Below are 115,343 nucleotides of genomic sequence, written 5' to 3' on the forward strand. Positions count from 1 at the left end.
ACCTTTGCCTGATTCAGTAAAAAACCAATCAATTTTCAAAGACAACCAACCATCTAGTCTTGATTTTTGATTTAAAAAATCTGAATCTCCAAGTCAAGCTGTTCCTGAAAGTTCCGCTCCTGATGCTGCAAATTCTGATTCAGCAGCCTCAACTCCTGATTCTGGAAGTTCTGATGGTTCTGTTTCATCATCATCTACACCAGCACAACCTCAACCTGTAAGCGTTTTTACTTTAACTGACAGGTCAAAAATCACTCAACAACAAGCAGATTCATCATCTGAAGGTGTCGGAGAAAATGCTGATAATTCTGAAAATTCAACAGCAGAAACTCAACTCGCTGAATCAACTGGCGAAGATTCAACAGAAGACAATCAAGAATCTAAAACCGAAGAAACTCCAAGTCCAGAAGTTCCAAAAGTTGAAACTCGTGAGGACAAATTAAAAAAATCTTTTTCAGAAATTTTACATAATTTCCAAATTTCTGAATTTAAAATTCAACCAGTAAAAATTGAACTATCCAAAGAAGACCAAGAAGATCCGATTAAAAAACAAGTAATTCCGCTTAGATTAACTCTGAACGGAAATTTTATATCAAGCGAGGCTTTCCCTGGTGGTCTAAATTTTAATTCTAATAATGAATTAGAGTATAGTTTCAATTTTAATTATAATATTAGCGATAAAATTTATGGGGCTTATTTCCAAAATGCGCTTGATAATATTACAAAAACAAATCCAGATGGATCAAGTAGTCTAAAAATTGAAAATTTAGAGTTTAAAGTTAAAGATGACCAAAAAATAACAGTTTTTGCAAAAACAATTGACCAAACAATTGAACATATTAGAAATAAAAAAATTGAACTTTCAAAAATTAAAACAGAAACTAAACAACTTTCTGACCTTCTTGATTTTATTGCTCAGACAAAAGCACAAACTAACCCAGCGCCAGCTAAAATTAGCGTATCTTCTTTAGCAACTGCTACTCCTTTCGAAGAAGAAGAGAAAAAAGAGCAAGAAGAACAGAAAAAAGAAGAAGAGAAAAAAGAAACTGAAAAAATAGAGAAAAAAGAAGAAAAAACTGAACAAAAACAGGAAGTTCCAGCACCAATTCAAAGTCCTGGGAAATTACTTTCTGAGCTTTTTGACAACCTACTTGCATCTAATTTACCAGATTCAAGCTCTATAATTCTTGATACAGGATTTGAAAATGAAAAATTTGCTCTTTCAATTAGCATTTGGCTTGGAGATGATAAATTAAAAGAAATAAAAATTCCAATTGCTGATGTATTAAAAAATAATAAACCTTTTGAATTTTTACAAGAAGAAACTAAACTACATTTCTTTCTTGATGCTGAGTCATTAATTACAGAAAATAGCGGATCCACTGCTAACCCAACAGATCAAACTTCAAATCCCAATGAAAATCAAATCCCAATTAGCTCAATTAAGTCAATTGATTCCCAAAAACTTGAATTTAAAGACTATGATGATAAAAAGAATCCTGTTTCAAGTGGTCACAGATCCAAATTAAAACCTTATTTAGACTTATCTCAGGGTGGTATTTTCCTTTCTCATGATGGTCTTAAACTCGATTTTTCATCAAAAAAAGATGATATTAAAAATCCAACATTTGTTCTTGCCTTTAAGTCTGCCCAAAACTTTTCAACTAGTCAAGCACCTTTTTATTTAGTTCAAGGCTGAAAAGAAGATAAATCTGGTACACCTTTTGCTTACGGTGATAACCAAAAAATTGACTTTGGAATCAAAATTAGACGGTATGAATATGATAAGGACAAAATTAATAATTTAGAAGTGCAAATTGGTGATGAAACAGCAAAACAACCTAATAATTTGCAAAAAATCGATCACCATACAGCTTTAGTTGATACTGTAACTGAAAGACAAGAACGAGTTAACCGGTTTGTTACTCGAACTGTTGTTGATAAAGTTAGTGAATCTAAAAATACTTTTACTCCTGGTGTTTCCGATTTCCTTGATAACAAATTAGCAACTTCACTTGTTGTCTTTCGACTATTAGATGCAGATGAAAAAGACAAAAAAATAATGGAATTAACACTTTATTCATCAATAGCTAGCGATCCATATCAGCCTGTTTTCAGCGTGAAAAAAACAGTAAATTTTGCCAATTCATTAAAATTTTCAGATATTAAATATTATATTTTAGGAAAATTAGCAACAGAAGCATGATTGTCTGGAACTAGCGGGGCCGTTCTTCTTAAATCAGCTGCAGTTTTTGAATCAATCGAGAACGAAGACAAATCTGAATTACTTAATAAATTATTTATTGATAGATACTTTGATCTTAATGAAACTAAAAACTAATACAAACATTAGTTAAAATAAAAAACATCCTCAAATAAACTCGGACAAAGAAAGTTAACGCTAAGGCGTTGGCTTTTGTTCGAGTTTACTTTTTTAACTTTTTTGGCAACCTCAGGAAAAATAACTATCAAGGCAAAAACACTGAATTTTAAATCTAAACATCACGAAAGAAAATCTACTTATTAATCAAATAAAGCAAACTAAAAAAGCTAAAATTTTAACTTAAAAAGCAAAATTATGAATTTTTAAACTACTTTTTTAGTTAAAACACTAACAAAATCATAAAAAAATACAACTACTATTTAAACTCAATGCAAATAGAAAACTCGTTTTTATTTGCAGCGAGCCTAAAAAACATATGAAGTTTTGAAAGAACAATAACCAAAAGCCTTAAATTTGTAGATTTCTAAACGGTTAAATTTAAGGCATTCCATCATATTTAAAAATATAATGGAAAATGCGCGCTATCAAAGCACATTAGACAAAAAACATAACTGATTCCCCCTTAATTCAATTTCAAAATTTATTAATTCATTCTTAATGATGATTATTATAACATAACTTTATTTTTGACCAAACATTTTTTTTTTTTTTTTGGAGAAGGTTATTTTTAAAATAATAAAAAAGCCCCTTTGGTTAAAAATCAAAGGGTTAATTTATTTGTTTAATTAAAGTTTATTTAAGATTGTTTTTTTCTATGAATGTTAAATTCTTTGAATACATCTCCAAAGGCATTATTAGTAAATCCACGGCCACGGGCTTTCTTAAGATCTAAAGGATCAGAAATAATATTACCAAAATAACGGTCATCAACTACATATTCAGTGTCAATAATTGGTAGTCATTTTAGTTTTTTATCTTCTTGTTTGAATATTCCAGCAAATCTGACATTTGTTGAGAAAAAATGTTCAGGAATTACTGTTTCAAATTGAATTCAACCTTTATCCTTATAGTGAGGATTTTTTGAGCCTTGTTTTAGCATATTAGCTTTGAGCATTGCAATTTGATTATTATCGTTTTGGAAAACAAAACGTCAGTCATCAGTGTCTTTGACATCTTGATAGTAGTCTTGGGTTGGAATTGGCAGATTTGTTGTAAGTGTAAAAGTACGAGTATCGCGATTAAATGCAGTTTTTTGAACTTTGAGTGGATAGCCACCGTCATGAATTTGGGTTCAACCTTGCGGTAAAAGGTTAACTTTTTTGTAGGCTTCTTCGTTATGTTTTGTGCGAATTTCGGCAACTTCTGAATTTTGAAAGTTAGGCCACCAATTAGTAAAATTCGGGGCAATCATTTTTATATTTTTTTCAAGTTCATCTGGATCAACAAACAGTAAGTCATTTAAATTAGCACTTATTATATTTGATTGTTCTTGAATTAGTTTTCTTGGATACCAAAGGTTAAAATAAGCACTTCCTCAGTCAGCGGCATTTGCACCTACTTTTTCTTTAACATTATCAGTGTATTTGTCATTAATATCTTCTTGTTTTTGATCAGGATCATTAAATAAATCAGTAATAAAATCACTTGCATTATAAAAAGTAACTTTTGTTGGCTGATTTGTAATAATATTTAAATAGTTGCTTGGCAAACTAAAATTGCTATTAGTAAAGTTTAACTGACTTGGGTGTTGGTTAGTTCAACCTTTTCGAGTTGATTGTTCTTTTGTTTGATTAAGACGATAAGAATGAAGATCAACATTTGGTGCTGATTTAGAATATAATTTTTGGTATAAATAACCATCAGGATCAAAAACTTTGAATGACAGGCTAGTTAGACTCTGAACCTGAGGCACAGGAAACATATCAACAAGTGGATCAAAAAGGGGTTGGACTTGTAAAGCGGGAGTTTGAAAAGCTTGCCCATTAAATGGGATTGTGAATATTCTCCATCCATAGACAAAAAAGCTAGAATCTTTAACTCTAGATAGATCACGTTTTGTTGGATCATTTAAATTTTTCTTAGCAGCAAAAACTACTTCAGAAGTACTTCATGGCACCCCAACAGTTCGTTCAACAATAAATTTTGGTTTAATAAAGGTAATAGTTGAGGTTTGTTCGTGTGTTTGATTGGGCGCCTGTGTGTGTGTGTGTGTGTGTGTCGGAATCTGAATTATCTTGACTTAGAATGTTATAAACTCTCATTGATTCAAGATCAAATTTTTTATCAGATAGCTCAGAGGCTATTTCAATTGGCGCGTTAATTAACCTTTTAATATTTGAACTTTCTAAATCAAAACTAATAGTTTTTTCGTTAATAAGTTTAAGATTTACAACTTTAACTTCAGGGTTAGTGTTTGTTAGACTATTTAGTGATAATTTAATTGGCGAATGGTTTGAATTTTGAATATGAGCTAAAGATAAAATATGCGACTTAGTTGTTTCATGTCTTTTATAAGCATCAACTATAGGGGCTATGAGATTAGCTACAGATTCAGGAACTTTATCTCTGAGACCTTTGATGATTTCTTCGACTTTTGTTTTACTTAGTACTTTCATAATAGTATCAGGAGTAGGGCTCCCTACTAAACTATCGGTGTCTAAACGCGAGAGAATCTCATTTGCTATTGCTTGGTCAAGAACATCGGCCTGAGGAGAAATGTTTATTAAAGCCGGATGAATTGTCAAAGGCACTGAAGACAATCACTGACTTGTTGGCTGACCATTTGAGTCTTTCGGTATTTGGTTTTTAAATTCAAGAGTTATTGTTGTTGAATTTGCTAGCGGTTGGTCAGGATTGTATTGTTTTGCTCAAGAAGTATTTGAAATTTGCGGAGATTTTGTTAGTTCAGGAATGTTAGTTTGTTGCTTTTGTACTACTAGTGTTAGACTTTTATCTGATTTAACTTTGGTTGAGCTCTGACCATTTTGGATTACTTTTGATAAAGCTAAACTTACACTGTAGACATGAGGTGAGACTTCTTTAACTGAATCGATTTCAAAAGTAAGATTTGGATCAAGATTATTAAAATAAGAACTAAAATTTTGACCTAAAAGAATTTCAAGTTTTTGTTTTAAAGTTTGTAAATCTTCGTTTTGGGTTTGAGTTGATGAGTCTGTAGTTTGACTAGTCTGCGAGTCATCCTGGAAAGGGCTAGCAAAATAAGGACTCTCATCGAGACTAGTGAAAGTTGATACTGGAACCGAAACTGGTTTTAGTTTGTCTTTAAAAAATTCATCTTGATTGATCTCAGGCCTTTTTACTTCAGGACGAGGCTGGCCTGGAACTTTGTCATCAATTCAGCGAATATTATCTGAGTCTTTTGGTGGAGTTGTTTCTTCTTGGGTTTGATCTTTGATTTTCTTGTCATAAATTGAATTAGCAAGAATTTGTAAATGACCAAATTTTTCAGCATCAAGAATTAATGATTGACTTGAAAGTGGGGCATCTTCAATCATTTGGTCTAAATTATTTTTTTGTTTTACTTCAGCTTCTGACTTACCTGATGTGCGAACAAAAATTGTCTGCGGGCTTGATTGAATTACATCATCAACAAATTTACCAGCATTATCATCAAAGCCAACAACATATTTGATTTTTAGAGCAATTACATTACCTTCTTTAGCGGTTTCAGATGCATCTTCTTCAATTTCAAATTTAATTGAAGGGCGTGCTCCTGAGTCTTGATATTCATTTCAATTATTAGCTAAGGCTGCCTGAGTGTAAAAGGCAAAAACTAAATCACTAAGGGTAGAAATTTTACTGAAATTCTTATCTCCAAAAGGAACTTGAGATTTATTCTCATTATCTAGTGTATTTCAAAAAGCCGGTTGTTTAGCAATTTTAATTGCATCTTGGTAATTTTTAAGAATTTTGTATGTTAGTTTTTTGCTATCTTCTTGTTGTTTTTCTTGGCCAATAATTTTGTCTCAAATTGCAAAAGGTAACTGAGCTAACTGGTTTTTATCACTAACAAGATTTTTAGTAATTTCAGCTTTTCAGTCTGTAGTGGTTGAATTTGAATCACCTGAAGTTGACTGAGTTGAATCAGGATTTAGACTTGCTGGCAAAAATAAAGCCATTCCTTGATTTGGACTTGTAATGTCATTAGCAAAATAACCATTAAAATCAAGAAGCTTGAGTCCGAATTTTGTTCCCACGGTATCGTCTTGATTTTGGTCAGCATCTTGCTGACTTAGAAAGTCTTGGGAGTGCACATAGTTATCAAATTTGGTTTTAATTTTTACTTTTGCTAAATCTGCTAAAGTTGGATTTAATGGTAAGTCTTGATAGCCTTCAAATTCAAGACCCATTTGGGTTCCGATATTAACAAGTTTTTTGATTGCCTCTTTAGGTTCTAATGATAAAAGGTAACGGAAATAAGCAAATAAAGAAGCACGATTTTTAAATGCCGAAGTTGAAACTGAATAAATATCAGCATTTTTTAATGACTGGGCTAAGCCAATTGTTGCATTTAAATTGGTTATTTCTTTCTCACTTGGCACTTGTATATTTTGGCTTTGCAGAGTTGAACCTAATTTAAAGTCAATATTATAGGTATTTTGATCACTCAAGAGACTAATTAGTTTTTTGTAGTCTTTTTGGTCGATTAATTGTTTAATTTCGTATTTTGAAAGTAAATAAGACTTTGGAGCACCTTGGACAATATCATAAGGATTTTCCTTGGTTGCTCCTAGGGTCTCAACAGCTGTCTGAGACGAAAATGGAGAAATAGCAGCTAGTTGTTGGGCGGCATCTTGGGCACTTTGGGCATCTTTTAATTGTTTTAGCTGCTCGCTAAGTTCAGGATAAAGGCTGCTTAGGGCATCTTCGATACTTTGATCGCGGAAATTATCAAGTTTAAAACTTACAGTTTTTTCCAAAATAGTTTTAATATTTTGACCGCTGTCGCCAAAAATTGAAGATTTAAGCTTAATTTTGATTGGCAGTTCAATAAATAATTTTCCTGAAACGGAATTTTGACGAATTTTAGCATTTGAAACTAAAAAGTCATAATCAAGATGCTCACGTAAATTATCAAAAAGTAAATCATATTTACCAAAAGAAAAAGTCAGACCACGTGTTAGGCTGGCATCAATTATATCTTTAATTGCGCTAGGTTTACTTACAAGTTCTTGGAGTTGTTTATAAAAATTAATTGCATCATAACGAAACAAAGAAAATTTATCAACTGACCTATCAGAAGATTTTCTTAATACATCACGCTGAAACAAACTAAGTGAAGAAGGGAGTAAAACTCCAGTTGTTGAATCAACCTGAGGCTTATCTGGATCAATATAATAATCAGAAGCATCAAGCAAATTAACATCAAGTTGAGCGGCTAGATCTTTGGTATTAGCAAATAAAGTAAACTTATCACTAGCGACTAAATCAATTGAAGTTAAAAATGACTCATCTTTATTTTTATAATTAGCTAGTGTTGCCTTTGCCTGAGGCTCAAATTCAGTTTTTAAATATAAACGAACTGAGGGAACTTGTTGATTTAGACTTGTAGCTCACTCACTGGCGTTTTGTGGATTTTTAACAAAACTAAATACAAAAGGTTCTTCTAAGTCACCTTTGGCAAAGCCTTGGGCTTCAAGACGAATTTTTGCCTTAATTGCCTGAATATCAAAAAATTTGCTTAAATGAGATTCAAATTCCTCTAATGTTTCAAATTGATTCAATGTTTTTGCAAAATCATCAGCGCGAGTTAGGGCTAAAGGTCTAACTGAGGTTGATGAAAAATGAGAAAGTGGACTAGGAGTCAAATTAGCAAAATTTGAATCAACAATATCACTAAATTGAGCCAAAGCTGCTTTTGGGGCATCAACTACCGAAAGGTAAATTGATTTTGTTGCAGAGCGAGCAACATTTTTGTCTTCAAGAGTTTCTTCTAAATGAAAGGAAAGGAAAAAACGTTGTTGTTCATCTTGGGCTTCAAATTTTTCAATAACAACTTTGTATTTGTTGGGAATTGCTAAAACACTACTGCCATTATTAGTTAAAAAATTGAATTTTGATGCAAAATCGCTAAATTCAGTGCTGTTGGCATTAAAAGTTTTGTCCCCTAAAAGTGCTTGTTTGACAGTTTTATAATCACTAGTAAAGTGAGCAACGCTTGGTTTAAAACTTACTGAATCAATTAGCCCGAGTTGACTAACAACGCCTTGGGTAGGATTAACTCCGCGATATTTAGTTTTAGCAGCAAGCCCAGCGACAGTTCCAAAGACCGTCGACATTAGTAAAATTGCAGCGGCACTACCAATTAATATTTTTGTCTTTTTATTTTGCATAAAATCCTCCTGGTTTTTTCCCTTTTTATCATTTTTGCTATTTTCAATAAACAGAATTATACCAAATTTAAAATTTATTTTTACTTAATTTTAAAATTTTTTTTAATTTATTAAAATACAATCAATAAAAGTTTATGACAGTTTTCCCTAATTTCCCAGTTTGATGAGATAATTCTAAAAAAGTGTACGGTTTTGGGACTTCTTTGACTTTTTTGGCAAACTCAGGAAAAATAACTATCAAGGCAAAAACACTACATTTTAAATCTAACCATCACTAAAGAAAAATCTACTTATTAATCAAATAAAGCAAACTAAAAAAGGCTAAATTTTAACTTAAAAGCAAAATTACAAAATATCTAAACAACCTTTTTTAGCTTAAAAACCTGTCAAAAATCAATTTATAGATAAAATAACAAAAACCATAAAAAATACAACTACTATTTAAACTCAATGTAAAAAGAAAACTCGTTTTTACTTACATTGAGCCTAAAAACATATATGAAGTTTTGAAAGAACAATAACTAAAAGCCCTAAATTTGAAGATTTCTAAACGGGCAAATTTAAGGCATTCCATCATATTTAAAAATATAATGGATAATTCGCACTGTCTAATTTTTTTATGACAAAAACATAACCAATTCCTCCTTAATTCAATATCAAAATTTCTTAATTCATTCTTAGTGACTCTATTATAACAGAAATTTTTTTTAGACCAAGCATTTTTTTTTTTTTTGCAAAGGTTAATTTTAATGCATTCTAATATATTTAAAAACATAATGGAAAAATCGCACTAACTGATTTTTTAGGCAAAAAACATAATAAGTCCCCCTTAATTCAATATCAAATTTATTAATTCATTCTTAGTTACTCTATTATAACATAATTTTTTCTACTAATTTACCTTATTTTGCCACTCCTTTCCAAGACGGCCCTCAGACTAGTCAAGGCTCAGATTCAACATCTGAGAGTTCAAATGAAGACTTACAAACACTAAAACAAAAATTGGAAATTCTTTTGGGTCAACAATTTAGCGATTATTTTAATAAACTTGATCCAAACATTAGTTTTGAAATTGAATCAGTAAAGCAAGTCTCACCGGAAGTCTACAGCGTTAGTCTTTCGTTAGTAAAAAATGTTACTGACGGAAATACAACTACCCGGGTAAAATCAGATAAGAGTCTAACTCTAGTAGTCCACAAACAACAAGACAACATTCCTGAACTAGCAAAGACTCCGGAGGTATCAAATACTAGCTGGGCTAAACAATACAGTCCTGACCAGCCTTTGGCTAATTCAACAACAATTACACTGGAATTTAAAAATCCAATACAGACTGACCCAACTGGTAAGCCAACAAGTCAGTGGCTATCTTCAGTGCCGGTGAGTATTCATCCAGCTGAACTGGCTTTGAGTCCACTGCAGCCGGTGATAGCGCCTGAGTTGAAGAATACGGGGTTGGCAGGTCTTCGTGCCGAAGAGTATACATACTTCCAAGCAGCTAATCCGACTAAGAAAAAGGGTAATAGTGCTGAAATAAATAAGAAGAAGAGAGCGGCCCAAAAAGCTACTAGAGAAGCATCTATGATTAAAGTTGAAAATCCAAGCTTAATTACTTCTTCACCTGTTCAAATCCCAAATCCTCAGCACCAATTAGTTCAACTAACATTGAACCCATTACTCAACCAAAGTGTTGTGGACTTTAAAATAAGTGATCTAAAGGTAGAATCACCAACAAAGTTATCATTTAGTCTTGAAAGTAGTGACATAAAACGTTTAATTAATGCCCCCATTGAAATAGCAAAAGCGTCGGATTCTTCTACAGAGGAAGAAAAATCTCAACCTGAGACTAACCAGCAACCAATATCTAACATTGTAAAAATTAAACCTAAATTAATTTTACAAGGTGCAGTTGGTGTTCCTTGAAGCACAATAAAAAAACCTGCTAAGTTCTCAGTGTTCCTCAAAGAGAACGACAAATACTGACAAGATCTGTTTGATAAACTTGCTAGTTGAGTACCAAATAAAGCTCTACTAAATAAAACAAAACCTAATGGTAACACAAACGTCAACCCTATACTAATAAATCGAAATTGACATGGTACCCTCCAAAATAACAACGATCCCCTTTACCAGTTACTCACAATCGACCCTGCTGAAAATCTTTCTGCCCTATCTCTCAAAGTCTTTGATCCTTCGGGTTACTTAAACCAAAGATTATATAAAGAAGAAGAAGGCAAAACCCCAACCACCAACCTTGATTTATATTCATACCAACTAAATAAAACAAAAGAAGATAAAGTCAGAAAAGGATGGACAAATGTCCACCCAAATCAATTCGTTAGCCCAGGTGAAAACTTCAGACTTACTAATGATTATTTAAATATTATTTTAAATCAGCCAACAAAAGTTACTTATTATAGCGCAAGCGATTTTGTTAACAATTTATTTAATGATCCAGATAAAAAACCTGAAGAAATTCAAGACAAATACACAAAAACTGTTAAAGAAAAAGTAGGGGCTAATGCTGTTGATTGAGGAACTGCTTATTTGAACTTTTGGTATCCAAAAGAATTAATTCAACAGCAATCAAATATTATTAGTGCTAATTTAACTGATTTATTATTTGTTAATCCTGACGAATTGGAAAAAAACGAAAAAATGATTGCTCCAAATTTAGTTAATTGATGGCCTAATTTCCGAAATTCAGAAACTCCATTTATTAAAACAACTGAAAATAAAAAGGCAAAAGATGAAGTTCTTCAAAATCCACTTGGTTGAACTCAAGTTCAAGATGGCGGATTTGGCCTTCGGGTAAGAAAAACATTATTTGATCGTGATACTCGTACATTTACACTAACAACAAATATTCCAGTTCCAACCCAAGATTATTCAACTGTTAAAGATACTGATGACTGACGTTTTGTTTTCCAAAACGATAGTGGTCAAATTGCAATGCTAAAAGCAACTCGAGCAACTAATAGTTCAAATAATCCTGATTTTAAAGATAATGGAGCAGTTCAATTCCAGACAGTTATTCCTGAGCATTTCTTTATATCAAACGTTAGATTTGTAGGAATATTCAAACAAGAAGATCAAAAATTAAAATGATTACCAATTATTGATACTGAATATATTATCGATGATCGTTATTTTAAAAACATTACAACTGATCAACTAGACTTAAAAAATGCAAATGCCCGTGGCCTTACCAATAATGCTTTTGGTGAAATCTTCAAAGAATTTAATATTCACAAACCAAGAAAATAACTAAATTTTAATTAAACAAATTAATTTCCCCTTTGAGTTTCAACCAAAGGGGATTTTATTATTTTAAAATTAACCTTTTGCAAAAAAAAAAAAAAATGTTTTGCCTATAAATAAGTAGAAAAATCTCAGACAATTAGTTTTTTACCTATGATTTTGATTACACCGCTTTTGTTAATTTTTTCTAGCATGTTCATTTTAAAAATTTGGACAAATAATTTACCTCATATAATAACTTGGAGTTTTATATGATAAGCAACTTTGAGGCCTTTCATTGTTATACCAATCAATAAATTCACTTATTTTTTGATAAGCAATAGCCACATTTTCAAAATTTTCGCCCTCAATATTAAGCAATTCTCGTTGAAAAACCGCATAAAAATATTCAATAGGACGGTTTGCAAGTGCATTACCTTTTGGCGACATTGATTGTTGGATACCATTTTGCTTTAAAAAATTAGCAAATTTGTAGTTCGCATATTCCACGCCATGATCTGAATGGAAAAATTTTGGTTTAATATTGTACTTTTTGATTGTTTGTTTTACTAAGTTTATAGTTTCTTCTGAAAATCTTGTTTTAGAAATTGAAAAATTGAGCAAGTAATTGGATTTTGTTTCAATAATTGAGTGTAGATAAAATCATTCGTTGTTAATTTTGATAAATTTAATATCAGCAAACCATTTTTCACCAAAATTTTCTGAGCTAAATTCACCTTTGATATGATCTTCAGTCCAAATTCGCGTAAACTTTTTCTCTTTTGGTGCTGGTTTTCCTTGCTTTTTATAAGCTAGTGATTTTAATCCTAAAAATTCGTAGTGTTTTTGAAACACGTACGTGCTTACATAATTTCCCTGATTTATGTAAATATTATATAGGATGTCTCGGCCTTTTACCTTTCGATTTAAAATAAAATTTTCGCGAATTCACTGAAGTAAGTCTTCATCATAAATCATTTTCTTTGGTGGTTTTTTCACCCTAATTTTCTCATAAATAGAAGTGCGATTAACCTTAAAAACGCTACAAATTCTAGTGGAATTTTCGATTTTGTTTTTATCTTTTTCTTGTTCTTGTTTTCGTTTTTTGAGCTCCTCAAGAATAATCCCGGGGTCAACCCCGTATTTTCTAAGAACAGTTTCAATTATTTCTTGATAAACTTCACGATCATTTTCAGAAAGGTCGTTAATTGTATATTTCTTCTTTGGTTTGCGTGGAGATTTGATTTTTCCACGAGTACTAATTAAACTTTTCATATCATTATTATAAAACTTTTTTTGCCAATTTCTTATCAAATTATTAGCGTATATATGCAACATTCATTCTTTATCCGCTTTTTTACTTTTAGATTTGTTTTTGTAAATTTCTCTAAATTCTTCTGCAAAAGCCAAAATTGCATTTTTTAAGCCTTTAGATTCGGCAATTTTGATGTATTTAAATTTGTCTTGAATTGTGAATTTGTATTGTTTCATTTTGACACACCTTTTTTGAATGTGTCTGAAATTAATATATTAACTTACGAAAAATACAAAAATATATTTGACTATTTTCAATCAATAATAATTACTGAGCTGAAAAAGGTCGCATGCCTTATAGTTTTTATCTTCACCCAAGACTTAAAAATATTATTGATTTAATGGTTCAAAATGAACAAAATACTATCGGCGTTGATTATTATGTTGACCAAATAAGATCTGAATCAAGTAAAATTCAAGAAATTGACCCAACTCTTGGCGATCAATACCGCTCACCAATTAAAACACTAACAGATTTTATTGTCGCTTTTTACCAAAATATTTATTCTAACAAAACCGGACTTTTATCTGAATCTTTAGGAAGTAATTTTGACTATAAAATAAATTTTGAAATTGTTCACCCAAAAGCAGCAACAACTCAATTTGATGATGAGGGTTCTGTGCCTCAACCTGTAAAAGAAGTTCAGCAAGAATCAAAAGTAAATCTTAAATATTGATATGAAGTTGGCCCAGTTGATCAAAATGGAAAAATTCTTTCAGTAATTTTTAAAACACAGCCAAAAGAAATTACAATTTCAACTGACAAAGACGGAATAATTATTGCTGATAGCGTTGAGAAACTAAATAATTTGGTTGATAATTTCCCTAGTGCAACTCTTCCAACTTATTTAGATAATAATGATTTTAATGATCTTTGGACAAATATAAATCGTCTTGTTGGTGATAAAGAAGATTATGTTGATATCACAGAAGTAATTAAAAAATTCCCGATGTATTCTTATTTTAGTTTGCACTATCCAGAATTAGGTTTGGCAGTTAAGAAAGATGCTGTTAAAAAACCGGTTGAAGTAATGCCAACAGAACCAGTAGCAACCCAAGCGGCACAAACCCCGAATTCTACCGGTGAACTTGCAGGTATTTATGAAAATTATCCAGGTATAGATACAATTAAAGTTCTTCATTTTTATGTTTATAACAAGAAAAACCCGAATGAATTTTCAACTAAGAAATTGAAATTTTTTGTATATAAAACTGATAAATCATTGCTAAATTCATAAAATTATTCTTAAAATGGAAGGTTTATTATGAAAATTATTAAACGAAAAAATTTACTTATTGCATCTTCGGTTGTTTTTCTAAGTGCGGTTATTAGTATTGGAATTGCCGTTCCAATTGGAAAAAGCGCCTATTACAGAAATCAATCTGAACAACTTTCAAAATATTCTGATCAAAAATCAGAAGCAAAATCTTTTGCTCAAAACAGTCAAAATCAACAAGAAATTTTACAATCTGTTAGTCAACTAAATTTAAAAGCCCAATTCGCTGATACTTTAACAGCCAAAAACGCAGTTGACTTATTTTATGACAAAACTTATAATTTTGATCTAAATTCGCTAGTTGATTTTAAGCCTTTGGAAGATAAATTTACTGGATTTAATTTTAAATTACTTGCTCCAAAAGACAAAAAAGATTTAAAAATTGAAAATAATACGCTATCAAATTTAGCAATTAATGTCCAAAATCCAGCGCAAAATATTAATTATAATGTTAAATTTGACCTAAAATTTAGCTCTCATGTTAAAAATTCCGAAATTGATCCTGATAATGTAAATGTTGTTCTTGAACTCGTTAATGATGAATTAATCAAAGATAAAACTGCAAGCGAAATTGCAATTTTGTTCAATTCTAAATTTATTCAAAACAAAAAATCAAACTCTGACAAACAAGCATTATTAAAAACTATTGCTGAATTTGGGAGTATTTCCTTTTTTAATAAGCAAACAAATGACTTGATTTTGCCTTTAGCTTTTGATTTAGAGCCTAATTTAAAAGATAGTAAACTATTTTTTTCAAAAGTGGATGATGCAACCGGTCAAGCAAATTTAGATCTTTCCTTAGTTGAAAAATATTCTAAAAAGAAATCTAAAATTGCTTTGGAATTTAAAAATTTATCAACTATTAACGAAAGTTATGCTTCTAAATTTGCACAAATTTTCAAAGATAACTACACTTTTAACGATGAAATTGCTAAATTTTTAGCTTCATCAAATTTAACTCCACTAGATTTAATCTCAAAACCTTTGCCTGATTCTGTAAAAAATCAATCAATTTTCAAAGACAACCAACCATCTAGTCTTGATTTTTGATTTAAAAAACCTGAATCTCCAAGTCAAGCTGTTCCTGAAAGTTCGACTCCTGATGTTGAAAGTTTAAATTCTGATGCTGCATCCCCAGCACAACCTCAAACCGTAAGTGTTTCAACTTTAACTGACAGGCCAAAAACCCCTCAACAACAAGAAGATTCATTATCTGAAAGTGACAGTGAAACTTCTAATGATTCTGAAAATTCAACAGCAGAAACTCAACCTACAGAATCAACAGACCAAGATTCAACAGAAGAAAATCAAGAATCTAAAACCGAAGAAACTCCAAAACCAGAAGTTCCAAAAGTTGAAACTCGTGAAGAAAAATTAAAAAAATCTTTTTCAGAAATTTTACATAATTTCCAAATTTCTGAATTTAAAATTCAACCAGTGAAAATTGAACTTTCTAAAGAAGACCAAGAAGATCCAATTAAAAAACAAGCAATTCCGCTTAGATTAACTCTTAATGGAAATTTTATATCAAACGAGGCTTTCCCTGGTGGTCTAAATTTTAATTCTAATAATGAATTAGAGTATAGTTTCAATTTTAATTATAATATTAGTGATAAAGTTTATGGGGCTTATTTCCAAAATGCGCTTGATAATATTACAAAAACAAATCCAGATGGATCAAGTAGTCTAAAAATTGAAAATTTAGAGTTTAAGGTTAAAGATGACCAAAAAATAACAGTTTTTGCAAAAACAATTGACCAAACAATTGAGCATATTAGAAATAAAAAAATCGAACTTTCAAAGATTAAAGAAGAAACTAAACAACTTTCTGAACTTCTTGATTTTATTGCTCAGACAAAATCACAAACTAACCCAACACCAGCTAAAATTAATGTATCTTCTTTAGCAACTACAACTCCTTTCGAAGAAGAAGAGAAAAAAGAAGAGAAAACTGAGCAAAAACAGGCAGATCCAGCACCAAATCAAAGTCCTGGAAAATTACTTTCTGAACTTTTTGACAATCTACTTGCATCTAATTTACCAGATTCAAGCTCTATAATTCTTGATACAGGATTTGAAAATGAAAAATTTGCTCTTTCTATTAGTATTTGGCTTGGAGATGATAAATTAAAAGAAATAAAAATTCCAATTGCCGATGTATTAAAAAATAATAAACCTTTTGAATTTTTACAAGAAGAAACTAAATTACATTTCTTTCTTGATGCTGAGTCATTAATTACAGAAAACAGCGGATCCACCGCTAACCCAACAGATCAAACCTCAAATCCAAACGAAAATCAAATTCCAATTAGCTCAATTAAGTCAATTGATTCTCAAAAACTTGAATTTAAAGACTATGATGATCAAAAAAATCCTGTTCCAAGTGGTCGTAGGTCAAAATTAAAACCTTATTTAGACTTGTCTCAAGGCGGTATTTTCCTTTCTCATGACGGTCTTAAACTCGATTTTTCTTCAAAAAAAGATGATATTAAAAACCCTACATTTGTTCTCGCATTTAAGTCTGCCCAAAACTTTTCAACTAGTCAAGCACCTTTTTATTTAGTTCAAGGTTGAAAAGAAGATAAATCTGGTTCACCTTATTCTTACGGTGATAACCAAAAAATTGACTTTGGAATCAAAATTAGACGCTACGAATATGACAAAGACAAAATTAATAATTTAGAAGCACAAATAGGTGATGAAACTGCAACACAACCTAATCATGTGCAAAAAATCGATCACCATACAGCGTTAGTTGATACTGTAACTGAAAGACAAGAACGCAACCGCTTCGGCACTAGAAATATTGTTGATAAAGTTAGTGAATCTAAAAATACATTTACTCCTGGTGTTTCCGATTTCCTTGACAACAAATTAGCGACTTCACTTGTTGTCTTTCGACTATTAGACGCAGATGAAAAAGACAAAAAAATAATGGAATTAACTCTTTATTCATCAATAGCTAGCGATCCATATAAACCTGTTTTTAGTGTGAAAAAAACTGTAAATCTTGATTCTTCATTAAAATTTTCAGATATTAAATATTATATTTTAGGTAAATTAGCAACAGAAGCAGGATTGTCTGGAACTAGTGGGGCGGTTCTTCTTAAATCAGCTGCAGTTTTTGAATCAATCGAAAACGAAGACAAATCTGAATTAGTTAATAAATTATTTATTGATAGATACTTTGATCTTAATGAAACTAAAAATTAATATTTATATTAGTTTAAATAAAAAGCATCCTCAATAAACCAGGACAAAAAAAGTTAACACTAAGGTGTTGACTTTTTTTTGACTTTAATCTAACACTCACGAAGGAAAAACCTACCTACTAATCAAATAAAACAAACTAAAAAAGATGAAATTTTACCTTAAAAAAGCAAAATTATGAAATTTTTAAACTACTTTTTTAGTTCAAAACACTGACAAAAATCATAAAAAACAACTACTATTTAAACTCAATGCAAAAAGAAAACTCGTTTTTACTTACACTGAGCCTAAAAAAATATATGAAGTTTTGAAAGAACTGAAAAAAAATAATTAAAAGCCCTAAATTTATAGATTTCTAAACGGTTAAATTTAAGGTATTCCATCATATTTAAAAATATAATGGATAATTCGCATTTTCTGATTTTTTTATGACAAAAACATAATTGATTCCCCCTTAATTCAATATCCAAATTTATTAATTATTCTTAGTGAGAGTTATTATAACAGAAATTTTTTTTAGACCAAACATTTTTTTTTTTTTACAAAGTTTGATTTTAAAATAATAAGAATCCTGAGTTTCCCAGTTTGATAAGGTAATTTCAAAAAAGCATCCGGTTTTAGGCAATTTTTTAAGTTTTTTGGTAAAAGTTAATTACAATTTTATTAGTAATTTATTAAGATATCAAAATATTGATTGTTTCCAAATAACTTGTTTCAAATTTCATGTTTGAAATTTCCTTAAAATATTTAGGTTTTTTGCCAAACAATTTGTTTACTTCAATAAAACCATCTTTATTTTGTTTTTTCATAATTTATAATTATACCATAAAATTACTTAAAATGCAATTAAATGACATTAATATAAATTAAGGTTTTACGTTCAAAAAACACTGATTTACGGGTGTTTTTTCATATTTATATTCACTAAAAAGTGAATTTTTGCCTTAAAACTGGGAAACTCGGGAAAATAATAAGAATTAAGATTTTAGGATCAAAAACACGGATTTGCCGGTATTTTTGCATATTTATATTCACTAAAAAGTGAATTTTTGCCATCAAACTTGGAAAAGAAAAAGTTATTAAAAACTTGCAATAAAAAACTACCGATTGGTAGTTTTTTATTGATTTTAAAATTTAATTGAATAAATAATTTTTAAATTAAATTTTAATAAAAGGAGCAGCATTTAAAAAATTAAATAAACTTGGAGTTGATCCTAGATTCATAACTGCTTGAGAAACAATCGTAGCGGCACCAGTAGCAGCGGCAGACTATGCAGTTTGTATATTTTTTAATGCTTTTGAAAGTTCTTCAACAGATTGTAGCGCTTTTTGCAATTTTTCTGGCGCATCTTTTAATGCATCAATTTGTGTTTTAAGCGAATCTAGATCTAAATTTGCAAGTTTATCAAAACCTTCTTGAAATTTTCTAATTTGCTCTGAGTCCAATTTTGAAAAAGTTTTTTGAAATTCTTCAAATGACGCCTTGATTTTATCAATTTCAAAACTTTCAATTTGCTTTTTAAATAAAAAATATAAAGTAGCAATTATTATTGCAAATAGGAGAATATTCCCAACAATAACAGCTAAGACTGTCGATATAAATCTTCCGATTTTACTCACTTACGCCTCCATAAATTTGTAAATTAAATTTTAATTTTTGGTCTTTTTCTATGATTCACCATCCTTATTTTCATTTACTTCTTCATTAGTTTCATTTTGTTTCTCTGTTGTTTCAGTTTTTTCTTCAACTTTTTCTTCAGTTTTTTCTTCAACTTTTTCTTCAGTTTTTTCTTCTGTTTTTTCCTCAGTTTTTTCGCTGTTATATTCAATTAATTTGTCAACAACTTTTTTGTTTGTTATGTTAATTTGAATTTCGCTGTGAGGAATTGTTTCGTTCAATTCTTCGACAGATTTACCTGTGAATTTTGACAACAAGGCAATTTGCTCGTCATAATCTTGCTGGGTTGGAACTAATCCCTCAAGTTTTGCAATTTCAGCAAAAATAAAGGAATTTTTAAGTAATTTTCTTGCTTCAGCCTCAAGTTGGCTATGAATATCTTGCTCAGTGAATTTTGTAATTCGGCAATATTCCTCAAGAGTAAATCCTTGTTGTTTTAAAGTTGATTCAAAAGTTTCATTTAAACGACTAACTTCAGCATTAATTAATTTAGTTGCAAGGGGAATTTCAACTTGATCAACAATTTCGACAAGTGCATTTTTTTGAAACTCAATTCTTGCTTTTTCAACATTTTCACGTTTTGTAAGATCTTCAAGATAAACCTCAAGTTGGCTAATTGTTTCAACATTTGGAATTTTTAATGAAGCAACAAAATCATTAGTCAATTTAGCAGGTTGACTTTCTTTGATTCTGTTGATTTTTACATGAAATCTTGCCTTTTTACTTGCATAAGCTGGAACATGGTAATCTTCTGGGAAAACCACATGAATATCGGCTTCTTTTTCAATTTCTAACCCAACTAGTTGTTCTTCAAAACCGGAAATAAAGCTATTTGAACCAATTCGAAGTTCAAAGTCTTGTGCTTCTCCTCCTTCAAAAGGTTCATCATCAATAAAGCCTTTAAAATCAAAATTAATAATATCTCCCATTTTTACAGGACGATTTACATTAACAAATTTTCCTTTTGATTCTAAAAGTTTTTGTTTTTGGATTTCAATATCATCTTTTGTGACTTGTTTTACAGCATATTTTGTCTTAAGATTTTGATATTCAGGAAGCTTAATTTCAGGATAAACAGGGTAGAGAAACTCGATTTCTAAGGTGTTTTTGTCCATTTGAACAATATTAAAGACTGGCGATTCAATAACATTGTCACTATCCATTACATTAGAAAAAGCTTGTTTTTCAAGTTCGGGTAAGTACATTCTAAGCGCTAATTCAAAAACTGACTGTGGATTTAAATATGGGCGGGCTTTTTCTAATGGCACTTTCCCTTTTCTAAAACCGCGTAATGACACTTTTGCAACTTGTCTTTTTTCAGCTTTATCGTAATATTCAACTCATTTTTGCGGATCAGCTACTAACTTAATTTTAAGTTCGGCACTATTAGGTAAAAATTCACGTGTTATCATTAATAATAATCCTTAAATTGTTATATAAAAGTAAAATAAAACTAATTATAATTTAAATTATGTAAATTTGTTTAAAAATTTAAAAAAAATAATAAAAAACTTAGCTTTTTCTCTTAGATTTTTAGGCAAATCTATTTATTTAAAAACTAAGGTTAATAATTTATTATTATCTAGGTTTTTATTTTTACTTAAATTATAATTTATTATTGCAAAATTTAAAAAATTTTTATGCTGTTTTTTGAAATTTCTTTTATTTTTTCAATGGCAAAATCTAAACTTGCTTGTATAATTTCAGATCTACTTCCGGTAAAATTCAGTTCTCAGACTTCATCATTAATCGCAATAAATACTTGTCCGAGCTCGCCGTCCTGAACTGTAGGACCAGCATTTCCGGTCAAAGCAATTGCATATTTGGTTTGAAAAAAATCAAGACCGTATTTAGCCATTTTTAGGGCTGTTTGGGCATTAGTTACACCATTTTTTGTGTCAATACCAATTTTTTCCTTAATTTCGTTTTGATAACAAACAAGTCCGCCGGCAAAAAACTTACTTGCACCGGGTTTTTTTACAATTTCAGCAGCAAGTGCGCCTCCAGTTAAAGATTCAACCGTAGCAATGCTAAATGGTTTATTGGCCATTAATCAGTCCTTTTTATTAAATTTTTTGCTAATTGAGCAAAAATTGCATTTAAATTCAATTTTTTTATATTTTTCAATTAAAAAATCAACATCTTCTTGACTTAAAAGTTTCAAATTTGCTTCAAAATTTGCCTTTTTACAGTTACAAATATAATCTCAATTTTGGAAGTCAACCTGATTAAAACTTGAAAAAAAGCTCATGAAATCCGTGATTTTTTCATTTTCTAGTCAGGATTCTACCTCTTGTAGTTCTTCTTCGGAATGATTAGGCAAAAGCTGAATAATTAAGGATTGGGCTTTTGTTATTTTTGAATTTTCATCAAGTTCAATTAAATTTTTTACTACTGAATTAATTTGCTGAGATTGGTGGAAATAATAAGCTAAATCAGTGATAAAATCACCTTTTTGAAGCTTAACTTGACCTGAATAATTAGTTTTTTTTGTAAATTGGTTAATTTTTAAAAAACCAGAAGTTCCAATATATGAGCTTACAAGTAGGTTTGTGTTGTAATTTTTGAAAACATGAGCCGGAATTTCAAAATTATTTGCTGAAAAACTGGCACGAATTTGGCCTTTTTTATTTGTTTCAAGAACTAATGACTCAACAGTTTCAGAATTAATTTTAACAGAAAATCCAGTTGTTTTTTCCTTAATCAAAGTTGGAAGTGGCCCAAAAACATTAATAAAACTTGCTAAAATAAGCGAACTAATATTGCTTAACTTGTGAATATTAACCGCTTTATTAACAATTTCAGTCATTTCTGAGACAACTATTAAAATATTTTTGTGCAAATAAATTTTAGAATATGACGACATGATTATATTTTTTTATTTTGCTTAGATATTGAATTTGTTCATTTTTCTCAAAGTTGTTTTCACTCTTGTTCATTTTCACAACTTAAATACTCAAGAATTTGAGCATCAACTATAGGGTCAAAACTTGGCGAAATACCTAACTTTGTATAAAAATTATACCATTTTTTAATTTTTTCTATATCATCCATAACTTGAGATTCATTAACATCAAAAGTATAAGATTTTATATGTCTTTTTTTTATAGGAAATTCTTTGGGATTTTCGTAGTCATCTTCTTCTAAAAATGTTGCTACAATTGCATATTTTTCAGCATTTTTTAAAAATGCATATAATTGGGCTTGTTTTATGTATTTTTGCGGTAAATTTTCCCCTTTTTTACCTCATCTTTCAAAATTTTTCAGGCCGGTTGTTTTAATTTCGATTATTATATTAGTTTTTTTGATAAAACCATCAGGAATTCCGCCAATAATTGGATCATCACTAAAATAATCATAATTATATTTTTCGGGAGGAAAAGTTTCAATTTCTAGACCTAATTTTTCAGAAATGGCTTTAATGACAAGAGGTTCGATTGCAACTCCGGCGTCAATATATTTAGTGTCTAAAATTGGCATATCTAATTTTGAAATTTTGACAAAAGCTCGAAATGGCGAACTAAAACTATCAAGTCCGAAAGCACTTCTCCAATTAAAGTTCCACCAATTTTTTTAAAACCGGTGTTAAAACCAAACTTTTTGTTAAGTAATTTCTCATGAAAAGCAGGATCAAGAATTAAAACCCGTTTTTCATGGTCAATAAAATATTCTTTTTTATTATAAAATTTACGATTTGTATACATATCTATCCTAAAGTCAAGGTTGTAAACTAATAAGTGAAAGTGAAATTCCGATAATAATTAACAGAAAAACATTTACCTTCCGCAAATACAAAATAAAAACTGTTATAGATCAAAAAATTGCAAATAAAATAAAAACTCAAAGTCTTCAACCACTTATAAAATCACTTACTTCTTTTGTGACAAAATATCCATTATTAGAATTAAAAGCATAATTTACAAGCACTAAATTGATAAAAAGTTGAAAAGCAAGCGCTAAAATAATTCCAATAATTGCTGGTCGAAAAATTTGTGCTTTTTTTGCAAAATTTGAGTCATTTTTTTGCGAAACTCTTTTTAAAGCCTTTAATCAAATTACAACTAAAAAAATTGCCGGTAATATAAATACCATTAAAAAAATAAATGAAAGAAATCAACCTAAAACTCCAAAATCTGCAATTAAAAATCCAGTAACTGCGGCCAATTTAATTGAAAAAACACCTGGTGTTGAATTTGCGACAGTGAAAATTTGATTAATTTTTTCTTGATCAATTTCAAGACCTAACTCTCCAAGTTGTAATCAAAACCAATTAAAAACAGGCATAAAAACTTGCCCGCCACCAAAGACAATTAAACTAATAACTGCTAGCCCCAAAATTGTTAAACTAATTAGTAAAATCACGTTTTTTCTTTCATTTTTTAAACAAAAATAAAACTGAATATATAAATATAATTACTAAAATTGGGACAATCGCTAAATTATACGGGCTTGGAACAAACAAAGAATATGCAAAACTTAATAATAAAACGGTGTAATAAACTAATTTATTCATTGAATTTTTGTCTTTTTTTCAATAAATATAACAAAATCCAAGTAAAATTCCGATAATTGTTGAAAAAATTGCTAGGTTAAAAGTGACTAAATATCTTGAAGGTAAATTTTTTACTAAAATAAATAAAGTAAAAAATAATAAAACATGCGGGAAAATTCCCAAAACTGTTGCTATAACGCCCCAAAAAGCGCCTAATTTTTTAATGCAAACTAATGCCATCATTTGAAGTGATGAAGGTCCGGGGAGCAAATTGGTCAAAATTAAACCTTGATCAAAATCACTTTTTGAAATTCATCCTTTTTTGACAACTGCCTGACTAAAAATAATAGGCATTAAAGAATTTCCTCCGCCAAAAGAAATTAAAGAAATTTTTACCACAAACCATAAAAGTGTTAAAAAATCTCTCATTTTCATATTTTTAATATTTTTTGTATTCATACTTAATAAAATAATATATTATTTTTTAAAAATGTGGTATAATTAAATTGGCTTAGAGGTGTAGTTCAATGGTAGAACAACGGGCTTCAACCCCGTATGTTGCGGGTTCGACTCCTGTCACCTCTGCCATTTTTTTTATTTTTTAAATTAAAAAATAAAAAAAATGGCAATAAATTCTAAGTTTTCGACAAACGATTTAGAATTTTTTTAAAAGATACCCGAATTTCACAGTTTGATGGCAAAAATCAATTTATGGATAAAATAACAAAAATCATAAAAAAACAACTACTATTTAAACTCAATGCAAATAGCAAACTCGTTTTTATTTGCATTGAGCCTAAAAAAATATGTGAAGTTTTGAAAGATCCATAATTAAAAGCCATAAATTTATAGATTTCTAAACGGTTAAATTTATGGTATCCCATCATATTTAAAAATATAATGGATAATTCGCATTTTCTGATTTTTTACGCAAAAACATAATTAATTCCCCCTTAATTCAACATCAAAATTTATTAATTTATTCTTAAGTGAGATTAATTATAACATAATTTTTTCTTAGACCAAGCATTTTTTTATAAAAGCTTAATTTAAAATAATAAAAATCAAGCTTTTAGCATCAAAAAACCCGGATTTACGGGTATTTTTGCGTATTTATATTCACTAAAGCGAATTTTTTGCCATCAAACTGTCAAACTCGTGACACCGAAAGTGAAATAGCAAAATATCTTGAATCTTTAGATTTAATAAGACATAAATAATTTTCAATATTATTCAATTAAAATAAAAAGGTGAAATTTCACCCTTTTTATTTTAATTTTAAAAAAAATTTGTTTTGTATATTATAAAAATTTAATCAAGAGAATCTTCAATAAGTTCTTTTTCTGACTTTGAAATAAATGATCTAAGCATAATAAGATAAATTATATTAATTCAACCAACAAAAATTGCGAGAATAGAAAGTACGTAAATTCCCTGAAACTTTGAAACAAGGTGAACATTTTTTAGGTTCATTCGTCTTGGTAGATCATGTAATTTAAAAGGGGAAATAATTAATAAAATTAAGTAAACAAGTGATATTATACTCCAAAAAACATTCGTTAGAATTCCAATCGTGGTTCCTCCAAGAAGTGCTGTAATGATAGCTTTTCTACTCTCTTCTGGGTTGGTGTTAATCTGACCCACAGCACCAATAATTCCGACAATAAATACAATAAATGCTATAGTACCTAAAGCAAATTTAACTATACGAACAATTAATAATTTATCTACTCATGATTTAGTTGATTTTAATAATTGAGCGGCATCGTTATGATAAGCCATTTATATCCTCCTGGAAAAATTGTATATTTTATATGAAATTTTATACTAAAAAATTATTTTTGTGATAAAATTATACAAGAAATTATTCTAATTATGAAAAATAATGTACAAATAAATAATTATATAAATTATCTTACAGAATGAATTCGCCAAGAAGTACAAAAGGCAAATAAAAAAGGCGTGATTTTTGGGATTTCTGGTGGTGTTGACTCTGCACTTGTTGCGTTTTTAGGAAAAAAAGCTTTCCCTAATTCGCATTTAGGTCTTATTATGCCTATTCGTGATATGAGCAGCGATAAAAATGATATTGACCAATTAGTCAAAAAATTTGAAATTGCCACTAAGGAAATTAACTTAAGTTCAACTTTCCAGAACTTAAAAGACTTATTTAGTCTTAAAAATCAACTGGCAAATTACAATATCCAACCTCGCCTTCGCATGATTAGTTTATATGCTTTTGCTCAAGAATTGGACTATTTAGTTCTAGGAACTGATAATTTTTCCGAAATGTATCTTGGCTATTTTACAAAATACGGCGATGGTGGCGTGGATTTATTGCCAATTGTTAATTTAACAAAAATGCAAGTTTACCAAATCAGCGAACAAATTGGAATTCCAGATTCAATAATTGAAAAATCCCCAAGCGCAAATCTTTGAGATAACCAAAAAGATGAAGATGAATTAGGATTTACCTATAAAGATTTAGATTTATTTTTTACAGATCCAAATTCAGTTAGTTATCAAGTAAGAAAAAAAATTGAGAAATTACACAATTTAAGCGCCCACAAACGTAATCCAGTGCCAAGGCCTGCAAAAAAATTAGGAGACTTTTAAATGGCTGGTCATTCAAAATGAGCTAACATAAAGCACCGAAAAGGTGCCCAAGATGCCCTAAAAGCAAAGATTTTTAACAAATTTTCAAAAGAAATTATGGTCTCAGTAGCAAAAGGCGGACCTGATCCTAATTCTAATCCGTCTTTAAGACTTATTATTTCAAAAGCGCGAGCAAAATCAATGCCAAAATCAAACATTGAAAAAGCAATTGCCAAAGGACAAGGCGCAACTAGTGAAGGTCAAATTTTTAAAGAAATAATTTATTCTGGAACTTTATCAAACGGAATTAGCCTAATTGTCACAATTTTAACTGATAATGTTAATCGATCAGTTTCATCACTTCAAGCACTTTTTCGGCGTGCAAATGGACAAATTGGAAAGCAAAATTCAATTCCTTATTTATTTGAACAAAAAGGTTATCTTGAAATTGACAAAACTGATCAAATAAATGGCGATGATCTTATGATGTTTGTTCTTGAAAATGGCGGTGATGATTTTCAAGAAGATGAAGAAAGTTACTTAATATATTGTGAACCACGGGCAATTCAGGACTTAAAATCAGCAATTGAAAACAATTTTAGTGTAAATTTTAGTGCTGTTGAAATTAGTTATTTCCCTAATTCTTGAGTCGAACTTGATCAAGAAGGTACTGAAAAAATACTAAATCAAATTGATAATTTTCTTGAAGATGACGATATTCAAAATGTTTATCACAATCTAAAAGTTTAAAAATTTTTTTTAAGACAAAAATAGGAAGCATGAGAGCTTCCTATTTTTTTGAAAATTTTATTCTTTATTATAATAAAATTTTTTAATTTCTGAGACTAAATCGATTTTATCATTTCGAAGTAAAATGCCTGTTGTCAAATGTGATGTTAAATTATTTTGATCATAGTAAAGTTTTTTTTGATCTTTTGCGAGAGTAATTAACTGATTTAAGAAAATTAATTCGCCATTTGTGTTATAAACTCCAGAACCAGAAGCGCCAGGACCATTTGTTACAAAAAAACTAGGGGCGCCGTTTTTAATATAAACACCTTTAAACATGTTTTTTGAAAATGCAGATCCAGGTCAAAATCCGCCAATTTTAGTTGTATAGTCAATTTCGCCGTTTTTTCATGATTTTTCACTAATTTTTAACGGTGGAAACTGTTGAACATGATCTCAGAAATTAGAAAATTTTTCAAATTGTTTGGTAAATCTATTGATATCGTCTTCAACAGTTTTACCATTTGAATAACGGAAGGAAGATAAAAGTCATCTTTTGTGTTGTTGGTAAAAATCAAATATACCTTTAATATCTTCTCTAAATCTAGCGTGGTTAAAGTAAAATATCCCTATATCCTTGCCAAAATTTTTAAAATTTTTCTCTTCTCGGAAATATCTTTTGTGCAAATTAGTGCTAAATTGACTTAATTCTCATCGGTTAGGTGACTTGATATAGATTGAATTATTGCCTGGAAATCTATTTTTCCTTTTCTTTAATTGCTCAATTTGTCTGTCATAGTCAGTTTTTATTCAAAATAAACTCAACATTCCAGAACTAGCTAAAGAATCAACGGTATTAACATTATCATTATCATAGAAACGCATGAAAGGATAAGCCATTAATTCTCAAAAAGGTCTTTTATTAACATATAAAACATGCCTATTTGTTAAAAAAACACTTTCGCCTTCATGAGAATCAAGCAATATGGCGGTTCCGGTTGAAAATCTTACATTTCTCTGAAAAATATCTTTGTATCTTTGATCTGAATAGTCAACTGATCTAAATCCAAAATAATCAGGTTTAAAATTATTTTTTCGAAAACGCGGATTAAAGTAACCAAAAAAAGTTTTCCTTGCATCTTCGTTTTTAGAAAAACTGCCTGTATTTATTTTATCAAGCCAATAAATATTCAAGTTTTCATTTTTTTCGCCTAGATAATGATCATCATTTTCTTGTTTTATCACATTTGACTTTAGGGCAAAAGCTTCGTATGAATAAGTATTACCTCGAGCTTTATTAGTTACATCAAATCCGATTTTTTGGGCGGGTTTGTTGTCATAATTGCTTAGTTTTGAAAATTCTAACTTTTCATTTATTATCGGTGTTTTTTCAACAGGTGAATCTTCAACAACTTGGCTTATTTCTGAATTTACCAGCGGAATTTGTTCGAGATTTGGCTCAGGTTTTTGCTCAAGTATTTGCTCAAGCTTTGGATCAACCTCAACTTTAGGTTCTGGTTTTGGTTCCGGTTTTGGTTTATTTGATTTGACTAAAGATTCTAATGATGAAAAATTTAAATTGTCGATTTGACTTTTATCTAAAGACGGATTTTGAATTGTTGATATTGATGAATTTGCTAAATTATGATTATTTTTAGAAGTGGAATTTTCAGCGATACGATTATTATTTTCACGAGTTAATGGTGAATCATTATTTGAATCATTTATTGTTTTGATATTTCCAATTGGATTCAAATTTTGAGTAATTTGTGCCAAATCATTTTTTGGAGTTTGTAGTTCTGGTAAAATTTGATTTTTTGGTTGATTTTCTTCAGTAATTACTGGATTTTTAGCACTTTCATCCTTATTTTTTCTATCTTGGAAAGGTATAAAATTAGTGCATGAAATTACAAAAAAATTAACTAAAAGCAAAGGTGCTAAAGATTTGAAAAATTTAAATTTCATAACTAAACCACCCTTATCCTGATTCTAATAATCAATTTATAATATATAAATTATAACAAAAAAATGTCAAAAAAATAAATATTATTATATTTATCGTTAAAAGCAAGATTATTCAATATTTAGTTAAAAATAATTAAAAAAGATCTTAAATTTTTAAGAGTTAATAATTAAAAACGGTAAAGTGATAATTAAAAGCAGAAAACCAACAACAAATCCTAGAAAAATTGGCAGAATAGATAGCTCTTTTTGTTTTTGCTTGACAAAATTATAATCAATTTTTGGACTAACAGGTTTAAATCCTCGTTTTTCTAACATCCTATTTTGCGATTGAATTCGCCATTTATGATAAGAAATTGAAAAACTACTAAATAAACCGAGTCTTAATACTGTCGCAAGAACTGAAATTGAAATTGATAAAAGTCCCAAAATTGAAACTACGTCATATCAAACTTTTTCTTGAACAAAACCCATCACAAAACCAATAATAGCTAAAAATAATGCTCAAAGAATCAAAGCTAAAATTGAACGTTTCTGGATTTTCCGTCTGAAAATAGCACTGAAAAAAAACGAAAAAATAAACATGATAATAAACCGTCGAATTTAAGTAAAATAATTTTAAATATATTATATACTAAAAATTGATTTTTTTATTTTTAAACGGTTAATAGTCAAATTATTTTTTTGCCATTTTTGCAAAATGGCTGTATCATTTTAGTTTTAGCAGTCAGTCTTTTACAAAAAACTGAATAAAATTATATATTTTACACATTTATAGTTTAGACAATAACAAATTTTATAATTTGGAAATAAGCTAAAAAATTATAAAAACTTTTAACTATTTTTTAGTAATTATAATATAATTTTATATATTATTTAGTCATGATAGAAAATAACGATACTTACCTAGCAACAAAATTTGATCATTTTTCCAATTGAAAAAAAGAACGCAAGATTTCATTAATTTTTTCTTTACTTATTATTTCAATTACAATTTCGCTAATCGGGTATTCAATGATTCAAAACCGTAGCGAATTTGTCGTTGACAAATATTATTTTATAAGTTTTACTAATTATTTTCAAAATTTTAGTGCCTTTTTTTACTTAACTTACCAGTCAAACTTAATTTACGGAATTACCTTATTTACTTTTGTCCTTAATGCAACTCAACGAAAATTTCAAATTTTATTTGTTTTTACAGTAATTTTAACAATTGTTTTAATTGTTTTTTGAACTGTATTGGCTTGAAATTTAAATATGACTTGGTCAGTTTTGGCAACAACATCAACTGTCCATTTTTTTCATCCAGTTTTTGCAATATTTGTACTTTTTTGGTATCGAAAACAATTTTCAGTAAGTAAATTAGGTTTAGGTTTTGGGGTTATTTATTCAGTTTGTTATTATATTTTTTGTGTGCTTTTGTATTTTTTCACACTTAGACAGTGAGTTGCGCCTGAAATTAAAAAAGTCGGAGCTCAAGAGATAAAAAATATGGTATTTTTTTACACAGGTTTAACTATTTATCCATTTATAAATTTTTTACATCCATTTTTTTATTCAGGAAACAGCCACTCAGTAGTAATTTTGTTAAACTTGTTAATGGCTCTTTCAGTTGTTTTTCTCCCATATATGATTTCACTTTTTTATATTAATATTTTTGGAATTAAAGCAACAAATTGGCGTTTAACCCGAGAAATAAAATCGATTTCTAATCGTTTAAAAGCATTTTTCTGAGTGTCCAAACCAAAAGAATAGGAGTAATTTGTTAAAAAGTGGCTAAAATTGTTGTTGGTCTTTCAGGCGGTGTTGATTCTGCAGTTAGTGCATACCTTCTAAAAAAACAAGGGCATGAAGTTATTTGTGTCTTTATGAGAAATTGAGATTCTGACCTTAATAATGATTTTTTAGGTCAGAAAAATACATCTGACAATCATATTTGCCCGCAAGAACAAGATTGGCAGGATGCAAAAAAAGTGGCGCAGCAACTAAATTTGCCAATTTTCCGTGTTGATTTTGTAAAACAATATTGAGATGAAGTTTTTAGCGACCTAATTCAAAAATACAAATCCGGTTTAACTCCAAATCCTGACATTTTGTGTAATAAAAACATAAAATTCAAACATTTTCTTGATTATGCAATTAATGTTCATCAAGCCGATTTTATTGCAATGGGTCACTATGCAAAAACAGAAAACGGAAATTTATTTACTCCAAAAGACAAAAATAAGGATCAAACTTATTTTCTTGGGCAACTTTCAAAAGATCAGCTAAAAAAAACAATTTTCCCGCTTGGAAATTATTTAAAAACTGAAGTTAGAGAAATTGCCAAAAATTTAGAGCTAATGAATGCGACCAAAAAAGACTCAACTGGAATTTGCTTCATTGGTGAGCGAAAATTTACTGATTTTTTGCAAAACTATATTCCTGCTCAACCAGGCCCAATTGTCGATATTACCACAAATGAAATTATCGGGAAACATATTGGAATTATGTATTTTACAATTGGACAGCGAAAAGGTTTTGGCCTAAGCGGAATGAATGAACCTTATTTTGTTGTTGGTCACAATCTTCAAGAAAAAATTTTGTACGCGGCTCCTTCAAGTCAAAAAATTTGGCTTGAATCAAACCAGCTTTTAGCAATTAATGCTAATTTTTTGACAGAAAATTTTCCACTTGAAAATTTAAAAGCCAAATTTCGCTACCGTCAAGAATTTGTTGAGGTTAATATTAAAATAATTGACCAAAATTCTTTTTATGTTTATTATCAAAATTATAGTGCAGTAACGCCTGGTCAACAAGTTGTGATTTATTCTGAAGATCAAGTCGTTTTAGCTGGTGAAATATCACTTATTTTCCGTGATGGCAAAAAAGTTGATTATTTAAGTTAAAAAATCCCGAGTTTCCTAGTTTGATGAGATAATCTTAAAAAGGTGTCCGGTTTTTGGCGGTTTTTTAACTTTTGGCAAAAGTTAATTACCTATTTTAAAACACTGGCAAAAATCAATTTATGATAAAACAACAAAAATGGTAATGTTAAATATTTTGTGTTTTTAAAGTAAATTTATTTTGATAAAATTTATTATGAAGGACCAAAATATGAAAAAACAGCAAAAAACATTATCCCCATTTGAGTTAGAAGCTAAAAAACTTGTTGACAAATACGCTGATTATAAAAAAATAAAAAAAGAAGATTTTCACAACGAAATTTCGCATATGTTTAAAACTTTTACTGAGGCGCTCTTAAGGGCGGAATTAAGCCAACATTTAGGCTATGAAAAAAGTAACCGAAGCAAAAAAGGCGTGCATAGGCCAAATAAGCGAAACGGATTTTCGGACAAAACTGTGAATTATAATCATAATAGTTTTCGTCTAAAAATACCAAGAGATCGAAATGGCACTTTTGAGAACAAATTACTCGGTAAATACGAAACAAATTTAGGCGATATCGAAGAGCAAGTGTTTTCACTTTTTGCATCAGGAATGTCATATGAAAATATTGTTAACACAATAAAAAGTATCTATAAAAAAGAAATAAGTAATGCCTGAATTTCTTCAGTTACTGACAAATTATTGCCTGAAATTGAAAAGTGAAAATCGCGAAAAATTGAGAATTCCTATCCAATTTTGTACATTGATGGGATGTTTTTTAATGTTAAAGAAAACGGTGTTTTTGTCAAAAAATCACTTTATCTTATTCTTGCAATTGATTGGGACGGAAATAAAAAAGCACTGGGATTTTGGATTAAAAATACCGAATCAGCAAGTAATTGACTTGATGTTTTTAACGAACTAAAAACTCGCGGGCTGGAAGATGTTCTAATAATTTCTTGCGATAATCTAAGCGGAATTAGTCAAGCAATTGAAGCGGTTTTCCCGCAAACAGATGTTCAAAAATGTGTTGTTCACCAAATTAGAAACTCGCTTTTAAAAGTTTCTAACAAAGACAAAAAAGAGTTTGTCCTTGATATGAAAAAGATTTATCAAGCGGCTAATCAAGAATTTGCAATGCAAAATCTTGATAAATTTGCGGAAAAATGAGGCCAAAAATATCCTTCAATTATCAAGTCTTGGTATACAAATTTCGTTGAACTAACGACATTTTTTAAATATCCATATGAATTGAGGCAAGCAATTTATACGACAAATTTAATTGAGTCAATGAATAGAATAATTAGGAAAAATACAAAAACAAAAGGCGGAATTCAAAGTGTAAATTACCTTTCAAAAATAACTTATTTAACTCTCCAAAACGCATCTACAAAATGACAAAAGGTAAGAAATTGATTCATGATTAAAAAACAATTAGAAATTATTTTCCCTAATCGGTTAAATAATGTAAAATTAAATTAGATTACATTTCTATTTGAAAAATCCATAAAAATTTAAAACACAAGATTATGAACACACCCACAAAAATCACAAAAATACAACTACTATTTAAACTCAATGTAAATAGAAAACTCGTTTTTATTTACAGCGAGCCTAAAAAACATATGAAGTTTTGAAAGAACAATAACCAAAAGCCTTAAATTTGAGGATTTCTAAACGGTTAAATTTAAGGCATCCATTATATTTAAAAACATAATGGAAAATTCGCATTTTCTGATTTTTTTATGGCAAAAACATCCTTGATTCCTCCCTAATTCAATATTAAAATTTATTAATTATTCTTAAGTGATGGTAATTATAACATAATTTTATTTTTGACCAAACATTTTTTTTTTTTTTTTGCAAAAGGCTAATTTCAAAACTATAAAAATTAGATTTTAGCGACAAAAAAACCGGATTTACGGGTATTTTTTCATATTTGCATTCACTAAAAAGTGAATTTTTTCCATCCAACTGTCAAACTCAGCAAAAACATGATTATTTAGGTAAAAAAAATTAAATTAATTTAAAAAAAGTACGATTATAGCCAATAACTTTTCCTTTTATCGCACTAAGAACCTCAAATGATGTCAAAGGTTTATTTAAATTTCGCGCAATTTTGCTCCAGTCAATTACTTGATTAAGCCCAAAAATTTCAAGTTGATATTTTCCTTGGCCATTTGTAAGCCCAGGAAGATAAATAACTCCGTATTTTGCTTTAATAAATTCAAATTTTTCGGAAGAATCTAGGTTAATTTTTTTAGCAATTGAATCAGCACAAAAGGAACCAAAACTATTAAAAACAGGAATATCACTATCAAAAAGGTCAAAACTATTTTTTCCAGCACTTAAAGTCGTTTTATAATCATCAGTTTTTTTGATAATTCCAACCCGATTTCAGACATTTAGTCCAACTCCAAGCGAAAAATTTTCGGCAAAACTAGTTATAATTATAGCATATTCTTTAATTTTATCAGATTCAGAATAAATTTCAATGTCAAAATTACGGGCGCTAAAAAATGGACTAGTGCCTTGTTTGCCTAAAAATTCAATATCTAAAACATGATAATCATTTTCTCTGGCAATTAGTCCTGATGAGCTAAAATTTATCGGTAAAAAATCAAGAAAAAAATTTTGTTCTTCTTTGGCTAGTGGTGCATTTAATTCACTTTTGGAAATCTGTTTTTTTACAAGCAAATTATTTTCAACTTTTCCATGAGAACGGTATAAAAATGAACTAATTCCAAAATCAATAACATGATTTTTAATTAATTCAAGAAAATCATCGTAAAACAAAGGCTTATCTTTTAAATCTTCTGGAATTATATTTTCAACATCAAGGGCAAAAACTTCAAGTCGATAGTTATGATCATTAGCTGGTGGCAGCGGCCCGAAATAAACTCCATCAGGATGAGGTCGATAAAATGAATCAAGCAAATAATTATTGGCATGACGGGTCATAGAATTTTCAAATTGATACATTTTATCTTGTCGCGAAAAAGAATCATCTCATTTTAGCTTGTTTTTTTTAATATTGGCCGCAACTCAGTGAATAAAAACAAAACCTAATTCAGCAGTTGCCTCATAGTCAATTAAAGTAAGGGCATATGATTTTGCGCCTTTAACTTTGTCTCATTTTATTGGAAAACTTACCGAATTAGGGTATTTTTTACCTAAATTGCCATTACCAAATTGGGTGTCTAAAACGCCATTTTTAACATCAGGAATATAAATTTTTATCATATTTTTTAGTCTTTATCAATATTTTTTGCATTAACTATTAGAATTGGATTTGTTGGCGAACCTCCGCGACGAAGTGCATTAAAAAATTGGAAATATTTGTTTGGTTTGGATAGTTTTTCTAAATTTTGCTCAAGATCAATAGGTTGGAAAGGCAAAAGGCTACCACTTTTAAGAAAACCACCAATATTTATTCGCCTTTCAACGTAAAATATTTTAGGATTTTTAGGGTCTTGTTTTTTAACTGCATCTTCAAGCTCAAGAAAACTTGCGCTATAAAGTCCACCACGATGGAAATTATTAGAATTTACAAAAGGATATTTTTGGATTTTGTCAGTGAGTTTATATTTATCAAAATCATTAATCATACCAATTTGTTGAGCTTGTGCTTCTTCTCTAGTTTGAGGACCTTGGACTGGCAAAGGTGAATTTTGTTGGAAAGTTATGGCTTTTTGGGCTGAATTTTGTGAAAAAAGGCTTGGTTTTTGATCTATCAAGTTTTTTTGGCTTGTAGATTTAGGTTCATTTTGATTTTGACCTTGATTTTCAGGTTGATTTTTAGCCTCAGGGGTATCGGGGTTTTGGTCAATTGCTCAATAAATACGATAAATTGCATCTTTTATTGTATTAGTTGACTCATCTACATGAGTTTTTTCGTCATTAAGAAAAAAAGCACGCGGTTGAACTTTATATTTTCGCCCATCTTTTCCTGTTATTGTATATTTTTCTAATCTCTCAGTTAGTTCTGCTTTTTTTTGGTATTCTTTATCATTCAAAACCGGAAGATCCAAATTAGTTTTTAAATTATTTTGAATACTTTCATTAACTCTATCCAAAATTTTATAATCATAATTTCATCAAAAGGAATTTGAAACAGGTTGCCTGGTTGCAGTTTCTATCCCGTCAATGATGAATTGAATCGCGGCAGGAGGGATTATAATTTCCTCATCTTCTTGGGTTGGATTGCCTTGAGCTTGTTGGTTCTGGGATTTAGCTTCTTGCTCTTTTTTCAATTTAATAATGAATTTAGCAAGCTCTGCAATTACTTTATAGGATAAATAATCATCATCTAACTCCAAATTACTTACAGCAATACCTGATCCAAAACGTTCGGGTAAAAATTCTGGAAGTACCTTTAAATCTGTGGATTTTAGGTATTTTTCTTGTGATTGTTTTCATCGTTTTAAAAATTCAGAAGCCGTTAAATAAGAGGTGCCTTGATAATATTTTTTAACAATTTCAGGAAAATTAGGAGTTTTAGCAAGTTTTTCAAGTTTCTTTTTAATTATATCATTAGGTTCGTTTTGAATAAAATTTTGGAAATTTAACTGTCCGCTAAATTCGAAAATTACTTTCGCAAAGGCAGTATTTGTAATTTCTTGAGTTTCAATTGATAGCGGCACATTCAAAATTTCGGTTAATAATTTATATTTTTCTTGGCTATCACTATCTGAAAAATTTTTTACATCTTGGCCTTGATTTTCGATGCATGAAACAACAATTAGCGGGAAAGACAAAGGAATTAAAGCCAAAGATTTTTTAAATTTTCATTTCATTTTTACACCTACTTCTAAGCCTTAAATAAAAAACTAAAAGAAAAAAGATTATTCTTTTAGTTTTTTCACTTTGTAAAATGATACCATATTTTTCAATTTATGCTTCATTTTTTACATAAATTTCTTCAAAGCCATTTCGCCTTCAAAAAAACCCTTTGAAAACATCATTATTTTGTAGCTTTGCGGATCTTTCGCGTTGATAAAGAGCTAAATTTGAATAATATTCTTTTGAAAAAAAGGGAATAATTCCGTTATAAATTAGTTTTAATGATTTTTTATCTAAAACTATTTTGCAATTTGGAACAGGAAAAAAAATAAAAATAGCATCATCAGGTTTTTTTAAAACAGCTTTTATATCAAGACGAAAATCAATTTTACGTAATTTCATCAGAATATTAAAATTATAAAAATTATAATCGCTGTTAAAACTAAAGATTAGTTCTTTTTTATAAAAGTCGTTAAATTCGACTAATTCTTCCAAGGTTTTTGCTTTTTTTATAACAAAAGCCGTCATTCTTGGCGAGAAAAGTTTAGTAAAACTAGGAACAAGTCAATATCCATCTGATAAGTGGTTAACTTTTATTTTAATAAATTTTGAAATTTTTTCTCTTAATCGAAAATTAGCCATAATATTTTGAAAAAAAGTTTGCTATTCCTTCGGCATCATTTGAATCTGTTATATAATCAGCATGTTCTTTTACTTCTTCAGATGCTTGGCCCATTGCAATAGCCAGTTTAGTTTGGCCAAACATTGAAATATCATTTTTTGCATCGCCAAAAGATAAAGTCTTATCGAGATTTAGGCCATAATTTTGCTCTAAATAATTTAGTCCTTGACCTTTGTTTGAACCAGAAATCATAATATCAATTACTGAAGATTGCGACTGAACAAAATAAATTCCCTCAACATTTTTAAGTTCGTCCATTGATTTTTCAAAAAGCTCAGGGTTACTATCTCGTTTAATAAGTAAAAATTTTACAACATCAAGGCTAGAAATTTCTTCCTGGGATAGACTTTCATAGTCGTAAAATTCTAAAGGTAATTTTTCAGCTTCAGAAAAACTTTCATTTTCGTTTTTAAGGAAAGAAAATCACGGACATGTTGTTTGTTTTTGACTAAAAGCTAACATATTTTTGGTTGTATAAATCAAGAAAAAGACTTGATTTTTGGCCAGGCTTTTAAAAATTTCTAAAACTTGACTTGAATTAAAAGTTTTACTAAAAACAACAGATTCATTTTTATAGTCATAAATCAGTGAACCATTGCAACTTATTATCGGAAAATCTGGTTTTAGTGCAAAATAATATTTTTTTATAAAATATCAAGGTCTACCCGAGCAAAAAATAATTTTTTTGCCATCTTTTTTTAATTTTTCAATTGTTTCAACAGATTTTTGGCTGATTTGGTGATCAGATTTTAATAAAGTTCCATCGAGATCGAAAACAAAATTTTCGATATTTTTTAATTTTTCTTTAATAGTATTATTGTTTTTGTCCATAATATGCGTTTTTACCATGTTTTCGGTTATAATGTTTTTTTTGTAAAACAATATTAGCCTGACTTTGATCAGGATTTATTTGTTTTGTGTAAAAGGCCATTTTTGCTATTTCTTCAAGAGTCATAGCGAGTTTAACAGCGTCTTCTGCAGATTTATTAGACCAACAAAAAGGCCCGTGTTCTTTTACTAAAACGGCCGGAGTTGCAATAAAATCAATATTATTTTTATTAAAGTGATCAACTATAACAACACCAGTGTTGTGTTCATATTGACCATTAATTTGTTCGTCAGTTAATGAATTTGTGCAAGGAATTGAACCATAAAAATTGTCAGCATGGGTTGTTCCAAGGGCAGGAATTTCTTTGCCAGCTTGGGCTCAGGCCACTGAAAAAGGTGAGTGAGTATGGACAATTGCCTTAATTCGTGGATCTGCTTTATAAAGAAGTGAATGAGTTGGCGTGTCACTTGAAGGATTTAAGTCAGTTTCAAGAACATTATTTTCAAGATCAACAGGAACCATATCTGAATATTTCATTTTTTCATAAGAAATTCCGCTAGGTTTAATTACATAATATGAGCGATCTGAACTTATGGCCGAAACATTTCCTCAAGTGTGAAGCGCTAATTTTGACCTATATAGTAAAAGATTAGCCTCTAAAACTTGTTTTTGTAGTAAAACTAATTCGTCCCTATCTTTGATTTTCATAAGCAATCCTTAAATTTTCAATAAAGAAATCACGTGCTTTTGCGATAATTTGGCTTTGTTTTGCCATATTCTCAGAAAGTGGCAAATTTTGGTCAAAATTTTCTTCTTTGTGCCACATTTCAATTACAAAAGGCACGGCAATTTGCGCTTTTAAAATGTAGCTAAAAGCAGAAACAAAATCGACATCACCTTGGGAAAAATCAAGATTTTTAAAAATTCCAGGGAGAGTATCTTTGAAATGAAAGGCAACAATTTCTGATTTTCCTAGTTTGATTTCTGCTTCTAAATCATTTGAAAAACGGGATAAATTACCTAAATCCGGGTATAAAAGCACGCCTGAGCCAATTTGTTTTTGAAGATAAAGTAGTCTTGAGATTGTTCCGGCAAATTTTGTATCCATTGATTCAAAAGCGATTGTGACACTATATTTTTTTGCTAATTGAACAATTTTTTTCATTGTTTGAATGAAAAAAATCTCAGAATCAGGATGAGGCTGCTCATAATAAATATCATATGCAGCAAGTTGAATAATTCTAATTCCGAGATTTTTTGCCAAAATTAGCGCTTTTTCCATAATTTCAAGTGCTTTTTGGCGAATTTTTTCATCTTTTGCGCCAAAAGGAAATTTTCGGTGCAATGACAAACACAAAGAATTTATATAAAAATCATTTTCAAATAAAGTATCACGAATTTCTTTAATTTGATTTTTAGAAAAATCAAGACGAGCAGCAAATTCATCACTTTCATCAACAGACATTTCAATAAAATCAAATCCGGCTTTTTTTGCCACTTTAATTTTGTCGACAAATGTCAAACGTTTATCAATCGCTTTTTCGTAAATTCCTAAAGGAAAATTAATTTCAGTATTTTTTAAATTCATCCTTAAATTCCTTTGCTTTTTCTTCAGGATTTGCAGCATCACGAATTGAACGGCCGGCAATAAAAATGTAAATTGGAATATCTTTAAATAATTTAATATCCTCAACTTCAACTCCGCCAGTAATTGTAACTTTGAAGCCTAAATCCGCGAGTTTTTTTACAATATCAATATCTTTTTGGGCTCATTTAACTCCGCTAGCTTGCGAATCGCGAGGACGGTGTCAAACAACTTGGGGAACACCTGCATTTTTTCAGTCTTGAACTTGTTCTCAAGTAAAATTATTTGTCATTTCTACTTGAATTTCAAGACTTTTAGCCATTTTTTGACTGTAGTCATGAGAAAGATTGACTAAATCTTTGATTGTCGGAGTTTCTGCTGCACAAATTACAGTTGTAAAATCAGCGCCTGAGTCGAAAAACATTTTTCCAAAAACGTTTCCAGCATCAGCGATCTTACCATCAGCAACAATTATTTTATCAGGAAAATTTTTTCGAAGTTCAGAAATAGCTTTTTTACCTTCAGCAGCTAGTAAAATTGTCCCAACTTCAATAACATCAATATATTCTTCTGCTTTTTTTGCAGACAATATCGCCTCTTCAATAGTTTGATTATCAAGAGCAATTTGTAAAAGTGGTAGCGCCATGTTTTATCCCTTTCCTTATAAATTTATATATAAATTATACATTTTTTTATGATTTTTAGATCATTTTTGGCAAAACAATTGATCGTGATTCAAATTTTTGAAAAATTAGATCATTTTTTTATTAATCATTAAAATATCAAAGTAAAAATCATACCTATTTCAAATATTTGGATCATTAGGAACGCCATCAAACTGCAAACTCAAGAAAGGTAACTATTAAAGCAAAAACACTAAATTTTAAATCTAATACTTATGAATGCAAAATCTGCTTATTAATCAAATAAATCAAACTAAAAAAGCTAAAATTTTAACTTAAAAAGCAAAATTATGAATTTTTAAACTACTTTTTTAGTTTAAAACACTGACAAAAACACAAAAAAATACAACTACTATTTAAACTCAATGTAAATAGAAAACTCATTTTTATTTACATTGAGCCTAAAAAAACATATGAAGTTTTGAAAGAACAATAATTAAAAGCCTTAAATTTGTAGATTTCTAAACGGTCAAATTTAAGGCATCCCATCATATTTAAAAATATAATGGATAATTCGCATTTTCTGATTTTTTTAGCCAAAAAACATAACTAATTCCTCCCTAATTCAATATCCAAATTTATTAATTATTCTTAAGTGATGCTAATTATAACATAATTTTATTTTAGACCAAACATTTTTTTTTTTTTTTGCAAAATCTTAATTTTAAAATAATAAAGATTAAGGTTTTAGTCAAAAAACACGGATTTACGGGTATTTTTGCATATTTATATTCACTAAAAAGTGAATTTTTGGCATCAAATTGCCAAACCCAGGAAAATAATCAATCACGATTTGAATTTTTGAAAAATTAGAGTATTTTTTTATCACTTATCAAAAACGGTGATTAGATTTTTGCCTAAAGCATTTTTTTAAACTAATTTTTTACGGGCAGATTTACTAAACAAATAAAGTCAAAAATTTCATATATATAATTTATATTTATTATATATGTATCTAGATTTTATGCTCAACAAAAAAAATATTTTTTTGTTTGTTTATTTTTAAAAAAAGTGTATAATTTCTAGCAAGGAAAATAATGCAATCAAAAAACTCTATTAAAAAAGCATGAGAAAACAAAATTAACATTATTAATAATTTTAATGTTAAGTTTTCCATTTTCTTTGAAATAGTAGTTTTTGACTCAATTTGTTCATAACATTAAGTTATATAGGATAAAAAAACAAAAACTACTATCAAAAAAGATAGTAGTTTTTGTTTTAAAAAAGGAGGGAAATGAAAAAACTTTTTATCGGTTCAGTACTTAGTGTTTTTAGCACGGCAGTTTTTGTTTCATGCTCAATTCAGCCCGCTTGAGAAAGGCAAGAATGAATTACGACTGTTAATTCTGCCACTTCTGATCCTGGTGCTTTTAAAACTTGAACTAACACTTTTACCTCGCCTACAGTCCCTAGTAGGTATTATACAGCTTCTTATTTAGTCCAAACTGTTTATGAAAATAGTGTTGAGATCAAACAAGACGGAATTAGCGATGAATCAAAAGAAAAACAAGACAAAAGTTTTAATTATTCGATCACAAAGCCAACATATAGTTATGAGTCTTTTGTTAATGCTGGGGCGATTGTAGTTCGAAAAAAAGACGGCAGCGAGTTAGTTTTTGACAGTGATGCTCATGAAAAAGGCTATCTTGAACCTGGTCAGACCACCAATTCGCTTGTTATTAAATTAAAATCAGACCAAAAAAATTCAATTAATTCTGACTTTTTTGTTCAGGCACTTGACGAGGCTGAATCAATTCATTTTTTCTTAAAAAATGACGTAAAATGGGTAGACTATCAAGGCAATCCGACCGAATATACGCTAAAACCTGAAGATTATTACTACGGATTTAAAGCCCAAAGGCTGTCAGATCCACAATACCGGGCAAGTGTTGGCGGAAGCAAAAAAATTGACGAAGAAGCTCAGAAAAAAATTCCTAATTTTGATCCAAAGTCAACATATTTTACAAATACTCTTATTAACTGGTATTTATTAGATCTTTTTGGACTAGATTTGGCTGATTTGGACGATGAAAATAAATATATTGAACAATACAAAGGCAAAAACGCTAATTTTCAAGGACAAAAATCGGTAAGTTTTTACAAAGGAGCTTCAAAAGACAAAGTATTTTTTAACGGATTTTACCAAAAGTCAATACTTGGCGGGATGATTTATCCGGCGCCTTCTGGATTTATCAACAAACGAAACAGTGAAACTCAAACTATAAAAGACGGAAAACCTTCAGGCCGTTTTGGCGAAACTGGCGAAGCCTTGAAATATGGAGCCTACTGGTATGGCGAAGATTTTCGCAAAGATCAACTTTTTGTCTCACCATATACCCAACTTAGTCAGGAAACTCATCGTGAGACTTGAAAAATCAACAAATATTACCCACGAACTGGCTGAAAAGAGCAATTACCTTACATTTTCAACAAAATTACTACTCTTTATTCTAAATATAGCAGTCCTTCGGCTTTTGAAAATGCAAAATTCAACTCTTATCGCGAACAGACACAATTGGCTATCAGCTTTGACACGCTAAATGATTCGATTAAAAATTTAGTCTCAAGTGATCAAGAAACATACGGTTGAAAACTAAAAAAAGCAGAAAGTAAAGATGATTTGCACAAATGGTATTACTCTATACTTGTCCCAGGTTCGCTAAAACAAGAATTTAGACCTGAAGTTGGCGTTGCTTTTGATGAAAAATACTATGGATTTAATGATAATTTTGCAAAATTAAATTTTGGTGCTTCACTTGCTGATATTGCAAAAGGAAATGCCAAAGTTGTTGAAAATCTCATTTCAGGTCCAAGTCTTGAATTTCGGCAAATAATTGCAAATGCCTGAAATTTATACACAACAGCCCAATCAATTTCAAACTCAAGCTTGCCTTGATACAATTTTGTCTCTCCAGATAACAAAATTACCTCAAAGCCAGATTCAAAAACACCCCGCGATTTTTACCAAGAAGCAAATACAATTAAACTCCTTGATCAAACAGGGGAAACATATTATACCAAAACTCCCGAAGATGAGAAGAAAAAAAATTTTGAAAATGTCAATGATGCCACAAAACAATTCCAGGCGCCCCAATTTGAAGTGCTAAAAGCACGCATGAAAGCGTTACTTGATGATTTTTATGTCAAAAATAACATTCCTGCTGACCAAAAAGTTGAATGAACTAACCACAGTTTTTATGTAAATTCTTCCAACAAGCAAATTGCCGCAATAAATAGCGGCGTAAAAGCGATAATGGATCTTGATCCGCGGCTAAAAATTAAGGTAGTTTGGCCAGTGACAGACAGAACTCGCCGTTTAAATTATTTACTAACACGAACTGGCGGGCTTGATTTTGGTGGTTGGCATTATGATTATGACGGAATTGGGACAGTTTTAGATGGTAAAATTCAGCGAAATGGCGTGGGTTATGCAATGCTCTCAGCTATTTATGCAAAAGGTCCGCAGTCAAAAATTGCAAAATCTTACCCACATATTTATCGTTATGCCCTTGCTGTTAAAGATTTTTTTGACAAATTTGCCCAAAAAGGTTACATAAGAGAATTTAAAGACTGAAAAGACGCACCAAATTCACCAGATTTTGGCGCAACTGATCAGCATTTGGCTCCTGATCTTACTTATTTTTTCACTGGTGAGGTCAAAGAAGGTCCTGATCCAAAAGATGCAACTAAAAAAGTTATGAAATACAAGACTTTTGTTGACCAAATTAATGAACAAAAAGACGACAAAAACAAGGTTTCTTTTGATTTTAGTGCCCAGTCAGCAATTTTTAACCTGTCCTACCAAGAAGAAAATTCTGACGAAGAACTGATTAAATTAACCGCGGAATTAACCTCACTTTTAGGATTTGGACTTAATGATCTTTTGAATGTCGCATCTTCAACGCCATATGCATTTTTAGAAAATCCAAATATTTCAATTCCATATGCGAACAATACCTATTCAGAATTTGTTCCGCCAGACATGATTACAATTAAGCCACTCAAAGAAAAATTCCAAAACCTTAATAAAAAAGGAACAAATTAAAATGATATTAAAATATTCTCTCAAACGGTTAGGACTTGCGCTTTTAACTTTTGTGGCAATTTATATTTTAGTTTTTGTTTTACTTGCTAATTTTTCGCCTGATCCTTTTGGTGATGTTATTGATAAAGGCGCAAAAGGAGCTGACCAGGCCAAAAAAATTGCTGATTTACACGCAAAATATTATTTTGACCAGCCGACTTTAACAAGACTAGCTTATTATACGGCCGATATTTTTCAAGGAAACTTTGGTGCCCGTTTTAAAACTGGCGAAGATGGTAAAATTCCTGAATTATTTTTTATGCCACTGCGCTATACAATTTTAGTTTCTTTGCCTTCTTTTTTAATAAGTAGCACTTTAGGACTAGTTCTTGGAACAATTGCCGCTTATCGGCGTGATCGACTTGAAGATGCGGCAATTTCGGGAATTTCAACTTTTTTTGTTGCAATTCCTTCGTTTGTCCTAGCACCTTTTGTTGTTTTAATTGCAATTAAAATTGGACTTCCTTTTGAGTTCAAAGATGCCGAAACCTACGGGAGTCTAACCTCGTTTGCCTCACTTTTGCCACCAATTTTTGTCTTTACGATTACTTCGATTGCTGGCTATGTTTTTTTAGTTCGAAACCAAGTTATTAGTGTTCTGTCTTCTGAATACATTTTGATTGCAAAGGCAAAAGGGCTTTCAAAACTAGACATTTTTTTCAAATATGTCTTAAAAAACGCAGCAATTCCGCTTGTAAGATCATTGATTTTTTCTTATATTATTCTCCTTTCAGGCTCAATTGTCCTCGAGCAATTTTTCCGAATTCCGGGTAGTTCGACTATTTTAGTTAGTGCTGCCTTTGATGGTGAGATTAATATTTCAATGTTTTCAATTATTTTCTTTACCTCACTTTCATTAGTTGTTGATATTATTGGTGATTTAAGTTATGTTTTTATGGATCCGCGAATTTCCTTTGGTCAAGACTCACCAGTAAGTTACTGAGCGCGAATTAAAAATTGAAAAGCACGTAATTATCGACCTGCGGAGGAAAAAAATGCTCGATCCTAAAGAATTTAACCAAAAATATAATCTCAAAGAAAACCAGATAAAACTCCTTAAATTAGCCAGTTTTTCAGAAAAAAACTACCAAGTAACAGGAAAAATTGTTGAACTCTGAAAAGATACAGTCCAAAAATTTTTTAAGTCAAAAATCTCACTTATTTCCACACTTTTATTTCTTAGTGTGCTAATTATTGCCATTTTTACGATAATTTTTAGTCCGTATAGTGTCAATAAGCCAATTTCAAATGCCGATCCTTCGCTTGTCTATGAACAGCTGCCAAGCACTTTAGGGACAATAAAAACAACAATTTCAACCGATATTCTCGAAAAAATCCGGGCAATTGAAGTTGAAAAAAATATTAGCCTAATTCAAGGTTCAACAAAAGAATTATTCCCTAACCGTTGAGAAATTAACGTCAATCCTTATCAAGTTATGAGCGCCCTTGAAAATGGAAAAAATTTTATTTCCCTAGTTGGAACTGACCAATTTGGGCGAGATATTTGACTCAGAACTTGACAAGGAACCCTAAATGCACTTGGAATTTCAGTTCTTATTGCTTTAATTCAATTTTTAATCGGAATTGTGCTAGGAACTTATCTTGGTTATCACATCGGAAGCTGAATTGACAATATTGTTCTTAGAATTATTGACATTTTTGGCGCAATTCCTTGAATTATTATCTTTATTATTTTTATTGCAATTTGAGGACCATATACAATCACAATTATTATTCTTTTGTCCCTTACTGGCTGGACAATTCCAACTTATCAAGCCCGTTCTTATACTGTTATTGTTAAAGACGAAGAATATATTTATGCAGCAAAAGTAATTGGCGCTTCAAAATTCAGACAAATTTATTCACACATTTTGCCAAATATTCTCGGAAAATTACTCTCAACTTTTATTGCAAGTATTTTTTCATCAATTTCAACAATCGCATCGTTAGCTTTCCTTGGGTTTTTACAAGAAGGACCGGAGTCATCAGCAAATTTAGGACTAATTATTAACTCTTCAGTTCCTCTGGCTGACAAAAATCCAATTGCGCTGCTTTTACCTTCAATGGTTTTGGTTGCCTTAGCAGTTACAAGTCGATTTATTGCAAACGGAATTCATGATGCACTTGACCCTCGTGTTGGAGGCAGAAAATAATGGAAAAAAAACGTATTTTAGACGTAAAAAATCTTCGTGTTAGTTTTAAAACCGGCAAAAAACAATATCTTGAAGTGATCAGAGGCATTGATCTTAGCGTCTATTCAGGCCAAATTGTTGCCTTTGTTGGCGAGTCGGGTTCAGGAAAGTCTGTCTGCTCAAGATCACTTTTGGGAATCAATAACTTTGCAAAAACAACTGCGACAAAAATGGAAATTGACGGTGTTGATGTCGCAAATTTTAAAAAAGACTATCAGTGGCGCCAAATTCGCGGTCACAAAATTGGCTATATTCCTCAAGACCCCTTAGTTGCCCTAAATCCAACTCGGACAATTGGCAAACAATTGCTTGATGGTCTTAAAAACGACAAGCGCTTTAAAAATAAACAAGAAAAAATTGACTTTTTAATTAAGTTGCTTGAGTCTTTTGGACTTGAAAATGCCAAAGATCGCTTTTATTCTTATCCGCATACCTTATCTGGCGGAATGAAACAGCGGGTAGTAATTGCAATGGTAGTCGCCGCTCAGCCTTCAATTATTATTGCTGATGAGCCAACTACGGCACTTGATCCAACGGTCCAGTCTTCTGTTTTGGCACTTTTAGATGAAATTCGCCATCAATATAAAGTTTCAATTATTTTTATTTCCCATAATATTTCAATAGTTGCTAAATTTTGTGACTATATTTATGTAATGTATGCTGGCCGTGTTGTTGAAAAAGGAACTCGCCAAGATATTTTTACAAACCCAAAACACCCTTATACCTGAGCGCTAATTTCGGCAATTCCTGAGGGTTCAAAAAAAGAAGAACTCTATACAATTAGTGGGAGTCCGCCCGATTTAAGACACCTAACAGCCGGAGATCCTTTTGCCCCAAGAAATGAATATGCTTTGCAACTTGATTTTGAAAAAGAGCCACCACTTATTAAAATTTCTGAAAGCCACTATGCCGCCACTTGACTTTTACATCCGTCTGCGCCAAAAGTTGAACTAAATCCTGAATTAAAAATGAGAATAAAATTATTTAAAGAAGTATTATAATGGAAATTGCATTACAGACAAAAAAATTAGAAAAATATTTTATAAACAAATTTGCAACCGTCAAAGCTGTTGATGGAATTAATTTATTGTTAAAAAAAGGCCAGATTTTAGGCATAATTGGCGAGTCAGGTTCAGGAAAAACCACAATTGGTCGCTGTCTTGTTCGTCTTTATGAAAACTTTGGTGGTCAAGTTCAACTTTTGGGTCAAATTATTTCCGGTAAAAAACTCTCACGCAAACAAAACCTGTTTTTACGAAAAAACATGCAAATGATTTTTCAAGACCCTTTTTCTTCACTTAATAAGCAAAAAAATATTTACTCAATTTTAAAAGAAACACTCGTAATTAACGGCATAATTAAATCCAAAATGCAAGATATTTTTCTTGACTGAAATGATTTAATTTTTCACTTCAAGCGAACTCTTGAAAAAAAATACCTTGAAATTGAACTTTTAATGCTTCAAGGCCAAAATCACGAAATGGAGCAATTTTTTGCCCACTGACAAGAGCAAATTAAAATAATTGAAGATGAACTTGAGAAATTTAGTCCAGAAAGTGGCAATCAAAATTTAAATAACGAATTTTTTGGCCAATATTTACTTTATTTTGAGCGCAAACAAAAACTTTTGGCAAGTATTTATAATTTAGCTTATGAAAATGTGGCCAAATTACACGATTATTTTTACGTAATTCAAAAAATTTACCGTAAAAAAGAGCAGGCAAAAGTTGAGGCCGAATATCGTCAGGCACTAAAAGATGTCGAAGACCTAAGATCACTAATTAAAGCCCAAAAGTCATTTTTCAAAAAAACACTCAATGAATCAGGGATTAATTTAAAAAAACAAGCAAGTCAAGAACTATTTAAATTCACAAATCAAAACAATTTAGTCTCATCTTATATTGCCGAATTTTTCTATGAGTACAAAATTGCAAATAATAACGCTTTAACTTCAAGGGATTTGGAAAAATATTCTTTTTATAAAAAACAGGCAATAATTAACCGTCAAATTAGTAAATTTTTAGGCCATCACAGTCGAAAAATCTGAGAAAAAAATTTATTTTCCTTTTTGGAAATCAGCCAAATTGAGCAAATCATTGAAATTCTTAATAATTTCAAAAAAACGATGTCTGAAAATTATAAAAATGTAATTTTTGACAAAACTAATGCCAAAAATTACATTAGCACAAAACAATTTGGTGCTAAAATTTCTGAACATCTTTTGAAACTTGAATTAAACAGTTTCCTTGAAAGTGCAAAGAAAAACAAGCAAATTTTTGCTCAAAAAGTCAACTTTAGAACAAAATATCTCCAATTTAAAAATATTTACACTGTTAATAAACAAAGAACAAATTCTGACACTGAAAATATTGAAAAACTTGCAAAATTAGAAGAAATTTTGGCAAAAAAACAAGTCGAATATGATACAATTAAAAACGAATTTATTCAAAATTACAACAACTGACTTAGCGAGCAAATCAAAGAAATAAACTTTCAAAAACAGGCTCAGACTGATTTTTTTAGCAAAATTTCGCTCTTAGAGAAAAAAGTTCTTGCAATTCACCAAAAATTTATTGCAAAAATTAAGTCTACCGCCGAATTCAGCGACCAAATTCGAAACATAGACAACCGTTTTAACGAAAAAATTGCCATAATCAAGACGCTTAATGTTGAAAAAATCAACATTAGGAATGTTTATAAAAACATTCAACTTTTTTATGGAATCAAAAAACCGCCTACATTTTTCTTACTAAAGCGGTCAATTAAGAAATTTATACTGAGCGAACTAATTTATGAAGCACTTGAAAATGTTGGACTTTTGCGTTCATTTGCCTACCGTTATCCGCACGAGTTTTCGGGCGGTCAGCGTCAGAGGATTGCAATTGCTCGGGCTTTAATTGTTGAGCCAAAAGTTATAATTGCCGATGAGCCAATTGCTTCGCTTGATATTTCAATTCAGGCACAAATTATTAACTTGTTAAAAAAATTAGTTAAAGAAAAAAATCTTTCCTTAATTTTTATTGCCCACGATCTTTCTGTTGTTGAATATCTTGCTGATGAAGTTTTAATTATGCATGCTGGCAAAATTGTCGAAAAAGGTAAAACTGACGAAATTTTCCAAAATCCAACTCATCCTTATACAATTAATTTATTAAATTCAATCCCGAAAATTTCAAACGCCCACATTCCATTTAGCCCAATTTTATTTAATAATATTTACCTTGAAGAACAAAAATTTCCTAATGTTATTAAAGAATTAAAGCTAAGTCAAAACCATTTTGTCTATGGCACAAAAAAACAACTTGATTCTTGAACTTTGAAAAAAAGTTAAAACTAACCAAAAATAAGTGATTTTTAGTCTAAAAATTTAAAATTTAGACTTTGGCAATATTATTTTTGATCCTTTAGACTTAAAAAAGTCCGTGACCGTGGATTTACTAGCGATGCTTTGGACAAATCTTCAAGGAATTCAACATTCACAAAAAAGCAGCCTTAAATAAACTTTAAAAAACAGATTAATTACCCCTTGAGTTTTAACCAAGGGGATTTTTATTATTTTAAAATTAACCCTTTGAAAAAAAAAAAAAAAATGTTTGGTCTAAGAAAAAATCCCGAGTTTCCCAGTTTTAAGACAAAAATTCACTTTTTAGTGAATATAAATATGAAGAAACACCCGTAAATCGGTGTTTTTTTAATGTAAAACCTTAATTTTATAAGTAGCATTTGGTAGCATTTTAAGTAATTTTATGGTATAATTATAAATTATGAAAAAACAAAAATTAACTAAGTTGGTTTAGTATCGATGTTGCAAAAATTAAGACAAAGGGTTGAATTTAACACTTTAGATCAGCAAATTATATTTAAAAAACACGATGGTGTCCCTAGCGATCCAAACATTTGAAATAGATATGATTTTTACTTTGATATCTTAATAAATCACTAATAAAATTGTAACCAACTTTTACCAAAAAACTTAAAAAAGTCCCTAAAACCGGATACTTTTTTAAAATTACCTTATGAAACTGGGAAACTCGGGAAAAAAAATGTTTGGTCTAAGAAAAAATTGTGTTATAATAAATAACATTAAGAATGAATTAATAAATTGATATTGAATTAGGGAGGATTTGATTATGTTTTTAGTTTGAAAAAATTAAATATTGCGAATTTTCCATCATATTTTTAAATATGATGCAATGCCTTAAATTTGATCGTTTAGAAATCTACAAATTTATGGCTTTTTCTTTTGGCTCTTTCAAAACTTCACATATTTTTTTAGGCTCAATTTAAATAAAAAGAGTTTTCTATTTGCATTGAGTTTAAATAGTAGTTGTATTTTTTATGGTTTTTGTCAGTGTATCCATAAATTGATTTTTTGCAGTGTTTTAGCTAAAAAAGTAGTTTAAAAATTTCATAATTTTGCTTTTTAAGGTAAAACTAACCAAAAATAAGTGATTTTTAGTCTAAAAATTTAAAATACTAAACTTTTTTGTTAATAAAAAACTTTCATGCTGGAAAATTTGAAAAAATTCTTTTTTTTGCCAATTTTTAATGTATAATTAATTGTTGTATTTTTAATTAAGTATCTTTATTTTTTTATCTAGACAACCCGAAAATCTTTATATTTTAAATTATTAGTTTGGAAATTATATGTCAAAAATTTTAGCAACCCCAAAAGCAAGAGCGATGGCTAAGCAAGCAAATATCGATCTTGCTGACCTTAAAATTGAAGGACGAAAAATTGAGTCATCCGATGTTGAGAATTATCTAAATTCTCTAAAATCTTCGCCTGCTCCTACAGTCGAAGCTCCAAAAGTTGAGGCTCCTACTCCAAAAACCCAACCAGCCTCAACAACCACGGTAAGTTCAACATCAAAACTAGATGGAAGACGCGAAAAAATTGCTCCAATCCGTAAAGCGATTGCAAGAGCAATGACAAATTCATGAAATTCTGTTGCTTACGTTAATTTAGTAAACCAAATTGACGTAACAGATCTTTGAAAACTTCGTAAATCTGTTTTAGAATCAGTGCAAAAAACAACTGGGATAAAACTAACATTTTTAGCTTTTATTGCAAAAGCCATTTTAATTGCACTTAGTGAATTCCCAATTATTGCTGCAAAATACGATGAAGCTGCAAATGAAATTGTCTATCCTGATACTATAAACTTAGGTTTGGCCGTTGATACTGAAGCTGGTCTTATGGTTCCAGTAATAAAAAATGCCCAAACTCTTTCAATCGTTGAAATTGCCAGCGAAATTGTTAGACTAGCCAAAGCAGCTCGTGAGCGTAAAATCAAACCAAGTGAAATGCAAGGCGGATCATTCACTATTACTAATTATGGATCTGTTGGTTCTCTTTATGGTGTTCCGGTAATTAATTATCCAGAATTAGCTATTGCTGGAGTTGGTGCAATTATTGATTCTGCCGAAGTTAAAGACGGACAAATTGTTGCAGCCAAAATTATGCATTTAACAGTTGCAGCCGATCACCGTTGAATTGATGGAGCTACAATTGGTCGTTTTGCCGCAAGAGTTAAAGAATTATTAGAAAAACCAGAAATTTTAGGAATTTTATAATGTATAAATTTAAATTTGCTGACATTGGAGAAGGACTCCATGAAGGAGTAGTCGCCCAAATTTACAAAAAAGAAGGCGACCAAGTTAATGAAGGTGATTCGTTGTTTTCAGTTGAAACTGACAAAATTACCGCTGACATACCTTCGCCAAAATCCGGAAAAATTGTTAAAGTTTTAATGGCTGAAGGTGACACAATTCACGTTGGTCAAGAAATTTATTATATTGATGATGGATCAGGTGATAGCGATGTTGCCGAAGTTAAAGAAGTTAAAACTGAAGAGAAAAAGGAAGAAGAAGCAAGTGGAGCAAGTGTTGTTGGTGAAGTAAAAGTAAGCAATGATCTTTTAAGTTTTGATTTTGGTCCAAAAAAATCAACACCAAAACCAGCTAAAGCTCCTGCCCCAAAAGCTGAAAAAGCACCTGAAAAACCTACCTCTTCTGTAAATACTGGCAAAGTTTACCAAGGTAAAATTGACCAAGAATTTGATGTAATTGTTATCGGTTCAGGGCCTGGTGGTTATCTTGCAGCTGCCGAGGCTGGAAAAAGTGGTTTATCAACCTTAATTGTTGAAAAAGAATATTGAGGTGGTGTTTGTTTAAATGTTGGCTGCATTCCAACAAAAGCAATGTTAAAAACTGCCGAAGTTCTTGATTATGTAACTCACTTTAGTGACTATGGTCTTGAAGGAAAAACTGATGTAAAAATTTCCTGAGAGAAAATGCACCAACGAAAAACTGAAGTTGTTAACAAATTAGTTGGCGGAGTTAAGGCAATTGTAAAATCTGCAAGAGCTACAAGCATTTTTGGCGAAGCCAAATTCCTAGGTGCGCACGAAATTTCAGTTGAAGATAAAGTTTATCGTGGAAAACATATTATTCTTGCAACTGGATCACGTGACCGTAAATTGAATTTACCTGGTTTTGAACAAGGTTACCAATCTGGAAAAATTTTAACTTCAAAAGAAGCAATTAATCTTGAAGAAAAAATTAGTTCAATTGTAATAATTGGTGGCGGTGTTATTGGTGTTGAATTTGCCCAAATTTTTGTCGCTGCTGGAGTTAAGGTAACAATTTTACAAAATCTTCCAAGACTTTTAGCAAACCTTGATGGCGAAATTTCACAAATTATTACAAAAAACTTAACTGACCGTGGTGTTAATGTTGTCTTAAATTCTAATATTATTAGCTATGAAAATGATAGTATTATTTACGAACTTGACGGAAAAAGACAACAAATTAGTGCTGATAAAATTTTAGTAAGCATCGGTCGTGAGCCAAATTCTGAAGGTCTTAGCGAAGTTGGAGTTGAACTTGATGCTCGCAAAAGTGTTATCGTTGATGATCAATGCAGAACAAATGTTGACGGAGTTTATGCAATTGGTGATCTTAGTGCAAAAGCAATGCTAGCCCATGTTGCTTACCGTCACGCCGTTGTTGCAGTAAGTACAATAACTGGAAAAGGTGAAAAATATAACGATAAAACCGTTCCAGCTTGCGTTTATACTCATCCCGAAATTGCTTCAGTTGGTCTAACTGAAGAACAAGCAAAAGAGCAAGGTTATGATTTTGTTGTTGGAAAAGCTAGTTTTGCTCACATTGGAAAAGCAATTGCTGCCGGAGATGCCCACGGATTTGCTAAATTAATTGTTGATAAAAAATATGGCGAAATTCTTGGTGCTCACTTTATCGGTCCAGTAGCTACTGATATGATTTCAGAAATTGTCGTTTCAATGGATGCTGAGGTAACAATTCATGAACTTGCAGCAGCAATTCACCCACACCCTACTTATAGCGAAGTAATTTGAGAAGCAGCCCGTGCTGCACAAGCAAAACTAAAAAGATAAAATCAAAATTAGTCAACTCAATTGATTTCTTCAAAACATTTAAAAAAGGGAAATTATTCATTTAATTTCCCTTTTTTTTGAATTAATGCAAAAAACTAAAAATTTTAAGCCGTTTTGATTTTTGTTTATCTTTTTATTGTTGCTTTTTTGTAAATTTGTCCAAATTCTTGTGCAAAATGCAAAATTTTAATTTTTAACCTTTAGACTGTCAATTTTGATGTATTTAAATTTGTCTTTAAGTCTAAATTTGTATTGCTTCATTCTGATAGAATTTTTTTTGAATATTCTGGAATAAATATACTATTTTACAAAATCTCTTTGTTTTTTTTTTTTTTTTTGCTAGAATTTTTTATAGAATACTTAGGAGGAAGTGTGTCGATGAGTACAATCACTAAAAAACTACTAACTAAAAAAAATATTTTTCTTTTAGGGCTAAGTACTATTGCTGGTGGAGCAATTATTGCCGTTCCGCTAGTTGTTTTTGCAAATTTAGAACTAAAAAACCCGCGAATTGATGTGCAAAACCAAGCAAAATCAATTTCTTTCATTAGTATAAAGGATAAATATTTAAATGCTAATTCAGACTATTTAGATCTAAAAAAGAAACTTTTGAACGACGATAATACCAAAAAAACTGACATTGATTTAACAGATTTTTTTGATTTTTACCAGACAAATAACTCTAGCATTCCCGTTAATTTTTCAACCGATCATAATTGAAAACCTTTCAAACTGGAAATTTTTGATATCAAACCTGATGATAATGAGCAAACATTCGAAGTTTACTGGCGAGTTTCACAAAAATTAGCCGATGGTAAAACAGCAACTTCTGACTTATTTAAACAAAAAGTTGCTTATAATTATGTTCCAGATTATTCGCTTTCTAATTTTTCAACTTATTCAGAAGACCAACTCAAAAAATTAAGACCTTACACAAATAGTGAGGTTAATTTTTCTTTTAAAAAAGAATTGACAAAGCTAATTTCAGTTGAAGATTTTCAAAAAGAAGTTAATAGCGCAAAAAATGACACTGAAGCTAGAGAAATTATTAACAAATACTTTAACCTTGATGAGACAATTTCACAAATTTTTAGCAATAAAAGTTTTTACTTTGAATCTGAAAGTGGTATTCAAAAGCCTCGCTATGATATAAATTTGGTAAAAGATCAAATTATAACTGATCGATATTTAGTAAAAACAGCAATGCCTGGGATTTATAAATTGACCTTTGTTGCCCAGTTTTCTTCTGATTTTTCAAAGGAAATTGCCGCTGATTTTAACAAGGATTCCAAATTTTTCGTTACTACTCAACTCGATTTAAGTAATTCTTTCCTTGATAATTCAATTAGTGATGATATTGTTTTAAGCGAATTTTCTGACAGTGATTATTTTGCAATAAATAATTTTAGCCAAAATAATTCAACTTTAATTACAGGGTGAGATTTTCTAAATTACTATAATAATGAAATTTTTGCAACCAAAGAAAAACGCGCTGATTTTCTTAATTCACTTATTGAAAAAATTGTAAAAACACCACTAATATCAAAAATTAGATTCCAAAATAACCTAGCAAATTTAAATTTTAACCAAATTTCAAAATTTTTAGATCTTCAAATAAAACTAGATACTGAACAAGTTAATTTAGATTTTAAAGATAACAGTGTTGTTGCACAAATTAATGGCGATATTGTTGTAAAAGATAAGAGAAACGATAAAATTGTTGCTACAAAAAAATTTTCACAAAGTATTAAAAATTTTGAAATATTAGCTCAAAATGATCCTGATTTTGCGACTTCAGTTAATAAAAGCAGTTTGACTATTGAACCAAAAGTCCAAGAATTTGTTAGAAAAGAAAATCAACAAGGAATTCCAAAAGAGGAATTATTAGCACTAATTGAGTCAAATAATTTTGATAAATTAAAGAAAGTTCTTCAAAATTCTCGCTATTATGGCTTTAGATTTGATGAAAGTCAACTAAAATCAATGGTTGATAGTTATAATTTACCAACTGTTGAAGATTTAGTTAAAAATTCAAATGTTGATGATGCAGCTTCTAAAGGAATAACATCGATTTTTTCTAATTATTTTAATAGTGATGAGAAAATTTCACAATTTTTGTCATTTTTATCAAAACAAGACATTAGTTTTGTCGCAAAATATTGGTTTGATTATCTTAAACATTTTAAATTAATAGAAGATAAAGCAAACTGACCAGAAAATTCTAATAGTAATGAATTATTTAAAAAATTAAGTGAAATTAAAATTAAGCCTACAAAACAACCGCGTGGTCAAATTGGTGATGAAGCTGGTGACCCAACAGTTTGACTTTTTTCATTTAACTATGGTTTTTTAGATTTAAATAAACCCCTTGAAAATGGTTTTTATATTAGTAATGAGCTTAAAAATACTCTTAATTTGATGAAAACAAATTCATCTTTTAGTCCTGAATATTTTATAAAACAGATTGAATTACAATCAAATAAAATCACTAAACCTGATTTTTCAAGCACAGAAAATAAAAATAATATTGAAAATCTTACCGATTTTCTTGCAGCTTTTTATTCATTAGCTTATTCAAAACAAAAGAGCCAAAAACTTTTTACAGGTAATTTTGGTAAGGATTTTAATTATAAAATTCAATTTAGTCTGGAACCTAATTTAACAAATGTTGATGCTTTAGAAAAATCAAAAACTGAAAATTTAAAAGTAAAATATTGATACAATATTGGTCCAGTTGATAAAAACGGTGATCTAGTTAGCGTTATTTATCAAACAAAAAAATCAGAAATTGAACTAAAAATCAACCCTGATAATAAACTTTTAAGTGATGAAGTTGATAAATTAGATGAAATTGTCTCAACTTTTTCACCAAATTCGCAAATTGTTTTCTTAACCAAGAAAGATTTTGAGGATTTTGAATCTCAAATCAAAGTTGCCATCTCAAAATCAAAGGAAAACGAGCCAGTATCTGTTGATAAACAAGTCGAAAAACTGCCTTTTAGTAGTTATTTAACCTTTGAACACAAAGATATAGATTTAGGCTTTTATGCAATAAAAAAAGCAAAACCGAGTCAAACAACAGGCACAGTAGAAACATCAATGCAAACTAACGACGTTGATACTACCGGTATACTTGAGAAAATTACTAACCCGGCTAGCCCAGTTCAACACAATTTATTTTTATATCTTTATGATAAAAAAAATCCTAAAAATTTCTCAAGTCAGCCTATCCGCGTTATTATCATGGAGCATACAAGCTCTCTATTATTAAAATAATAAGCTTATAAAGGGAATTATTATGAAAAAACTTAAATTAAATCATATAATTTTTGCAATTATTGGAGTTAGCTCGGTCGTTAGTATTTCTGCCAGTGTTCCGTATTTAATCTCCTTACAGTCAAAAAATTATAATTCAAAATTATCGGAATTTGACGAAAAACTAGCTAATGCTACAAATCTAAATGTTAATTCCGAATTTAACACTACTGAATTTGATAGCTTAGTTGCTAATTTAAAACTAAAGTCAAAATTTGCTAAAAAATTAAGTGCTTCTGATGCGCTAAATTTGCATTTTGATACTGCATATAATTTTGACTTAAATAATGCAATTGATTTTAGCCAAATTAGTCAAAAATATCCAGATTTCAATTTCAGATTGGTTGTTCCAAAGAGCCAATCAGAAGTAAAAATTGAGTCAAATAAAATAAAAAACCTTGCCGTTAATATTTCAAATTCGAGTAAAAGTATAAATTATACAGCAAGTTTTGACTTAGATTTTTCAGATCAAGATAAATCCTTGAATTTTTCAGCCCAAAATTTAAGCGCATCAATTAGTCTTCTAAATCAACAATTTTTAGAAGGAAAAACTGCGACCGAAATTGCAATTTTGTTTTATAATGAATTTAAGGAAAATTTTGAAAAAACAAAAAATTCAAGTTCAGCACTGTTTGCAACATTTTCTAAATTTGGTGGAATTTCTTTTAGTATAAATTCTGAACCGGTTTTTGTTTTTCCTTCCAATTTTGAAATAAAACCTGAATTGCAACAAGAAAAATTAAATTTTACAAATATTGATGATGTTAATAATAAAATTGACTTAGCATTAAGTTTAGTTGATAAAAAAACACAAAAAAGTAGCAAATTAACACTTAACTTTGTCGATATACCTAAGAAAACCGACCAAAAAAAATCTTCTGAATTATTAAAAATTTTTAAAAAAAATTATAAATTTAACTCAGCAATTTCTAAACATTTAGCACAAAATAAGCTTAGTGTATCAGAATATTTTGCCCAAAACCCTCAAAATTTAGATCTTGAACAGTTTAATTCTTGATTTACTTCAAATTCAAATGAAAATGAAAATGAAACATTTCTAGAAGATATTAAAGATTTAATCCCTAATTTTAGCCCAAAAAGTATCACTTTTTCAGTAAAAGAAAACAAAAATGACCCTAAAAATTCTAATATTGTCAATGTTGGACTAAATATTGAAGGTAATTTTAGTGATGAAACATTACTTCCTTTAGGTCTAAAACTTGGCGAAAATAATACCTATACTTTCAATTTTGAACTAGAATTTGATGCAAACGAGGAAATTTATGGCGCATATTTTAAAAACGCAATCGAGAGTTTTGACCAACAAGGATCACAAGATATTGACAATTTAAGCTTTGAAATCAAGAAAAATTTGCCAATTACAGTTTTTGCTTCAACAATTGATGATAAAATCAGACCTTTTTTAAATAGAACTTACGATATAAAAGATATAACAACCCAGCTAGCCCCTTTTTTCGATGCTCTTAATTTTTTTGCAACAAAAAGTAACAAAATTACTCAAACCCCAATAGTTTCAAACACTGAACAGGACGCTGAACAGAGAACTGAACAGACCACTGATAGCTCAGATGCTTCTACAACTGTTGATACAAATGTTAGTGCTTTACCGACCTTATTCCAAGATACAGAAGAATCAACTCCTGCCCCTTCTCCAACCCCTCACGCTTCTTCAAGTGAAGAGTCAACTACTCCAACTCCAACTCCAGCTCCAAATACAACTACCCCTCCAAGTGATCAATCTTTAGGTGATTACCTAAGAAAACTTCTTGGAAATCTTGAAAAATCTAATCTTCCTGAGGGCACTTCTATTTCTATTTCTGCAAATCATCAAGATGAAACCTATGAAATAAATCTTAAGATTAAAACTCCTAATGGAATTGAAAGAAATTTAACAGTTGAAGTTGATGATGTAAATAAAGATAATAAACTTTATAAATCTTTTTCTGATACCGTAAAAACACACCTATTTTTAGATTGAAAAACTAATATTGAAACAGAAGAACAATATTTAGAAGATGGCCAAAAACAGCAAGTTTTAAAATCAATTTCAGCTGTTAATAATCCAAATTTAAGGTTTAATGCAAACGAAGCGCCTTCAAAAATATCAAAAGAAAAAGTACATATAGATGAACAGGAACAAGGCATTTATCTAGCTGAAGGTGGCATTTCCTTGCACAAAACTGTAAATAACAATACAGATCTAAAATTAAAAGACGGCGTTTCCTTCCTTTATGCTTTTAAACCAAAAAAATTGCCTAAGATAGATTTACTCCAATATTTTTTACTAAAAACAGGTGAAGAAGAAAAAGATTTTAACTTAGTTATTGAAAAGCAATATAAAGTGGACGATGTTTTTAAAATTGGTGCTGATTTTGTCCCTAAGCCGCCGGCTAAATTTCTTCGTGAGAATAGTGATGGATTTCTAACAACCGATAAAGAAGGATTTCAATCAACATATAATGGTGAAATTATAGTTGCAATTCATAAGAGTACTATGAAAACTGTAATAGGAATCAACCCAAAAAATCCTCACAATGATTTTCATGATTTTCTTAATAATTCTAGATCCACTATTATTTTAGGCGTGGATGTTCAAAAAAAATCTAATAATAAATCAGTTATGAACATTAAGTTTTATTCTACCGAATCTGATGATGCTAAAAAACCGATTTTTACCTGAAGCCGCGATATACCAGAAGGTGCAAAATTAAATTTTGAAAAAGGTTTTACTTTTGGAACTACCAAATCACAACTTCAAGAACAAATTGACAAACTACCTTGAGGAAGATCTGAAACTGGAATCACCTTTAAAGGTTTTGTTTTATTTGACACGCCTCAAACTGAAGAAGAATATAATAAACTTTTTGAAAAATTTAGATCCGAATATGTCTAATCACAAATTTTAATTATAAAAAAGCCTCGTTTTTACGAGGCTTTTTTATAATTATGCAACAAAAATTAAGGCCTACCCGAGTTTCCCAGTTTCATAAGGTAATTTTAAAAAAGTATCCGGTTTTAGGGACTTTTTTAAGTTTTTTGGTAAAAGTTGGTTACAATTTTATTAGTGATTTATTAAGATATCAAAGTAAAAATCATATCTATTTCAAATGTTTGGATCGCTAGGGACACCATCGTGTTTTTTAAATATAATTTGCTGATCTAAAGTGTTAAATTCAACCCTTTGTCTTAATTTTTGCAACATCGATACTAAACCAACTTAGTTAATTTTTGTTTTTTCATAATTTATAATTATACCATAAAATTACTTAAAATGCTACCAAATGCTACTTATAAAATTAAGGTTTTACATTAAAAAAACACCGATTTACGGGTGTTTCTTCATATTTATATTCACTAAAAAGTGAATTTTTGTCTTAAAACTGGGAAACTCGGGAAAATTAAGGCCTAGAACTAAATGAATTAACAGAAAAATTAACAAAAGTTGAACAATCAAAAATCATAGATAAAAATTAATGTCTGAATTTCTTCTACTAATTTTCAGAAAAAATAATTATCTAAGTTTTTTTAAACTTATTTAGTGTATAATTTAATTTTATTTTCTAGTTTGCTCCTTAACTAATTGGACCAATCTAATCGATTTTTATTAAAAAAATCTAGAAAAACAAAAAGAAGCGGGGTAAAATAATGAAAAAAAGTATCTCAAAACCTGATTTTTCTAAAGCATTCAAAATATTTTTGAGTTTTAGCACCTTATCTTTAACTATTTCTGGAATTACTTTAATTGGTATAAAAAATCGCGATAAAACCGATCAAATTAACATACCAATTACCCACTCAGTCCAAGAAACTGAAGAGCTTTTGGATAAAATTAATTATTTATCATTAGGTGATTCAATTTCTGCTGGTTTTAACTGGGATTATTCTTTTGATGTTAGAGGTATGCTTGATGAAAATAATCAAGTAAAAGGACTTTCGTATCCTGCCTTTTTTGCTAATTTTATTCAGAAAGTTAATCCAAACGCCCTTAAATCGTTCGATAATTTGGCACTTTCTTGAACAACAGTCACAGATTGACTATATTTACTCAATCCTGAAAATGAAAAATACAAAAATTCAGACAAAACACATTTTCGTTTCAATTATCATCTAGACAAAAAATTAAATTCGCCATATGGAAAGCAAATTCGTGAAGTTTTTGATGACTTTTCGGCAACAAGTTTTCCAAAACTCCACAAAAAAATCCAAGATTCAAATTTAATAACTCTTTCATTAGGAGCAAATGATTTAATTGAGTCTATTGATTTTCGTGTAATTGCAAAACCATTGCAAAAACTTGCCACAAAAGCTGAGGCAAGTTTTGAATTTATGCAAAATATTGAACTAGCTTACCAAAAAATTTACAGAAATTTGCTAGCCTTAGTTGAAAATTTGCGCAAAATCAACCCTAATGTTCGAATCGTTTTAGTCGGTTATAATTCCTTGACATCAAATATTGTTAAATTTTTTGAAAAATTACTAACAAATGAAATAGGTTTGCCCGAAAATTACGCTAATTTAGCAATAAAACGACTAAATTCAACAATTAAACAGGTTGCCAAAGTTCAAAAAGTTCAATATGTTGACTTGTATAATGAAAAAATTTGACAAGAAAATCCAACTGAGTTTGCAACAAAAGAATTAGATATTCACCCTTCGACAAAAGGTTATAAAAAAATGGCCCAAGACCTCTTGTTCAAACTTGCTTTGGAACAAGATATTTTATTTAAAAACGAAGAACACAAAAAATTAGGCTGAGATAAGGATTATATCGAAAAAGATTTAAATAATTACCGTCGTACTTTAAATATAGCATCAAATTCACAAATTCTTGAGGCCTTAAGTCTTGAAGGCTCAACTGATAAGTTTATTTCTGAGACCTCTAAGATTGAAGAAAGAACGACTGCAGATATTCAAAAAACTGAAAAATCACCGCTTGAAAATTTTGTAAATGTTATATTAAATAATAATTTTGGTGATTTTTTAAGCCGTTTTGTCCAGTTAGGACTCCAAAATAATCCAGGCGTGCAAAAAACTTTAACTGATTTTTGAAAGGAAAATCAAAAAGCTGGCGCTTCTTTTGCCCAAATTTTGCAAAAAATTTTCTCAAGTGGCTTTTTTAGTCAAATAATTACGCGCTTTCAGACTTATGTTCAAAATATTATTGACACCCAAGACTGACAAAAGGCAACAATTTCTGATTTAGTTAATCAAATTTTTGCCGGCTTTAATGAAAAACAGATAATTGATGTTTTAAATACTGTTGTAACTTCTGAATTTGCTAGCGAAAATCCTGAAAAAACTAAAGAACTAATTTTTGCTTCTATTTTTGGCCAAAGTTTAGTTCAGGATCTTATAATTAATAATATTATCAAACTTGATGTTGCATATAAAGATAATTTAAAGGTAGTTTTTACTTTTGACTCAATTAGAAAATTATTTACAAAAATAATTACTGATTTTCAGCTTCGCACAAAAGACTATAAAAATTCTGCCAGTTTTCAGCAAATAATCCAAACTTACCTTGAAAATCCTCAAAATGACGCGGATAATGTTAGTTTTATCCGTAATTTTATCTCTGAAACACTAAAACATCATGAGTCTGTTAAGGTTCTAGTTGGAATTATTAACGATAATTTTAATTTTAATTTGTCTAAAGATGATCAAGATTCGCTCACTGATCTTTTAGTTTCGCTTGCTGATGTTATTGTCCGAACAAATGTCTGAACCAAATTGAATGATATTGCTGCTAAAAACTTTTTAGAAGTTATTAAGAAATCTGATTATAAAAATATTGAGAGCATTTCATCAATTTTTGCTGACCAAATTTATACAAATTACACATCTTTTTTTAAAGATTCCAAAAATTTACTTGATTTATTTCATGAACTTTTAAGTTTTGAGCTAAGCAATAATCAAATTGAATCACTTAAAAAATTACTTAATAAATTTTACCCAATTTTAACAAAATTTGACCTAAGCAACTTTATTGATACTTCTTCGCCAAATTATGCTAGTTTTTCCTTTCTTTTTGATTCGGTCAAAGATTTTTTAGTTTCAAATTCATTCAAACCTTTATCAGATATTGTAAATTCTGCAATTAATGATTTTTTGATAAATAAAAGCCAATATAAGCGAATTGATGATTTAAATCGTTTTGGTTTTCAGTTTTTAGCTAATAATTTGCCAAAACTTGAGGAAAATATTTACGATTTCCTTGCAAAAAATGTTAAAAATGAAGAGTTTTTAACTAGTCTAATTAATTTAATTAGCAATTCGCTAAGTGAGCAAGGTCTAAAACCTACATCGGTTAAAACTTTTTCGGAAATTATTAGGCTAATTTTTGAGGATTTTTACGCTAAATATCAAATTTGAAAAGATGATAAAACAAGTCCAACTAACAACTTAATTTTTGCTTTTGTCAAAGGCGCAATAAATACTTTTGAAACCTTTACAAAATCAAATTTTAGCCAGTATGACTCACTTAAAACTAACCTTGAATCGGCAAGAAAAGCAAATAATGAATCAGAAATTCAAGAATATTCAGCAAAAATCGCACTTCTTGACCAACAACTTTCATTTCAAAATTTTTCTAGTTATTTTCTAAATAATTTTTTTAGCCAGGAGCAAATTTATAAACTTTTAAAAAGTCTTGCTAGCCTTGATTTTAAAAGCAAAATTTCAACTCAAGATCTGCTTTTATTTTTCAAAAACCTTTTTGATCAATCATTTTTACATAAACAGTTAATCGAAAAATTAAACCAAAATAGTTTTTTTAACAAAGAAAAAATTCAAAAACCACTTTTAAATATTTTATCTAGCTTCTTTGAATCTTCAGAAGTTGAAGCATTACTTTCAAAACTTATTGATTACTTTTTTGACGATAAAAAGTTTGAAGAAAACCCTGATTTTAGTTCGTTAATTCAGAATTTTATTACACAAAACTCTGAATTAATTGAAAAAGTTTTTACACTTTTTTTAGGAAATACAACAACTTGAGAATCAATTTCTCAATTTTTACGGGCAATTTTGGATGAATATAAACTAAATTTAAAACCAGAATCTGTTAATACAATTTTAGAACTTGTTCGTGATTTTTTGACAAAACTAAAGGATTCAATTCTAAGTATTCAAAAAGAAACAACAATTCAACCGCCGTTAACAATAAAATCAATAATTACTATTATTCTTGATGCAATTTCTAATAATCCAACCCCTAATAAATCGGTTATTGAGACTTTATTTGATAGTTTTAGTGTTGATATTGCAAATAATTATTATTCTTCAGAGGCAACAAGCAAACAAAATCAAAGTAATCTTAATCAACAAAAAATTTCTTCATTAATTGCCGAAGTAATGAAAACTCAGCCTATTTCAGAACAAATTAAATCAAGTTTATCGAGCATTCCAGATGAATATCGTGAAGATATTGCTCCAATTTTTGATTCATTTTTACAATCTGATGGACTTAAAGATTTATTTAATTCCTATTTTAAAATAGTTGCAAAAGCAAAAATTAATAAGCCATTGAATAATTTATCGTTAATTAAGTCTTTATTTGAAAAGCAATATTTTAATAAAATTATCGGTGAATTTATTGTTCAATTAGACGAAAAAAAGAATAATCTAATAGGCAATTTTACAAAACTATCAGAAAAAATTTTTAAAACTGAATTTGAACAGACAGAATTTGAATCTTTTTTCAAGTTAATTAAGAAAATAATTAAAAATAATATTGATAGTTATTACGCCAATGAGCCAGAATCAATAGATATTTTTTCAGATCAACCTCAGCAAATAAATGTAAGTCAAGATATTTCTGATTTTGAAATTAAAGCTCAACCATTTAGCGATTCTGGTTCTGAGCAACAATCTCCAACTTCATCTTCAACAGAAACACAAAACCAAAATTCAGTCAAAAAGACAGCAAATTATTCAAAAGAAAATGCTTTTTTAACAAAAATTATAACTGTTTTGACTAAATTAACTAGCGGTCAGTTTTCTACTTCAAATTTGAATTCATTATTAGAAACCGAGATTGCAAATGAAGAGTTTATCGTTGAACTAGTCAAGCAAATTGGAACAGTTTATAGTGAAATTGAAGAGTCAGAAAAAAATAATATTTGAGATATATTGACCAAAATTTTTAAATCTAAATTTTTCAAAGAAAAAATCGACCTATTAAGCGTTGGAAATATTTCCAGTTTTTCAATCTTTAGCGGTCTGTCAGAAGAAACCAAGAAAAAAATTGAGCCAACATTTAAAAGTTTGTTGTTAGAATTTTTACCAAATTCTGCAAACAAACTTTTTATTTTTCGAATTTTAGACTATATAAATAAAAATCAACAATCATTTAAAGATGTAAAAACATTTTCAGCAATCTTAACTAAATTTTTAGGCGATGATAAAAGTAATAAAACTACCGATCAAAGCCAGAGTTCGCAAAAGCAAACTAATAGCCAATTTTTGAAGGCCTATTTGTGACATGTGCTTGATTTTTTAGTAAAAAATGATGGATTTTTAGATATAGCCGTTGATATAATTGCCTCATATTTAAACTTAAATTTAGACAGCAGCAACCCAAATTTAACTAATAAAGTTCAAAAACCAAGAGAGATTCCTAAAACTTTTTTAAAAGAATTTATTGGTCTTGGCTTTGATAATCCTTTAATTTCTGATATTTTAGATCAAATGTTAAATGCAGTTAAAACTTTAGATTCAAGTAAAGAAGCATCTAGCTTTTTCAGTGCTATTTTTAGTAAATTAGATTTTGCAAAATTAATTAATCTTGATTTAGTGGTCAAAATTGAACCAAAAATTAGCGTCGATGACTCAACAGGTCCAAGTCAAAAGGAACAAAAAGAACTAATTGATGAAAAAAATTTAACATTAAACACACCAACTGGACAAAAAATATCAACTAAAACACTCGCTGATTTCTTTGATTTAATATTTTTAGCCTCACCGGACTGAGATAAGACAAAGGAAAATCACGCTTCGCCAATTTTAAAAGAATTAAATCATATAACTTATACTGGAATTTCTTTTCAGGATCTTTTTACATCAAATAAAAAAGATCCTCAGCTTGAAGCAATTTCAAAATTATTTTATAGAATTTGATACTCTGAGGGCACAAGTTCTAATAGAATATCAATCAGCAATTTTAAAAATTCATCAAAAGGAAGACTCCTTTATAGACTGGCGCTAATCCTTCTTTTTTATACTTATGAATCTAGGATTTCTAAAGATTGGTTTAGAGACCAATTATTTTATGGTAGTTTTTTTTCGTCCTGGAAGGCTTCTGAAATAATACGCGCCTCATTGCACAATGGAAACCAATCTAAAGTAAGCAATTCGAGGGATAATGAATACAAAAAATTTATTAATGACATAATAGGGAACCCTGCCGAATCCAAAAGTTGATGAGGGGGAACGAATTGATATACTCCTTCCAACGTAAAGCTAAATGACATGATTACAATGATTTATTATAACGCTAACGATAATCGATTTTTTAGCCGCACAAAGCAACCTAAATTAAAAGACCAAATTTTGCAACAAATCCATGATGGAACTTATCCTGATAATTATACAGACCCTAAAAAATAATATATTAGTTGAATAAAACTTTCATTAACGAGGTTTTTTCTATCAAAAAGTTTACGAATATTTTTCTATCTTCAAGTCATTTTTTATTATAGTTACGAGGAAATCCACTACTTGAATTTTTTCATCAAAATTTTGTCAAAATTAGAAGAATCCTTCTAAAATCGATTGTTTTTCTCACTAAGTTTATAATTTCTTTCGAAAATTTAGTTTTCAAAACAAAAAATTTAGTAAACAATTAGTTTTGTTTTTTAAGTGGTTGAGAGTAGATATTAATTTACTTTTTAGAAAATCCTAAAAATTTCCTAAAAAGCCAAAGCAATTCTAGCAAACCTAAGAATCTAAGCAAAAACCGCCTAAATTATAGCTAAAATTACAAATGTTTTAAGAATTTATAATAAATTTAAGTTAAAACTTAAAAACAATAATTAAAGCTAATTTACTAATAAGAAAACATTATTTGATATTTTAAAAATTGTATCGGTATAAAATAATAATATCGAGTAAATTTATGGTATAATTTCACAAAATGAAAATCTCAAAAAATCGCTATCTTTTTGTTCTTGATCTTGATGGTACAGTGCTTTCTGATAGTGCAAATTCTGAAATTCATCCCGATACTGAATCAGAAATTAAGCGCGCTGTTGAATTAGGGCATGTTGTTTGCATTCTGACAGGAAGACCCTGAAGATCAACAAAACCAATATACGAAAAATTAGGTCTAAATACAATTGTTGCTAATTTTAATGGCGCTTATATTCATAACCCAACAGATTCTGAATTTATTCCAACAATTAATTACATAAATTTGAACGACATTTTATATATAATCGGCGACAAACGGGTAAAAGCTGAAACCTCAAATGTTGCAATTGAAGGACCTGGATGAGCTAAAATCAAAAAACGCGATAAACAATTAGAGCAAGTTTTTGGATTTGACCATATTAAAAATCTAAAACCTGGTCTAAATTACAATAAAATACCCTTAAAACCGACTTGTTTAATTCTTGATACAAAACCAACTACAAACATAAACGATTTTAAATCATATTTAGAGCGACGCTACGGTGATCTAGGTGAATTTTCGGCTTGATCAAAGGGAGAAAATCACACATACGTTTTTGATATGACCGCAATTGGGGTTAATAAATCTAAGGCAGTTTCAATGCTTTCACGTTATTATAAAATTGACTTAGAAAATATAATTTCAATTGGTGATAGTTACAATGATATTGGTATGTTTGAAATTTCAACAATTTCTGTTGCAATGGCAAATTCGCCTCAGCAAGTAAAAAAGCATGCAACCGTTATTCTTAAAAAAACAAACAAAGAAGGTGGAGTTGGTGATTATATTCGCCGTTTTTTAAAAAATCCTGTAAAAGAAATTCAAAAATCAAAAAAACTTAAATATATGCGTTCAGCAGTTACATTTGAAGCAACCGAGTATTAAAAAATGAAATTAGAAAAAATTGCAATTTATGGCGGTTCATTTAATCCCGTTCATAAAGCTCATATACAAATTGCAAAAAAAGCAATCGATTTTTTAAATTTAGATATGCTTTTTTTTGTACCAAATTACATAAATCCGTTAAAAAATAATAAAGAAAACAACATTGATCCCGCATTTCGTTTTGAAATGCTAAAATTAGTTCAAATTGAAAAAACACAAGTTTGTGATTATGAAATTAAAGCAAAAAAAATTAGCTACACAATTGAAACAGTAAATTATTTCAGACAAAAATATCCTAATGCAAAACTTTTTTTAATAATAGGTTCAGATAATCTTGCCTGTTTTAAAAAGTGGAAAAATTACAAGGAAATTCTTCAAAAAGTCCAACTTGTTGTTTTTAATCGTAAAAATTATCCTGATTTAGGAAATGTTAAGCGTTATAATGCCTTAATTTTGCCAACCCAGCTGCCCAATTTTAGTTCTTCACAAATAAGAAATGGAAACTTTTTTGGCCTTGATCCAAAAGTAAATGCTTTTATTGGTGCTAATTTTTTATATGCTAATTCAATTCTTAAAGGTTTTCTTGGCAATTCAGACCGATTTATCCATTCAAAAAATACCGCCGAACTCTCTAATGAGTATGCTAAAATTTATGGTCTAGATTCAAAACAAGCTTATTATGCTGGCTTATTTCATGATTTAACCAAAAAATGAACCAGGCAAGAACATATTGATTTTCTTAAATCCCAAAAAATTGATGCTAGCGATCTTCAAGACTATGAACTTCACCAACTTTCGGCGTCAATTTGATTAAAAAATGTTTATTTACTACCTTTTGAGCAAATAATCCGCGCTATTTCTTGTCATACAACCCTTTGTTTTGAAATGTCATTATTTGACAAAGCAATTTATGTCGCCGATAAATTAGCCCGCGGACGTCGATTTTCAGGTATTCAAAAATTACGCGACTTAGCAAAACAAGACTTAAATAAAGCCTTTAGTCAACTTGTAAGAATGTCCAAAATTGAGCATGAAAATATGAAAAACTCAGCCAATCAAATGAAACTATATGAAAAACATCAAGATTAAAACCGCTATTTTTTATGCTGATAAGCAAGAACAAGTAAATTTAGAGTTACTTGGTGCAAAATTTATAAAAAATGTTAGTGTTTTAGACCTAAATTTTCCAGTTTATGAATATAAAAATATTTATTTTTTTTATATTCATTCGCAAATTGGCTTAATTAATTCGGCTATTTTTGCCCAGACAGTTGCAGTAAAATTTTTAATTACTAATATAATAAATTATGGCGCTTGTGGTGGAAGTTCATCAATTGATTTTTCAAAAATGAAATATCAATTGATATTTCCTAAACGTTTTTATTTACTTGATGCAAAAACACCTTGATATCAGCCAGGCCAACTACCATTTGAACCTAAATTTTACGAGAATAATTTAATTGCTGCTCAAAATTTTAATTTAGGCTCATCAAATAGTTTTATTTTTGAAGAAAATCAAGTAAAAGATTTTCAATTTGTTGATTTTTTTGATATGGAATCATTTTCTTTTGCTCAAATAAGTGCTAAAAATAACTTGAATTTTTATTGTATTAAATATTTGAGCGATAAAATTGGCCAAAATCTTGACATTTCCCAAATTAATTTCAACATAAAACAAGGCGCTCAAAGTGCCGCTAAATATGCCTTAGGTCTTCTTGAGAAAATCTAAAAAAATTTATTTACTATTAATTACTAGAAAAAATTCGGAAAACTAGTTTCTATCTATGATTTTGATTTTTGTTAATTTTTTCTAACATTTTATTTTGAAAAATCTGAAAAGATAATTTATCCCAAATAAAAACTTGTACTTTTATTTGGAAAGCAATAGTTACATTTTCAAAATTTTGACCTTCTGACTTTCCCAGTTTGATGGCAAAAATTATTTTTTAGTGAATATAAATATGTAAAAATACCGGTAAATTCGGATTTTTTGACGCTAAAATCTTAATTTTTATAATTTTGAAATTAGCCCTTTGAAAAAAAAAAAAAAAATGTTTGGTTTAAAAAAATTTTAGGTTATAATAAAACTCACACTAAGAATAAATTAATAAATTTTGATATTGAATTAGGGAGGACTTAATTATGTTTTTTGTCTAAAAAACTAGTTATGCGAATTTTTCATTATATTTTTAAATATGATGCAATGTCATAAATTTGACCGTTTAGAAATCTATAAATTTATGGCTTTTAATTATTGTTCTTTCAAAACTTCATATATTTTTTTAGGCTCAATTTAAATAAAAACGAGTTTTCTATTTGCATTGAGTTTAAATAGTAGTTGAATTTTTCTTTCATGAGTGTTAGATTTAAAATTTAGTTTTTTTCTTGATAGTTATTTTTCCTGAGTTTGCCAAAAAGTTAAAAAAGTCCATAAAACCCGACGCTTTTTTAAGATTATCTCATCAAACTGGGAAACTGGGATTTATTTTTGTCTTCAACTATCGATTTGAATTGTTTCATTTTGACACATTTTTAGACCAGCCTAAAACCAACATACTAATTTATAATTTATCTAATTTTACATTTTTTTGCATTGTCTCATTTTTTATAGTAAAATTTATCTCATGAACAATTAGAAAGGGTGACCCTGATTATGAGATTGAGTATTTTACCAAGAGTTTCAAAACGAAAACAAACAATTTTATTAGTAACAACCCCTGCCTTAATTGCAACTTTAGCTATTGGATTTACCCAACAATTAAATCCTTATACAGGTGAAATTCCTAGACCTCAAATAGTTTTTTCTCCCCAAGATAGAAATGAAGTTCTGAAAGAACCAGAAAAACCAGTACAAACTGAAATCGCAAAACCGGAAGTTACTAAAATAGATGTTCCCAAACCAGTTCAACCAGCAGAAGTAGAAACACCAAAACCAGAACCAAAACCAGTCACATCAACCCCTAAAAAAGCAATAATAGCACCGATAAATCAACCTAGAGTCGAACCTAGACCAATCCCTCGTGAGGAGCCAAAAGTAATTAGTCCATCACAAACGCAAGTAAATTCCAATCTTGAAAGATTAAAAGCAATTGCACTAGCGCGATATAGTCAAGCAATCGATAATTCAATCAAAGAAGCAAAAGCAAAAATTGCTGGATTTCAACAAGAAATTGACGAAATTAATCGTATTTATGATAACTATTTTGACGATCCGCGCTACAATCGCGATCTTAGGTCAACTAAAGTCGAGTGAGAAAATTTTCGTATCCAAAAATTACGAACTTTTATTGGTTCAAATGCGCCTGCATATCAACTCGAGCGTACCCAAAGCGATCTAAAAATACTTGAAGAGCTAAAACAAACAAAAAAATCATTTAATCAAGAAGAAATTAAAATGCTTTTGCGCGGAATGCTGCCTTCGGTTGATTCACCCTATGTTTGAGGTTATGAAAATGAATCTGATAATCCTGTGCTAAATCGACTAAAAGAAGCAAATAAAAAACGGCTAATAAATATTCCTTCATGAGCTTCACGAACTCCGGGAACAATTTCTGACCTTAGTTATGAAGGTTGAGACCGAAGTGATATTTCTAGTCAATTTAGCGGAATTGATAATTCACTAGGAAATTCAGTAAAAATTTATAATTATACCCCTAATGATAAAAATGAGGACAGAGCTAATCGCCAACCACTCAAAGTTATTGTCCTTGATGCTAATGATAATGATGCATTTAAAAAATTTCAGGAAATTTTAACAAAAGTAATCCAAAAAGATAGTAAAATTCAAGCTGTTGTTCTTAAAAATGTCGGCGATAAAAATTCTAACCAAAACGTTGAAAATATTTTAAGTTCAATTCCATCTTCAATTAAAAAGTTAACGCTTTTCCTTGATAATTACAATGCAACAGCTAATTTACGTCCTTTAGAAAAAATCAAACTTGATGAACTTGAACTCTATTCAAATATTGATGCATTATCAGATAACTGGTCAATTAATCCAAATGCACTAAAAAACATTGATTATATTAGTTTTGATTATAATAATGCCGCAACTTTTCATAAAAATTATCCTGGTGAAAAAATACCTGGATCAATTGTTTTTAGCACTTTAGCCTGAGATGCTCATGATACAATTCAAACTGTTGACGAAGGTCTTTCAATTGTTTTTGACTCAAAAGTTTATCAGCGAATTTTCCAAGGATCTCACGGAGGTAAAGGCGGTCATCCGGTTAATCTTGATTTTTCACGGGCAAAGAACATCAAATCACTCAAAGGTTTAAGTCTTGAAAAATACGATAAAATCTGAAATGAACATGTTAAAAATTGAAAAGATGATCCTTATGCAAACGATGATTTTACCGGATTTCGTCCGATAAAATTTAAAAAATTAATTTTTGGCCTTGATCAAACTAACAATTTTGTTGCAAAATGAGACGATTTTAACGGTGGACAATTAAGTTCACGACTAACCTTTGACGAACCAGGTGGAGCCCAAATTGAGTTTCGCGATAATAGTGGCGCCCAAACTTCAAGCCCAATAGCCATCTTTTTATCTGGAACACCAAGCGGAGATGCAATAACTGAAATTAGCGCTTTTATTAGAGCCGCAAATTCACGTAATTTATTAGTAAATCATCTTTATGTTGAAAATGAATCAGTTTTAAAACAGGTTGGTTCACAAATTGGTTTTGTTCAAGTTTCAGTTAAAAACGTTGGACAAAACAGTGTTCAAGATGGATTCTCAGGAGATGTATAAAATGAAAATTAAATTTTTATTTCCACTTTTATCTGTTCCATTTTTTGCAATCGCTTGTGGTAGCAACCAACAGCAAAAACTACCTTCAGAACAAAATCAACAAAGTCAAAAAACCCCTCCAACTGAAGGAAATTTTTCGAGTTCGCCCGAAACTGAGTTAGTTTTCCAAAAAATTAATTCAAATTTTGAATCACTTTTTGGCCAAAAATCAGAAAACGAGTTTAAAAAATTCATTTCTGAATCACAAAAGTCAGTTTTTCAACTTCTTGATAATAATGTTAAAGATTTAAGTAAAAAACAGGAAAAAATCAACCAAATTAACAATGTTTTTAGCGCTCTGGAAAAAATTGCAAAACAAACTCAATACGACCTTGAGGTTCAAAGATCCACAGCAACACTAACCTTAGGCGCGCTTAAAGATATTTTTAAAGAAGAAAAACCAATCAATCAGCAGCCGCCTAATAGCCCCCAAAACCCTCAATCATCAGAAGAACGTGATAAAAAAATTGCTGAATTAATTAGTAATTCTCGTCCTTCTGGTCAAAATTTTAGTCGTTTTTCCAGTGATGGCAAGCGCACAATTTTGGATCAATACGAAAATGATTTTCCCGAAAAAGAATGAGATTGGTATCGTATAAATTCTACTTTTAGCGGCGGTGGTATTGGTTTTGGATCTAAAAGTGAACTTGAAAAAAAGCCCGAAAATTTTCCAAAACAAAAGCCTGAAACTATTGCAAAATTAAATCAAAAAGCAAAAGAATCAAACCAACCTTTATTTGAAAATGCACAATTTCGCCTTTTTTCCTTACCGGTTTTTGATGATAATGGAAATACAAATAAAATAAAATTCAATACTTACGAGGCAGGATTTAAAACGCCGGCTTGATGAAAATCTAGCGAAAATTCTGACTATACTTTTGGTGGTCCAAATCGACTTGGTTTGCCAAGAAAAATTGTTTCTGAGGATTATAGGAAATTAATTCCAAATGTTGTTTCAATAAAAATCGAAAATTTAGTCGCACATGAAGCCCACCCAAGTCATAACAACAATCCATTAACGCGCACAAATTTTTTCTTTGGAACCTTAGGAATTTTAGACTACCAAATTCCGCAAAATTCATCCTATCCACTAAAATGATTCTTTTTAACTAACGCTCACGTTGCAAATAATTTGCAAATTGCCAATGATTTTCATGAAGGTAAACATTATGGCCGTGATTTTTCAAATTATAATGATTCTGATTTACGTTTAAATACACAAAGTATAACTCTTACAAAATTAAAACAAAGTGTTCCTTTAAATACAATTTTGCCAACCTCAAGAAATGCCTCAACTGGAGATGAATTTTATAACACAGTTAAACTTGATATCAAAGAAAACAATGGCAAAATTTACAATACCGGCTGAGAATCTCCAGAATCAGTGGGACCTGTTGACCAAACAAAAGTCCGCCAAAAACCAACTCAAAGTATGAATGTTAGAACTATTTTAATGGGTTCTGATGTTTTTAAATTCAAACCTAGCGATTTTAGTGATCAACAAGATCTCCAGAATGTTGATGATTTTCTTGACTTTGCAATAATTGAAATAAATTTCAATAATGAGTGAGAAGCTAAACAAATTACTGAAGAATTTTATAATAATCACAAATCAAATTCACTAAAAATTTCCGAATTTAATCCGTTTAATTCAGATCAATATTCAAATCTAGAAAAAACCCCTTTTTATAGTTTAGGTTACCCAGGTTCAAAAGGCGACCCTACTATTTCTCAAAACGATTATCCAACCGATTTTGCACTAAAAGATTACAGCGTTTCGCCTTGGATTAATAAAAATTTCCGTCTTTTTAATTCTAGAAACGAAAAAGATCCTTTAATTAATGGCGGTTCGGAATTTTCTTGGTCAAGATCCTACCGTAGTTTTGTAAATATTCCCGGAATTAGCGATTATTTTATAAGCGCACCAGTATTGGCTAAATCTTTTACAAAACTCGATTATTTTGACCAAACCGATAAGCAACGTAAATCCAAGAAATATTTAAATGGTGGTCTTGGAACTGTTATTGATAATTATACTGCAAGCGGTGGTTTATCTGGTAGTCCTGTTTTCTTTAAAGATGGTCAACTTTATTCTGTTGTTTATGCCTCAGACTCACAAGCTTCGGCAAATTTAACATTAAATTTGCGTTCTTATGGCTATGATTATAAAGGTTATTATGGCAAATATAATCTTCCTAAATATGATTTAATTTATGGCGATGCTTCTAGTGATGCTCAGCAGCAAAAATCTTATTGAAAAGCCCTTTCAGAACTTTATAAAAATCAAAGTGATTTTAAAACTAATTTATTTCCAGAAGGTCTAGGCACACAAAAAGATGTTTTTGCCAAAAAATAGCTTCTAAATAAAGCTATTTTTTTAATTTCAAGGCAAAAAATCGTTAGTCAAAATTTAGCAAATTAGTCATCTTAATTGTTTTAGTTTTAACAATTTTGCTTAGTATTTTGGTTTAATTTAGAAAAAATTAACAAAAGTGGTGCAGCCAAAATGATAGATAAAAACTAGTTGCCTGAATTTTTCTGCTAATTTAAATAAAATGACCTTTTGAGTTTGAACTAAAGGGTCATTTATTATTTTAAATTTAGCCTTTTGTAAAAAAAAAAAAAAATGCTTGGTTTAAAAAAATTTTAGGTTATAATAAAACTCACGCTAAGAATAAAAGAATAAATTTTTGATATTAGAATTAAGGAGGACTTGATTATGTTTTGGCACAATAAATTTAGATAATGCCATTTTTTCCATTATGGCTTTAAATATAATGGAATGCCTTAAATTTAACCGTTTAGAAATCTGTAAATTTAAGGCTTTTAATTATTGTTCTTTCAAAACTTCATATATTTTTTTAGGCTCAATTTAAATAAAAATGAGTTTTCTATTTGCATTGAGTTTAAATAGTAGTTGTATTTTTTTATGATTTTTGTTATTTTATCCTTGAATTGATTTTTGCCAGTGTTTTTAACCTAAAAAAGTAGTTTAAATATTTCATATTTTGCTTTTTAAGTTAAAATTTTGGCATCTTAGTTTGCTTTATTTTATTAATAAGTAGATTTTTCTTTCGTAATGGTCAGATTTAAAATTTAGTGTTTTTGTCTTGATAGTTATTTTTCCAAAGTTTTTAGGCACTTTTTTAGATCCTATAAAATTAAATATTTATAGTTTTTATAAAATCCTGAATAATAAGGCTAATTTTTACCCCGAGTTTCCCAGTTTCATAAGGTAATTTTAAAAAAGTATCCGGTTTTAGGGACTTTTTTAAATTTTTTGTTAAAAGTTAATTACAATTTTTTTACCTATTTATTAAGATATTAAAGTAAAAATCGTACCTATTTCAAATATTCGGATCACTAGGGACACCATCGCGATTTTTAAATATCATTTGCTGATCTAAAGTGTTAAATTCAACCCTTTGTCTTAATTTTTGTAACATCGTTACTAAACCAATCTCAGTTAATTGATTGTTTTCAAATAACTTGTTATCACTAATATGTTTGTTGATTTTAAAAATTATAGTTTTTAAAATAACTAGCGAGATAAAACACAAAAGTGTATGAGCTAGAATATGCTCGTCAATTCTTAAAAATACAGGACGAATATTCAATAAACCTTTTAGACTTCTAAAATTAGCTTCAATATTCCACTGTTTTTGGTATTTTTCAACTATATCTAAGACATTCAAATTTAGCATATTTGTTTCATAAACATAGTAACCGTCAAATTGTTTGTCTTTGTCAATTTTACTTTGATCTAATTCAAATTTCATGTTTGAAATTTCCTTAAAATATTTAGGTTTTTTACCAAACAATTTGTTTACCTCAATAAAACCGTCTTTATTTTGTTTTTTAATAAAACTTTGGATTTGCTCTTCGCGAGCTTTTCTGTCTTTTATTGCTCTTTTTGTACTGTAAGTAATAATTCTTCTTCTGATATTTTCGGTGTACCTTTTATTCTTATAAGATGAATAAAATTCTTCTTTTTTATACTTAAAATCCGCATTTACATTAACATAATCGCTAGGATCTAGTAAATAATTTTTAAATTTTTGAGTCCCTACCTTTGCCCGATAAGAAATAATGAAATTATAGTTTCTTGATTCAAGAAATCGAATATTTGCAGCAGTTGACATGCCACGATCAGCGATTATTGTCATATTTTTGATATTATATTTGGATTCAACATCTAAAATAAAAGGGATTAATGTACTAGAATCACCGGTATTTCCTTTAAAAACTTTAATATGAAAAGGAATACCATTTTTATCACACGCTAAGCCAATGACAATTTGATCTTCTTTGAATTTAGCATCTTTAGAATAACCAGGAATTCTTAATCCATTTCTTTCAAATGTCTCAAAATAGATTGTTGATGAATCAAAATAAAATTCATTGTCCCTTTTTCCAAGTTCACTTATAACCATTTTGTTGACACTATTTAAAAGTTGATTTTGTGACTCAAAGACAAGATCTAAGAGTCTATAAAAGCTATTTTTGGAAGCATTTATTTGATTTGAGTAGTCATCTTTTTTATCAAAAGCATTAATAATGCTGCCAGGATCAGTGATCCGTTTTGAAATTAAGTAGTTAAAAATTTCTTTCATATTTTTATGTCTACTTTTAGGAAGTGATTCAAAAATATTGTGCTTTTCAATAAGTTTTTCAATTAATTCCCCGCCAACAAAAACTGAACCTTCGATTATGGTGGAATTTTTAATAGAATCAAGTAAAGCAATCTTAACTTTATGCATGTCATCTAAATTTGAAAATAATTTCAACTTTTCTTTGATAATTTGAATAGCATTTGGATTAATTTTTTCCAAATTCTGCACATTTCCTAAACTAAATCACCGTTTTGGAGCTTTACCGTAACCTTGTGTTCAGCCAACATATTTATATAGTTTATCTTTCGAGTTTCCTCAAACATTAAATAAAACCAAATTTTGTTTTTTCATAATTTATAATTATACCATAAAAATTAATTTAAAAATGTAATTAAACGGAATTAATAAAAAATAAGGTTTTACGATAAAAAAATACCGATTTACCGGTATTTTTCCCAAATTAAAAATATAAATGCAACACATACGTATTTTTAAAATCGCCGTTTGGCGATTTTTTTTAAATGTTAAATCACCAAGTTATCATTAAATACCTCTAAAGCAGATTTTCAATTAAAAATTTCCCTAGGCATTGAGTTAATTTTACTGATTGTATTTTGCAAATCATCATCGCTGATTAGGTTGAAATCGAAACCTTTTGGATAAAACCTTCTAATTAATCCGTTGGCATGTTCGTTAGAACCTCTTTGAAATGAAGCATATGGCTCTGCTTTATAAACTATTATTTTTAACCAATATGCCAATAATGCAATTTGCTCAAATTCAAATCCATTGTCGCAAGTGATTGTTTTGATATATAAATTATTTTCATTTGCAAGATCTTTGATGGCTTTATTGATGACTCTGGGATTTTTATTTCGTACTTTTTTAGCAAATAATTTTCTGGTTTTTCTTTCTACTAAGGTAAGGATACTATCGTGTCCGCTAACTTTTTTGCCAACTACTAAATCTAGCTCTCAATGTCCAAAATCTTGCCTTGAATCTATGGATTTATCCCGTGCTCAAATGGGTTTTACATAACCTGATGGAACTAATCTTTGCACGACATTTCTGGTTCTTTTTCCACCTTTTTTGTAATATTGTCTGAGTCTGTCACTCCTAACTATTACCCATTTATTAGTTTTGATTCAGTTAAAAACAGTCTTTAAAGATGGTCTTTCAATGTTCGGAAAATTTTCTGCTATATAAAAATATGTCGCTTTAACTCCATGAACTTTTTTGTCATATTTTACTGCAAAAATTTTGCTAAATTCCTCGTATTTTCCTAGTTCAACAAATCTAAAATAATACCTATGATAATATCTTTTTCGTCTTTTTGTTATTGCCAAATTAGCTTCATAAATTCCATATTCATTTAGATTTCTTTTAATTTCTCTTGAAACAGTTGAGGGTGAAACATTAAGTTGTTTAGCAATAAATCTAATACTTTTATTGTTCTGCAATAAAAACTCAATTTTTACTAAATCTTCAAAACTAAAATGCTTAAATTTTCTTTTTTCCATGATACTTCCTAAATAAAAAAATGCAACAATAATATTATTATACCATACGTTGCATTTTTATCTTCTATTTAGGAAAATACCGATTTACCGGTATTTTTTTATATTTGTATTCACTAAAAAGTGAATTTTTGCCTTCAAACTGGGAAACTCAGGAATAAGGCTAATTTTTACTATTTAATAAAAGTAAAAATAAAAAAAATTCCAAACAATTAAATGTTTGGAATTGTTGTTTAAAATTGTACTTTTTTACAAAAAGCCGTCTAAAAATGCTTGCTGGAAAAAATAGATAATTGCTCAAAAAGTTAAAGCAGTAAAACCCAAACCAACAATAACTGATACCCAAATAAATGATGATTGTAATTTAAGTCCGATTTTTTCTTTATTTTTTTTAAAAAAACTTGTCAATTTAGTCATATTTTATCCTTTTACCGTTGATCCTTGGCGTGAGACTGCGTTCATTATTCGTTTACGAAAGACAAAATAAGCAATGAACATTGGTAAAATTGTTAAAATCGCACCGGCCATTCTGATGTTTTTAAAGTAGCCTCCGGGAATTTGGGCTGTTTCATCAGCAACCCCAACTTTTTGTAATAATCAAGTATTTAAAGTTGTTAAATCAGCCGAATTAGACTGTAATATTAAAAGTGGTCAAAGGGTTGAATTTCAAGCTGAAAAAGCAGTTAGTATTCCTACAGTTCAAATTGTTGGCGATATCATTGGTGTTGCAACGCGGAAGAAATATCTAATACCAGAACAACCATCAACCATTGAGGCTTCTTTAATTCGATCAGGAATTTCTTCAAAAGCATTTCGGAACATAAATCCGGAAAAAACTGAGGCAACAAATGGACTTGTTAGGGCAAAAATTGACTGAAAACCGTCATTTCAACCAAGCATTACCATAATTCGGTATTGCCCAATTAAAAGCGCAGTTTCGGGAAGGACTAAAATTGAAAGGAAAACAACTCAAGAAGCATGTTTAAATTTTCACTTTCTTAGTGAAAAAGCATAACCAAAAGTCATTGAGAAAAAAACTTTTGCAACGACAGAAATTAAAGTAACTAAAACCGTGATTCCTAAAGCGGCAAAATAACCAGACTGGGCAGCTTTGACAAAATTATCCCAAGCAAAATGATTAGGTCAATAAACCGGAATACGCGTGTCAAGAATTTGCTCTTCAGGTGAAAGTGAATAAACTAACATAAAATAAAAAGGAAAAACTATTAAAATTCCAAAAAAGAAAAGCACGATGAACTTGAGCAAAAAGCTTGAAATTGCACTTGTAATATTTCTATTGCGAACTTGAGAATTAATTGACTCAGTTACTCTAGCGGTTTTTTTATCGCTAATATATTTTAGAATTTTTAATTTTATAATGAACATTTTTCTCCGTAATTTTGTCAGCTACTAAAAATATTGTGCTTAAAAACTTTTTGACAACAACTGAAAGGGCAATTCCAAAAACAAAAAGATAAATAGTCAAAGCACCTGCTTGGGCAAAGTTAGGTGTTCCGCGCACATTTTTGTAAATATATATCAATAAAGTTGCGCCCCCATTACTAATTGCTTCAGTTTCGTTTGCAAAAATACCGATTGGAAAAACTTTAATTCCGCCGATAATTCCGATTGTAATTAAAAAGTTAATCGTTCTTGAAACTGAAGGTAAAGTAATTTTGAAAAATTGACGAACCGGACTAGCTCCATCAATTGCCGCTGCTTTATAAAGTGTTGGATTAACTGAAAGCATTGCGGTTGTTAAAATTAAAACTTCAAAAGCAAGACTTCTTCAAACTCCAGACATTAAAACAACTAAAAGCGCATTAAAAGATGAAGGATTTCCTGAATTTAGTCACCTTGTTGAAATACCAAAAAGACGGTTAATAAAGCCAGTTTCACTATCAAAAATATAGGCAAAAGCAACTGAAACGGCAATACCTGAGGTTACATAAGGTAAAAAAAAGACAGTCTGTCAAAATCCACGGGCATATTTTCGGTGTAGTGAGGCAATTGTCGAGGCAATAATTAAACTAATTATTAAGCCAAGTGGTAGTGCTGCTATCGAATAAATGACAGAATTTCGAATTGCAATATGAAAATTAGTATCAAGGGTAATTAAATCAACAAAATTATCAAAACCAAGTCGAGTATTACCGGCAATATTAGGATTAATTTCGATACTCAAAGACTTAGAAATTGAGTATAAAAATGGTAAAAAAGTAAAAATAAAAATAACTAAAATTGAGGGCAGCAATATTAAAAAAGGCTTTCAAAATGGTTGTTTTTGGTCCAAAATTCCTAGTTCAAGATTAGTTTTTTTAATTCGCTTTTTTAGGAAATATCTATTAATTAAATTCATTGGATTCGCTCCCTTGTTTGATAATCAAATAGATGTAATTTTCCTGATTTAATATTAAATTTGACAATTTCATCGATTTCATAGGCCGGTTTTTTACGCAAGATTATTGAAATTTGACCGATATTTTCAACATCAATTTTGGCAAGAATATCTTTTCCCAAATATTCAATCACGCTAATTTTGCCTTGAAAATTACCAGCTTCATTTTCAACTAAATCTTCAGCCCTAATCCCAACTCTTATTTTTTCATGCTCATAATCTTTTAATAATTCAAAAATTATTTGATTATCAACAATGACGCTTTTAGTTTCTTTGTCATAAAAAGCATCAAAAATATTCATTTCTGGAACACCTAAAAATGAGGCAACAAATTCATTTTTAGGATTATGATACAACTCAGTTGGAGTTCCAATTTGCTGAACATATCCAGTTGACATACAAATAATTCGATCCGAAATTGACATCGCCTCTTCTTGGTCGTGAGTAACAAAAACAGTTGTTATTCCGATTTCAGTTTGAATTTTTCGAATTCACTGACGAGTTTGGACTCTTAGTTTTGCATCTAAATTTGAAAGTGGTTCGTCCATTAACAAAATATCAGGATGTCGAACAATTCCACGGGCAATTGCAACTCTTTGTTGTTGTCCACCAGAAAGTTTTGTTGGTTTTTTAGCTAAATTTTTAGTTATTTCAACCTTCTCGGCTGTTCGTAAAACAGCACGATTTATTGCTTCTTTTATTGAAATATTATCATTTTGATACTCTTGATATTGCTTTAATTCTTGCTCGTTTAACTTTGAAGTATTAAGCGAAAACTTATTAATCAAGTTTCTTTCATAGTCTAAAAAGAGTTTTAAAGTTTCCTTTTTGTAAGTTTTTGATTTAGTTTTAAGCGATTTTAAAAGCAACAAATTCGGTGAATGACGAGTATTTGTTTCAAGAAATTTCTTTTTTGTCTCAAGGTAAGTTTGCTCAAGATTTGCAAGTTTTCCTGAATTTTTAATTTGATTTTTTTCGTTTTCAATTTCAGTTTTAAATCAAAGCTCTTTTTCTTTTTTTCGTTGATTGAAAGCCTCAATTTGTTCTTGATAATCTAATTTGATCGATTCAGCATCTTTTAGACTTGTTTTATTAGAAAAATTTTTAAAACCTTGTTGAATTTTAGCCAGCTCTATTTTTGAATTACTAAGAAATTGTGCTTGCAATTTCTCAAGTTTTTCTAATTTTTCATATAAAAGTGCTTTTTGTTCCAAAAAGTTTTGCCGAGCTCGAACTAGTTCAGGAGCATTTTTGATTGCGTATTTTTCATCCTGAATTTTGTTTTTATGAGCTTTTTTGTCAAGTTTGGCTTGTTTTTTAATTTTTTCAACTTTTAATTTATAAGCTTTTCGAAAAGTAATTGCCTGTTGAATTGGACAAATTTCCCCTTCTTTTTTACCAAAAATTCTTTTTCAAAAAGCCCAAAAAATTGATGCAGACTTGCCTAATTTTAAAAAATCAATAGTTAAATTTTTAATTTCAGCCTGTTTGTGTGCTTCAATTAAAAAATAATCGGTCTGAAGTTGATTTAAATTATGATAAATTTGTGTTTTAAGTTCGTTATAATCATGTTCTAATTGGCGGTAAATATCAAAATAATCAAATAGTTTATTTTTGTAAATTTCTAGATCTTCAAGTGAAGCACCATTTTTGGCCAGAACAATTGAATTAGCATTTACACGTGCAAGCATCGATTTTTCAAGTGCTTTTTGCTTTCATCTTGGGTCATTATGCAAAGAAAAAGCAATGTTTCCAAAAACATTTAAATGCGGATAGAGCGCATAATTTTGGAAAACAAGACCAATTTTACGCTGCTGAGGTGACTTTCGAGTTACATCTTCGCCATTGAAAATAATTTGACCTGAAGTTGGATTTAAAAGACCAGCAATTGCATTTAAAATTGTAGTTTTACCTGAACCAGAGGGTCCTAAAAGTGTAACAAGTTCACCTTTGTAAATTTTAATATTTGCACTGTCAACAGCCAGTGTTTCACCAAAGTCAATTGTTAGATCTTTAATTTCAATTGCAGGTATTGAAAATTTCGATTTATAACGACTATTTGAGGCCTGCCGAATTTTTTTTAACTCGGATTCAAAGTTATTTTTTTCGATTTTTTTATTATCATCTGCTTTTTTCATATTATTTATTATTTCCACTTTTTGTATCTTTTGAATTTTCTAACCTAAATTTATACCAGTCAACAACATTGTTATTTTCATTTTCTTTACCTAGAACTAAAAAGTCAGAAATTTTTGCAAGACCTCGTGTTTTATAGATAGATTCAAGATTTTCATTAAGCGAAGATATGCTTGAATCTTTTAATTTTTCATAAATTCCGAACTTTTTATTAATGGAATTCTCAACTGCTGCTGCTTGTTTGATTGAATTATAATAATAAATTGTAGTCTGGTTAGTTATTCCTGAAAATCCTGATTGCAAAGTTGGAACCGCAAGTCCTGCTTTTGTTATTTCAACGCCATAAGATTTATAAAATCCATTATGACCAAAAAATAAACTTCCAACATAACGGTTAAAAGAACGCGCTGGACCTGTTTTTGGGTAGACAAAATAAACTTCAGTGCCTTTTGGCAACATTTTTTCGGCAAATTTAGTTGCCCGACCAGCATATTCGGCCTCAAGTCCTTCAGTTTTTTTATAAGTTCCAGATTGGGACGTTCCTACCTCGGGAGTGTCAATACTTTCAATTCTGACATTAAAAACAGGTTCGATTAGAACTTCGCCAACAGATTTTAAGGTCGCTGTATCGCCATCAGTCCATTTTTGAATTTGAACTTTTTGGAGGTTAAAAAATTTTGAATCAGGCAAAGTATCGTCTTTAAATTTCAGTTTATCTTCTTCAGTTCAAGAATAATTTGGATTAAGAAATTTTGCAATGTCTTTGGCATATTGACTATCTTGGTTTTTCAAATCAAGCTCAGGATTTTGTGAAAAATCCTCTATTTTATAGTATTTTTGGGCCTGAAAGTAACCTTGGGTGCCTTGATTTGTTGTACAAGCGGCAATAAAAAAAGGGATAAAAGTAAAATTTATACTAGTAAAAAACAGCTTTAAAAATTTTCTTTTCATAAGACAAATTTATCAGATTAATTTTTTTCTCTTGCAAATTCAGGTCCTAAATTTTGACTCAAAGTGTTTAGAAAATCGTTAAAACTAGGAACAGTGCCATTGGCTGCCTTAAGTGATTGCATTTGTGCAACGGTTGAGTCTAAATTTGAACGAAATTTAGAGGATCTAGCATCAGCATTATCATAAACAAGCGAATAATTTGCTTTAGCTTGTTCGTCATTAAAACGACTAAATTGTTCAAGTGCTAATTTTTGACCTTTGTTTTTTGGTTTAGAAACAACTGGACTTAGCGTTGATTTTAGTGGTAATAAATATGAAGTTGCTTTTGAAAAATACTCAACAGGAGTTATTTTTCCGAATTTGTCACCAAAGTCGACTTTTTCAGTTAGGATTCAATTTACAAAAGCCTTAACAGCACGGTCTTCTTTTTCATTTGCGTGAATAAAAATCAAATCAGGGCCTTGGGCAGCAACGGCAGTAATTTTTGAATTATTGTCAAATTTGTGCGGTGCTGCTAAAATATCCATTTCATCTTCGTTAAGTGAACTTGAGGCTTCTGTTATTTCAACGCCATTGTATCCGGTAATTACAATTGGCTTAAATTTTTCTTCTTTATCAAGAACTTTGTATGATCCTTCAATGATTCCAGAAGGAACCTCATCTCGGTCAGTAAAATAAAACAACTCTTTTTTCGGGTTTTTTTCTAGAAGACTTTTAATTTCAGCTAAAATTGATTGCTTAATTTTAACGGTGTCTTTACCATTAAGCGCTTTAACTTTAATTTCTTTTGAGATGTCTGCTAAATCTGATGCCTTAATTACTGCCGAAAATCTTGCATTTGGGCTGTAAATATGTTCAACATTTTCGTGAGTAAAACTTACTTTGTAATTTTTGTCGTTTGCTCTTATGTAATTATGGTGAAATCCTGCTGTTGATCCGATTGAAAAAAGTTGTTGATGATTACGGAAATAAGTTGAATTATATTCACCAGGAGTTGTAAAATAAATTGACTTATCAGCCATTCCTTTGGTGAGTAGCTCATAAACTTGTTTTAAATTTTTGTATCTGTCTGATTCAGGTTTTTTGAAAAATGATGTATAACTAATAAGATTTTCTTTTCGATTTAAAACGGTAACTTCTTTAGATTTATCATTTTCTGACAAAGAACGTGAAAGCCCATAAATTAAAGTAGCTGCATTGTCAATTCCTAAAACTGATTTTGCCGCAGTTAGACTTGAGCCTTCAAGTGCTTTTGGAAAAGCTTTGACAATTCTTGAAGATAATTTCTGTAAATCACTAAAGTTTTCAATATCAGATTTTTTAAACTCATAACCAGAAAGACCATCAGCGCTTGGCACATATTCTTTTCAAAGTTTTTGAATTTCCTTAACATCTTCAGTTTTTTGGGTAGCTAATTTGGTAAATTCTTCAAAAAAAGCTTTGTCTTCAGGCTTAATTTTTGCTGGATTTGAGTCATTCATTGCCTGTTGAATAATTCAACCAAATAAAACTTTATTTACATATAAACCTTCAGAAGATTTTCCAAACGGAAGAGTGTAGACTCCTTTTTCATCAAGAAACGGAATTTCTGAATTAATTTGCAAAAAGTCTTCAATTCCTTGCTCTTTTAGGAATTTTTTGGTAATTTTTTCATTCTCATCAGTTGGATCTTGATCTGATTTTAGATCAGTAACAATCGGAAATGTCATTGAATATTTATTTACAATCGCCAATAAAGATGAATAATTTGTAACAATATTAGGTAATTTAAGTCGATCTTTTGTGTTTAAAAAAGTGTCAATTGAATTAGATGCTCCTGAATATCCCCCTTGAAAGGATTGCTCTTTCATTTCTACAAAATCAGGTTTATCTTTTTGGGTTGTATTTCAAAGTTCGATAATTTTATTTAATGCTTTAATTTCATTTCCGCTTGAAGAAAAATTGTGACCAAAAACTAACTTACCATCTTCAGGAGTGTCAAATGTAAATCCTCTAACTCCATTTGAACCGGACACAACACCACAAGAAGCAATAAGTCCAACTGGTGCTAAAACTGATAAAGAAGATAAGAAAATCCGACTAATTTTCTTTGCTATGTTATTTTTATGCCTTAATTTTGTACCTTTTTTACTATGTGTGTTCATTTTTTTCTCCTTAGTATTTTATTTTTGTGTATTTTTTTCTGTTTTTAATTTAACTGATGCCCCAATATTCTCCTTTAGAATTCTAAGAAAAGTATTAAACTCAAGATTTAAATTCGGGTTGGCTAAAAACTGATTGTAAAGTTGAGAAACACTTCCTAAAGTTGCTTTTCGGAAAGTATTTGAGTCAATTCCGGCAGGTTCGGTAAAAACTCTATATTTTTCAGGGTTTTTTAGCTGACTTTGGAATTGTTCATAAGCAACTTTGAAAGCATTATTTTTTGCAAAAGCTGGATTTTGATCAAAATTTGATTCCAAATTTGCCTTAGTTGGATTGATGTTTGAAGCTGAAAATGCTAAAAAATCGCTTGGAGTTACAGTCATTTTTTTGTTATTTGGCCCGTCAAATTCAATTTTTTCTGAAATAAATCATTTAATAAAGTTAAGTGTGGCTTCATTTTCGACTTCATTATTATAAAATCCGATCAAAGATGGACCTTGGGACGTAACAATATTAAATTTATTTGACTCTTGTGTTTTTGAAGGCTCGTTGAGAAATTCTAACTCGTCTTCATTAAGTTTTTGGTGTGATTTTGAAAAAATAAAAGCATTTTCAGGTTGATTAAAGAGTTTAACTTTGTTTTTTGCTGATTCAACATAAAGTGAAGAGGTGTTTGAATCTTCTTTTGTTTTATCAGCAACTCACTTGTCAAAATCAGAATCAATTGCTAAAAAATTAAAACTATTTAAATTAGTCTTTGATTTTATAGCGTTTTTTATTTTTTCAATTAGATCCTTGTCATCAGTTTTGCTTAAAAAAATATCGTTTTCTTTGACAGAAAATGCATCTGCTTCATAAACATAACCGGTTGAATTATCTAAAATTTGGTGAACTTTTGCAATTGCATTTGCAGGCATATTTTCTTCACTTACTATTTTTCAAATTTTAGATTTTGAGCCAACCGGGTAGTCAAAAGTTTTTGTATTAACTTTTAGACGTAAAAAATTTTGTCCTTGTTTTTCAAAGTTACGCGAATAATCACTTGTTGAAGTAATTGCAAAAACTAATTGGTGATTTTTTAAAAATTCGCTAGCTTTAGTTCTGCCGCTTGTTGGACCAAGTAATTTATTTTTTACTAAATCTGACAATATTTCATAGGCTTTTTTTGTATTTTGGTGACTTTTGGTTGTCTCATCAAAAAGACTTGTATAGTTGAGCGAGACACCATCAAGATTTTTAAAATAACTTGAATTTTCATATTCACCATCTGCCTGGGCAAATGCTACAAAAAAGAAGAGTGCAGCTGTATCATTTAGTCCGAGTAAAAAGTTAACTTTTTCGGTTTGACTACCTTTTTCGGCATCTGGGAACGATTTTCTAACTCGACTTAAAAAATCAATTAGGTCTTTATAATTATTGAATTTTTCAAAACTAAAAGTATAGCCTTCAAAACCGCCTTGATCTGAAGGAAAACTTTTGTACTCTCCTCAGACTTTTTTAATATATTCAAGATCAGTTTTTTTTGGATCTAGATTTTCAACTCGTGTTTTATCAGACTCGCTAATTTTAAAATTAGGACTTGTTTTTGCCGATTCTAAAATGTATGATAAAACTGGTTTGTCGAGCAAAAGTGCCTTTGAAGTTTTTAGAATTGGTAAAAAAGCTAGTGTATTTTGGTCAATTCCAGGTACATTTTTTGTTTCAGCCAGAAATCTTTCATCATAACTATTTTTAATAGTCTGGGCTAAATCGCTTTGGGAATTTAGATCCAAAATCATACCGTGTTTATTCAAACTAGCCGCCAGAGCTGGGTAATTTAGTGTTAAATTCGGCAGTTTTTTTGTATCTTTAACTTGTAAAAATGTTGTTAAATTAGTTTGATCATCGATGTAATTTGCCGCGATATTTTCTAATTTTACCGGTAAAAATCCTGCCTGTTTGTCTTTAACTTCGGATTTTTGGTTTCATTTTTCAAAAATTGCTTTTAGAGCTTGAGTTCGGGGATCTGTAAGTCCAAAAATTACGCGAAAATCGATTGTATTGTCATTTTCGGTTTCAAAATGAAGTGGATTGTCTTTTTGTGATTTTAATTCACTGTGATTTGCATTTGAAAAACAGGATGTCAAAATAGCCAAAGAAGAAACCGGTCCTAAGCTAATTGCTGTTTTTAAAAATATTGACTTAAATTTGTTGATTTTTTCCATTGTTGTTAAATTTCTTTTTTAATAAGAAGATTTGCAGTATCTGTAATTAGTGTTTATTTATTTTTTAAAAGTGACTTTAATTTTTTAATTTTATTGTTCCAAATTGCTCTCCTGTTAGTTTTTAAAATAAAAAAGCACAACGATAAATTATCTTAATTTACTTAGTCAAAACTTTAACAATTTAGACCAACTAACAACAAATAATTTCCAGTTGTGCTTAACATTTGAGATTATTATATAACTTTTTAGAAAAAATTAACAAAAATTACTATTTTTTCTTAAATTTGTTGAATTTTTTTCAAATTAATTAAACTTTAATTTAAAAAAGTTAAGCCTTTGGTCAAAAATTAACTCACGCTTGCTGAATTTAATTTTGTCTTCAGTGCTGTTAAAAATTTATCAAAACTTGCTTGATCTTGGGATCCATCAGCAACAAGACGACCCATTTGGTTTAGTGTTGATTTTACCTCAAGACGGATTAGTGCACTTCTTGAGTCAACTGGGTCCATATAAAATGAGTTGTGCTGCGGGTCATCATTAACGGTTTTAAAATTTTTAAATGCGGCTCTAAAAGAATTATTTTGCTGAAATTGTTCAGTATTAGATAAATTTTGGCCAAAAACTTGTTTTGTTGGCGCTAGATAATTTCCACGAAATGCAACATATTCACTCGGACTACCATGATATTTTGCCTCACCAGATTGGCCTTGGTAAGTAAAGTCTTGTTTGTGAGTTAGCATTCATTTTAGGAAATTTTTTGTTGCAATATCTTCTTCGGCATTTGAGTGAAAAGCGATTAAATCTGGACCTTGGTAAGTATAAATACTTTTTGAATCACTGCTTGAATTTTTAATTGGCTCTTGGAGGAAAACAACTTCATTTTGGTTTAAATGTTTATCTCCACCTGGATTTTCAACACTGGCATTTTTTAGTAAAAAAATGTCATTTTTATCATTTTTATTTGTAAGATTAATTATTTCTGAGTCAGTGTTTTTAATTTTTTCTTGATAAAACTTAGAAAAATCTTCACCAAAAACTAAATAAGATTGACTAGAATTTTTTGAATTAGAATCAACAAATTCTTTTACTTTTTTAGCTTGACTAGTGTCTTTAGGATCTAAATAAACATTTGAATCAGCATAAGTTGAACTTTTAGTCTCATTTATTAACTGGCTAATTTGACTTGTTAAGACATTTTTTAGTTCATAAATTGCTTTTTGGGAATCTTTTTGGCCTGTACCTAGCTCACGAATTTGGTATGCTTGGATTTTTGAAGAAAATGGAATTTTTTCAGTTTTGCCATTTACTTGGAAAACAAAATTAGAATTTGACTTTACAAACCGGCGTTGATAATTACTTGTTGAGGAAATTGCCATGGCAAGTTGGTGATTATTCATCAAATTGTTGGCAAAACTTTCTTGGGAAAACCTTCCTGGATAAAAAAATGCATCAGATTTAAAAAGATCTAAAATTTGTTCATAATTTTTCTTTGTATTTTGATAACTTTGCGAATTTTTGTTAAATAATTTATCAAAACTAACTCGTTCTAATTCTTTTGATTTTTCCCTGGTTACCTCAAACATAAAATTAGAATAATTCCCGCCAGCTGATGCAAAAATTTTGGCAAAAGCTAAATTTTCAATGTCATCAGTCCCGAAAGGAAAATCTCCTGTGCTAATGTCAGCTGGTTTTAATACAAATCCTTGTTTAATTCTTTTGGAAAAATCAAAAACTTTATCATAATATTTGAATGTCTCGTGTGAAAGTTCAAAATTCTGTCAAGGATTAGGGTTTTTATCGTCAAATTTTCGCGGTGCTCAGAGCTTTTTGATATGTTCGGTGTCTGATTTTGGCAAAGAAAACTGTTCAAAAAAACGTTTATCTTCCGGAGAATCTGCAATTTTAGCGCCATTTTTCTTTGCATTTTCAATAATTCAGGCCATAACTGGTCCGTCTATAACTAAAGTCTGCGAAGATTTAACAAATGGAATTGTATAAATTCCTTTTTCATCAAGAGTTGCGATTTGAGTATTAGATTCGAGAAATTTTGGATGATAAGTATCTTTTATAGCCTGAGCTAAATCTGGAAACTTATTTAGATCTAAAAGCATTTTATGTTTAGCCGCACTTGCCGCAACAGCTGGATAATTTATTACAAGATTTAGGGTTTGATTTTTATCATTGGCAGAAAAAATTTGCTCGAATTTAGCAGCCATTACGGTGTAATCTTTGTCATAATTTGGAGTTAATTTAATTGGTAAATACTCGTGATTATTTTGATCTTTAACTTCTGGTTTTTCATTTCAAAGTTTAACAACTTGATCTAAGGCCTGAAATCTTGGCTGTTTTTCATTTCAACTTGTTACAAATTGAAGCTGCCCGTCATTATTTCCGTCAAATTTAAATTCCTTAGCATTCGTAGTGCTTAATGTACAGGATACTAAGGCTAATCCCGAGATAAGAAGTGGTGAGAATAAAATTGGTTTTGCTAGTTTTTTCATAGTTTTTTGATCCGTCTTTTTTTGTTTTGTTTTTAAAAATAAAAAATCACCCCAAAAAATAAATTGTTTGAATTAAAACAAGTTAATAAAAACAAACGGTAAATTTTTTGAGATGATTTTAAATTTGCCATCATTATAGCACAAATTTCCAAAAACAAAAATATTTTAAAATTTATTTTTAATGACCTGACTTTACCAGTTTGATGGCAAAAATTCACTTTTTAGTCAATACAAATATGAAAAAATACCGGTAAATCCGGGCTTTTTGAGGCTAAAATCTTAAGTTCTATTATTTTAAAATTAACCTTTTGCAAAAAAAAAAAAAAATGCTTGGTCTAAAAAAAATTTCTGTTATAATATAGTCACTAAGAATGAATTAATAAATTTTGATATTGAACCAAGGAGTGATCAAGGATGTTTTTGTCATAAAAAAATCAGAAAATGCGAATTATCCATTATATTTTTTAATATGATGGAATGCCTTAAATTACCCGTTTAGAAATCTTTAAATTTAGGGCTTTTGGTTATTGTTCTTTCAAAACTTCATATGTTTTTTTAGGCTCGCTGCAAATAAAAACGAGTTTTCTATTTGCATTGAGTTTAAATAGTAGTTGTATTTTTTTATGATTTTTGTTAGTGTTTTAACTATAATTTATTTAAAAAACCATTTTTTTTTTTTTTTGCAATTTTGGGGATTAAATTAGTTATCTTAACACTTGGAGCAAATATAATTCAAAGGCTATTTTGTTATTAATTTGCGAAGTTTTGATTTCTGTATCTAATTTTGCAAGATTAATTATTAATTTTTCAATTTTTTTAATTCCGTTTTTATTATATAGTTCGACTGCTTTTTTAAGTTGGAAATCAGAAATATTAAGATTTTTAGTGATGTAAGAATCTTTTTTACCTGCTTTTTTGTGTAAAAAAACAATAAAACTAAGCAATAATTTTGAGTTAATTTGCCCTAATAACAAGCCAATTGTGTGTCCTTCTAATAATTTTTGTCGGTAAAATTTTAGAACTTTTGTTAAATCAAAATCAACAAATGATTCAATAAAACCTCAAGTAGAATATGATGAGTAATCGCTTATATATTCGCGAATTATTGCTGAATTTATAGGTTTATTTAGAGTTTTTAGCTTTGCAATTTCATTATAAATAATTCAACCATTTAGCGGTAAGACTGATTCAAGCTCAAAAATTTTGGTTGCTTCTAATTCAACATTAAATTTTTTGACCATTTGAGCAATAAATTGGCCAACATTTTGTTTTGTAATTTGCTGGGCTTCAATTATTTTAGTGGCCTGAGGAGTAAAACGCTTATAAATTCATGAATTTTTAAGAGCAAAATTGGTTAAATTTTCATCAAAAACATACTTAAAAATGATTGTGTGTTTTGTCTTTATGATTTTAGAAGCCAGTAGATTATTTAATTTTTCATTTTTTGAAAAAAGCAAAAAATTATTAAAAATTAATACTTTTTTTTCGTCGAAAAGTGATGAATCTTCAAGGTTTTCCTGTATAAAATCTAGCGAATCATTTGCAAAAAAATTTATTAATAATGAGTTTTTAATTTCTGGGAGTCTGAAAATTTTTTCTTGGACAAGGAAATTGTCGCTTCCAATGATGAAAAACATACTAATGAAATTATACATGAAATAATTAAAAAAGCTAAACTGGATTGAATATTTAAAGTTAAAATTTGAAATTCCTGAATATAACCAACACTCTGGATGAAAAACTTGCTAATTCACTCAACAATTTGTGGATTAAAAATAAATATAAGCAAACTTGCGTATAAAAAAGTAAAAAAACCAGTAAAAACAATCGTATTTATTGGTGCCATAAAGTTGTAATATGAATTTAAAAAAGTTGAAAAAATACTGCTAAAAAAATTTATAAATAAGAAATTAATAACAACTTTATGCCAATTTTTTGGAAATTTTATCTGACTTATAATTGTTATTATAAAACTAATTGTAAATGTCAAAACAAACCCTACTGAGTAAAAAATCAAAGGATTTATAGATAAAATTAAAATTCCACTCATTGATAGAAGTTCTATTTTATTAAATTTTTTATTCAAAAATAATTTATTAACTTCAATGATACCTCAGAATAAAAATCCTCTTAAGAATGAAATTGAAAAATTGAACAAAAACAGTTGAAAAGTCAAAAAACAGAAAAATAAAGGTTTGTATATAAATTGCCGTATTTTCAACATTTTGGAAAATGAAAAAAATAATTGTTTAAAAAGGTTAATATGAAATCCTGAAACGACAAAAATTTGGTAGACTCCAAGATTTACTAATATTTTTCGAAATTCACTAGCATCCACCGGAGTTTCGGCAAGAAAAATCATCGGAATGAGCTTTTTTGAATAATTTTCTTGAATCGAGAAAAATTTTCTAACTTTTGCAAAAATAGTATTGCTTTCTTCTAAAAAAGTAATTTTTTCATCTTCTAAAACTAAAAAGGAACCTTTTGACTTCAAATACGAAACAAAGTCAAAATCTGATGTGTTTTTAGGTCTAACAAGTTTCCCGCTCAGTTTTAATAGTGTTCCAATTTCATATTGATTGCCGCGGATAAAAATTTTGTCACTCTCAAACTTTACAAAATTTCCAAAACTAACTTTATCGACAACTTTACTTTCAAAACTAACGCTTGAATTTGCAATTTTTGGAAACATTAGTCAATAAGATACTAAAAAAAATAACAATAATATCAGTAAAAAAATAATTTTTTTAAATTCACCAACAAAAATTAAAAATGAAACTGATAAAAATAACAACATAACTCAGGTAATTCTAAAATTATCAACTAGTAAAATTGTAAAAACACAACTTAAAAAAATTGCTAATCAAGAATAAAATTTTCTTGAAGAATTTTTAAAGTTGCCGAATCAAGATGTAAAGCTCATTCGATTTCTTTTCAAGTTATTTGTTTATTTTTTGATTCTTTTAAAAAAGCATGTAATTTTGTTGCTATTTTTTTGTTAGTGATAATTTTTTCTAATGCTTTTAGAGTGATTTTATTTAATGTGGATTTTTTCTCTGCAGGTTTTAGGGAAATTTTTTGGTCACTTGTAACTTCTAGTTCGGATTCATATTGGCTAGTGTCATATCCGCGAATTACATCAAAATCGGCAAAAATTTGCCGTCATTTTGTTCCATAATTGAAAAATTTTGTACCAGGATTGCGAACTCCGTGTAAAATAGTTATAGAAATCTGCTTCTTCGGCCTGACATGAGATTGAAGTTTGTATGCCAAAAACGAGAATCCAGCAAGAGACCCAGCCAAAACAATTAAACTGATAACCTGTATTTTTTTCATGTACTTAGTTTAATTTTTTAACTAGTTTTTGTCTAAAAAAGGAAAAAAACATGAAAAAATATTTGTTTTTCATGTTTGTATTTATATTGATAAAAGAAATTTAATCTTAAGGATAAAAGTTATAATGAATATCCCGAGTTTGCCAATTTGATGGCAAAAATTCACTTTTTAGTGAATATAAACACTGAAAAATACCGGTAAATCCGTGCTTTTTTCCCTAAAATCCTAAGTTTTATTATTTTAAAATCAACCTTTTCAAAAAAAAAAAAAAAATGCTTGGTCAAAAATAAAATTATGTTATAATAAACCTCACTAAGAATGAATTAATAAATTTTGATATTGAATTAAGGAGGAATCAAGGATGTTTTTACCATAAAAAAATTAGAAATTGCGAATTTTGCATTATATTTTTAAATATAATGGAATGCCTTAAATTTGACCGTTTAGAAATCTACAAATTAAGGCTTTTAATTATGGCTCTTTCAAAACTTCACATATTTTTTTAGGCTCAATGTAAGTAAAAACGAGTTTTCTTTTTACATTGAGTTTAAATAGTAGTTGAATTTTTTTATGATTTTTGTTGTTTTATCCATAAATTGATTTTTGCCAGTGTTTTAAAATAGGTAATTAACTTTTGCAAAGAAAGTCAAAAAAGTGCCCAAAAGCGGACACTTTTTAAGATTATCTCATCAAACTGGCAAACTCGGGAGAAATTTAATTTTAAGGATAAAGGTTATAATAAATATTTTTTTGCGCCAACATTAAAAATCATATTTTTCAATTTGACCATGATCGCGAGTATTTTTTTAAAATAATTGTTTTGAATAGATATAATAATAATTTCGATAGATAAAATTAAAAACCATGTTACTCACGAAAAAGTAAAAAATGCAGTTCTATCACCGGCAATACCTGTCTGGGAAAGGGTTGTGAGCTTTTGTCCCAATAAAGATCCGCCAAAAATTCCATAAAGAAGCAAATCATGAATTGAATCTGAAATTTGAACCGATAAATATTTAAAATATTCCTTGTAAATTAACGGGAAAATATAGTGAGTTATTGTCTTAAATTTACTTCACTGGCGAAGTCTTAGCAATTTGTATTTTTGCCAGTCGATCGAATTAAGAGTTTCATTTAGTTTTTTTGCCATTCCAAGGCCGTTTTTAATTCCAACAAGAAATGTTACCCATAAAATTGGTTGAACAGCAAAACTCAAGAAAAGATAAAAAATAACAATTGACGGGATTATCCTAAAAAAGTTAAGTAAAAATTTAAAGAATGATCATTTAATTCAATGGTTTAATTTTTCATTTGCAGCCAGTAGTCATAAAATTGAAACTACACCAATAATTGCAAGACAGACAATAACTTGAGCTAAAAGTTTTCAAACCATGTAAATTGGATTGTCTAATTGTCCTTGTAAAAAAACACTTCAGTCAATAACAAAAAGTGATCCAAAAAAACGATTAATTTGATGTTGATTAACGTTCCATGACTCAATATCCAAAATGCTAATAATTAATAAGGTTAATATAAGAAATCCAAAAAAAATCCTTAAAATTCAATTGTAATTTACTTTTAACCATAAAATATATTTATTTTTTTGGTTTATATTAACAGATCTTTTGTGTAATATAAATTTATTAAAGAAAATTATTAAAAATTCTAAAAAAGTTGCAAAGACTAATAAAACTGCAAGTGGTATTCCGACAATTTTTCAACCCAATGCAGGATTTTGAACCCCATCATTAATTAAAATTCCAATACCAATAACTCCAGTTGCTGAAATAATCGTTGTTCAACGAATATTTGCTTCAAAACTGAATAAAAATAGCCCAAAAAATTTATTAATTACAAAAGGTAAAATTTCATTTTTAAATGCAAAGAAGCGATTTTTTCCTTTAATTATCGCTTTTTGATACCCGCTTAAATCAAGTGAATTTAAAAAAGAATAAAAATACCGATGTAACCAAATTCAAGAAAATCAAGTCACAATTAAAATTGCCGCTAATTTTGGAGCAAAAATAAGTTTTAAAGGATCAATTATAAACGTAATTGGAAAGGATTTAAGAATTATAATAATTCATCAAATTATGCTTTTTAAATATTTATTTTTAATAAATTGTGAGCTAAAAAGCGCAGAAAAAAAAGCAAGAGTTGCACCGATAAAAGTGCCAAGAAAAGTGTATTTAATTGTGATTCATAAAAATCTCATGCTTAAAGAAAAAACTGAATCACTATAATAAGGATGTTTGTTTGAAAAAGCAAACAAGTCAGTTAAATTTTTTTTAAAAAGGGTTCAACCATTATAATTAATTTCTGAAAAAATTGAGTAAAAAGATACAATAAACAAAACTAAAAAAACAAATGTGAAAAAAAGTTTTGTTTTTTTAAATCTTTGGTAAGGCTTGTTTTTAAATGCGCTAATGATCGTCATCTTCATTGTCATCCTTACCAAATATTGAATCTATTTGTTCTTGGTCAATATCTGAAAATGAATTATAAAAGTTAGCATTTCCATTGTTTATTAGTAAAATTCTGCCATCATATTTTTTCACTAAATTAATATTATGAGAAATAATAATTGTGATTGAATTATTTAATTTTCCAAAATTAATAATTAAATCAATAATTTTTGAAGCTGTTTTTGGATCAAGAGCTGAAGTTGGCTCATCAGCAAGAATTATTTTTGGGTGGTGTAACATGAGCTTTGCAATTTCAACTCGCTGTTGCTGACCTCCAGATAAGTCCTGAAAAATAGAGTAAATTTTTTCTTCCAGACCAAGTTGGCTCATAATTTTAATTATTTGTTCTCGTTGGCTTTTGGTTGGAATCGCAAATAAACTATAAAAAATATTTTTATACTTAGGTAAATTTTTAGCTAAATTTAAATAAACACTTTGAAAATTTATTGAAGTTGGTGTTTGAGTAAGATATCCGACTGTTTTTAAAAATTTTTTTTTATTTTTTTTGTTTTGATCTAATAAATTTTGTTCTTGCCAAATTAGCTTACCTGAAACAAAAATATTTTGTAAAATTGACAAAAAAAACGAAGACTTACCTTGACCACTTGGCCCAATTACAAATAAAAGTTCTGTATTACATAATTTAAAATTAAGAGGATTTATTAAATTTTTTCCGTTTTTATCATGTCTAAATGAAAAATCTTCAAAAATTAGACAGTTTTTAGTTTGACTTTGATTGGGCATAAATCTTACGGAATTCAGGGTCTTGTTGATTTACTTTTCTATAACCATTGTACCCAACGTTTGGGCCGTATTCATCTTTTCCGTTTTTTGCCAGATTAATAAATGCTTGGGAAATTAAATCAGCTTGAATTTTATTGAATTTTGGGCGGAATGAACCAATATCATATGAAGCTGGGTTTGTTAGCATAAAAATTTCAACTTTAGAGTCTGGTTTAGATTCTGTTTCGCTTGAAGTATATTGTTTTGAATCTTTTTTATTTTCAGTTCAAGCAAAAGAAGCCTCATCATCAAAAGCAATTCTAAAATTTGGATCTTGACCAATTGCATGGCCATCTCCTTGAATATATTTATCAGAATGTCCTAGCCGATCTTCATTTAAACTAGCCGATCTAAAACTTGAACCAAAATGTTTTTTTAGAATAAAATTCTGCATTTTAAATGTTCCAGCAGAAGTTAGATTTCCATGAATTATTCCATAATTTCTGAATTTAGGTCAGTCTTTATCATGTCAACTTTTTTTAATTTCAGCTCTTGTTTTTTCATCGCCATAAATCATAATCATACCACGGTAATATGAAATTATTTTTCGCGGGTTTGATTCATCATATAAAAATCGATAGGCAATTGTGTCTCATTTTTGCGCATCATTTGGATCACTTGACCATTCATTATAAGGAGTTTTATTAAATAGTTCATTTAATTGTTTTGCACCTTTATATAATGGATCATTTTCTGTTCCGTCGGTGTAAAAAACCGGCGATTCAGGGCTATTTTTAAAAGCTCATGTTAAAGTTTGGAGACCATTATAAAGTTGTTTGTCTTGGTCATCCTCGATAGTTGTAGTTGCATCAGCAATTACAAAATCGAGAGCATTAGCTGAGTTATTTGATGATTTTAATTGCAAAATTTTTGATTTTGCATCATCATTTCCAACAAATTCAAAATTCACATCAGGCAAGTCTTTAGTTTGCGGATTTGCCTCTTTTAGTTTCTTAAATTCTTTTGTTAAATTGGTAAGAAATTTATTAACTCGATCAGGTTCTTTAGATTTAAGTTTAAATCAACTTTGACCTAAACCAAGGTTAACTTTTGTATCTCATGTTTGAGCTAGTTGCTCTGGATTTTGATCTGAAGTATTGATACATGCAGAAATCACTAATGGTACTGTTAAAAAAAAAGAAAAAAAAGATAATTTTTTTAAAAAATTTCTTTTTTTAGAGTGAAATTTATTTTTTTTCGTCATTACAAACAATTTTCCTTTTGTGTTTTAGTAAACAAGGTGTTTTATGACGATTTTAGCATTTGCTTTTAAAGAAAAAAAGGACAAACTCGTTACGCTAGTATTACCTAGATCAACTTTTAAGAGTTTTTCTCAGCCCAAAACGGACACCTCTGTTTACCTAGTCTAAATTATAGCATAATCATTTAAAAAATTTAACAAAAAATAGTATGAAAAATCAAAATTTTTTTCAAAAAATTCATTTTTTAATTAAACTTAAGCATTTTTTAACAAAAAGCCAAAAATTTTTTTATATAAACATTTTAGCAATAAAACTATTTTTTAAATTTTTTAAATATTCAACTTTTTGCTCGTATGCAAGAATTAGTGAGTCAAAAGTCTCAAAGAATTGTGAAATTTTTTGTTGTTCAGCAACATCTGGGGTGAATTTTAGCTCAATTTGAGCAATATCAATAATTTTTAGAGAAGGAATAATGCCATTTGTGACATTTTTTTTCGTTTGAAATCCAATTGCAATGGCAAAAAATTCATTTTCAGGATATTTTTTTGATGTTAATATTCCACAAGAACCTGTTGCAAAAAATTTTCCTTTTCGAAAATTAACAACTCCAGCATTTACGCCTGCGGTAGTCCAAGTTATTAAATTTTCACCCAAAAATTCTTTATAATATCCCAAAATTCCGTGATTTTTTGTTTGTGATGAATAAACCGGGTAGATGTAGTCTCTCTCTCTCTCTCTCTCTCTACAGGTCTAGTTTTTATTTGGTTTTTGGTTAGTGATTCGCCTCGGGAAAGCTCAAATAAATTTTTGACTTGATCAGTAATTCAAGTTGGTTTGAAACCTTTGAATCTAATTGAAGGAAAATCTGAACTAAAATTAGCAAACATTTTGTTAGTGAAATCATTTTTAAGATTTTTCACGAGGCTCATTTTTTCTTCAAGTTCATTAACTAAGTTATCAAACGTCTCAAAAAGTTGCGAAATTTTTTGCTGCTCGCTAATATCAGGAGTAAATTTTAATTCAACTCGGGCGATATCCTCGCTTTTTAGAGAAGGAACGATACTTCTTGAGACTCGTTTTTTGGTTTGTAATCCAATTCCAATAGCAAAAAATTCATTTTCAGGATATTTTTTTGAAGTCAATATTCCGCAATGACCAGTTGCATAAAATTTTCCTTTTCGAAAATTAACAACTCCTGCTTTTACACCATCAGCCGTCCATGTTATTACATTTTCAGCTAAAAAATCTTTATAATACCCCAAAATTCCGTGATTTTCTGTTTGCGATGAATAAACTGGGTAAATATATTGTTCTGAAACAAATGTCCGAAAATCTTTTTTAGTTAAACTTCCACCGCGACTTATTGAAAATAAATCCCCCACTGCTTTTGTTAGTCATGCTGAGTCAAATTGTTTAAATCTGATCTGTGGGGAACATATTTTTTTTAACATTAATTTTCCTTGATTTTTTCAAAAAAAGTTTTTTTAGATTAAATATTTTACTACAAATTCACCAAATCTAGTTTAAAGAATATAAATTTAACTATTTTTAAATAAAAGTTAATGACTTAATTAAAAAAATCGCCTTGAATTTAAAAGCCTTTCAAGACAAAAATTTTTGCAAAAAATGTACTTTTGTTATCTAATTTTTAATTTTGACAAAAAATTAGACAAAATTAAAATTTATTATAAGATTTTACATTTTTATAAATAAAAAAATCTTAGCTAAATGGTATAATTAAATTAAAAAATGCACAAAAAGGGGGCTAAAAAATGGACAACACCATCAATCAAAAATATATAATGACACTTGATTCAGGAACAACTTCATGCCGAAGCTTAGTTTTTGATAAAAATGGCGATGTAATTTCCATTTCTCAAAAGGAATTTCAACAATATTATCCACAATCAGGTTGAGTTGAACATGATGCAAATGAAATTTGGAATACTCAACTCTATACAATGCAAAGCGCCAAAACGCGTGCAAATTTAAAGTCAGATAACTTTATCGCGCTTGGGGTCACAAACCAACGTGAAACTGTGGTTTTGTGAGACAAAACAACCGGTGAGCCGGTTTATAATGCAATCGTTTGGCAAGATCGCCGCACAAGTGACTTTTGTGATGAACTAATTTCACAAGGACACCAAGATTATATTAAAGAAAAAACTGGACTTTTAATTAATCCGTATTTTAGTGCAACTAAAATACGTTGAATTTTAAAAAATGTCCAAAAAGCCAAAGATGTTTTGGCACAAGGAAATCTTCTTGCCGGAACAATTGACACTTGACTTGTTTGGAAATTAACTCAAGGAAAAACTCATGCTACCGATGTCTCAAATGCATCAAGAACAATGATGTTTGATATCAAAGAGAAAAAATGAGACCAAAAAATACTTGATTTATTAGAAATACCAGTCGAAATTTTGCCAAAAGTTTTACCTTCTGCGGCCGATTATGGAATCGTTGAACCAAGTTTTTGATCAATTAATGCGAAAGGAAAAGTGCCAATTTATGGAGTTATTGGTGACCAACAATCTGCCTTATTTGGTCAGCTTTGCACTGAAGTTGGAATGGTAAAAAATACCTATGGAACAGGATGTTTTACCTTAGCAAATACAGGTCAAAAAATTGTTCAGTCAAAAAACAATCTTTTAACAACAATTGCCTGACAAATTGGCGACAATCCGGTTGAATATGCCCTTGAAGGTTCGGTTTTTATTGCTGGTGCAACAATTCAGTGACTTCGTGATGGACTTGGAATAATCGAAAATGCCGCTGATACTGATTATTTTATTTCCAAAACTGATAAAGACGACCACCGGACAATTTTAGTTCCATCTTTTACCGGACTTGGAGCTCCTTATTGAGATTCTTATTCTCGGGGTGCAATTTTTGGTCTTGAAAGAGGAACAAGAAAAGAACATATTATTAAAGCGGCCCTTGAGTCAATTGCTTTTCAGTCAAACGACTTAATTAAAGCGATGAAATCTGACTTAGGTCAGGAAATTACCTTAATGAAAGTTGATGGTGGTGTTTCTAAAAGCGACTTTTTAATGCAATTCCAATCATCAATTTCTGAGCTTGAGATCTCAAGGCCAAAAAACACCGAAACAACAGCAATGGGTGCGGCTTTTCTTGCAGGATTGCATGCAAAATTCTGAAAATCAATTGACGAATTAAAACAAATTTCACAAATTGACAAAACATTTAAACCACAACTTGACCAAAATCAGGTTCAAAAACTAGTTGCAAATTGAGATCTTGCTGTTAAAAAAACTCTAAACTGAGTAAAAGACATAAAATAAAAGGAAATTTTACATGGAAAATATCATTTATTTATCTGAATTTCTGGGAACGGCAACGCTAATTTTGCTAGGAAATGGCGTTAATTATTCTGTAAGTGCAACAAAAATGTTTGCAAATCAATCAGGAAAATGGATTGTTATTGCCCTGGGTTGAGCTCTTGGTGTGCTTTTGGGAATTATGGTTGCTAACGGAATAGCTCCTAAAATTTCTGTTGCCCATTTAAATCCGGCTGTTTCAATTTTTTTTGCTATCAACCAAAAAAATGCCGAACTTTTAGCGCTTATTCCTTTACAAATATTAGGGGCAATTTTTGGCCAGATAATCCTAAATACGATCAATTGAAGTCATATTAAAGAAACAAAAGCAGAAATTATTGCCTCATGTCACCACACCGGACCGGCATTTAAAAAATCTTATGTAAGCAACTTTTTATACGAATTTATCGGAACTATTGTCTTACTTGCCACAATTGCCTTTTTGGATAAATCATTTCAAACAATGGGACCAGTAATTGTTGCACTAATCGTGCTTTCAATTGGACTATCACTTGGTTCTTCAACTGGTTATGCCATAAATCCTGCGCGTGATTTTGGTCCAAGATTTATCTTTTTCCTTACTTCATTTGTCTTAAAAAAACATAATAATTTCTTGAATGTTAATAATTGAAAAGAAATTTACGGATTTGACTATTCATGAAATCCAATTATTGCTCCTAGTTTAGCCGCGGTTTTACTAGGTTTTGCGATTTAATTTGCCTTTTTTACTAAGTTTTTTTGATTTCTTTCTTGGAAATTTTTAAGCAATTTGCTATAATGTATAGTCAATATTTGGTTTAGGGGCATTATGAAAAAACTTAGAAAATCGTTGTTTTTACTATTAATAACTTCAGGGAGTTTGCTTTTAACTTCTTGTGGAGTTACAACGTCACGAATTGAGTTGCAAAACAAAAAAGATGAAAGTGCCAAAACTCAATCTCAAGAGAATGATTTTATTCAAAAACAAACTCTAACAACTGAAAAAACCGGCGATTTGCTAGATAATTCAGAAGCCCAAATTAGCCAAAAACCCATTTTTGAACAAAAAATTGATCAAAAATCAAATCTAGTTTCAATTCCAAAATCTAATAACAAATCAAAAATAGTCAAAAAACAAATTTTAAAAAATTTTAACCAAAATAAAAACCACAACCAGCAACAAAAGCAACTTTTAAGCCCAAAAAATGATAATAAAACCGAGATTATCACTAAAAAACAGCCAGAACCGGCTGTTTTTGCAAATTTTTCGCAAAAATATTTGCAATTAGAAAATGACGTCAAGAATTTTATTAACACTGAATTAAAGGAGCTCAAACACGAATTTTTCAGGGATAAATTAAATCAAGTAATTGACGAGGTTGAATATGAAAAAATTCGTGACCAAAAAAATCAAAATGACTCCTTTTTCAAAAATAACATCGAAAAACTAACAAAAATTTTTGATGAAGTTAAAACTAATTATAAAAGTTCAACTGATTTTTCACAAATAATTGAGCCAAAAATTCAAGTTGAAAAACCAAAAGAAAAAGACGAAAATTATTATCCTTTAGGCATTGAAAAATACCAAGATTATCAAGGTAATTTAAATTCTAATAATTCTGCCAAAAGTTTTATGAATTTAATTGATCCAAAAGATGTAAGAAATTTTGAATATCAAGGCTATAACGAAAAAAATCGCAAAAAAGTTGCTGATTTTACTAAAAAATTAATCGATGAATCTAAGGCAAAAACTGATCAAGAAAAAATAAAAATTATTTTTGACTGAATAGTTAAAAACGTAAAATATGCTTGAAATCTAAGTCGAATTCCCGCAGTTGAACCTTCGGCTGTTTTAGAAGAATTATACGCTGTTTGTGGCGGTTATTCTAATTTATATAAGGCGATGCTTGATTCAATTGGCGTTAAAAATTCAATTGTTATTGGTTGGTCAAAATTTGGTCCACACCAGTGAAATTTAGTTTTTGATACAAAAACCAAAGAATTTTTTCACTCAGACCCAACTTGAGGACAATTCAGAAGAAATGATGCTGAATTTGCAAAAGATCATAAAACTTTTAAAATTCTTGACTCATTTTATTCGGAAAACGGCCAAACTTATGAGTATAATTTAGGTGTTTCGCTTGTTTCTGCTAATACTAGCGATGCTAAGCCTGCCTTTGAAATTAAAAATAAGTCTAAAGTAGTCGGAATTTCTAATGATTTTCTAAAAAAAGCAAGCAAGTTATACATTGGTCCAAATGTTACGCGGATTGATTATCAAAGTGGAACTTTTAGTGTTAAAAGTATTGAAGTCGATCCCCAAAATCCTTATTTTGCATCAAAAAACGGCGTTTTATATAATAAAAACTTGACAAAATTAATTATAATGCCTGAAAAATACGAGTTTTCTTCATTTGCTTTGCCAAAAACAGTACAAGAAATCGAGGATTACAAGTTTTCTCTAAATGCAAAAAATTTAGAAAAAATCACTGTTGAACCGGGAAATTATTACTTTAGAGACTATGGCGGAATTTTATACAACAACGATTTAAGCAAAATTATTTTTATCCCTAAAAATTATAAAGGCAAAATTATCACTGCTAAAAATGTTAAATTAGACCCACATACATTTGCAAATAATCCAAAAATCACTGAAATTGAAATTAGCCAAGGTGCAAAAGAAATTCCTGATTTTACATTTAATTCTCTAAGTTCGCTTTCAATTATTAAAATACCACAGAGTCTTGAAAAATTTTCTGAAAACGCTTTTGTAGGAATTGATCTAAGAAAAATAAAAATAATTTACCCGCCAAACATTGACAAAAATGTTGCCAATGTTCTAAAAAAATTAAAAAAGATGCAGTAAATTCATTGCATCTTTTTTAATTTAGGAAAATATTATAAATATTAGGCAGAGTGATCTAAAATTACTTTTTTATTAAGTTTATTTGATTTTTCTGATTTTGACAGTTTGATGGCAAAAATTCACTTTTCAGTGAATATAAATATTAAAAAATACCCGTAAATCCGAGTTTTTTCCCGAGTTTCCCAGTTTGGTGAGGTAATTTTAAAAAAGTATCCAGTTTTAGGGACTTTTTTAAGTTTTTGGAAAAATTTAATTACAATTTTTTTACTGATTTATTAACACATCATGGTAAAAATCATACCTATTTCAAATATTCGGATCACTAGGAACACCATCGCGATTTTTAAATGTTATTTGCTGATCTAAAGTGTTAAATTCAACCCTTTGCCTTAATTTTTGCAACATTGTTACTAAACCAACTTCAGTTAATTGACTGTTTTCAAATAATTTTTTATCAGCAATATGTTTGTTGATTTTAAATATTATAGTTTTTAAAATAACTAGTGAGATAAAACACAAAAGTGTGTGAGCTAGAATATGCTCGTCAATTCTTAAAAATACGGGGCGAATATTCAATAAACCTTTTAGACTTCTAAAATTAGCTTCAATATTCCACTGTTTTTGGTATTTTCCAACTATGTCTAAAACATTCAAATTTAGTATATTTGTTTCATAAACATAGTAGCCATCAAATTGTTTGTCTTTGTCAATTTTGCTTTGATCCAATTCAAATTTCATGTTTGAAATTTCCTTAAAATATTTAGGTTTTTTACCAAACAATTTGTTTACTTCAATAAAACCGTCTTTATTTTGTTTTTTAATAAAACTTTGGATTTGCTCCTCGCGAGCTTTTCTGTCTTTTATCGCTCTTTTTGTACTGTAAGTAATAATTCTTCTTCTAATATTTTCGGTGTATCTTTTATTCTTATAAGATGAATAAAATTCTTCTTTTTTATACTTAAAATCCGCGCTTACATTAACATAATCGCTTGGATCTAGTAAATAATTTTTAAATTTTTGAGTCCCTACCTTTGCATGATAAGAAATAATGAAATTATAGTTTCTTGATTCAAGAAATCGAATATTTGCAGCAGTTGACATACCACGATCAGCGATTATTGTCATATTTTTTATATTATATTTGGATTCAACATCTAATACAAAAGGGATTAATGTACTAGAATCGCCGGTATTTCCTTTAAAAACTTTAATATGAAAAGGAATACCATTTTTATCACACGCTAAGCCAATGACAATTTGATCTTCTTTGAATTTAGCATCTTTAGAATAACCAGGAATTCTTAATCCATTTCTTTCAAATGTCTCAAAATAGACTGTTGATGAGTCAAAATAAAATTCACTGTCCCTTTTTCCAAGTTCACTTGTTACCATTTTATTAAGACTGTCTAAAAGTTGATTTTGTGACTCAAAAACAAGATCTAAGAGTCTATAAAAGCTATTTTTGGAAGTATTTATTTGATTTGAGTAGTCATCCTTTTTATCAAAAGCATTAATAATGCTGCCAGGATCGGTGATCCGTTTTGAAATTAAGTAGTTAAAAATTTCTTTCATATTTTTATGTCTACTTTTAGGAAGTGATTCAAAAATATTGTGCTTTTCAATAAGTTTTTCAATTAATTCCCCGCCAACAAAAACCGAACCTTCGATTATGGTGGAATTTTTAATAGAATCAAGTAAAGCAATCTTGACTTTATGCATGTCATCTAAATTTGAAAACAATTTCAATTTTTCTTTGATAATTTGAATAGCATTTGGATTAATTTTTTCCAAATTTTGCACATTTCCTAAACTAAATCACCGTTTTGGAGATTTGCCATAACCTTGTGTTCAGCCAACATATTTATATAGTTTATCTTTCGAGTTTCCTCAAACATTAAATAAAACCAAATTTTGCTTTTTCATAATTTATAATTATACCATAAAAATTAATTTAAAAATGTAATTAAACGGAATTAATAAAAAATAAGGTTTTACAGTAAAAAAACACCGATTTACGGGTATTTTTGCTTATTCGCATTCACTAAAAAGTGAATTTTTGCCTTCAAACTGGGAAACTCAGGAAAAATACCCGTAAATCCGAGTTTTTTGATTTAAAATCTTATTTTTTTATTATTTTAAAATCAACCTTTTGCAAAAAAAAAAAAAAATGCTTGGTCTAAGGAAAAATTATGTTATAATAAGTATCACTTAAGAATAATTAATAAATTTGATATTGAATTAAGGGGGAATTAGTTATGTTTTTGCCATAGAGAAATCAGAAAATGTTAATTATCCATTATATTTTTAAATATGATGGTATGCCTTAAATTTACCCGTTTAGAAATCTATATAAATTTAGGGCTTTTAGTTATTGTTCTTTCAAAACTTCATATATTTTTTTAGGCTCGCTGCAAATAAAAACGAGTTTTCTATTTGCATTGAGTTTAAATAGTAGTTGTTTTTTTTATGGTTTTTGTTGTTTTGTCCATAAATTGATTTTTGCCAGTGTTTTAAAATAGGTAATTAACTTTTGCCAAAAAAAGTTAAAAAAGTGCCTAAAACTAAACCAGGACAAAAAATAACAGTTTAATATTATTTTAACATCATAGCATATTGTTGTGGTGTTTTTCGATTTAAAATTGATTGAATTCTATAGTTGTTGTATCAAAATATATAATCTGCAATTATTTTTTTCAGATCTTCTAAAGTTATTCTACTGTAGTCTAACTCGTTTAAGCATTCACTTTTTATAATTGAAAATCAGCATTCAGCCTCCCTATTATCTAATGAATTTCCTACACGAGACAACGAAACAGTTCCTCCCATTTTATTTATTTTGTCAACATAGATTTTTGAAGTGTATTGAAATCCATGGTCTGAATGAATAACAAAATCTTTATCAATAGACCTAAATGTCTTTATATTATTCATAACTAAATTAAGATCATTGTTTACAGATAATTTAAAATCTCTGATTTTTTTTAGTTTTATGCTTAATTATTGCAGGCAAAAATACATGGCTATCCTTAACATCTCTGGGAGCTTTTATATATGTAACATCAGTAGCAAAAATATTTCTATTTAATTTATCATTGTAGTCGCGTTTAACATTATCCGGCAGTGCGAATTTGGTGTTCTTAATTTCGCTCTTTCTTCTTTATTGTCTAATTTTGCATACTAAATTCAATCTTTTTAAATGCCTTCCAAGAGTTCGAGGGTGAATGTAAATATTATATTTCATAGAAATATAAGCACTCAACCTTAAGCGACCATATCTACCTTCGTTATCAAGAAAGGATTTTTTAATTATTGCGTCATTTTTGTACTCCTTTACTTTTATAACTCTAGTTTTAGATTTTGCCACTGATTGTCTGCATACATTAAAAATTTTTGCAGATTTGCTGTAGGGAATATTTAGTGTTTTGGATTCACTAAGTTTTGCTGATTTTGATTTATTTTTATTGATTTCGTAATATCTCTTAGCTTTTTCTATTAATTCTTCTTTTGTAAATTCGTTTCAATCAGGTTCAATTGATTTTTTAGGTCTGCCACTCCCTGGCTTTCTGCTTGAACCCTTTTTATCTAATAATTGATCTTGCATACCATTATTATAGTATCTAATAATTTTTTTGATTCTTCGAACTAGTTGTGTTCTGGTTATAAAATTTGTATTTGGCGAAATATCATTTATATAATTTATTGTTTGTTTTAATCCAAATTCATTGTAAATTTTATAAATCATATCAAACTCGTCCTTTTTAAAGTGTCTTGACATTAGTATTCTCCTTTTTGTTGCATTTGAAAATTTAAAAAAGCTAACACTTTGAGTGCTAGCTTTCTCCTTAAACTCGGACAAAAAAGCCAACACCTTAGTGTTAATTTTTTTGCCTAGTTTAAACCGGACACTTTTTTAAGATTATCTATCAAACTGGGAAACTCGTGATAAATATTCGCTAGATTGATCTAAAATTACTTTTTTATTAAGTTTATTTGATTTTCAACTAATTTTACAATTTCTAAAGCAATTGCAGGGGCTGCTGATAAACCTGGCGACTGCATTCCGGCGGCAAAAATAAAATTAGGATCTTTATAAGAAGGTCGAATAACAAAATCACTATCCTGAATTTCAATCGGTCTTGAGCCTGCAAGTGCAAAAATTGTTTCCTGATAATCTAAGGTTGGAATAATTTTATGACCAATTTTTTGAATTTGCTCAACAAGACTAAAGTCAAGACAATTTACCTTTGATTTATCGATGTTTTCTTCGGCTGTTGGTCCAACTAAAATATTACCATCAGGACGAGGCGCGACAATCACACCTTTTCCATATTTTTGAGGCACTAGAAAATAAACATCTTTTACATCAGGGTGATTTTTAAGAATTAAATATTGACCTCTTCTTTGTTTTTGACTAAATTCGGAAAATCCGGCTAATTTTCCAATTTCATCAGCATAATGACCGGCGGCGTTAATAATAATTTTAGTTTGAAAAATTTTATTTTCATCATTATTTGTTTCAATTTCAAATAACTGTTGGTCATTTTTTGAAATTGAAACAACTTTTGTATTAGTATAAGAATCAACACCATTTTTAAGGGCAATTTCTAAAAAAGCAAGACTAGATTTGACCGGATCAATAACTCAAGAATTATCACACTCAAGGGCTAAAGATGCTTGTTTTGAAACTAAAGGATGTTGAGTTTCCAGTTCTTTTTTTGATAAAACTCTTAAATGTGATTGACTAAGTCCGTTGATAATTCCGCGCTCATAAAGATCATGAATAATTTTTTCTTCTTCTGAATCAAAGGCAAGAACAATGCTTTTTGCTTGTTGACGAGGAAAATTTACTTTTGGAAATATGTTTTCAATTCACAATTTATGTCCTAAAATATTTAGTTTTGCTTTTAATTTATGTGGTTTTGGGTCAAAACCGCAGTGAATTATTCCTGAATTTCCTGTTGTAGTTTCTGATGCAACGTATTTTTTAGTCTCAAGTATTGCAATTTTTAGTTTAAATTTACTCAATTCATAAGCAATATTTGTGCCGATTATCCCAGCGCCAATAATAACTACATCATATTTTTGCAATTTTTTAGTTTCCATATGTCACTAATTCCTTTTGATAATTTTATAACTTAATTATATCAAAATAATCGCTATTTATTGGTTGATTTTAGTTTGTTTTTATATAAACGATTAGCAATTTTCTTTTTGATAATCAATGACGGAATAATTAAAAAAATCGAAATTAAAACTAAAACAACTCGTAAAATTAGCAAAGCTCTTGTTGAATTAAGCGGATAGGTAAGCAGTAAAAAAGTTAGTGAAAATAAAATAACAGTATAATAAAAAATAAAAGAAAAATCGACCACTTTTAGCCTAGTTAAAATTAATGACGCAAAAAAACAGACAAAAAAATTTAAAATCCCAATAATGGCTAAAATTCAATATGAAATTATCTCTTTTTGCCAAAAATCAGGCGAAAAAAATATATAAATTAAGCTAATTGGAATAAAAATTACAATTAATGCAAAAACAAAATCCGGAATTTTTGTTATTTTTTTATACATTTTTTTCGCGGTTTTTTAGCAATTCAATAAAGTCAACTAATGAAATTTTAAAAGATTCTTGTGAACCAAATTCACGATAAGTAATTTCATTTTTTGCTATTTCTTCATCACCTATAATTATCTGAAAAGCAGTTTTTTGTAAATTTGCTTCACGAATTTTACGTGTAATTCGTTCAGATCTTAAATCAATTTCAGAATTATACCCTAAATTAAAAAGTATTTCATGGATTTTTTTACTATATTCATAATGTTTTTCACCAACGGGAATCACGATAATTTGCTTTGGTGAAAGTCAAAATGGTAATTTTCCTTTAGTTTGTTCTAACAAAATTGCAATAAATCGCTCATAAGTTCCAATCAAACCACGGTGAATCAATATTGGAGTTTCTTTTTGATTAAATTCGTTAGTAAAACTAATTCCAAATTTTTGTGGCAAGAGAAAATCTAGCTGTAAAGTCGAAATTGTAACTTCTTTATTTAATGCTGTCTTAATTTGAAAGTCGATTTTTGGACCATAAAAAGCAGCTTCACCGATTTTTTCAACATATTTTACGTTGTTTTGATCAAGAAATTGTTTTAAATCATTTTCGGCTTGATTTCACATTAAATCATCTTGGAAAAATTTTTCTTTGTTTTGTGGGTCTCTTTTTGAAAAAGAAATATAAAAAACTTTTATTTTAAAAAAATCAAGCACTTCTTGAATCATCTTAAAAAGGTGGCTAATTTCGCTAAAAATTTGCTTTTTTGTGACAAAAATATGTCCTTCAGTTAAATCCATTGCTCGAACTCGTTCCAAACCTGAAAGTGCACCTGATTTTTCATAACGATACAACCTAGATTGCTCTGAAACTCTAAAAGGCAAATTCCGATAACTAAAATGTTGCTCAGAAAATAAAATTATATGGTGTGGACAAGTCATTGGTCGCGGAATAAGTGCTTCATCTTCAACTTTAATTGGCGAAAACATGTCATCTTTATAATGTTGTAAGTGCCCTGAAATTTCATAAAGGCTTTGGTGACCAAAATGAGGGGTCAAAACTTCCCTAAAACCGTAATTTCGGTCAAATTCTAGTATTTTTTGCCTAATTTTGTTATGAATTTTCATCCCATTTTCAAGTCAAACTGGGAAACCAAGTCCAAAATAATGGCTAAAACTAAAAAGTTTTAGCTTTGAACCAATTCGGCGGTGATCTCTTTCTTGTCTTTCTTGCAAAATTTGAAGAAATTTTTCAAGATTTTCCTTTGAATCTCAACTTGTGCCATAAATTCTTGTGAGCTGCTTATTTTTTGAATTTCCACGTCAATAGGCACCTGCAATTTTTAGGAGTTTAAAATTTTTTATTTGATTCAAACTCTCAAGATGTCTTCCAGCACAAAGATCCTCAAAAAGTATATTGTTTTGTTGATCAACAATTGAAAAATAGGTCACTTTTTCAGATTTGTTTTCAAGATCAGATTTTAGCTCTTGTTTGTAAATTTGACTTTGAAAATCAAGATTATTACCTTCTGTTTGAACAATTCTTAAATTTTTTGAAACTAATTTTTTCATTAATTTTTCAATTTTTCCAAAATCTGACTCAGAAAGTGGAGTTTCTAGATCAAAATCATAATAAAAACCATCATCATAAACAGGACCAATTCCTAATTTTACATTTGGGAAAAGTGTTTTTATTGCAAGCGCTAAAAGATGAGAGGTAGAATGATTCAGTTCATAATCAATTTTTAATTCCATGAGTTAAAGCCCCATTTTTTGTTTTATTGTTTTTAAATTTGAATTTGCTATTTGATTTGCTTTTTTCGCCCCATTTTTTGCAAAATCATCAACAAATTGTAACATTTTTTGGTGTTTTTTTTGTAAATCTTCGAGAAAATTAGCAACGATTGTTCCGACTGTTTCCTTTAAAAACTTATAGGATTGATCTTGAAAAAAATTAAGGGTTTCTTCTTGAGTTTTATCAGTAAAGCCCATATAAATATTCAAAAGATTATTGATCCCCGGCTTTTCTTGGCTAAAATAAATTTTATTTTCAGAATCAGTTTTTGCTCTTTGAATTTTATTATAGGCTTCTTGAGGCGAATCGCTTAAAAAAATTGCCGAGTTTTTTTGGCTTGTTGATTTAGACATTTTTTTGGTTGGATCAGTAAGTGACATTATTTTTTGCGCATTTTGGGAAATTATTGCCTTAGGAATGGCAAAATCTGTCTTATAAATTTTGTTAAAACGATGAGCAATTTTTCGTGTAAGTTCTAAATGTTGTAATTGATCAGCGCCAACGGTTACAAAATCAGGATTATATAAAAGAATATCTGCAGCCATTAAAATTGGATAAGTTAGCAAGCCTGTTGGAACTTTTTCGGTATTATTTTCCTGTTTTTGACGAGATTTATCTTTAAATTGCGTCATTCTTGAGAGCTCGCCAATTGTTGTTTGGGATTGTAAAAGTCAAAAAAGTTCACTGTGAGCACTAACATCAGATTGAAAAAATAACACTGTTTTTTCAGGATCAAAACCGCATGCAAGATAAAATGCAAAAATACTAGCCCGGTTTTGAGTTAATTTTTCTGGGTCGATTGGCAAAGTAAGGGCATGAAGATCGGCGACAAAGATAAAATTTTCGTACTGATCTTGAAAAGAAAGACTCGGTTTTATCGAACCGAGAAAATTTCCAATCGTCAAGTTTCCAGTTGCAGTTATTCCACTTACTAATCTTTTTTTCATAGCAAAAAAATTTTAGCATAATTATATGAATTTTTTAGAAAATGAGTATAATTTAAAAAGATATTATGAAGCTAATTTCCAAAATCATTTATTTTCTTTTGCAAATTTTTAGCTTTGGTTTGTTTGCTAAACGTATTAAAGAAAAACATAATAAAACAAAGTCTGAAATCACCTTTGATGACAAAATCGGTTTCAAAGTTGATGATCTAGTTAAATTTTTAGGCGGGACTAAAAATATTGACTCATGTGATTTTACAGTTTCTAGATTAAAAATTAAATTAAAATCAACTGAAAGCATCAATGTTGAAGAAATTGGAAAATTAAAAGGGATTTCAGGTGTTGTTGTTGGTTTAAACGAAATTAATTTAATAGTTGGTAATAAATCTAAGGCTATTTGAAAAGCTATAAATAATTTTGAATAAGTTTAAAAACAGTTTAAAAAATCCTAAGGAAATTACATAAAAAAATGCAAAAATTTGGAACCCATACCCGTGAAACCCAAAATTCAACTGGTACAAATCAAAATTTAAGCTACGAGCGTTTACTAGCAAATTTAATCACAATTGAACGTGCAGATTCAGCACTTTTTACAAGAATCGACAACGAAAATTATATTGATTTATTTTCTGCCCTAAAAACTAGCGATCTTAGAAAATTAATCTCTTCGCCAATTTCTTCTGTGTCATTAACAACAAGTGAATTTGATGATTTTATTGAAAAAATAGAATCAATTAATGACAAAGATGAATTAATTGAATACTTAAAAAATTCAGACTACAAACTAAACCCGCTTGCCCAAAGAGCGCTTAATTCTGATTTTCAGTCAGCAAAAAAAGACATATTGAACAAAATATCATATAAAAAACAAACAAGTCTGGCAAAATGAAAACGTTTGATCAAAAAAGCTTATGATATTCTTAGAGATCGAAATGTTTGACCTTTGCACATTGGATTTTGCTATATTTCTTTGTCAATTGAAGACCGAAGTTTTTTTGGACCTTTATTTGTTAAAGAATGTGAAGTTACAATTGTAAATTCAGTGCCAAGACTTAATGCTGATGGACATATAAAATTAAATAATAAACTTCTTGCATTTTTAAAGAAACTTGACATTGATTTTAATTTTGATTTTGATTTTTCAGAATTTTCAATTGAAGAAGTAATTGAAAATGTTAAAAAATTTTATAATGATAAGTTTGAAATTCCTAACATTGAAGGAAAAATTGCAAAAGATGT

Annotated in this window: 76 protein-coding genes, 1 tRNA gene, 1 pseudogene and 1 riboswitch (2 of these 79 cut by a window edge); of the genes and pseudogenes, 31 read left to right on the top strand and 47 right to left on the bottom strand. The window is 29.3% G+C overall.

Annotation, left to right across the window (positions count from 1 at the left end; genetic code table 4):
* Positions 1-2,341, top strand: partial view of a P110/LppT family adhesin N-terminal domain gene (locus V3249_RS01790; RefSeq protein WP_341517634.1) — the 3' portion only. It extends 992 nt beyond the left edge of the window; the window shows 2,341 of its 3,333 coding nt (coding positions 993-3,333); the start codon falls outside the window, past its left edge; it ends in the stop codon at positions 2,339-2,341.
* Positions 2,342-3,020: 679 nt separating this feature from the next.
* Here V3249_RS01790 and V3249_RS01795 read toward each other — a convergent pair.
* Together V3249_RS01795 and V3249_RS01800 are read right to left on the bottom strand one after the other, a co-directional pair.
* Complete coding sequence (locus V3249_RS01795) at positions 3,021-4,340, bottom strand: hypothetical protein (protein ID WP_341517635.1); 1,320 nt, start codon at positions 4,338-4,340, stop codon at positions 3,021-3,023.
* A gap of 31 nt (positions 4,341-4,371) precedes the next feature.
* The gene (locus V3249_RS01800; protein WP_341517636.1) at positions 4,372-8,577 is read right to left on the bottom strand and encodes a P97 family adhesin; all 4,206 of its coding nucleotides are present in this window, start codon (positions 8,575-8,577) and stop codon (positions 4,372-4,374) included.
* Positions 8,578-9,579: 1,002 nt separating this feature from the next.
* Between V3249_RS01800 and V3249_RS01805 the strand changes: the two genes are divergently transcribed.
* On the top strand, positions 9,580-11,844 hold the full coding sequence (locus V3249_RS01805; protein WP_341517637.1) for a hypothetical protein: 2,265 nt from the start codon (positions 9,580-9,582) through the stop codon (positions 11,842-11,844).
* 216 nt (positions 11,845-12,060) lie between these two features.
* Here V3249_RS01805 and V3249_RS01810 read toward each other — a convergent pair whose 3' ends face one another.
* Positions 12,061-13,308: an IS3 family transposase gene (locus V3249_RS01810; RefSeq protein ID WP_341517586.1), complete on the bottom strand. Its 1,248-nt coding sequence runs from the start codon at positions 13,306-13,308 to the stop codon at positions 12,061-12,063.
* Positions 13,309-13,421: 113 nt separating this feature from the next.
* On the opposite strand from V3249_RS01810, the gene V3249_RS01815 reads away from it, so the two are divergent.
* On the top strand, positions 13,422-14,369 hold the full coding sequence (locus V3249_RS01815) for a hypothetical protein (protein WP_341517638.1): 948 nt from the start codon (positions 13,422-13,424) through the stop codon (positions 14,367-14,369).
* A 27-nt stretch (positions 14,370-14,396) separates the two neighbouring features.
* Positions 14,397-17,621 carry a P110/LppT family adhesin N-terminal domain gene (locus V3249_RS01820; RefSeq protein WP_341517639.1) on the top strand — a complete coding sequence of 1,075 codons (3,225 nt, stop codon included), beginning with the start codon at positions 14,397-14,399 and terminating at the stop codon, positions 17,619-17,621.
* A 671-nt stretch (positions 17,622-18,292) separates the two neighbouring features.
* On the opposite strand, the gene V3249_RS01825 is transcribed toward V3249_RS01820, so the two are convergent.
* The 8 genes and pseudogenes from V3249_RS01825 to V3249_RS01860 all read right to left on the bottom strand — a co-directional run bounded on the left by V3249_RS01825 (position 18,293) and on the right by V3249_RS01860 (position 24,247).
* The gene (locus V3249_RS01825) at positions 18,293-18,427 is read right to left on the bottom strand and encodes a hypothetical protein (protein ID WP_286673274.1); all 135 of its coding nucleotides are present in this window, start codon (positions 18,425-18,427) and stop codon (positions 18,293-18,295) included.
* A 115-nt stretch (positions 18,428-18,542) separates the two neighbouring features.
* Positions 18,543-18,674 carry a hypothetical protein gene (locus V3249_RS01830; protein WP_341517640.1) on the bottom strand — a complete coding sequence of 44 codons (132 nt, stop codon included), beginning with the start codon at positions 18,672-18,674 and terminating at the stop codon, positions 18,543-18,545.
* Positions 18,675-18,887: 213 nt separating this feature from the next.
* Positions 18,888-19,238 carry a hypothetical protein gene (locus V3249_RS01835; RefSeq protein ID WP_341517641.1) on the bottom strand — a complete coding sequence of 117 codons (351 nt, stop codon included), beginning with the start codon at positions 19,236-19,238 and terminating at the stop codon, positions 18,888-18,890.
* A gap of 48 nt (positions 19,239-19,286) precedes the next feature.
* A complete protein-coding gene (gene tig / locus V3249_RS01840) occupies positions 19,287-20,708 on the bottom strand; it encodes a trigger factor (protein ID WP_341517602.1) in 1,422 nt (473 codons plus the stop codon).
* Between the two features lie 215 nt (positions 20,709-20,923).
* Positions 20,924-22,162 carry an Hsp33 family molecular chaperone HslO gene (locus V3249_RS01845; protein ID WP_337897449.1) on the bottom strand — a complete coding sequence of 413 codons (1,239 nt, stop codon included), beginning with the start codon at positions 22,160-22,162 and terminating at the stop codon, positions 20,924-20,926.
* Positions 22,163-22,164: 2 nt separating this feature from the next.
* Positions 22,165-23,000, bottom strand: a pseudogene (locus V3249_RS01850) (MAGa7180 family putative nuclease).
* Between the two features lie 7 nt (positions 23,001-23,007).
* Positions 23,008-23,631, bottom strand: a complete 624-nt coding sequence (locus tag V3249_RS01855) for a chromate transporter (RefSeq protein WP_341517601.1) — start codon at positions 23,629-23,631, stop codon at positions 23,008-23,010.
* Positions 23,632-23,641: 10 nt separating this feature from the next.
* Positions 23,642-24,247 (bottom strand): chromate transporter, encoded by a 606-nt coding sequence (locus V3249_RS01860; RefSeq protein ID WP_196243075.1) that lies wholly within the window; start codon positions 24,245-24,247, stop codon positions 23,642-23,644.
* 54 nt (positions 24,248-24,301) lie between these two features.
* Between V3249_RS01860 and V3249_RS01865 the strand changes: the two genes are divergently transcribed.
* A tRNA-Trp gene (locus V3249_RS01865) sits at positions 24,302-24,376 on the top strand.
* 723 nt (positions 24,377-25,099) lie between these two features.
* On the opposite strand, the gene V3249_RS01870 is transcribed toward V3249_RS01865, so the two are convergent.
* Positions 25,100-25,570 (bottom strand): hypothetical protein, encoded by a 471-nt coding sequence (locus V3249_RS01870; protein ID WP_337896677.1) that lies wholly within the window; start codon positions 25,568-25,570, stop codon positions 25,100-25,102.
* Positions 25,571-25,663: 93 nt separating this feature from the next.
* On the opposite strand from V3249_RS01870, the gene nadE reads away from it, so the two are divergent.
* Positions 25,664-26,404 carry an NAD(+) synthase gene (gene nadE / locus V3249_RS01875; RefSeq protein ID WP_337896676.1) on the top strand — a complete coding sequence of 247 codons (741 nt, stop codon included), beginning with the start codon at positions 25,664-25,666 and terminating at the stop codon, positions 26,402-26,404.
* Entirely contained in the window at positions 26,405-27,133 is a 729-nt protein-coding gene (locus V3249_RS01880) for a YebC/PmpR family DNA-binding transcriptional regulator (RefSeq protein ID WP_337896675.1), read from the top strand.
* A gap of 57 nt (positions 27,134-27,190) precedes the next feature.
* Here V3249_RS01880 and V3249_RS01885 read toward each other — a convergent pair whose 3' ends face one another.
* Entirely contained in the window at positions 27,191-29,077 is a 1,887-nt protein-coding gene (locus V3249_RS01885) for an Mhp366/Mhp367 family surface (lipo)protein (protein ID WP_341517642.1), read from the bottom strand.
* Between the two features lie 153 nt (positions 29,078-29,230).
* Entirely contained in the window at positions 29,231-29,590 is a 360-nt protein-coding gene (locus V3249_RS01890) for a DUF3899 domain-containing protein (RefSeq protein WP_337902646.1), read from the bottom strand.
* Positions 29,591-29,956: 366 nt separating this feature from the next.
* Here V3249_RS01890 and V3249_RS01895 point away from each other — a divergent pair, with 366 nt between their 5' ends.
* The 3 genes from V3249_RS01895 (at position 29,957) to V3249_RS01905 (ending at position 33,424) form a co-directional block, all read left to right on the top strand.
* On the top strand, positions 29,957-30,829 hold the full coding sequence (locus V3249_RS01895) for an MAGa3780 family membrane protein (RefSeq protein ID WP_197724059.1): 873 nt from the start codon (positions 29,957-29,959) through the stop codon (positions 30,827-30,829).
* 17 nt (positions 30,830-30,846) lie between these two features.
* Complete coding sequence (gene mnmA, locus V3249_RS01900; RefSeq protein ID WP_337896671.1) at positions 30,847-31,962, top strand: tRNA 2-thiouridine(34) synthase MnmA; 1,116 nt, start codon at positions 30,847-30,849, stop codon at positions 31,960-31,962.
* A gap of 208 nt (positions 31,963-32,170) precedes the next feature.
* Positions 32,171-33,424, top strand: coding sequence for an IS256 family transposase (locus V3249_RS01905; RefSeq protein ID WP_341517461.1), 1,254 nt, complete (start codon positions 32,171-32,173; stop codon positions 33,422-33,424).
* Between the two features lie 534 nt (positions 33,425-33,958).
* On the opposite strand, the gene V3249_RS01910 is transcribed toward V3249_RS01905, so the two are convergent.
* From V3249_RS01910 to V3249_RS01940, 7 genes are all read right to left on the bottom strand, one after another.
* The gene (locus tag V3249_RS01910; protein ID WP_337897065.1) at positions 33,959-35,185 is read right to left on the bottom strand and encodes a YbhB/YbcL family Raf kinase inhibitor-like protein; all 1,227 of its coding nucleotides are present in this window, start codon (positions 35,183-35,185) and stop codon (positions 33,959-33,961) included.
* Between the two features lie 5 nt (positions 35,186-35,190).
* Complete coding sequence (locus tag V3249_RS01915) at positions 35,191-36,738, bottom strand: hypothetical protein (protein ID WP_337897064.1); 1,548 nt, start codon at positions 36,736-36,738, stop codon at positions 35,191-35,193.
* A 97-nt stretch (positions 36,739-36,835) separates the two neighbouring features.
* A complete protein-coding gene (locus tag V3249_RS01920; RefSeq protein WP_337897063.1) occupies positions 36,836-37,366 on the bottom strand; it encodes an MPN499 family protein in 531 nt (176 codons plus the stop codon).
* Positions 37,359-38,255 (bottom strand): HAD family hydrolase, encoded by an 897-nt coding sequence (locus tag V3249_RS01925; RefSeq protein WP_341517643.1) that lies wholly within the window; start codon positions 38,253-38,255, stop codon positions 37,359-37,361. Before V3249_RS01925 ends, V3249_RS01920 begins: the two co-directional genes overlap by 8 nt.
* The gene (locus V3249_RS01930) at positions 38,221-38,943 is read right to left on the bottom strand and encodes an L-ribulose-5-phosphate 4-epimerase (RefSeq protein WP_341517644.1); all 723 of its coding nucleotides are present in this window, start codon (positions 38,941-38,943) and stop codon (positions 38,221-38,223) included. Before V3249_RS01930 ends, V3249_RS01925 begins: the two co-directional genes overlap by 35 nt.
* Positions 38,927-39,823, bottom strand: a complete 897-nt coding sequence (locus tag V3249_RS01935; RefSeq protein ID WP_341517645.1) for an L-ribulose-5-phosphate 3-epimerase — start codon at positions 39,821-39,823, stop codon at positions 38,927-38,929. Before V3249_RS01935 ends, V3249_RS01930 begins: the two co-directional genes overlap by 17 nt.
* Entirely contained in the window at positions 39,798-40,466 is a 669-nt protein-coding gene (locus V3249_RS01940; protein WP_341517646.1) for a 3-keto-L-gulonate-6-phosphate decarboxylase UlaD, read from the bottom strand. The genes V3249_RS01935 and V3249_RS01940 overlap by 26 nt, the downstream gene beginning before the upstream one ends.
* Positions 40,467-41,737: 1,271 nt before the next feature.
* Between V3249_RS01940 and V3249_RS01945 the strand changes: the two genes are divergently transcribed.
* The 10 genes from V3249_RS01945 (at position 41,738) to V3249_RS01990 (ending at position 60,429) form a co-directional block, all read left to right on the top strand.
* Complete coding sequence (locus V3249_RS01945) at positions 41,738-44,548, top strand: OppA family ABC transporter substrate-binding lipoprotein (RefSeq protein WP_341517647.1); 2,811 nt, start codon at positions 41,738-41,740, stop codon at positions 44,546-44,548.
* A 1-nt stretch (position 44,549) separates the two neighbouring features.
* The gene (locus V3249_RS01950) at positions 44,550-45,596 is read left to right on the top strand and encodes an ABC transporter permease (protein ID WP_303438229.1); all 1,047 of its coding nucleotides are present in this window, start codon (positions 44,550-44,552) and stop codon (positions 45,594-45,596) included.
* Positions 45,583-46,740 (top strand): ABC transporter permease, encoded by a 1,158-nt coding sequence (locus tag V3249_RS01955; RefSeq protein ID WP_337897006.1) that lies wholly within the window; start codon positions 45,583-45,585, stop codon positions 46,738-46,740. Before V3249_RS01950 ends, V3249_RS01955 begins: the two co-directional genes overlap by 14 nt.
* The gene (locus tag V3249_RS01960) at positions 46,740-47,780 is read left to right on the top strand and encodes an ABC transporter ATP-binding protein (protein ID WP_318054485.1); all 1,041 of its coding nucleotides are present in this window, start codon (positions 46,740-46,742) and stop codon (positions 47,778-47,780) included. Before V3249_RS01955 ends, V3249_RS01960 begins: the two co-directional genes overlap by 1 nt.
* Positions 47,780-50,110, top strand: coding sequence for an ATP-binding cassette domain-containing protein (locus V3249_RS01965; protein ID WP_341517648.1), 2,331 nt, complete (start codon positions 47,780-47,782; stop codon positions 50,108-50,110). The genes V3249_RS01960 and V3249_RS01965 overlap by 1 nt, the downstream gene beginning before the upstream one ends.
* Before the next feature lie 471 nt (positions 50,111-50,581).
* On the top strand, positions 50,582-50,722 hold the full coding sequence (locus V3249_RS01970; protein ID WP_252263094.1) for a hypothetical protein: 141 nt from the start codon (positions 50,582-50,584) through the stop codon (positions 50,720-50,722).
* A 704-nt stretch (positions 50,723-51,426) separates the two neighbouring features.
* Positions 51,427-52,356 carry a 2-oxo acid dehydrogenase subunit E2 gene (locus V3249_RS01975; RefSeq protein WP_337897414.1) on the top strand — a complete coding sequence of 310 codons (930 nt, stop codon included), beginning with the start codon at positions 51,427-51,429 and terminating at the stop codon, positions 52,354-52,356.
* The gene (gene lpdA / locus V3249_RS01980; protein WP_337902555.1) at positions 52,356-54,200 is read left to right on the top strand and encodes a dihydrolipoyl dehydrogenase; all 1,845 of its coding nucleotides are present in this window, start codon (positions 52,356-52,358) and stop codon (positions 54,198-54,200) included. The genes V3249_RS01975 and lpdA overlap by 1 nt, the downstream gene beginning before the upstream one ends.
* 378 nt (positions 54,201-54,578) lie before the next feature.
* On the top strand, positions 54,579-57,476 hold the full coding sequence (locus tag V3249_RS01985) for a P97 family adhesin (protein WP_341517649.1): 2,898 nt from the start codon (positions 54,579-54,581) through the stop codon (positions 57,474-57,476).
* Between the two features lie 22 nt (positions 57,477-57,498).
* On the top strand, positions 57,499-60,429 hold the full coding sequence (locus V3249_RS01990; protein ID WP_341517650.1) for a P110/LppT family adhesin N-terminal domain: 2,931 nt from the start codon (positions 57,499-57,501) through the stop codon (positions 60,427-60,429).
* Between the two features lie 168 nt (positions 60,430-60,597).
* On the opposite strand, the gene V3249_RS01995 is transcribed toward V3249_RS01990, so the two are convergent.
* Positions 60,598-60,738 (bottom strand): hypothetical protein, encoded by a 141-nt coding sequence (locus V3249_RS01995; RefSeq protein ID WP_252263094.1) that lies wholly within the window; start codon positions 60,736-60,738, stop codon positions 60,598-60,600.
* A 443-nt stretch (positions 60,739-61,181) separates the two neighbouring features.
* On the opposite strand from V3249_RS01995, the gene V3249_RS02000 reads away from it, so the two are divergent.
* The 6 genes from V3249_RS02000 to mip all read left to right on the top strand — a co-directional run bounded on the left by V3249_RS02000 (position 61,182) and on the right by mip (position 75,740).
* Positions 61,182-67,142, top strand: coding sequence for an SGNH/GDSL hydrolase family protein (locus V3249_RS02000; protein WP_341517651.1), 5,961 nt, complete (start codon positions 61,182-61,184; stop codon positions 67,140-67,142).
* Between the two features lie 526 nt (positions 67,143-67,668).
* A complete protein-coding gene (locus V3249_RS02005) occupies positions 67,669-68,589 on the top strand; it encodes a Cof-type HAD-IIB family hydrolase (RefSeq protein WP_341517652.1) in 921 nt (306 codons plus the stop codon).
* A gap of 3 nt (positions 68,590-68,592) precedes the next feature.
* A complete protein-coding gene (locus V3249_RS02010) occupies positions 68,593-69,678 on the top strand; it encodes a nicotinate-nucleotide adenylyltransferase (RefSeq protein WP_341517653.1) in 1,086 nt (361 codons plus the stop codon).
* Positions 69,659-70,318: a 5'-methylthioadenosine nucleosidase gene (locus V3249_RS02015; protein ID WP_337902655.1), complete on the top strand. Its 660-nt coding sequence runs from the start codon at positions 69,659-69,661 to the stop codon at positions 70,316-70,318. The genes V3249_RS02010 and V3249_RS02015 overlap by 20 nt, the downstream gene beginning before the upstream one ends.
* A gap of 924 nt (positions 70,319-71,242) precedes the next feature.
* Entirely contained in the window at positions 71,243-73,345 is a 2,103-nt protein-coding gene (locus tag V3249_RS02020; protein ID WP_337902656.1) for a putative immunoglobulin-blocking virulence protein, read from the top strand.
* A 1-nt stretch (position 73,346) separates the two neighbouring features.
* A complete protein-coding gene (gene mip / locus V3249_RS02025; RefSeq protein WP_337902657.1) occupies positions 73,347-75,740 on the top strand; it encodes an Ig-specific serine endopeptidase MIP in 2,394 nt (797 codons plus the stop codon).
* 949 nt (positions 75,741-76,689) lie between these two features.
* Here mip and V3249_RS02030 read toward each other — a convergent pair.
* The 18 genes from V3249_RS02030 to V3249_RS02115 all read right to left on the bottom strand — a co-directional run bounded on the left by V3249_RS02030 (position 76,690) and on the right by V3249_RS02115 (position 101,083).
* Positions 76,690-78,348: an IS1634 family transposase gene (locus V3249_RS02030; RefSeq protein ID WP_341513580.1), complete on the bottom strand. Its 1,659-nt coding sequence runs from the start codon at positions 78,346-78,348 to the stop codon at positions 76,690-76,692.
* Positions 78,349-78,521: 173 nt separating this feature from the next.
* Positions 78,522-79,517, bottom strand: a complete 996-nt coding sequence (locus V3249_RS02035) for an IS30 family transposase (protein WP_337902733.1) — start codon at positions 79,515-79,517, stop codon at positions 78,522-78,524.
* Between the two features lie 246 nt (positions 79,518-79,763).
* Entirely contained in the window at positions 79,764-79,931 is a 168-nt protein-coding gene (locus tag V3249_RS02040; protein WP_010321151.1) for a hypothetical protein, read from the bottom strand.
* A 3-nt stretch (positions 79,932-79,934) separates the two neighbouring features.
* Positions 79,935-80,900 (bottom strand): carbohydrate ABC transporter permease, encoded by a 966-nt coding sequence (locus V3249_RS02045; RefSeq protein WP_010321150.1) that lies wholly within the window; start codon positions 80,898-80,900, stop codon positions 79,935-79,937.
* The gene (locus V3249_RS02050; RefSeq protein WP_069099082.1) at positions 80,863-81,873 is read right to left on the bottom strand and encodes a carbohydrate ABC transporter permease; all 1,011 of its coding nucleotides are present in this window, start codon (positions 81,871-81,873) and stop codon (positions 80,863-80,865) included. Before V3249_RS02050 ends, V3249_RS02045 begins: the two co-directional genes overlap by 38 nt.
* Positions 81,864-84,050, bottom strand: a complete 2,187-nt coding sequence (locus V3249_RS02055; protein WP_337902573.1) for an ATP-binding cassette domain-containing protein — start codon at positions 84,048-84,050, stop codon at positions 81,864-81,866. The genes V3249_RS02050 and V3249_RS02055 overlap by 10 nt, the downstream gene beginning before the upstream one ends.
* Before the next feature lies 1 nt (position 84,051).
* A complete protein-coding gene (locus V3249_RS02060; RefSeq protein WP_337896742.1) occupies positions 84,052-84,999 on the bottom strand; it encodes a hypothetical protein in 948 nt (315 codons plus the stop codon).
* Positions 85,000-85,016: 17 nt separating this feature from the next.
* Entirely contained in the window at positions 85,017-87,143 is a 2,127-nt protein-coding gene (locus tag V3249_RS02065) for a P68 family surface lipoprotein (RefSeq protein ID WP_341517654.1), read from the bottom strand.
* A gap of 18 nt (positions 87,144-87,161) precedes the next feature.
* Positions 87,162-89,345, bottom strand: coding sequence for a P68 family surface lipoprotein (locus V3249_RS02070; protein WP_337896740.1), 2,184 nt, complete (start codon positions 89,343-89,345; stop codon positions 87,162-87,164).
* 347 nt (positions 89,346-89,692) lie between these two features.
* Positions 89,693-91,846 carry a P68 family surface lipoprotein gene (locus V3249_RS02075; RefSeq protein WP_341517655.1) on the bottom strand — a complete coding sequence of 718 codons (2,154 nt, stop codon included), beginning with the start codon at positions 91,844-91,846 and terminating at the stop codon, positions 89,693-89,695.
* Positions 91,847-92,550: 704 nt separating this feature from the next.
* Positions 92,551-93,483 carry a DNA polymerase III subunit delta gene (holA, locus tag V3249_RS02080; RefSeq protein WP_252262654.1) on the bottom strand — a complete coding sequence of 311 codons (933 nt, stop codon included), beginning with the start codon at positions 93,481-93,483 and terminating at the stop codon, positions 92,551-92,553.
* Entirely contained in the window at positions 93,402-94,538 is a 1,137-nt protein-coding gene (locus V3249_RS02085) for a ComEC/Rec2 family competence protein (RefSeq protein WP_341517656.1), read from the bottom strand. Before V3249_RS02085 ends, holA begins: the two co-directional genes overlap by 82 nt.
* A 167-nt stretch (positions 94,539-94,705) precedes the next feature.
* The gene (locus V3249_RS02090; protein ID WP_313359606.1) at positions 94,706-95,119 is read right to left on the bottom strand and encodes a hypothetical protein; all 414 of its coding nucleotides are present in this window, start codon (positions 95,117-95,119) and stop codon (positions 94,706-94,708) included.
* 796 nt (positions 95,120-95,915) lie between these two features.
* Complete coding sequence (locus V3249_RS02095; RefSeq protein ID WP_332977216.1) at positions 95,916-97,625, bottom strand: ABC transporter permease subunit; 1,710 nt, start codon at positions 97,623-97,625, stop codon at positions 95,916-95,918.
* On the bottom strand, positions 97,606-98,391 hold the full coding sequence (locus tag V3249_RS02100; protein ID WP_341433020.1) for an ATP-binding cassette domain-containing protein: 786 nt from the start codon (positions 98,389-98,391) through the stop codon (positions 97,606-97,608). The genes V3249_RS02095 and V3249_RS02100 overlap by 20 nt, the downstream gene beginning before the upstream one ends.
* Positions 98,369-99,547: an ABC transporter thiamine pyrophosphate-binding lipoprotein p37/Cypl gene (gene cypl / locus V3249_RS02105; RefSeq protein WP_341517657.1), complete on the bottom strand. Its 1,179-nt coding sequence runs from the start codon at positions 99,545-99,547 to the stop codon at positions 98,369-98,371. Before cypl ends, V3249_RS02100 begins: the two co-directional genes overlap by 23 nt.
* 156 nt (positions 99,548-99,703) lie before the next feature.
* A riboswitch (TPP riboswitch) is annotated at positions 99,704-99,795 on the bottom strand.
* 125 nt (positions 99,796-99,920) lie between these two features.
* Positions 99,921-100,307, bottom strand: a complete 387-nt coding sequence (locus tag V3249_RS02110) for a restriction endonuclease subunit S (protein WP_052328381.1) — start codon at positions 100,305-100,307, stop codon at positions 99,921-99,923.
* Complete coding sequence (locus V3249_RS02115) at positions 100,271-101,083, bottom strand: restriction endonuclease subunit S (protein ID WP_341517658.1); 813 nt, start codon at positions 101,081-101,083, stop codon at positions 100,271-100,273. The genes V3249_RS02110 and V3249_RS02115 overlap by 37 nt, the downstream gene beginning before the upstream one ends.
* A 321-nt stretch (positions 101,084-101,404) precedes the next feature.
* Between V3249_RS02115 and glpK the strand changes: the two genes are divergently transcribed.
* The 3 genes from glpK (at position 101,405) to V3249_RS02130 (ending at position 105,818) form a co-directional block, all read left to right on the top strand.
* Positions 101,405-102,937, top strand: coding sequence for a glycerol kinase GlpK (gene glpK / locus V3249_RS02120; protein WP_341517659.1), 1,533 nt, complete (start codon positions 101,405-101,407; stop codon positions 102,935-102,937).
* Between the two features lie 13 nt (positions 102,938-102,950).
* Positions 102,951-103,688, top strand: coding sequence for an MIP/aquaporin family protein (locus tag V3249_RS02125; protein WP_337896732.1), 738 nt, complete (start codon positions 102,951-102,953; stop codon positions 103,686-103,688).
* 93 nt (positions 103,689-103,781) lie between these two features.
* Positions 103,782-105,818 carry a leucine-rich repeat protein gene (locus V3249_RS02130; RefSeq protein ID WP_337902431.1) on the top strand — a complete coding sequence of 679 codons (2,037 nt, stop codon included), beginning with the start codon at positions 103,782-103,784 and terminating at the stop codon, positions 105,816-105,818.
* A gap of 264 nt (positions 105,819-106,082) precedes the next feature.
* On the opposite strand, the gene V3249_RS02135 is transcribed toward V3249_RS02130, so the two are convergent.
* The 7 genes from V3249_RS02135 to trpS all read right to left on the bottom strand — a co-directional run bounded on the left by V3249_RS02135 (position 106,083) and on the right by trpS (position 114,107).
* The gene (locus V3249_RS02135) at positions 106,083-107,741 is read right to left on the bottom strand and encodes an IS1634 family transposase (RefSeq protein ID WP_341517431.1); all 1,659 of its coding nucleotides are present in this window, start codon (positions 107,739-107,741) and stop codon (positions 106,083-106,085) included.
* Between the two features lie 669 nt (positions 107,742-108,410).
* Positions 108,411-108,749, bottom strand: coding sequence for an IS3 family transposase (locus V3249_RS02140; protein ID WP_337902429.1), 339 nt, complete (start codon positions 108,747-108,749; stop codon positions 108,411-108,413).
* A gap of 226 nt (positions 108,750-108,975) precedes the next feature.
* A complete protein-coding gene (locus tag V3249_RS02145) occupies positions 108,976-109,593 on the bottom strand; it encodes a hypothetical protein (RefSeq protein ID WP_341517432.1) in 618 nt (205 codons plus the stop codon).
* A 194-nt stretch (positions 109,594-109,787) separates the two neighbouring features.
* Positions 109,788-110,921: a type 2 glycerol-3-phosphate oxidase gene (gene glpO, locus V3249_RS02150; RefSeq protein ID WP_337902427.1), complete on the bottom strand. Its 1,134-nt coding sequence runs from the start codon at positions 110,919-110,921 to the stop codon at positions 109,788-109,790.
* Between the two features lie 53 nt (positions 110,922-110,974).
* Positions 110,975-111,388, bottom strand: a complete 414-nt coding sequence (locus V3249_RS02155; protein WP_337902426.1) for an MAG3450 family membrane protein — start codon at positions 111,386-111,388, stop codon at positions 110,975-110,977.
* Entirely contained in the window at positions 111,381-113,120 is a 1,740-nt protein-coding gene (gene thrS / locus V3249_RS02160; protein WP_157356169.1) for a threonine--tRNA ligase, read from the bottom strand. Before thrS ends, V3249_RS02155 begins: the two co-directional genes overlap by 8 nt.
* Before the next feature lie 3 nt (positions 113,121-113,123).
* On the bottom strand, positions 113,124-114,107 hold the full coding sequence (trpS, locus tag V3249_RS02165; protein ID WP_341517433.1) for a tryptophan--tRNA ligase: 984 nt from the start codon (positions 114,105-114,107) through the stop codon (positions 113,124-113,126).
* Positions 114,108-114,172: 65 nt separating this feature from the next.
* Here trpS and V3249_RS02170 point away from each other — a divergent pair, with 65 nt between their 5' ends.
* A complete protein-coding gene (locus tag V3249_RS02170; protein ID WP_303535839.1) occupies positions 114,173-114,529 on the top strand; it encodes a PTS transporter subunit EIIB in 357 nt (118 codons plus the stop codon).
* 44 nt (positions 114,530-114,573) lie between these two features.
* Positions 114,574-115,343, top strand: partial view of an ATP-binding protein gene (locus V3249_RS02175; RefSeq protein WP_341517434.1) — the 5' end (the start) only. It continues 2,425 nt past the right edge of the window; 770 of the gene's 3,195 nt are visible here — the first part of the coding sequence; it begins with the start codon at positions 114,574-114,576; its stop codon lies off the right edge, out of view.

It is taken from the genome of Mesomycoplasma ovipneumoniae (assembly GCF_038095995.1).
GTDB classification, from domain to species: domain Bacteria; phylum Bacillota_I; class Bacilli_A; order Mycoplasmatales; family Metamycoplasmataceae; genus Mesomycoplasma; species Mesomycoplasma ovipneumoniae_F.